Below are 91,990 nucleotides of genomic sequence, written 5' to 3' on the forward strand. Positions count from 1 at the left end.
AAATCGCCAAGGTGTAACGCTGCCACTGTTCTTTAAAGAACCAGGACAGCTTTTTAAAAATCGCAAACATGAATTCCCCTCCCTTTTGGTCAAACCTTTCACTCGCTAACCGCTTTCTGGATCTCCCGGCTGCAATAAGATTTCCAATGTTTTTTGTCTCATTTATAGTTCCTCCTATCCTTTATATGGAAAGGGTGCTAATGCACCTGGATCCAAAATGCCAAAAAGCCCCCGCCAATTAGCGGAAGCTTTTTTAGATGCGTAATAACACATATAAAAACGCAGGCCGCGAAAATTCCACAACCTGCGCTTTAAAATCATGAATGGAAACGAGGAATCCTATGTCTGGAAAGACAAGGTCTCAGGGCAGGCGGAAGTATGATATTCAATTGTGACATCACTGTGCTTAACTGATTTAGTCATGACGTTCGCCTCCTTTTCCATTGATTAATGGTAATTTTTAACTTGTTTTTAAAGATTACTACGATTGCATATTTTTGTCAATTGTGACTTTTCTAGATTATTGATGGATAATCCTTTATTCTAATAAGAATGACGCAACCTAAGGAGGTTCAGCATATGCAATGGAGAAAATATATACTCCTGGCGGTTCCCTTTTTATTATCAGCCATTTTCATCTTATTTGCCGTACCGGTCCAATATAGATTTTTATCCTTCATTCCTGTGTTTCTTTTCTGGATAGTTTATTATATTTTATTGTACCGGGAAAAGAAGAAAAAAAGATGACATCACCTTGGGGCCGTTGTAAATGCAACGCCCCTTTCTTGATGGCCCTGCATATAATGATCGAAAAACATTCGTGGTGAAATGTATGCTTTCCCAATATTTGCAAAAGCTGTTGGGTAAACACCCTGCCAAAACCAAACCGATCATCGATTCTGAAAGATATGACACGCTAAAATCCCGTTTACAAAAAGAGCTCTTTCAGCCTGTTGATGAGTCAAAAGCTTTTTTCCCCGAGGAAGCCGCTCTGATAAAAAGCATTCGAACCGAAACGGCTGCCTTGAACCGGAACAATATCACAAGAACACAAGCCTATCTTGCCTTTTACAATCGCAATCCAGAGGTTCACTGGGCCTTTTTAGCACATATGGTTTCGAGGAATGGAGGATACCATATGACTGACTTGAAAAGTTCAAACATGACCCATCTACTTGACAGAGCGGAACGGCAGAAATTTTTCCTTTTCCTTGAGCGTGCCAATTCAGCCATATTTGCAGATGCCTTCCCCCAGCTTCTTTTATATGAACATTCTAAACAAAAAGAACTACCGCTAAGAAGGTATTTACCAGTATTCCGCATTTCAAGATTCATGACCCCGATTTGGGAATCCTTCATCGAAGAGCCCCATTCACCCCTTTTGACAACGGCTCTTATCATTAATGAACAAAGAATGCTTCAGGAAAGGATATTAAAACGCACCCGTCATGGTGAAATCCTCCGAAGGCTTGATTTTCAGCTTCAGGAATACTTAGGCTTCATGAAAGTGATCTTTCCTTATGCAAACAAGCAAAAAGGACTTCATTCCTTGACAGGACTTACCGTCGAACGCTTTGCCGACCCGAAACAGCGTATTGCAACGGGGAAATTATTATATGGGCTTCTTTTTCAGCATCCGGTGGTTTTTCGCGGTGTTCGCCATTTTACAAAAGAGATTTCCCACACGGGTTCCAGGGAGGATTACTGGGCAAGCATATATACCTCTGATGGATCCACGTCAAAAGCTGATAAAATCTTCAGTCCCACTCTTCATGATGCATGGAAAGATCAACTATTCTTTCCTCCCCATTCCTTTGATTGGTTCACGAATGAAAGCTTCATGGAAGATTTACGAAGTTTACCGATCATTAAAAAGGAGGACCTGACCAACGAGGTGCTAGAAAATGTCAAGCAGCTCAAAACCCTTAACGAAATGAAAGCCATTTTCTAGCATGATGCCTCTTACTTTGAATATCCCATCCGCCATTTGGCAAGAATGGTTAGCAAAAAGAATGGGTGAATCAAATGAGAGGCATTGTACTATTGAATCCAAATTACAAAATTGGGGATTTACATACGGATGAAAGCTTGGCAATCCAAAAGATCGTGACGGACAAGTATATGGAAGAGAATAATATTTCCCCGGTCATACTCAATCCGTATCAAATCCACCCTTATTACACCATCCCGCATGAGCTTCTATCCAATTTACAAAGTAAAAAAACGGGGCAAATCGATTGCCTTGTGCTTCACTCCCTGGAAACCATTGAACGCTTCAACTATATTTACCCTGAAAAATGGTATGAGCTATGCGGATATTTCAAAGGGATTATCAGTGTCACGACTCAAACTCCCGTTAGGAAATATGAAGCAAAATAAAATCATGGTACTTAAGTCGCTGTAGTGAATTAGGGTTATAGTCATTAATCGTTCATATACAAGACTTCTTTCCAAGTACCTTGATTTATGCTCCCCTTTTTTATATGAGCACCCCAACCACGCATCCCTACTAATGATTGCCGCTGTACCGCTTCTTCCTCTATTTATCTATTATATCAATTTTCCCAATTATAAGATTACTAGGAATTATATAACTCCAAAACATTGTTTTGGAAATATAGATAAATTTACGGATAAAGCATAGAAAAATAAGTTAATTTTATATATCATTGGAGATAGGAATTTTCTTATTTTTTACTTTTACTAGAAAGGAATGTTAATGATGGCCAAAGAAAAAAAGAAAAAAACCCCAATTCCTTTCCGACTGAACTTCATGTTCTTTTTAATATTCATTTTATTTTCAAGCTTAATAATCCGGCTTGGCATCGTCCAAATCGTGTATGGGGATGATTACCTTCGCGAAGTCGACCGAACGGAAAACGATGTGGCCAATACCCCTGTTCCCCGGGGCAAGATGTATGACCGGAACTTGAATCCGGTCGTTGATAATGAGCCGCGTAATGCCATCACCTATACGAAATACCCGAATACGAAAACGGCCGATATGGTGAAGACGGCAGAGGTCCTTGCCACCTTGATAGAAAAAGATACCAAAAAGGTAACCCTTCCGGATAAAAAGGATTTTTGGATTTTAAAGCATCCGAAAGAAGCCGAAGCCTTGATCACCAAGGCCGAGAAGAAGAAGGTAATCGAAAAGAAACTGGAGCAAAAAGATTTATACAAACTTCAAATGGAACGGGTAACCGATGAGGATATCAAGGAATTCACCAAGGATGAATTGGAAGTGATCGCCATCTTCCGGGAATTCAATAGCGGCTATGCCCTCGCACCTTCGATCGTAAAGAATAAAGATGTCTCCACTAAGGAATTCGCCAGGGTCAGTGAACATTTGGCTGAAATGCCAGGCGTGGATGTAACGACGGATTGGGAAAGGACCTATAAGTATGATGAGACCCTCCGCTCGGTTCTTGGCAAGGTCTCTTCTTCCGAAGAAGGCATTCCCAATGAAAATATTGACTATTATCTGGCACGCGACTATACCAGGAATGACCGGGTCGGAAAAAGTTATATTGAAAAACAATATGAAGATGTCCTGCGCGGTCAAAAGACGCGGATTGAAAATGTGCTGAGCAAAGGGGAAGTCATCAAAACGAATACCCTCACTGAAGGGCAAAGCGGAAAAGACTTGGTCCTTACAATTGATATGGAGCTGCAGCAGCAGGTTGAAAAAATCATCGAGAACGAATTGCGCAAAACCAAGGCTAAGGGAAATACCTACTTATTGGATCGTGCCTTCGTCGTTTTAATGGACCCGAATACAGGCGAGGTGCTTACGATGGCCGGCAGGCAATACGGCCGTAACAGTAAAACAGGCTTGACCGAAATGAACGATTTTGCCCTTGGAAACATTACGACCTCCTATACGATGGGATCATCTGTTAAAGGAGCCACTGTCTACACAGGCTTTCAGACAGGAGCCATCGCACCAGGGTCAGCTTTTTTTGACAGGAAACTCCTTTTAGCAGGGGCTCCTAAGAAAGGATCTTATAGTGATTTGGGTTATGTAACCGATGTCTCCGCGTTAAAGAAATCATCGAATGTCTATATGTTCATGACGGCAATCAAAATTGCCGGCGGTCATTATATCCCTAACCGGCCGTTAGGAATCAACCGGGAAGCTTATTCCATCATGCGGAATCATTATGCCCAATTTGGCTTGGGTGTCCGTACCGGCATCGACCTGCCAAATGAATCCGTAGGGTTTAAAGGAGTCGATATGTCAACAGACGGATTGCTGCTGGATTTATCGATCGGGCAGTATGATACATATACCCCTATGCAATTGGCACAGTATGTTTCGACGATTGCAAATGGCGGAAAAAGGCTTGAGCCCCATATGGTCAGGGAAATCAGGAATCCATCCAACGAACACAATGAATTGGGCAGCGTCTTTAAAACAATGAGTCCCAAAGTGTTAAACGATTTAGGCGGGAAAGACGTTTGGATGCAGCGTGTCCAGGAAGGATTCAGGCAGGTTGCCCAGGAGCCAGGCGGGACGGCATATAAATATTTCGGCGGGAAGTCTTACCGTGCGGCAGCAAAAACGGGTACTGCCGAGGCCTTTTACGACGGACCGCGGAGAAATCAATATAGCGCTCCAGTCCCGACTATCAATTTGACGCTTGTAGGTTATGCACCTCACAATAATCCGGAAGTGGCATTCTCTGTCGTCGTGCCATGGGTGTATCAAGGCAAGCCCTCTGATGATATTAACAAAAGGATCGGGCGGGACGTAATGGACGCCTACTTTAAATTGAAGGAAAAAAGAGCAAAAGGTGAATTTGGTGCAGATAAAGCAGTAGAAAGCACTCAATGATGAATACAAAAAAGGCCTGCTCGATTACGAGCAGGCCTTTTTATGATGCCCATTTATTCCAGCTTTTGAACGAATTCCTTATAAAGGGCCCTAAGGGCATCTCCCCTGCTGATGATGCCGACGACTTTATCATTTTTGTCCACGACGGGGATTTTCTTGAAATGATGCTTGGAAAGGACCTTTATCAATTCATCTAGCGGATCTTCGGGAGATAGCTTTGTAATCCTTTTATTTTTAATGATTTGTGAGACTTTATCATTCATTTTGGATGTAACCTTTTCATCCAATTCTTCACCGGGAAGAACCGTAATGTAGGTGAAATACCCCATGATGGCTTCCTCTGCAGGTGTCAAGTAACGTAGGATATCCCCGTCCGTCACCATTCCCAATAGCTTATCATGTTCATCCACAACGGGGACCCCGCCCACTTTATTTTCGATCAATATCCGCAGAATTTCCTTTAATGTAAAATCAGGACGGGCTACAAAGACTTCCCTTATCATGAAATCCTTAACTAACATATTACCACCCCTTTTTTAAGTTTGTACGCTCTATATTCATCTCTCCCCTATTAATACCCTTACTTACTCTATTTAAAAACCCTTGCCGCCTGAACTGCCTTTTTCCAGCCATTATATAAATCCTTCCGTTCCTGTTCTTCCATCTCGGGTTCGAATTTCTTATCGACTGCCCATAGCTTTGAAATCTCTTCCTGACTTTCCCAATATCCGACAGCGAGCCCCGCCAAATACGCCGCTCCTAACGCTGTCGTTTCACTAATAATGGGTCTTTCGACAGGTACATTCAGGAGGCCGCTTTGGAATTCCATCAAGAAGTTGTTTTTGACAACCCCGCCATCGACCCTCAATGCCTTTAGGTTAATGCCTGAATCGACTTCCATGGCGCTAAGGACATCTTTTGTCTGGTAGGCCAATGCTTCCAATGTTGCCCGGACGAAATGCTCCTTCGATGTCCCCCTTGTCAGTCCGAATACAGCTCCCCTGACATCACTATCCCAATAAGGGGTACCTAATCCAACAAATGCGGGAACTACATAGACACCATCGGCTGAAGTGACCCGCAAAGCATACTTTTCACTGTCTTTCGGATCATGCAAGAGTTTCAGTCCATCCCTTAACCATTGTATGGCCGAACCTGCGACAAAAATACTTCCTTCCAAGGCATATTCGACTTTTCCATTCAGCCCCCATGCAATCGTGGTCAACAGGCCATGCTCTGATTTCACTGCCTTTTCTCCTGTGTTCATCAGCATGAAGCATCCGGTGCCATACGTATTCTTAGCCATTCCTTTTTCAAAGCATTCTTGGCCGAACAATGCGGCCTGTTGATCTCCCGCTGCTCCGGCAATCGGGATTTCGTGCCCAAAGAAATGGTGTGGTGCTGTTTTCCCGTATACCTCCGATGAAGAACGAACATCCGGAAGCATCGACCGCGGAACCTGCAGGATTTCCAGCAGCTCTTCGTCCCACTTCAGGTCATGAATGTTATACATCAGCGTCCTTGAGGCATTCGAATAATCGGTTACATGTGATTTACCACCCGAAAGTTTCCATATCAGCCACGTATCGATCGTACCAAACAATAAGTCTCCGTTTTCAGCCTTTTCCCGTGCCCCATCTACATGGTCGAGAATCCATTTCACCTTCGTTCCGGAAAAATATGCATCAATCAATAATCCGGTTTTCTGCAAAAATAAGTCATCGAGGCCTTCACCCTTCAATTGCGTACAAATTTCGCTAGTCTGCCGGGATTGCCAGACGATGGCATGATGAATCGGCTGACCTGTTTCCTTATCCCATACCACAGTCGTCTCCCGTTGATTCGTTATGCCAATTCCAGCGATCTGTTCAGGCCTTACATTCATTTCCGATAGACAGGAAGCGATTACCGATAGGATGGAACCCCAAATTTCATTGGCGTTATGCTCCACCCATCCTGGATTCGGAAAATATTGGGTGAATTCCTTTTGGGCAATATGCAAAACTTCCCCGCTTTTATTAAATAAAATGGCCCGGGAACTTGTCGTTCCCTGGTCCAATGATAGTATGTAAGTCTCCACGGCTGTCTCCTCCTGCACTTAAGAAAAGGTTCATTTCAGCTTAAGTGTCATGCTGTTTTTTCTTTCTTCATTTTACTAGATATACCCGTGAAAACAAAAAATATATAAACTACTGCAGAAAACTGAAAAATATTGGCAGGTTAAGAGTTTATCTTTTACAATGAAAATAAGATTGATAGGAGGAATGGAAAATGAATAACCATGAAATAGATTTTAAATTATATGGAGATGACATGCAGTTTGTTGAAGTGGAATTGGATCCTCAGGAAACGGTGATTGCCGAGGCTGGAAGCTTAATGATGATGGAAGATCAAATCAAGATGGAAACCATCTTTGGTGATGGGTCTTCAAATGGTGACAGCGGAATGATGGGTAAGCTATTCGGGGCCGGGAAACGGCTACTTACTGGTGAGAGTCTTTTCATGACGGCTTTTACGAATGAAGGACGAGATAAAAAACACGTTTCATTCGCATCGCCATATCCAGGTAAAATCATCCCGATGGATTTAAGCGAGCTGGGCGGGAAAATCATATGTCAAAAAGACGCGTTCCTAGCGGCAGCGAAAGGCGTTTCAGTCGGAATCGAGTTTCAAAGAAAGATAGGGGCAGGCTTCTTTGGCGGTGAAGGGTTCATCATGCAAAAACTTGAAGGAGATGGAATGACCTTCGTTCATGCCGGCGGCACGATCCATAAAAAAGAATTGGCTGCAGGAGAGATCTTACGCGTCGATACAGGATGTTTAGTAGCAATGACTAGCGGGGTAGATTATAATATTGAAACTGTAAAAGGCGTGAAAACCGCTTTGTTCGGCGGCGAAGGTTTATTCTTTGCAACATTAAAAGGACCCGGAACAGTCTGGGTGCAATCTTTGCCATTCAGCCGGCTTGCCAGCCGTGTATTTGCTGCAGCCCCGCAAAATGGAGGATCATCCGAAGAAGGCAGCGTAGCTAGAGGCTTATTCAATTTATTCAACGATAAATAAGAACCGGACCAATGGCTGCCATCCTGGCAGTCATTGATCTTTTTTAAAAAGGATGGGTAGCTACATGCAGCTTGTTAAGTGGTCCTACATGAGACGCTATAATATCAGGGCAATTTTTGATCAATTCCCGAATTCGCCTGTTATTTTCCGAAAAATAAGAGATTACTATTTTGTTTATACCGTTCACTGGACAGCTGCCGATGCCCCTATCGGCATAAAAGAGCTTGAAGAAATGGAACAGCTGCTCAACCGTGAGCTCGGGACTGAACTGCAATATCTCTGCCGAAAAAAATGAGTTACTCCTCGTATATCATTTTTCTTGTCATGCCTCCATCGACGATAAGATCCTCACCCGTAACGAAATTATTTTCCGTTGCCGTCAAATAAAGACAGGCCCTTGCAATATCGTCGGGTTTGCCAACCCGATTGGAAAAATGCTGCTGGTGATCTTCATCCCTCAGCGATTCATAATCTCCCGTTTCAATCCACCCCGGAGAAATCGAATTGACCGTAATTTTCTCTTTGCCCAAAGAAGCGGCAAGTGCATGTGTCAGTGCTTTGATCCCTCCTTTGGTTGCTGCATATGATTCCGAATCAGGTTCAGACATCATCGCTCTGGTTGATGCTATATTGATGATCGCACCTCCCCTTTCATTTTTCCGCATCGATTCTGCCGCGGCCCGGGAACAAAGGAAAACACTGCGCAAATTCGTATTCATCATATCGTCCCATTCCTCTATCGTCAGATCATAAAGCGATTTGAATAATGCCTTTCCTGCATTATTGATTAATATATCAATGGTCTTATATGTTTTTAGAGTTACATCCATCAATTGTTGAATGTCAGCTTCCTTGCGTACATCCGTTTTAACGAACATGGCTTCATGACCGTTACTTTTGAGCTCTTCCACACACAGAAGTCCTTCCCGCTCGTCCAAATCTGCGAGAACGACTGAAGCGCCGCTTTCTGCATATCCCTTTGCCACGCCTCTCCCTATCCCATTCGAAGCACCTGTTACAATCACCGTTTTATTTTTGAAATCCATTATTCCAACCTCACTTTCACAGCCACTTTTCCCTATCATAATATCCAATCCGCTCCACTTCAAACAATTTTGAGCTATTTAAAAATCCTTTTCCTTATCATCAATAATCGCAGGGACCCTTATATTTTTGTAGCCTCCCTAAAGTGATGTATGATAGAGGGTAACAACAAGAATGAACCAGAGTGAAAGGCATCCGCTATTATCTTTCTTACAGTGTAAAAATTTATATTGGAGGAATGTAAAAATGGACTTATTAAAAAATGTGTTTTCTTTAGGATTAGGTGCTGCCGCTGCTACAAAAGAGCAAATTGAAAAAACGGTGGACTCTCTTGTCAAAAAAGGCGATATCAGCAAAGAAGACTCCAAGGTCCTTATTAAGCAATGGGTCGAAAAAGGGGAGCAAGCCCAAAAGCAGCTGGATGATTCCGTCAAGGCCAAAGTCAATCAAGCCCTCAATGGCCTAAACTTGGCAACTAAAGAAGAAGTCGAGGAATTGGAGCGCCGTATCGTAATTTTGGAGAAACAGAACCAAAACTTACAACCGTGACAGGAGGTACTTGAATGTTTCGCAAGCGACTGAAACACGCACATCGTTACCAAGAAATCATTAATGCCTTCTTGAAAAATGGGTTTGGTTACTTCATCTATCGCCTGGGATTATCCGAGAGTAAAGCGGGATCGAAACTCCAACCCGATGAAAACCTGAACCTCCGCTCAATCGGAGAGCGGCTGCATACGATATTACAAAGCTTGGGACCTACATTCATTAAACTTGGTCAGATTGCAAGTACGAGGCGTGATTTCGTTCCTGACGAAATCGTCCGCGAGCTTGAAAAGCTACAGGACCAGGTCACCCCCTTTCCATTTGATAGGGTCCGTAAAATTGTCGAAGCCGAATTGGGTGATTCTTTGGAAAACATTTTCCTTGAATTTAATGAAACCCCACTGGCGACCGCTTCGATTGGACAGGTCCATACGGCTCGGCTTCCATCAATGGAAGTCGTCGCAATCAAAGTGCAGCGGCCAGATATTCTGCCGACTGTGGAAACGGATTTGGAAATTCTCGATGATTTGGCAAGACTTATGGAAGCACGCATATCTTGGGCAAGACGCTACCAAATCAGAAAAATGATTGATGAATTCGCTAAATCACTCCGCGCAGAACTTGATTATAACTCCGAGGGTCGAAACGGGGAAAGAATAGCCAAGCAATTCATCGATGATCAAGGGTTTAAGGTACCAAGGATCCATTGGGAGTTTTCCACAAAAAGGGTCCTGACAATGGATTTCATTCAGGGAATTAAGATCAATCATTATAAACAGCTTGATGAGGAAGGTTATGATCGCCGGCAAATCGCGGAAAGATTAGCGAACTCCATGCTTCATCAAATATTGATCGATGGCTTTTACCACGGTGATCCCCACCCTGGCAATATCATCATATTGCCAGGGAATGTCGTCGCACTCATGGATTTCGGAATGGTGGGACGTCTGGAGGAAGAAACGAAATATCAGTTCGCCTCACTTGTCATCAATCTGAAACGCGGAAGCACCAATGGATTGATCAAGACGCTTTCAGATATGGGTCTCTTGACGGATGAAATCGATATGGCCCCATTAAGGGGGGATATTGATGAACTGCGAAATAAATATTATGATATCCCATTGAGCCAAATCAGCTTAGGCGGAGCAGTCAATGACCTGTTCACGGTTGCCAATCGGCACCAAGTCCAAATCCCACCCGAATTCACGATGCTCGGCAAGGCTCTGCTTACCATGGAGGCCATCGTCGAAGGATTAGATCCTAATTTCAGCATCATGAAGGCAGCTGAACCTTTTGGGGAAAGACTTTTTAAAGAACGCTACAACCCAAAAAACATTGCGAAGAACGCCTGGAATCAATTCATCGAGTCTGCTGAAGCCATTGCCGAATTGCCCAAGGATATCAGGGAAGTGACAGGCATCATTAAAAAAGGGAAATTGCGGCTCGATATCAACATTCCCGAACTTCAAGTTTTTTTACATAAGCTTGATCAAATCTCGAACCGGCTGTCGTTCAGTATCATCCTGCTTGCATTCAGCATAATCATGGTCGGTCTCATTATCGGCTCTGCAATAGGCGGGGAAACCTTGATCCTTTGGAAGATACCGGTTATCGAAATTGGTTTTGTCGTTGCAACCCTGATGTTCTTACTCATGCTCTACACTATTTTCAGATCCGGAAAAATGTAAAACTTCTTAAAATGGAATTCAGATTGGTCTCATCCCGAACGTGGAGTAGGAGGCACTTTATCATGGAAACCATAGCCTAAAAACCAGCGGTAAGCCATATTTGTTTCAACTTCTTCAATTGTTTTACGCATTGAACGAATTCCGAAGCTATATTGAATGAAAGTCAGTTTAACTTATATAACTGGATCAATACTTGGGCCTTCTACCTCTGAATACATGCCTCCAAATCATAAATGAAAGAGAAGTCAATGGCAGGCTCCATTTTAAGAACTAAGTTGCGCTGGCACCAGTTGATCTAAAGTAATTATTTCAAGTCGATTCCGCTGAATAGAATCATGTTTAGAAAGCATCCTCATCACCTCAGGTTTTAATACTTCTATACAAATATGACTCTAGGCAAAAATGTTCTATCAAAAAGGTAAAACAAAGTTGATTGGAACGGAAGGTACGAGACTCCTGCGGGAAAAGCGCGTCCAGGGGAGACCCCGCAGGCGAAAGCGAGGAGGCTCACCGACCGCCCGCGGAAAGCGAGTGCCCTACGTTCCAATCAACGTCCAAATTGTACAAGCCATAAAAATAGACAAACTCGATTTTCATCGAGTTTGTCTACATTCAAGGGAACCCCTTTGGTAAGGGGGTTCCCTTTTCTTGATTTGATTCATTGGTTTTTTATCCGACGTTCATATGAAACGGCATACGCACCATGGCGAAAATGCAAGATCTGGTCTTCCGAGCATTCGATTCCTTCAGGAATATTGGTTGGATCAAACAATAAAGTATCTTTACACACTTCCAATTTTTTAGAGATCATTAAATGCCCTATCGTGATTACCTGTTTATCTTCCGACCAAGCTGTAGTCGGATCGTCAGTCGGGTCATTTTCCCCTCCTATTTGGATGTTCAATTTAAAGCCCACCGGTCCTTCTTTAAGCCTTTTTTCCATTTCTTCTTCCAGATACTCCGGCGAATGCTCGGCCACCTCCCTTTTTTCTAACATACTAAGGCCCGCATCTGGCACCCACTCGTACTTGATTGCCTGCCGCCTTCCTTCCTTGTTAATGAAATAGAATGCGTGAATGGAGTAATATTGGCACGTTGAAAAACTGGCTGGAGAACGCATTTCTTTAAGCATTTGCAAGCTTGCCTTGCTTTCAGGGTATTTCCACAGGATTTTTGCAAGCTCTTTCAGATTGGGGAAACCTTCCTTTGCAGATTGGAAAAAGCCAGCAATATCAACAAACGCTTGCGGTGTTTTCGCAAAGAATAACGGAATGGTCACAGTAATAAGATCTGACACCTTTCCATTCGGCAAATGAAACTTGACTGCCATGCCCTTTACAGGGGAAATGGCATCAGGATGGCTTGGAATCGGTGAGCTATTTGAAAACCGAATGATCACCGGCACGGCTTCATCCTGTAGATGCGAAGCCACCGTTAAGGGGGACGCTTTTCCGTTTGGGGTAAAAACCCCCTCATAAACATATCCCCTTGCATGCACACGCCGATAACCAGGATGTGTTCCTGCTACATTTTCAATCAAATTTACTGCTTCCCTGGCCAGTCCAGGTTTGTAGTCGTCGGTTCCTTCCATGATACCTCACCCCACCTTTTCAGATTATAATCCATTATTACATGTACCCCTTATCCCATTAGCTTATTCTTTCTTGAATCACCGAAAGCATTGATTGCAAAAAAAACACCTGGCGCTGCAAACATATGTCATATCTTTATGGACACGTGATTTTATCCATTAATTCTAGAACCGTTCAAAATGATCAGCATATACAGATCTCTTTTTCTTCCATAAAAATACTCATTCCTGTTCCGGCTCCACCTGTGAAAGGATCACATGGGTAACGGTTGCCGCAAAAGGAATGGTCCGATTGATGAATTCCTCCACTTCTTCAAGGCTCTGAGTGTGGATTTTCAGCATAAAGCAAGCCTGCCCGGCAATTCGATAACAAAAGTCAACATTCGGCACCTTGGAGATATACTTTTTGAATTTCTCATATTCCCCATTTTTTATCGTAGCTTCCACGATACACTCAATTGGAAAACCTATCATTTTATGATCAATCTCGGCAACATACCCTTTAATGATTCCGAACGACTCCATTTGCCGTACCCGTTCGGCAACGGTGGGGGCCGAGAGGTTTACTTTCTTTGCCAATTCCCTCATGGAGATTCGGCTATTCAACGTTAATTCGGCAAGGATGCTCTGGTCTTTCTCATCTATTTTCATTTTTAAATTATTCTCCTTCTTCTCTTTACATTCATTCATTATTAAACCGCATTACTTTACAAACGGAATTAAAATTTCTGGATTTTTATATTAGGATTATCTCAAAGGAGAGATGTTCATGACAAGAATAAAAAAATCATCAAAGGGCTCCAGTCCATTTCAAAGATTATTTCATTCTGAAGAGATTTCGCATAAATGGTCGGACCTCTCAGATTGCATATCTGCAAATGGGAAACTTTCGGAGAAATTGAAGGAAAACGTCAGAAGAGTGCTGGCATACGGTAATGGCTGCTCATACTGTCAGGCAAAAGGGACTCCGCTAAAGCCGGAAGATATGAAAGAAAGCTATGCAATTGCCTTTGCGGAAGTATTTCTCTTGCAACGTGAAAAAACGGAGGAAAAGTTTTTCCAAGTATTGAAGGAAGTGTTCAGTGATGAAGAGATTTCTGAACTATTGGCATTCATTTGTTTTACAACCGCCCAGCAATATTTCGGGGCTTTGATGGATTTACAATAACACCAAAAAAGGAACAGGCCCTCCGCCTCGTTCCTTTCTGTAAAAAACCTAAATCCTACCCTTCATCAGTTTGAACGATATCCGAATCCTTAATCAGCATCAGTTGAATGACCGCCTAGGATTTCGCACCATGATCCTCCATTTCATTGATCCTTGGAAGAATGGAGCGGGAAGGTACCGGGGATGTCAAAACCACAGATGTATTCAGATGTCCATAGGGTATTAATCGATCTATCAGTAATCTCATGCTGTCCATATCAGCTAAAGCCGCTTTCAAAAAATATCCAACTGTTCCTGTTACACGGTGGCACTCGATAATGTCTAAATCATTTTTCACTAATTGCTCAAAATCGGTAACAGGAACCTTAAGTTCACTCACCTGAATGAACACAAGTACACCCCTTCCTATTGCCAAAGGGGAAACCCTTGCGCTGAACCCCTCAATGATCCCCTTTTCTTGCAGGCGGTACATTCGTTCAGAGATGCTAGGTCGACTGAGAGCCAATTTCTTCGATAGTTCACTAATCGTAATGCGTCCATCTTTTTGTAAAAGTTCCAGTAAACTGACATCTATTTCATCCATGAAGCAACCGCCTTTCATAATGAAGGAATATAAGCATATATTTCTTTAAAATGTTGTATGGATAGTGAAAAATACATTCTTTTTTGTATGTAATTTTAACAGTTAATATTCTATCATTAAAATAATCAAATAGAAAAAGAAAATTCAGAATTTACCAAAGGGAGGAACCTGCATTGACCTTTACTAAAATCCCGGTTCGACAAAACATCGAAAGCATTCGCCCATATGTTTCCGGCAAGCCAATTGAAGAAGTGCAACGTGAACTTGGTCTTGAAACGATCGTTAAATTGGCATCCAATGAGAACCCATTCGGTTACTCACCTCTAGCAAAAGAAGCCATGCTTGCCGAAATGGAGCAAACCTCCTTTTATCCTGAAGGTATGGCGCCTGCATTAGCTGAAAAGCTGGCAAGAAAATTGAAGATCGATAAAGATCATATCATTTTAGGCAATGGATCTGATGAAGTGATACGTTTGTTGACACGAACCTATATCCAACAAAATGATGAAGTCATCATGGCTGATGTGACCTTTCCACGCTATGAAACGAATGTATTGATTGACGGCGGCACACCTGTAAAGATTCCTCTTATCAATGGTGTACATGACCTCCAGGGTATGTATGAAGCCATAACAGAAAAAACGAGAATGATATTCGTCTGTAATCCCAATAATCCGACAGGAACGATCGTTCAAAAAGAAAAGTTACGCTCTTTTATCGAGAAGGTGCCGAAACATATTTTACTGATCGTTGATGAAGCATACTATGAATATGTCGATGATGCAGAATATTTAGAAACCTTGCCGCTTCTCAAAATGCATTCAAATCTGGTTATCTTACGCACTTTTTCAAAGATTTATGGACTGGCTGCTTTAAGGATTGGATACGGTTTAATGGATGCCTCCATCATACAAGAGCTAGTTAAAGTGAAGGAACCCTTCAATACCAATCGTTTAGCACAGGCTGCGGCATTCGCTTCCCTCGACGACGATCCATTTGTTGAGAATTGTGTTCGTAAGAATGAGGAAGGAAGAAGATATTTAGAAAATGAACTAAGCAAGATGGGTTTAACATTCTTCCCTTCACATGCCAACTTCTTGATGGTCGAATTGAACCAGCCTGGCAGGGACATTTTTGAGAAGTTATTAATCCAGGGTGTCATCATCCGTTCAGGTCATTTGCTAGGCTATGAAAATACTATCCGCGTGACCATCGGCACTCCGCTTGAAAACGAGAGATTCATAGCATCCTTACAACATATAATCAATAAAACATCTGGAGCATGACCAATCGAAATGAAGTTGCAGAATATCAGTGATCAGTAATGAAAGATACGCCATGGACGCCTTTGCCCATGTCGTATCTTTTTTACGTGGATTTTATTTAGCGATATTCTTTTCTATTATAGGTGTTTCCTGTTTGTCCACATTTTTAAATTTAAAAATCGAAATCGAGATTAAGGCAGCCAACACAATCAGGCAAGCAATGATACTGATCCGATTCTGTTCACTGAACACGAACGTGACACAAATGATGCTTAAGGTGATTATGGTAAACAAGGTTACATATGGAAATCCCCATAATTTAAAACTCGGAGCTTTGGGATATGAATTGCGAAGTTTAAGCTGCGCTAAACAGATGCTGATCCATACAAGTGATACTACAAAACCCGGAAACGCCATTAATAGAGTAAATGCCTTGTCCTGAGCAACGAAAGTAATCATGGAGCCGACGACCAATACACCTGCACTTAATATCAAACTGTACATGGGAACGCCATTTTTTGATACATAAGAGAACGACTTGGGAGCTTCCCCTTCTGCAGCTAAAGAATGAAGCATTCGGGTACACCCATATATTCCAGAGTTAGCAGCTGATAAGACGGCCGTAATCAAAATGAAATTCATGATATGTGCAGATCCCTGAAAACCTGACATGGACAAAACTTGTACAAACGGACTTGCCTGGTCGCCAATTTCATTCCACGGAATCAAACCGCAGATTACAAGTATCGGTAAGGTGAAGAATAATACGACTCTCCAAATATAGTTTTTAATGACCTTAGGTAAAATGCGCTCTGCATCCTTTGCTTCCGTTACCGTCACCCCTATTAACTCGGAACCGCCATAGGAGAACATGACGATCAGTAATGCCGAAAAGATGGACATCCACCCATTTGGGAAAAATCCTCCATGCCCTGTGAAGTTTTGCAGATAATTAGATCCGCCGCTTGGGATGACTCCAAATAAAATACAGGCTCCCAATATGATGAATAAGATGATCATTGTAATTTTAATGCCGGCAAACCAAAATTCGAATTCACCATAATTTTTGACATTCATCATGTTAATTCCAATGATGAAAGCTGTACACCCTAAACTTAATATCCATAACGGGATTGCCGGGAGCCAATACTGCAAGAAGCTTCCTGCCACCACTACCTCAATGACACAAACGGACAGCCACATAAAACAATACATCCAGCCTACGATGAAGGAAAAGCGCTTACCGAATGCTTTCTGAACGAAGCCTTTCATATTCGTATTTGGATAGACAATTGCCATTTCCGCTATAGCACCCATGACTACAAGCAGTAATAATCCTGCAAAGATATAAGTGAATATGACTCCTGGCCCTGCTAACGATATGGTTTCGGCACTTCCTTTAAAAATCCCAGTACCTATTGCCCCTCCCATTGCCATCATGCTAATATGCCTTGGCAATAATTTCTTTTGCAATGACCCACCATTTGACTCCATTACATTTGCCTCCTTCATTCCATAATTTTCTCGTATAAATTAAACCCATTTCAATCGTTGAATGGCGAATAGATATGTTATCTCATCAACCGTTATGGTTTAGGAGTGGAAGGATCCAAAGCCTTATTGAAAACTCTATACTTCCCCAAAGTAAAAATGATATCAATATGCCGATGGTTTTACAAGAGGGAATCATTGCAGGCCAATACGGCCCCTGTTTCGTCAAACGCCGGGACGGATTTTCGAAATGGAGTGAATTTACTGATAGCCTTGCCTTTCGGGGACAATTACCAGGTTTTTGACTCCATTAAGATAAAACATTCTAATCGGGGACTACATTGGTAATCCCCATTACTTTACCTTTTCCTATTTATTTACGATGTGAATTGCATGTCCCAAAACTGCCTCAGCCGCTTCCAGCCACCCCTCGGTCAAGGTCGGATGAGGATGCATGCTGAGGGCTATATCTTCGACCCGAGCCGCCAGCTCAAGGGCAAGGACCCCTTCACCTATAAGGTTGGAAGCATCAGCACCTACCATATGCATTCCGAGCAATATATGGCTATCGGCATCCACGATCACTTCGGCAAATCCCTCCGTTTCATTCGTTGCTAACGCCCTTCCGTTGGCACTGAACGGAAATTTGCCAACCTTGACGCTGTATCCCTGTTGTTCAGCTTCTTCACGGCTTAAACCAACACCAGCTATTTGTGGTTCCGAAAAGATTACATAGGGAACATAAGGCGAGTCAACGGCACTTGGCAGCCCCGCTATCACTTCAGCTGCCACGATTCCCTGTTTGGACGCTCGATGGGCAAGAGCCGGACCAGGCGTAGTATCACCGATGGCAAAGATGTGCGGTACATTTGTACGGCATTCCATATCCACTGCTATATGGCCTTTCTCGCCAACCGTCACTCCAGCCCGATTCAGGCCAATTTCTTCAGTGTTGGGGATCCTGCCAATTGTAACCAGTGACTTTTCGCTCACGACGGCTTCCGTCCCCTGTTCTTCCGAGGAAACAAGAAGATGCACTTGACCATCCACTACACTCGCTTTCTCTACCCTAGAGGATGTTTTGATATTGATCCCAAGCTTCTTGGCATTCCGGGTGACTTCCTTTACCAGGTTTTCAGCAACGTGGGGGAGTATGCGATTGTCCATCTCAATGATGGTCACTTTAGTACCCAGCTTTGCAAATGCCATACCCAGCTCGATTCCGATATATCCTCCGCCAATGATCGACAAGCTTGCTGGAACTTCCTTCAGCTGCAAAGATGATGTTGAATCCAATATATATTCTCCATCGACTTTAATGAAGGATGGAATGAAAGGCCTGGACCCCGTCGCAATAATTGCCTGTTCAAACTTGTAGGTTTCAAAATCGCCATCGGTTTCAACCCCAATGCGGTCATCAGATAAAAAAGTTGCTTGGCCTTTAACCACCGTCACTCCGTTTTCCTTACACAAATGGGCAATACCTTGCCCCAACTGGGATGTGATGCCCGCTTTCCAATCCTGCCAAACTCCCAAGTCCATAGTGGTTCCTTCCTGAGGTAGCCGGATCCCCATTTTCCCTAAATCGTTAAGCCCATGATATCGATCAGCTGCGTGAATCAATGCTTTTGAAGGTATACAGCCCCGATTAAGGCAAACCCCGCCCAGCTTATCCTTTTCAATCAGCACGACCGATTTTCCTAACTGGCCGAGACGGATAGCCGCAGCATATCCTCCCGGACCTCCTCCCATGATGACAACATCCGTCTCAACAGCAACTTCCCCTACTACCATTTATCTCATCTCCACAACTAAACGAATTGGATTTTCCAGCAATTCCTTGATTTTATTGGTGAATTGCACCGCTGTTACCCCATCAATCAAACGATGATCGAAAGAAAGAGACATATTCATCATTAACCGGATAACACCTTCCAAATCGCGAACGACCATTCGATGTTCCATTTTATGCAAAGCTAATATGGCCGCTTCCGGATAGTTAATGATCGGGGTAGCGTGCATCCCTCCGATAGGTCCTACATTGCTAATGGTAAATGTACTGCCTGTGATTTGATCAATACTCAACTTTCCTTCACGGGCTTGAGCTGCCAATTGCCTGATTTCATCAGCCAGTTGGAAAATGGTTTTTTGATCGGCATGTTTGATCACTGGAACAATGAGACCCTCGTTTGTATTCGTCGCAATTCCAATATGATAATAATTTTTCAGGATGATTTCATTGGTCCTTTCATCAATTGAAGCGTTTAGTGTTTTGAACTCCTTTAAGGCGATGACAATGGCCTTAACGAAAAAAGGCAAAAAAGTCAATTTTATATCCTTATCATCTGAATACTCCTTTAATTGATTTTTAAATTCCTTCAATCGGTCCATTTCCAATTCATCTACATGGGTTACATGAGGAATGGTCGAAACTGACTTCACCATATGTTCAGCGATTTTTTTACGAATGCCTTTAAGCGGAATCCGCTCTTCCCGCTCATTTCCCATTATCGGGGCCATCTCTTGACCCGTCTTGTTATCATGCTGTTTGGCCTTTTCCCGTGTAAATGAATCATTCTCTTTAAACTGCTTCAAGTCACTTTCGGTAATTCGCCCAGCCGGACCGGAGCCTTTAACCTTCTCGATATCAATCTTCATTTCCCTGGCCATTTGACGCACGAATGGTGTTGCCAGCGCACGCACTGCCTGATGATGATGTTTAGTCGTAATATGCTGCGCATTGACATTTACATCACCGGATTGCCCGACTTGGTTTTCTTCTTCACTAATGCCAGTATCCGGAACTGACACATCGTTCTCTTCCTGAATTGTGAATATAGTGGTTCCCACTTCCACGATATCCCCTACGGAAAAAAATATTTTCTTAACCACTCCCGCTGCCGGAGCTGTCAATTCCGCATTGACTTTATCCGTTTGCACCTCAACAATGGGTTGGTCCTGTTTTACCGCATCCCCTTCCTTGATGAGCCATTGGATAATTTCCCCTTCATGCATCCCTTCCCCTACATCAGGAAGTTTAAATTCCATCATGCGTCATCCTCCTTCTCCCTTAATCATTAAAATGATATCGTTTCGACAATTCCTTTTTTTACACGTTCAACAGTCGGTAAATAATGATCTTCTATTGTAAACGGCGGAACCGGTACATCAAATCCTGTTACACGCTTAATCGGCGCTTTCAGGTAAATAAGAGCTTCATCATTAATGATGGAGATAATCTCCGCACCTAGACCGGCAGTCTTGTGGGCTTCATGGACGATTAATGCACGACCTGTCTTTTTAATGGATTGCACGATCGAATCCCTATCTAAAGGGTATAAAGTTCTAAGATCGACCACTTCACACTTCCAGCCTTTTTCTGCTTCAATCTTTTTCGCGGCATTCAATGCCTCCCTTAACATGGCCCCCCATGCAAAAATGGTCAGGTCGCTTCCCTCCTGGACCACTTTTGCTTGACCGATTGGTATTCGGTACCTTTCGTCTGGAACTTCTTCCTTAAAAGCCCGATACAATTTAGTCGGTTCCAAAAAAATCACTGGATCTGGATCTTCGAGCGCTGAAATGAGCAGCCCTTTTGCGTCATATGGATTACTGGGTGCAACCACCTTTAAACCCGGAGTATGGGCAAAGAAGGTTTCGACACTTTCGGAATGAAGTTCAGGACCCCTGATTCCGGCACCATATGGCGTACGGATTACGATGGGCACCCCAAATTGCCCACGAGTACGATACCTCATACGGGCAGCATGGGAAACGAGCTGCTCGAACCCCGGATAAATAAAGGCGAGAAACTGGATCTCCACTATGGGCAGCATTCCGTTAAGAGCCAAACCAATGGCAGAGCCGATGATTCCGGATTCAGCTAATGGCGTATCCACAACTCGATCTTTTCCATACTTCTCATAAAGTCCTTCCGTCGCTCGAAAAACCCCGCCATTCACGCCAATATCCTCACCCAAGATCATCACGCGATCATCATGACCCAGCATTTGGTCCAGCGCTTCCGTAATAGCCTGGAGCATCGTTAAATTTTTGCCCATCATTTCTTCCCGCCTTTCCTTAAGATTTGGTTCAATTCCTGCTTCTGTTCCTTAAGATGCCATGTCTCCTCTGCATATACATGGTTAAACATTTCGAGCGGGTCGGATTTCGGATACGCTTCGGCCTTTTTAAGGTGGGCATCGATCAGTTCGTTGAATTGCTTTAACACCAATTCTTCCTGCTCTTCATTCCAATGACCCTCTTTATTCAAATACTTTCTAAGGCGTGTAATGGGATCGCGGTTTTCCCTCCAGAACGTTGAAATTTCGTCCTGATCGCGATATATGTTCGGATTGTCTGCAGTAGTATGGGCGCCATAGCGAAAGGTAATGGCTTCGATTAATGTAGGCCCTTCCCCTTTAAGCGCTCTTTCGACAGCCTCCTTTACAGTCATCCATACGGCAAAAATATCATTCCCATCCACCCGCACCCCATGGATGTCATAAGCAGCAGCACGCTGGGATATTGTTTTTGATGCCGATTGCTTTTCAAAAGGGACACTGATTGCGTAGCCATTATTTTGGCAGAAAAAGATTGTCGGGGTTTTATAAACGCCGGCAAAATTCAGTGCTTCATGAAAGTCCCCTTCAGAAGTCGCTCCATCGCCAAAATAGGCGATGCTAACATTCTTTTCGCCTTTAAGCTTACTTGCCCAAGCCGTTCCAACTGCATGAACCATTTGAGTGGCAATTGGAACACTTGGAGGCAATATCCTTTTTCCTTCTGGACAAATCGAACCATCAAAATGCGCCATCCAGTATAGGAAAACACGGTATAATTCCTGTCCATGAATGATTGCCGCTCCATGATCACGGTATGTGGGAAACATCCAGTCCCCTGCCGACAATGCCAAAGCGCTTCCTGCTTGGGACGCTTCCTGCCCTTCGAAAGGTGCATAAGTCCCGATCCTGCCTTGGCGCTGGAGATTAATTGATTTTCGGTCAAATGTTCTGAGCAGGAGCATGCTCTCATACATCTTTAACATAAGTGATTTATCGATTTTTCCATCAATCGCTTCAATGATTTCCCCATCAGAAGTCAATACACGAAACATTTCCGGCTCAACTCCGCTTGAATGCGCTTTCATTATTGGGTTTCCCGTCTTTTCCATTTCATTTCTCCCCTTAAGATAGATTTGTTTCGCAAACTTACCTAGGTTTTGAACAGTCATGAAATAACAGCCCAAAATGTTTTTATTAATCTTTCTGTCTGTGATTAAATGCTGTTTCATAAACTACATTTCCTTATATAAAAGGATAATACATCCATGTTTTTAATAATATGTTAAATAGAATGAATTTTTTACATATTACCTTTATTTAGAAGATGTTTTCTGATACTTCACCTTCATTTTGAAAATGAGAGCCTTTAATGGGAAATTTCATAATGATTACCTTCAAAATGTGATATGCTCCCGACAGATTTAGAACCTTCATCCCAAAAGTATCCAGCACAAAAAAGACCCATTATATAATATATGGGTCTTAGGCTGTATAAAAACTCCAAGAAATCAGTTGCCTACGTTTTTTTCAACAGACAGTTAATTTCAGAAATCCGCATCCCTTTCCGCCGACTGCCTGCCAAGCCACATCAAAGCAAGCGCCTGCGGGGCCTCGGCTAGCCAGTTTTTCGGCAGGAGTGTCGCATATTTCTTCCATCCAATGAGGATTACAGGTGAAAAACTTAAAGGATAAACTAGTCTAAAACTTGGTTCGGAATAGACCAGCCTGCAGTTTTTTCTAGAAAACATTGCTTATGATTTCAGAAACCCGCTCCCTTTCCGCCGACTGGCTGCCAAGCCTCCTCGACGCAAGCGTCTGTGGGGTCTCGGCTAGCCAGTTTTTCGGCAGGAGTGTCGCAAATTTCTTCCATCCATTAAGGAGTACAAGAAAAAACATGAAGGATAAACTAGTCAATTAAACATGGTTCGGAATAAGACGAGCCAGCATTTTTTTTAAATAACACAAAGGTGATTGGAACGGAAGGCGCGAGACTCCTGCGGGAAAAGCGTGGCATAGGAGACCCCGCAGGCGCGCCGAGGAGGCTCCCGCCCGCCCGCGGAAAGCGAGTGCATGAAGTTGAAATCAACGTTCCCATTTTACAAACCCACGAAAAAGCTGTCGGCAAACAATTATTATCTAGTTTTGTAAACAAAAGGGCTCTATCTAATTAAAACAAAGGTGATTGCAACGGAAGGTACGAGACTCCTGCGGGAAAAGCGCGTCAAGGGAGAGCCCGCAGGCGCGCCGAGGAGGCTCCCGCCCGCCCGCGGAAGTCGAGTGTATGAAGTTGAAAAAAATCATTACACATACCCTCTTTCAGGGATCCGAAATTAGATCAATGTTACCCTTTTTGCATTTCAGGATGGGGTAGGACCCGCAACGGGAATTGCACCCAAAGGTAGAAAAGGTCTATTTTTCAAATGTTCCTTTAACGACAGCATGGCCATCTTTGACCATCATCTGCCCCATCGCGATAACACTATTTATTTCTAAAGTTCGTTGATTCATCATGATGATATCCGCGTCCTTACCTACCGAAAGCTTTCCCTTTGCAGAAAGCTTTAAAATGTTTGCCGGGTTTTCCGTCACAACTCGTAGGGCATCGGCAATTGTCACTCCATCCTCGAGCACCGCATCGACAACACATTCATATAAGGACATGCATGTACCAATGTTCAAACCACGCAGGTTGCCGCTTCCATCGAAGTCAGGCAGGCTGGCTTGCCCATCTGAAGTTATGGTGATCTGTCCGATTTCAACGCCTTCTTCTAGAGCCATTTTAATTGCTGTACTTGCTTTGACCTCTCCTTCTTCGAGGAATTTCTGGATTGTACTTGTCGTAAAATCTATATACCCCCCCTTTTTTGCATATTCCACCCCTGCATTGAATAAATGCGGATTTCGGTTTATATGTGTAGGGTAGAACTGAGTGATCGGAATTTCCGTTGTTTCGACAACTTCTTCAATTACATGCAAATGATCTAGACTGTCGCCGACATGTATGTTTACTATACCGCTTTTCCCTGATAACAGACCTCCATTACGTGCCTGCGAGGCCAGCTTAGCGAGTTCGGCTGCAGTCGGCTGCGAAGAACGGTGATCGGCAATGGCTATTTCGCCAACACCAATAATTTTATCCACAAGAATCAAATCATCCTCGATCTTACCGGTTAACGTCTTGACTGGAACTTGATACGAACCAGTCTGAACGAAGCAGCTAATTCCTTCTTCTTCAAGCGCTTTCGCTTTAGCGAGAAGTGCAGGCATCGTCCTTGTCGTTCCATCTGTGCCGATGACCCCTACCAATGTCGTTATACCCGCTAAAGTGGCATCTGTTAATTGGATTTCAGGTGTCCTCGTTTTAAAGCCCCCTTCCCCGCCTCCGCCGATAATATGTACGTGAGCATCTATAAAACCCGGAGCCACAATTTGACCACTCGCATCAATCACTATCATTTCAACGAAATTGGCAGGTACATCAATCTTGTCCTCAATGAAGCCAATTTGCTTTCCAACCAAGAGGATATCTTTTTGGCCCATATATTCCGGACCATAAAGCTCCCCATTTTTAATAAGTGTGAGCATTGTTCGTTCCCCCTTAAAAAATTGAAATTTTCAAATAGGTTTCAAAATCTTTCACTCGGGTAAATATACAACATGACCCGCTAACAATTACATAAAAAAGTCCAAAACATACTTGTTCATTTTTAAACGTTGTAGCTGAATTGACATCTTGATTATGCTTTTCCAAAAGTATAAAAACAAAAGGAGTAAACGACATGAATAAAGTGATTTCTTCTGACATTCAAACAAATAAAAGATTATCCATGCGACAAATCATGAACCTATATCAAGTTACAAAAGAATTTAAAGGAAATATATATTTTATCTGCAACCATAAATTGGTCGATGCCAAGAAACTTTCGACTTTCGTATCCTTTGTGCTCATTCTTCAAGAGTGTGCAACCATGAAAGTCATACTTGAAGGCGAGAATGTACACGCCATGCTTGAAAAAGTACAGGCTATTTGTAAAGAAAATGATGAAAGTGCATTTCGTTTCCAATCGAACCAAACCGTAAATATTTAAATGATTCCAACTACTTTTTGAAGAGGGTGTATTTATATGAGAACCATTTTAATGGTGATAGGCGCAATCGTCGTAATCGGCATAATAGCAAATCTCATTTTTTAAGAATGATGAAAGACTGTCAATGATTGACAGTCTTTTTTTGTTGATTTGATTCAGAAAGGCTTGATCATGCTCCCGTACCTGGGAATCACCACGGAACCTCCCAGTCCCTCCATTTATTCAAGCCTTCCCGTATTTCATTTCCTTTGTCAATCCAATATTGTCTCCTCTTCTCCTCTTCTTCCTTCTCCTGTTGCTCAGCTATAAGTGCCTGTTGTTCTGCTATAAGCGGACCGATATCTTGAGCTTTAAAAGATTGAGCAGCTTGATTCTGTAAGGCTTTCGACATTATTTTTTGAAAGATGAGTGCACTTCCCTGACTGCTGTGTGTCGTTAGATAATGTTTTGCGTCCGTCTTATCATATCCCGCCCAAACAGCACCGACCAGCGAAGGTGAATAACCGATGAACCATTGATCTTTAACCCCTGATACTCCTTCGATGGGAACTTGTGTAGATCCTGTTTTACCTGCTATTTCATAACCGGAAACAGCCGCGTTTTTCGCTGTGCCATATTCCACTGTTCCAAGCAGCATGGCATTCATTTTGTCGACGGCGCCTACAGAGGTCACTTTGGTGCTTTTCTCTTTCCAGGCGGCAACCTCTTTTCCATCGGCATTTTCTATCCTTACAATGGCGTGGGTTTCCATCCGTTCCCCTTCGTTGGCGAAAGCGGAAAAGGCTCCTGCCATCTGCAGCGGGGACACACCTTTTTTCATCCCTCCTAAAGCGATAGACAGGTTTCGATCATCCTTGTCATATGGAATCCCAAACCGCTTAAGTGAATCAAGCCCCCTATCGATGCCAATCTCATTCAATAGCCAAACCGTCGGTACATTCAAGGAATTCATCACCGCTTCATACATGGGGACTTCTCCTTTATATTGACCACTCAGGTTTGTTGGCTCATATTCACCGAAGCTCATTTTTTCATCCTTTAAAGGGTCAGTGATATCATATCCCTCTTCAACAGCCGGCGTGTAAACGACAAGCGGTTTAATGGATGAACCAGGAGACCTTGTCAGTTGGGTTGCCCGGTTATATCCCATGAATTGGTGTTCACCTCTCCCGCCGACAAGTGCTTTTATGCCGCCCGTTTCAGGATCAAGAAGGACAGACCCGCTTTGAACCAGTTCCTCTGTACTCGTTCCAACCGGAAAATTGGCTGGATTCTCATACACGGTTTCTGTAGCCTGCTGCATGGACTGGTCCAGGGTCGTGTAAATTTTATACCCCTTTGAAAGCAGCTCCTCAAGCTTAATTCCATATTTACTCGATGCTTCCGATAAAACATGATCGACATAATAAGGATACTTACCTCTTAATGGATCGGTTTCCTTCTCCCCCATAAGAAGTGTCACCGAATCTTTTTTTGCGGCCGCTTCTTCATCTTTCGTCAAATAACCATGTTCCGCCATTCGCGAAAGAACCAAATCACGCCGCTTCACTGCACCGTCCAAATTCTTGTATGGATCAAGTTTGGATGGCAAGTTAATGACTCCCGCAAGCAAAGCTCCCTCGGCAACGGTCAATTCAGAGACCTCTTTGGAAAAATAAATATTTGCAGCCTTTTTGATTCCCCATGCCCCATGGCCAAAATAAACTTGATTCAAATACATTTCCAGGATTTCATCTTTTGTATATTGATTTTCAACTTCCTGGGCTAGAAAAAACTCTTCTATCTTTCTCTTCAGTGTTCGATCTGATTCCAGCATCGTGATTTTCACAAGCTGCTGGGTGAGCGTGCTCCCGCCTTCAACAACACTTCCAGCCTTCGCATTTTTAACCAAAGCCCGCATGATCCCTTGATAATCTATGCCGTGATGTTCATAAAAACGGTGATCCTCAATGGAAACCACCGCTTGTTTCATATGTTCCGGTATTTCATCTATCGCAACGCCCTCGGATTTATTTGCCGTGATCGTACTGGCTAGATTCCCATCCAGATCATAGATCCCTGTCGGTTGCTGAAGACTATTTTCAAGATGACTTATATCAGCACCCTGCTTGAAATACAATAGTGAACCGGCGCCTAAAACCGCAATCGCCAATATTATAATTAGACCTAATTTCACTAACCCTCTCATTTGTACCCCCATTTTTCCATCTGCGACATGTTTCATTAAAAATATTTTACCCTTTTTGTTAAAGAAAACTCGTCGATTGAATAAAAGGCGCTCTTTTCTTGTAGCACTTTACACGTGAATCGGCATCCTTACAGATGATAACCCTTCATCGTCTGAGCATGCCAATTAACTGAAGGACCATTTTCATCCTACCATTTTAACTATGCTCGTATCTATCCTTTACCCGTAAAAGGCAATCTATATACCGATTAAAGGCGTGAAGCCATTTAAAAGCGGGTATAACGCTATTAAGTTCTTATAAAGGGGAGAGATGATAGTAATGAAAGACTTAAAACATATTGTCGTCGCTTTTGATGGAAATGAAGAAAGTAAACGGGCCGTCGAATATGGAGCAACATTGAAAAAGGCCTTTCCAAAAGCTGAGTTGACCGTAGTTCATGTCCTAAATGATAAGGTTGAACAGCGTATCATCGGTAACGCCTCCGCGCCGGGGTTCGTGCCCTCTGCCGGATTTTATGTGGATCCAGTCCAGACACATCCTGTTGTTGAAGTTGACCAGCCAAGAAATCAAAAGGTAAATGACACCCCTTCACCCCTCGAGAATAGTATTCAGAACGCAGAAAGTAATACGTTGAGATTATTAAGTGAATGTCAAGTGACGGGAAAATTCGAACTATTGGAAGGATATGCGCCAGATAGCGTATGTGACTTTGCAGCGAGAACTTCAGCTGATCTTATCGTTGTCGGCAATAGCGATAAAAGCGGTTTGGAAAAATTCTTCCTTGGCAGTACAAGTAGTTCCATTGCGAAAAACGCACCATGTTCGGTATTCATTGCAAAATGAAGAATGAGCGGGTTTTTCCCTATTGGTTCGAGTCATACATTCTCCGAAAAAGGCCGGATTCATATAGAATCCGGCCTTTTTGTTAATAGGATTTTTTCAGTATTACATTCGGAGCAGCCGAAAGACACCGGGTTGCTAATTGTTGCCCAAACCACATCCTGCATCAGTGCTGACTATCAGGTTCAAAATGCCTGAATCAGAACCGTTCACTCTCAGTCTTTAGGCTCCCCTTGTGGAAGTATTTAATTTTCGATCAACGGTTAGAATATACTATTAGTTTCTTTAAATGAGAATTAAAGAAACTGTACATGTCATCGAATTCACATTTTACCATCATGTAAATATCATTTCGTTTATCCAACATCTTTACAGACTTTCAATACACCTGCTGAAAACCAAGTTAGATGGCTAAATATGACAATTTTTCTGTAGACTCACTAAGGTTTGATTTGGTATCTTTATTAAGCCTAATTTACATTGGGGAGGGAATGGACATGGATAAACATTCGATATCAGCTGAAAAAGGCGCCTACATAAGCATAGCCGCTTATATATTCTTGTCTGCTCTTAAATTGTCATTTGGTTATTTCGGTGATTCTAAAGGGCTTTGGGCTGATGGTTTAAATAATACGACCGACATCATCGCTTCCATAGCCGTTTTGATTGGTTTGAAAATTTCAAAGAGACCTCCTGATGATAATCATTCATATGGTCATTTACGGGCGGAAACCGTAGCGTCATTGGTAGCTGCCTTCATCATGATCACAGTGGGCCTTCAGGTTGTATTCAGTGCCATTGAATCCTTCTTTCACCAAGATTCAACAACCGTTCCCAGTATGCTGACCGGTTATGTCGCTCTATTCTCTGCAATCTTCATGTACGGAATCTACCGTTATAACCTTACATTAAGTAAAAAAATCAACAGCTCTTCCATCTATGCCGTTGCTCAGGATAATCGTTCCGATGCCCTTGTCAGTGTTGGTGCTTTCATTGGAATCATCGGTACTAAGGTGGGAATCCCTTGGCTGGATGCGATAGCTGCAGCAGTCGTTGGGGTCATCATATGCAAAACGGCCTGGGATATCTTTCGTGATGCTTCCATCTCTTTAACCGATGGTTTCGACGAGCAGCTCCTGCAAAAGATCGGACAAACCATTATATTGACAGAGGGTGTTAAAGACATGAGTGAAATTAAAGCCCGGATGCACGGAAGTGAAATCCTGCTCGAAACTACCGTTCATGTCAACCCTCTTTTGACCGTCATTCAAGGTCATGATATTACAGTTAGAATCGAAGAAAATCTTTTGAAGGAATATAATATCCAGCATGTGATCGTACACATCGAACCATATGCATTTCATAAAAAAGGTAACCGTCATTAACTTTACGGATACCTTTTTTTGTTATTTATTCCTGTAATTACTGTAATAAAACTGTGTCAAAAAAAGGTATTTATTGATTGATTGCCGAATATTTATCCAATTGACACATGTTAAAAGAACAGTAATCTGTTATCATGAAAACAAGTTGTAATTATTTTGATATTTTGTAATTTTATTCAAATAAAGCACTTTCTGGGTCAAAAGTAAATTCATTTTCCTACAGTATGGAGGGCAAAATGGTATCTAATCGAGAAATGACCATTCACTTTTTATCTTCTCAAAAAAACAGTATCATTTCCAAATGGAAAGATGAGTTGCTGCATTTACCGGACGGATATCTGGGGTATTTTAAAGGAGAAGTGGAAAATATTTTTAATTTGCTAATGGATCAGGTTGGAAAATCGGATACTGACATAGACGATGTACTGAAGGTCGTAGGGGAAAAAATTGCGGCTGATCGCGTTACTAAGCAATTGGATATGGAAAATTTCTTTTCCACTGCAACCATCGGGAGATCCGTCATCATAGAGCACATTTTGAATTCCGGAGCACACAAAGAAGAAATATCGGCTCTAATAAAACGGGTAAACGTTTACTTCGATAAACTCATTCATTTTGCATTATCCCATTATACCGAATTGAAAACGATGGAACTTGAAGAACGCTATCAATTCATAAGCCCAAACCATAAAGACCGTTTGACGCTCCTTGGCCAAATGACCTCGAGCTTTGTCCATGAATTCAGAAATCCACTGACTTCCATCATGGGATTCATACAATTATTACAGGCAGAACAACCTGAGATAAAGTACCTTGATATCATTTCAAAGGAATTGGATCAGCTCAATTACCGGATCACGCAATTTCTTAATATTTCCAAAAAGGAGACTTCAACAACACAACCTGATCTATTTTCCATTGCTCAGCTTGTGAATGAGGTGATCGAATTTTTATATCCCAGCATTTTGGAAGTTAATGCTTCCATTACATGCAATATTGCCGAGGATGCCGTAATTTCGGGTTCTAAAGAAGAATTCCGTCAGGTTTTACTAAATATTATATTAAATGCTCTTGATGTGGTTGCAGGGATGCCTTCCCCATCCATTTACATTTCAGGCTCTGAATCGCCACCCGGCATTCTTACTTTAAATATATCGAATAATGGGCCGAAGATACCTGACGACGTCCTGCCGAATATTTTTGAGCCATTCATCACCACAAAAAAAAGAGGAACGGGATTGGGATTATTCGTCTGTAAAGAAATCGTTTTAAAGCATCAAGGAACATTATCCTGTCACTCTACCGATTTCCTAACGACCTTTTCCATACAATTAAAAACTAAATAATGGATAAATATCCTTTTTTCCTTAGGCTTTTAGTGTGAAATTTTTGACTGATTGACGTCCAGTTACTTATACTAATAGGAAGGTTCCACTACTGATCGAGGTGAATGATCCTATAGATTGAAAATAAAAACCAGATTTCATACAAGATAGCGAATTATTTTTCCATCTAACATTTTATATACTAATATCATTTCATTCATTATTGGTTTTGGGAGGTGACTGGGATAATTAAATCGTTCGGCACATCTGACGATTCAATAAAGTCCCACACTAATTGGACATATTAAGTTTTTTATTTGTCATTATTTTAATTGCTTTAACAGCCTTTTTTGTAGCTTCGGAATTTTCGATCATAAGGGTTCGCAGCTCCAGGATCGATCAACTGATTGAAGAAGGAAACAAAAAAGCCATTGCGGCAAAGAAGGTTACATCCGATCTTGATGAATACCTATCCGCGACACAGCTAGGAATTACCGTTACTGCCCTTGGACTGGGGTGGCTAGGACAACCGACCGTCCTTAAATTGGTTGGGCCCTTATTCAATGCCTTGAATATCCCACAAGAAGTTACAAGCATTCTGACATTTGTCATTTCATTTTCCCTGATTACGTTCCTGAATGTGGTTGTAGGTGAATTGGCTCCAAAGACGGTTGCCATCCAAAAGGCTGAGCAAGTGACCTTGGCAATTGCCGGCCCGCTGATTTTTTTCCATAAGATAGCCTTTCCCTTCATCTGGGCCTTGAATCATTCTTCCCGATTCGTTGTCGGATTATTTGGCTTTAAGCCAGCATCCGAAAGCGAAATAGCCCATACGGAAGAAGAATTGCGTTTCATCCTGTCAGATAGCTATAAAAGCGGGGAGATTAATCAGTCGGAATTTAAATATGTAAATAACATCTTTGAATTCGATGATCGAGTTGCCAAGGAAATCATGGTTCCACGGACAGAAATCATGACCATATCCAAGGATGAAACGGTACAGGAATTCGTCGATGTGGCCAAATTGGAAAAATACACCCGATATCCTGTTGTCGAAGGTGATAAAGACCATGTCATCGGCCTAGTGAACTTAAAGGAAGTTTTTTCGGATCTTATCAAGAACCGGGAAATCCATATCAAAGCGATTGAAAATTACGCTCGTCCGATCATTCGGGTAATGGAAAATATACCAATTCACGATTTGCTGTTAAAAATGCAAAAAGAACGCATTCATATGGCTATTTTGATGGATGAATACGGCGGAACTTCCGGACTTGTCACAGTCGAGGATATCCTCGAGGAAATCGTTGGGGAAATCCGTGATGAATTCGATATCGATGAAGTTGCCTCAATCAGGAAAATTAAAGAAGGACATTATATTTTAGACTCTAAACTTCTTGTAAAGGAAGTGAATGATCTACTTGGCATTCACTTGGAAGAAGATGATGTCGATACGATAGGAGGATGGGTCCTTACGGAAAACTATGATGTGAAGGTAGGGGACATCATGGAAAAAGACGGATTCTGCTTTAAAGTGATTGAAATGGAAGATCACGCCATCCGCTCCATCGAAGTCACAAAAAAGGTCGTACATCTTCCTCTTGAAGAGGATCTTACCCAAGGTTAATGATCAAAAACAGCCACGTAAAAGGTTATTTTACGTGGCTGTTTTTTACGATTTGTTCATTTATCGGGAAACCGTCCCATTTTTTTGACCGTTACGATTGGAGGTGTGCTCTTTTTTTTCCATAAGATATACAGCATGATGAGGGTAAAGGAAAAACCAGCAGCCGGTGTAAGATAAGGTTCTGTTATTTCCCGGATTTGCTGCCAATTCTCGCCGAGAATCCTTCCTAAGGTCAGGAACAATATGGTCCAAGGTATGACAGCCGCAACCGTATAAAATATAAACTTCCATACGGACATCCTCGCAATTCCGGCAGGGATGGAAATGGCATGGCGAACAACCGGAATGAATCGAGCCGTAAAAACCACGCCCACACCATACCGCTTAAACCACTCTTCAGCATGTACAATATGATTTTCTTTAATTAGAATATATTTTCCATATTTCAAGAGAAAGGGCCTTCCTCCGTAATACCCCGCCCAATAGAGAAATAATTGTGCCATCGTCCCGCCTGCCACACCGGCAAGAACAGCTCCCCAAAAATTCATTTTCCCCAGGCCGACCACATAACCACCGTATCCAAGAACAAGCTCACTCGGGATGATTTCAACCATCAGCCCCAATAAAATCCCCATATAGCCCATTTCCGCAAACCAATTCAATATCGTCATAATAAGCTGTGATATCATGCTATCGGACTCCCCTTACCGCTAATTTCAAATTGTTTGTCCTTCTATCCTATTCAGCTCATAACGTTCTATTCGATTTTTCATATCCAGTTTCACAATGCACCACATTCAGGATTGCACAAAAAAAGACCAGCTGTTATGTACTCCGGTCTGTTTACATCAATATTCTTTTAGCTCCCCTTTTTGGGAAATTTGAGAAAAAACAGCGGTAGTGAGTAAGGATGAATCATTTTGTGAAACATTAGTGAAAATCTCCTGCCGTGATTTCGTTTTTTCAATATGAATCCCGAGATCTTTATACTTGTTGATTATTTGATTATTCATGCTTACCCTCCTTTTCTGCTGTACCGTTATCCTTTAACTTCCCATTTAACGAAGTAATAAAACCTGTTTAAACGATTCGATCCAAAAAACAATCAATTGACATGAATGGTTTGCAGTTGGTGTTCATGTACTTCGTCTTTTTCAACATGGACCTGGACCTTATAGGTTCCCGCTTCTTCGAAAGATACCTTATTTAGATATGTTCCATTCCCATCTTCTTCAGCTTTGGTGAAATGACTCTCTTCGCTGCCTTCCTTCCACACCTCGAAATTCACATCTGCATTTGTCAGTGGCTTCCCATTCAATTCAACCGTCGCTTCAAAGTTCGAACTGTTTCCTGCCTTTACAGGGTTACTTTGAAACCCGATAGATACATCCGTACTAGGATGAACCGATGCACCTTCACTTTCATGTCCTGGAACGACAACTTCTTTTTCAGGCATTACATGAAGGCCTTTAGCCGTTACATGGGACACTACAATATATTTGCCTTGTTCCTCAAAAGTATGCATCACTTGATACATGCCACTTCCAGTATTCTTAGCTTCAAGCATTTCCCGTTTATCCTGTCCGGACTTTCTCACTTCAAACAGCACCTCATCAGCTTCATTCACCAATTGGCTTCCCTGTTTCACTGTCGTTTCAAGAATGACTTCTTTTCCAGGCTCCACTTTCCCTTTAATGACAATTGATGCATCCATCGATTCTGGAACAGCACTGTTAACTTCCTTATCCTCTGGCATTTCAGACTCTTGACACCCTGCCAACATAACTAACAACGCAGTACACATATAAAGTTTTTTCATATGAACTTCCCTTTACTATTTATTAGACTAAAACTCTGTCCTCTTCATATTGCCCATCCTTTCCTTTTTCCAGATTTTTATACATAATTTTAAATCAAATAGTTCGCATTACGGTGACTGAAGTCAGCATGGCTACCGCGATGATCGTTAAAAATGAATATAAAAAGATTGAAGTCCCCACAACGCTCAATCCGCAAAGCAGTACACACCCATCAATGAAAAAAATCAGCAGACCTACATTGAGTCCACTTTTCCTGGAAAGGATCTGTGCCAACATATCGGTTCCGCCTGTAGAGGTCCCATACCGAAGCATTAAACCGATGCCAAGTCCAATCAACCCTCCCCCGATTATCGCACTTACATAAATGGGAAGGTTCCATCCTGTGACAGCGTCGGAAAAAATATCGATGCATAAAGAGGAAAAAAGCAAGCCATGCAAGCTGTTCAGGAATAATTTTTTTTCAAAGTACCAAGCATATATATATAATGGAATGCTGCTCAAAATCACACCCAGTCCTGTCGGAAGTCCTATATAGTAATGAAAAATCAGCCCAATCCCTATCATGCCGCCATCCAATAAATGATAAGGTATCAGAAAAAAATTGATTCCCACACCTACAAGCATGCTGCCGGCAATGATCGCTGCCATCCGTTCCATGATTTTCATGGCTGCCACCCCCTTTAATTCTTGCATTTAAAACTTGTCTTGGTTTCTATAGAATATGTTTGTACCATCAAAAAAATAATGAAACGGACCAATTTTTTTATGAAACGGCCATCAGTTTTCTGAATATTCTATAATATGTTACAATAAAGTAGAGAAAACAGTCAAAAACAGCTAATTATTAGCTCAAACTGATCCTTTACAAGCAATTTTCCGGATTTAAGGTGCCGTAAGCTGTTTGACTGAATGATTAACTCTTTCTATAATGAAAGTATTTAAATTAATTAGATTGAGGTGATTTGATGGGGCATTAAAGAATGTTCGTTTTGACGGACGGGCGCTGCTTTGCGTAACGGATATGTGCATCCTTTTGGAAAATGGCTGCACTCCTTCAGACAGAAATTCTTCTATTTCCCGTCTACGCATCGCTAATCGGCATATACTATTATTCTCTTCATCACTAAAAGAAATGGGAGTTCAAACGGCTGCACAACTATGGCCACGCCTTTTTGAAGCAATCCCGAAAATATTCAGCACGGCAAAAAAAATATACTTGTATATTTTAAAAATGTAGGAGGTGTACTCCTTATTCGTCTCGAAGGCGAGTTAAGGGAGACTATTTGGACATAATAAACTTGGTTCTTATTGCCATTTTAATTGCTTTAACAGCATTTTTTGTAGCTACGGAGTTTGCGATTGTTAAAGTGAGAAGCACGAGGGTCGATCAATTAATTGAAGAAGGAACGAGGAATGCCATTTCAGCAAAGAAGGTCATCTCCAACCTGGATGAATACCTCTCAACTTGTCAGCTCGGAATTACCGTTACAGCTCTAGGGCTAGGATTCCTTGGAGAACCGACAGTTGAAAACATTTTGCACCCACTCTTGAATCAATTGAATCTTCCAAATTCAGCTTCACATGCACTCTCGGTTGCAATTGCCTTTTCTTTCATTACGTTCATACATGTCGTTGTTGGAGAATTGGCACCGAAAACATTGGCGATTCAAAAAGCGGAGCAAGTAACATTATTGGTTTCGAAACCTTTAATTGCCTTTAACAAAGTCATGTATCCATTCATCTGGGTACTGAATGGCTCTGCAAGGACGCTTACAAGAATGCTAGGATTAAAAGCGGTTTCCGAACATGATTTGGCTCATACAGAAGAAGAGCTTCGAATCATTGTTTCCGAAAGCTACAAAAGTGGCGAAATTAACCAATCAGAGTTTAAATATGTGAATAAGATTTTTGAATTCGATGATCGGATCGCAAAAGAAATCATGGTTCCACGTACAGAAATTGCAACGGTATCCAAAGATGATACAATCCAGCAGTTTTTCACCGTAATGGCGGAAGAGAATTTTACGCGATATCCTGTCATTGACGGTGATAAGGATCATGTTATCGGAATGGTCAATATCAAAGAGCTATTCACTGAAATGATAGACAGAAACAATCAGGCAGCGTCAACGATCGACCGATATGTTCGTCCGATCATCCGTGTCATTGACAGTATCCCGATTCACGATTTACTTTTAAAAATGCAAAAGGAACGGATCCACATGGCCATCCTCATGGATGAATACGGCGGTACGTCAGGTTTGGTTACCGTTGAAGATATCCTTGAAGAAATCGTTGGCGATATCCGCGATGAGTTCGATCTGGATGAAGTTCCCGATGTCCGCAAATTAAAAGAAGATCACTACATCATCGATGCCAAGGTATTAGTCAGTGAAGTGAATGATTTACTTGGATTGGATATCAATGATGAAGATATTGATACGATGGGCGGATGGATCCTTACCGAGGATTATGAGGCCAAACAAGGTGATATCCTGACTTATGGTCCCTATAACTTCAGGATAAAGGAAATGGAAGATCACCATATTCGTTATATTGAAATATATAAACAAGCAAAAGTCGTAAGCGAAGTGAAAGAATTCCCGATCATATCACAAACCGAAATCGTTTCATGATAATAACCCCCGTTCCTAAAACAATAGGAGCGGGGGTTATTTTTTTCAACTGGTACATGAAATAAAATAAATACATATTATATAAAACCTGCTTCATTTAACATTGGATGATTACATGAAGTATAGTTCTACCTTTATTGTTTCATACTGTTAAAAAAGCGATACTTTTTGAAGGAGTGAAGAATCATGAAACTCATAACCATTTGCCAGCACTGCAAAGGGAAAGGGAAAACCCGTTATCTTCAATTCTTTTCCCGGGACTGTAATCATTGCAACGGTCAAGGTAAAGCGGTAAAAGATATGTCAAATTTAAGAAATCAGGCCAAAAACATCTAATAATCTTTCATATTTTGAAGTTGGTTTTAATGACACCTGCCCTCTTTAACGTATCATAAACAATCAGTATCGAAGGTCCAAGGAAAAGCCCAAGGAAACCAAGCATCTTAAACCCTAAATAAAGACTGACCAACGATGCCAAGGGGCTTAATCCCATATTTGCTGAATAGATTTTTGGTTCGATGGTCCTTCTTATGATGGTAATGACCAGGAATAGGATGATAAGGCCAATACCAAGATGATGATTTCCTTGAGCCCAAACGATCGCTGCCCATGGAACCAGCACAGATCCCGTCCCCAAGATAGGAAGAATGTCCACAACCACTATTAACAGTGCCAATGGAATCATATACTTCACATTTAACAACCAAAGTCCTCCATAAGCCATGATGAACGTTATTAAACTCAACAGGATTTGTGCCTTTATGAAGCCTACGGCTGCCATACTTAAATCTTGATAAACTAGCGAAATCTTTTGATAGGTGGATGTCTTTAAATAAAGGACTGCCTTTTTTCTTAATTTAGGCAATTCAAGACTGATTAAGAATAAAGCGATTAAGTAAATTAAAAAGTCAATGAAAAATCCCGGAATGAGTGTAACGAACTGAACCATATCCTGAACAAAGCCCTCTGCGAACCCCTCCAGAGCCATGACTCCCTTTTCCATCGTCTGTTCCACCGATTGGATGAGATTTGGCGGCAAAGTTTGGGAATACCGTTCCCATTGCCTAATGACTGGCAATATAGCCGTCAAATACACTTCACGTATGAAACCGGGAAATTCTTCCGAATAGACAATGACCTTCTTGATTAATACCGAAAAAGAAAAATAAGTGATGCTCATAAGCCCGCCTACATATAAAACAAATGAAATCAATACGGCCCAAAAACGATGCAACTTTGCCGTATCACCAATCATGCGGACCAATCCATCCAAAAGAATGGCGGTGAGCAACGCTAAAATCAACGCCCATGAATAGGGAATGACGATTAATATGACTAAAAGGAGAATCCCCCTCCAAAACCAGCGAAAAAAGACGGCGACATTCACTGAACAAACCCTCCTTGCACTTTCCTGTTCTCCTTATATTTATGAAACGGGGTCACATATATTTCGCTTATACGTTTTATTTTCTCAATAAGGGGAAAAAGAGATACAAAGAGATGGAGGGATTGACATTGGATAATAAAGATAAAGAAAAGTATATTGTGGAGCGTAATGATAAATCCAAGGCCTTCAAGAAAAATCAGGAAAAACAGCTGGAACGTGATCAAGTGGTCATGCCCATTGATGATTTACCAATTGATGAAATTAAATATGAACAGCAAGAAGAACGAAATAAAAAAGAAACAAAGCACCGCTCCACCAGCGAGAAGTTTTAAACAAAAACCAGCCACTTTTTAGAGGCTGGTTTTTGTTTGCAGGATATACTGCATTCAGCGCGTTTTTTACTTTTACCAATTTCGTCGGCACTTATGGACCATTTCAAAGAAAAATATATTCTTCCCATCATATATTACAAGCAGTAGACTAAAAGGGGTCCGGAAAACATATCTATCTTTAATTGATGTACCGGCAGCACCTTCAACTCCTCAGGTATGGTTTCTAACTAAATGTTATAACAAAATTGATTCGGGTGCTCGAGACTCCTGCGGGGAAAGCACGTCCAAGGGAGACCCCGTACGTGCAAGCCGAGGAGGCTCACCGGACCGCCCGCGGAAAGCGATTGCCTGGAACGGAAATAAACGCCCAAATGGACAAACCACAAAAAAACTGCAGGCAAACATGAATTCTCGAATTTGTCTCTAGGCTGAAATATATTCCATCATGATTAAGGTTCTTCTTGTGATTGTGCAGATGCTTCCCCTTTGTTGTTTGAGATTTGGGAAGACTGAGCTTTCCCTCAATTCATTCATTGCCAGAATTTTACCTTCCCCCGCTTTGCTTCCAAAAATAAACATTGACTGAAATAAATGATTCTTTACAATAGACTTTTAAGAATTAAAGAATATAATGGACTGGTCGACCATTATAAAGGAGAATCATATGACGAACCCTACTCAATTATTTCATCAATATTTACAAGTATCGAGATCATTAGTCAGCAAAATGAATGAACAAATTACAGCCCTTGAAATTTACCATAATCAGTGGACAATCCTGAATTACTTAAAGAACTGTGGCTATTCCACAATCCCCGATATTTGCAGTTACCTGGATGTAGACAGTGTGATCATCACACGTTCGGTCAACAGCATGGAACAGAATAATATGATTAAACAAGTTCCTGGTAAAGATGAACAGGAAAAACGAATCGAACTGACCCCCCGGGGCAAAGAGGTACATACAAAATGTCTTAAGATTGCAGAAAAAATCGAAGGAAAGGCCTTGGAAGGCATTACTGAAGAAGAACAGGAAGTATTTTTCCAGACGGTCCTTAAAATCCTCAATAATATAAGAAACTAAAATGGGTAGCTTGTATCATTGTAGAATAAGTGTGAAGCAAGGAATTTCCTTACTTTCACACCAAGCTATAGCCATGCCTTTTTTAAAAGCCGGATTCCAGCTTCGATTTCCCTTTCGGTTAAACCACCGTACCCAATCAAAATAGTCGGATCTTTCACTTTCTTTGAATGATAAACCGATGTTGGGTGGACTTTAACCCCCACACTGGCAGCCCTTTGGATGAGCTCTGCCTCACTGCTGCCGTTTTTTACGTTTAAAAGAACGTGCAACCCTGACTTTTCACCGATTATGGCTACACGATCATGGAAGCTCTCTTCCATTGCGTTCAGCAGCACCTTATTCTTTTTACGATAAATCGTTCTCATTTTATTCAGATGGCGTTCCCAATGTCCATTTTTCATAAAAAGACAGAGCGTTTCCTGAATCAGTCTGGAAACGGTCTGTTTATATCCGATTAACTTCTGCTGAAATCGGCAAGACAACTCCATGGGTAACACCATAAATCCCACCCTGATCGATGGGATGAACGACTTTGAAAACGTGCCTAGGTAGACGACCCTTCCATTTGTGTCCAATCCCTGCAACGACGGAATCGGTTTGCCTGCATGTCGGAATTCCCCGTCATAATCATCCTCAATGATATACCCTTTTTTTTCCACCGCCCAATTCAATAATTCCACCCGCCTAGTTATCGGCATGATCATACCGGAAGGAAATTGATGGGAAGGTGTGACATAGGCTACATCCGCTGTACTCTCTTTCAAGTAGTCCACACTCATTCCACTTTCATCCAAAGGTATGAATTCCGTAACCGCCCCCTCCAGCCTCAGTACCTCCCTTACCCGATGAAAGCCAGGGTCTTCTAACCCAAATACCCGCTCATTTCCAAGTAGTAACCGCAGAAGATGGATGAAATACTGGGTACCTGCCCCAATGATGATTTGATCAGCCCCGCAGCGAACTCCTCTTGATTGGAATAGATAGGATGAAATCTCAGCCCTAAGCCCCCATTCACCTTGCGGATCACCGCTCAAGAACATTTCCCTTTCCTGTAGATACAACGTATTGTTCAAGCATTTTTTCCATACGGCATGCGGGAAAGAATCCACGTCCACCCGGCCATGATTGTAATCTATCTCATTTCTTTCATTCAGAGGGTCCATCATCCCTTCTGTTACAGGCAACGGCTCATTCAAAGCTGAAATCGGTTCTAAATCGGCTACGTAATAACCTTTCCTTAATTGACTTTCCACATATCCTTCTGCCATCAACTGCTGATAAGCCGTATCAACTGTATTCAGGCCTATCCCTAAATGCAAGGCCAGTTTTCGTTTAGAAGGCAGTTTCATTCCGGCCTTTATTTGTCCATTCTGGATTTCCTTTATAAAGTATTTATACAATTGCACATATAAAGCCTCTTTGTTCGTTTTATCTAGGGTTAGAGTGATTTCAAACATTTGGTCCTCCTTCAAACTGGTTCCATAAATTATATCAGCATTGGTCCTTATTGCAGAACCAGAATATTTTTATAATGAAGATATCAATCAAGAGGAGGAAACTATGGAGCATTTCGAATTATACGGTAAACACGTGATACTCACCCCGATGATGGAACATCATATCGAACCGCTTTACGCCGCTTCCCTGCCATCTGAAATATGGGAATGGAGTGCAACAAAGATTTTGTCATATGAAGAGGCGATCTCCTATGTAAAGGAAGGCATTCGAGCAAGGGAACAGGAACTTCATCATCCATTTGTCGTTATCGATCGGACAGATGATTCGGTAGTTGGCAGCACGAGCTTAAGGAATATTCACTTTCATAATCAATCGCTGGAAATCGGCGCGACTTGGTATCATCCCGACAAATGGCGAACAGCCATTAACACTGAATGTAAGTACTTGTTATTGCAGCATGCTTTTGAAAAGTGGCAAATGAAACGGGTTGAATTCAGGACGGACGAATGCAACAAAAGATCACGTTCCGCAATAACCAGGCTCGGCGCCCTTGAAGAAGGGATTTTGAGGATGGAGAAAAAGCTGCAAGATGGGAGGATCAGGAATACGGTGGTCTATAGTATTCTCGAGCATGAATGGCCTAGTGTGAAAAGGAATTTGGAAGCTTTTTTAGAAAGGTGAAAATGTGAAAAAAGAGTGCCGTTGTTTTGCACTCTTTTCTCTTAGTGCTATTTTTCATGTGAGTCTTTACGAATTTTCGATAAAGAATCCTTTTGCCTTTTCGTTGATCGAATGAATATGAAAACGCCAATCGCAAATAAAAACGGCATTAGTAAAGCAAAAAGAAGATAAATCATATCACCAAAGAACAAGTTCATTACCCCCTAAGCAATGATTTTGTCTGTAAGCTTTTCCATCAGACTTGGAAGATCCCTGCTTAGTCCAAGCTTTGTGACAAGCGAATCATATCCTGGCACTGAATCCCATTTTCATAAATGGCCTCGAAATAGTTTCTATTAAAAAAATCCCTATCGACCCCGGTTATTCTAAAACCGCATTTTTGGTAAAGGGCAAGCTGCCCTATCCCCGAATTCCCCGTTCCGATTTCAATCATTTTATATCCCTGTTCCCTTGCATGGCCTATCGCATGTTCAATTAATTGCCTGCCGATTCCTCTTCCATGGTACTGTTCATCGACCGCGATGTTCATTATCTCTATCAGTTCCGGGCCTTTTTGCAGTAAAACACAAACGCCGATCATCCGGTTATCACCCACGGCAACAAAGCACGTTCCGCTTCCAAAATATTCCTCGACCAATTTCCTTGAAGGATCTGCCAAAAGCAATAAATGCATCGGGGGTGGCTCATCCAAGAATAATTCCCTTATCTCCATCAGCATCCAAACCCTCCTCAGTTTAATTCATCCACAAGCAGTTCAACCAATTCCGATGCAGGAAGTTCCCTGCTCAACTTATAACCCTGTCCTGCCCACAAAGCCATCAATTCAGGATTGTTCTTTTGTCCGGCTGCTTTTCGCATTTGTTTGGTCATGTGATGGACATAAGGATAGGCGACCGGTGCAACACTATCATATTCCGTTAAAAAGTGATTCACCAACCCGCGTGCCCTCCGGCCGCTGAAGGCTCGGGTAACAGCAGTCTTAGTAAATCGGGGATTCCCCAGCGCCGCCTTATGGACCGGACTTGCCCCGCTTTCGGGACAGCGAAGGAAAGCGGTACCCAATTGTGCCGCTGTTGCTCCCGCTTCAAGCACGGCCGCGATATCCTTTCCATGCATCAGTCCGCCCGCGGCAATGATCGGTAAGTCCAGCTCAGCCTTTATCATCCGAATCAATACTAAAAGGCCGTAATCATCTTCTGTGCGGTTATCAAAGCTGGCCCGGTGCCCCCCTGCTTCAAACCCCTGCACACATAGAACGTCCGCGCCTGCTCCCGCCGCCTTCTTCGCTTCCTGAAGGTTGGTTACTGTCACGGCTATAAGGGAACCGACATCTTGGAGCTCCCTTATTACATCTTCCGTTGGACATCCAAACGTAAAACTGACGACCGCGACCCCAGTATCCTTCAATACATGTAGTTTATTTCCCCAATCATCGTCATCACTATCGGCTTTTCCAATCTCAGCCCCGACGCTCTCGGCCTCTTTTTCGATCTTTTCACGATAGCCAGATAATATATTTTCATCCGCCGCCTCGTTGCCTGGCACAAATACATTCACGCCAAAAGAGCGTTCAGTCAACTGACGGGTCTGCCCTATCTCGTCCTTCATCTCTTCCGCATTCTTATAGCCAGCTGCGAGAAAGCCCAATCCTCCTGCATTGGATACTGAAGCCGCAAGCTTCGGAGTGGAAGCTCCTCCTGCCATCGGTGCCTGAATGATTGGGTATCTCATTAACTCTTTCAACATTCGATACAACTCCTCTTGATTTTTCTTCATGGCCTTATCATTTTTACGTTTTCTTGGTATAATGATTATCTGTAAGAGAAAAGTGTCTAAATGATCACCCTTTATATCTTGCAAATATAAAACATAGGTGGTAAATAAAAAATGGAAACAAAACCATATAGAGTATTACTTTATTATTTGTATGTACCTATCGAGAATCACGAAGAATTCGCAGCCGAGCATCTTGCGGCATGTAAAGCCCTTGAATTGAAAGGCCGTATCTTGGTGGCTTCAGAAGGTATCAACGGAACGGTTTCAGGTACGATTGAACAAACCGACAAATATATGGACATGATGAAAAGCGATCCCCGCTTTGCCGATATCGTGTTTAAAATAGATGAAGCTGAAGGCCATGCATTCAAAAAAATGCATGTTCGTCCACGCAATGAACTTGTAACGCTTCGCTTGGAAGACGACATCAACCCGAACCAGACGACAGGCAAATATTTGAGCCCGAAGGAGTTCTTCGAGCAAATGCAAGATGAAAACACCATCGTCCTTGATGCCAGAAATGACTATGAATTTGATTTAGGACATTTCAGGGGTGCAATCAAGCCAGAAATCACGAATTTCCGTGAACTTCCGGAATGGGTTCGGGAAAATAAAGAAATGTTCGAAGGCAAAAAAATCCTAACGTATTGCACTGGCGGTATACGCTGTGAGAAATTCTCCGGCTGGCTTGTCGAAGAAGGCTTTGAAGATGTAAGCCAGCTGCATGGCGGCATCGCAACATACGGGAAGGATCCCGAAGTCCAAGGTGAGCTATGGGATGGCCAAATGTATGTTTTCGATGAAAGGATTGCCGTACCTATCAATCAAAAGGAACATGTAATTGTCGGACGCGATATTTATTCCGGCGAACCTTGTGAACGCTATGTCAATTGCGCAAATCCTGAATGCAACAAGAAAATCCTTTGCAGCGAAGAGAACGAACACAAACATATGCGCAGCTGTACCCATGAATGCCGAGTGCATCCGCGTAATCGCTATGTAGTCGAGCATAACCTTTCTGAAGAAGAAGTGGCTGAGAGATTACAGCTAATCGAAGATTCCATTACGGCAAAATGATTTTAGCAAACCCGAATCAGTGGACATGATCCCTGTTCGGGTTTTTTTATGGATTCAATCAAATCTTATTTTTCTATATTAAACCTATGCTTTGGACTTCATTCCGCTGTAAGAATTAACTTTGATCTTTTAATGCCATCTGCTTTTACTGCAATATTACTTCCATTCTTACTTCTATATCACAATAGAAAAAACCTTCTTAATTCGTAAAAAGAATGGTTTCAGCTTTTAGATTTTAGCTGTCTGCAGTCCTACCTTCAATGAAAAGAGCGATTCCTCTTTAGAGGAATCGCTCTTCATTCATGTTATTTTGCCTCTGCACTTACAACAATCCCGCAAGCTTGTCTATCGCCTGCATCACCAGTTTTCAAAGTATCTGCATCCGGTCCTTTTTCTCCATTGGCTTCATAGCGATCAGGAATATTGGCAAAGTTGTCTGGGTTAGCATGAACGATTACAGCCAGCTCTTCTTTCTTCAGTTGGTCTATTGTCATGTTATCCAATGTTGCCGTATATTTTGCTGTCCCATCTTCTTTTACATATAAAGGGGGCATATCACCTGCGTGTTTAGAATGCGTTTCATCTGTTGGGTTGAAGTGTCCTCCCGCTGTAGTGAAAGGGCCATCCTTGGCATCCGCCTCACATGCTGCGTTCTCGTGAACATGGAATCCATGGTAGCCTGGCTCAAGACCTTCCAAAGCGGTCTCGATCACTACAGAATTCTCTTCAGCGGTAAAGTTCACCGTCCCAAGTGTTTTACCTTCTACATCTTTAACTTCCGCTTTCACCTGCGGATCAACCTCTGTATCTGTTCCTTGTCCCACTGTAGTCATGTCCTCAGCATTATTATCGGCCTCTTTTGAATCATCCGCTGAATTGCATCCATACAGTAAAAAGGCAGCACATATAGGCAGTATAAGCTTTTGTTTATAGTTCATGATAACTTCCCTCCACTCTCTTATATGTATCTTCCTCTTATTACTTTCCACTATTATGGAAGAATAAACAGATAACGGCATAAATAGGAAAATAGATTACACCACCGAGAGTGAACACCTTACTAAATTCACAGACAAGGATATTACACTATAGCTTAATGGGCTCACATTTTTACAAAGTGATGACCCCGAAAGTAATGGCTGCGATCGTCATGATGATGGTTGTCCCAAACGCCCATTTAAACAGGAATTTTTGATGATCCCCAAAATCCACGCCTACAAGGCCAATCAATATGAATGTTGCAGGCACCAATGGTGATAAGGGGAACCCTGCGGTCGAATGACCTAATAATGCCGCCCTTCCGATTTCTACAGGGGCAATGCCGAAGTTCGATGCCGTTTCACTTATGATTGGCAGAATGCCAAAATAATAGGCATCAGGTGAAAAAATGAACCCCATCGGTATGCTCGTCAGCGCTACCACCAGTGGCAAATGTGCCCCGAGCCACTCCGGAATGACAGTTACGATTGAAGCAGCCATCGAATCCATCATCTTTGTTTCCGTGAATACACCCGTAAAAATCCCTGCTGCGAAAATGAGTGTACAAATCATCACGAAACTATTGGCATGACTTAAAATCCTTTCCTGCTGTTCTTTTGGGTTCGGAAAATTAACGAATAGTGCAATCGCAAAAGCAGCGGCAAATAAGATTTGGATCGGCAGCACTTCCATCACCAGCAAAACCATCAGTAAAATCGTCAAGAACCAATTAAACCAAAAAAGCCTGGATGTTCCTTGAGGTGCGGTTTCAACAGCTGCCGCCTGTTCGCCCATACCTGGTTGCATGTTCGTCTCCAGGGAACCGACTCCCAATCTCTCCCTTTCCTTTTTGCCAAGTACATATGCCGAAAAAAGCGTCCATAAAAGACCGCAAATCATGACTGGAATAAGAGGTATGAATAACTCCGATACTTCCACCTGAAGGCTAGCGGCCGCCCTGACCAAAGGACCTCCCCAAGGAATCATATTCATGACGCCAGCGGCCAAACCAACGACACAGGCCAATACGAGCCTGTTCATCCCTAATTTGATATAAAGCGGCAGCATGGCCGAAACAGTGATCATGAATGTAGAAGAACCGTCTCCGTCCAAACCTACCAATATGGTTATAATGGCGGTTGCCATGACAACCTTTAGTGGATCTCCTTTTACAAAACTCAGTATTTTAGCGATCATGGGCTCAAATAAACCAACGTCAATCATTAAACCAAAATACAGAATAGCAAAAACGATCATGACTGCTGTCGGTGTCACCTTTAAAATACCCGCAACCATCATATCTCCCATTTCCGAGGCAAACCCACCAATCAGACCAAAAGCTATCGCCGTGAAGATAAAAGCGACAACCACTGATAACCGCTTCGTGATGACCAAGACCAGAAACGTTAAAATCATACAAAACCCTAAAATCGTCAACATGTTTAAAACTCCTTTAATTGGAAAAATGAAAACCTTTTGTTTATTTAACTTTTCTGAAAAATCAGTATTTTCACATTATACCATTTGCCCATTCATTAAAAAACCTGTTAAACAAATTCGTTTAATAAATTAGTTAATTTCTGTATACTATTATTTAGGAACCCGAAGTTTTTTTCGGAGGAAAGAAGTGTTGTATGTAAAATGAACGCTCATAAAATAGCTAAACGGAACCTTTTCATCATGTGGTTCGCCAATTTCTTCATAGGCGGGAGCATGACGATGGTTCTCCCATTCATATCCTTATACATTGGTACATTCGGAGATTATTCGACTCAATATATCCAGCATTGGTCCGGATGGACTTTTGGAATCACTTTCGTGACAGCCTTTTTATTTTCCCCCATTTGGGGACGGATTGGTGACCGGTATGGCAGAAAGAAAATCTTGATTGCCTGCGCCTTTGGGATGGGCCTGTCCATCTTCCTGATGGGATTCGTCGAAAATGTTTGGCAGCTATTCGTCCTAAGGATGTTCACAGGAATATTCACTGGCTTCATTTCCATGTCCCAGGCCTTCATATCAACGCAGACACCAAAAGAAATTGCCGGACGTGTACTGGGAACCTTACAAACGGGAAATATAACCGGTTCCCCTTTTCGGACCATTGCTTGGCGGCGTGCTTGCAGACACACTCGGCTATTCAACCGCCTTTAAATTCACCTCCATCACCATTTTCATCTCTGGTCTTCTTGTTTTTGCAACCAAGGAGTACCGAATGGAGCGGCAGAAGGGAACGAAGTCGAGCTATACTAGCAGGGAGGTTCTCTCACATATCTTAAGGAATCCCATCTTGGTGAATGTCATGCTCATCTCCACGCTTGTCCAAGTTGCCCACTTCAGCATCCAGCCCATTCTTTCTTTATACGTTGGTGAGCTGCATGGAACTTCCAATCTTGGTTTTTATTCAGGAATCGCCTTTTCTGCAGCAGGCCTGGGGAATTTATTGATGGCGCGTCACTGGGGCAAGATAGGTGATCGGCATGGACATGTGAAGATTCTTGTGCTGCTTCTTTTTCTGACAGCTCTTGTCTATTTTCCCGGTGCCTTCATCAATCATTTTTGGCAGCTTGTCTTTGTACGTTTCATACTAGGCATGGCAATAGGCGGCATCATCCCTGTAAGGATTGCCTACATTCGCCAAGAAGCGCCTGTCGCAATGCAGGGGGAAGTGCTTGGGTACAATACGAGCCTGCGCTTTTTAGGCAATATCATCGGACCCGCAATGGGCGGAATGGTTGCTGGTTTCTACGGATTCTCTGCCGTCTTCATCACGACCAGCACGTTACTCCTCATAGCCGGACTTGTCCTCTATTTCGCGATGCACCGTAATCCGGAGTTGGCCAGATCACATTAATCACATTTTTGGCAAGAAAGCCTGCTTCCATCTGGAAGCGTGCTTTCTCATGTTTAATGCTCATACAGCTGTAGTGCTCGATACTTCTGGAGCTTTTTTATATGGGGAATGATCGAAGAGAAATCAAGGAAAAGAGATTTGAAGGGTCACGTTCATGCCTATCCGAAAAGTTCACCAACTCTTATGACACACCCATAAACTGATAAGTATTTTTCCTGCACTTCATAAACACATCAAATTATATGTTAAGATTATTTTAGGCAAATTTTATGAAAGTAAAAGACGCAAAGCCACGGGCCTAAACCAACAACTTAGTTGTCATGGCAGCCGGGTTGCCAAGATTTTTCTTGAATGGATCACTTTATAATTAATTTTCTTGCCCCTTTTTAATTTGCCTAAAATTAAAGCAAGGAGGGTTATATATGTTCTTTCCAACCATTTACTCAGCTACTACGGATGAGAGACACATAGTTAAAGATAAAAATACTTGTGCATGTGGCACAAGATATAATGCATTCGCAATGTTATCCAGAAGCGACCTTCGAAAGATCAGGTTCAAGCATTATAAAGAAGTAACATGTCCTTTATGTAAATCCAGTATCATTGATGAGGAATAGCCCCTTAACACCATGACGGTTCCTACTCCCAAACTTTGATAGAGCTGGCTTTTCACCCTCACCACTTACATATATGGTAAAAGGGAAAATACCATTCCGATAAAAAACTCTCTTACCTCCCGCCCACATATTGACACAGTTAGAGCACGATCTTTTTTTCATTATATGAATGGTAAATGTATGGTCAACCTATAATGGGCTCGATAAGATATAAATCATGAAGTAATCATTAGATTGTATCGCGTAGAATGTCATGAATCGGTTCCAATCGGTGGCGTAAAGCTAGTAGGAAAGGGAAATCCATGTTTTTGATTTTTAATTATGAATTAGATCTCTACCGTTTTACTCCACTCCCCCTAGCGGGAATTTTACAAAAGCCCATAGGAGCCCCTTACGTCAAAAATGGCCAAGCCATTAACGGAAATCCCATTCGACTGACTTTATTCAAGCATGACATGTATGCATTCGCCCACCTCCATATAATTGACTTCCCTCACATGATAGCTCAATCAACTTTTGCACCAATTCTTCTCTCCTAAAGCATTTTTCCTTCGTACGATAAGAAATGAATAGCCCTCGATTTGTCGTTTATATTATCCATATAGATAGAATAAAGGACTCATGCTATAATTTAGTGCGTTAAAAAAGAAATGAACCCATATATATAAGAAAGAAGGAGTGTTTCTTTGAATACATCTGCATACAAAAAGGAATGGTTCGGCAACGTTAGAGGAGATGTTCTTTCGGGAATTGTCGTTGCCTTGGCATTGATTCCTGAGGCGATTGCCTTTTCGATCATTGCTGGCGTTGACCCAATGGTTGGTCTATATGCCTCATTCTGCATTGCCATCGTCATCTCCTTTGTCGGCGGAAGGCCGGGAATGATATCGGCTGCCACTGGCGCAATGGCACTCGTCATGGTCGACCTTGTTAAAGATCATGGCTTGAACTATTTACTTGCTGCAACCATATTGACTGGTTTGCTGCAAATTTTACTAGGGGTTTTAAAAATCGGGAAATTAATGAAGTTCATTCCGAAGCCGGTCATGACTGGTTTTGTGAATTCTTTAGCTATCTTGATTTTCACGGCACAGCTCACCCATTTCGTGGGCGAAACATGGATCATGTATGTCATGACAGCCGTTTCATTAGCTATCATTTATCTTTTTCCGCTGATCACGAAAGTCATACCTTCACCCCTTGTCGCCATCATATTCATGACGATCGTTGCGGTTACCATGGGGGCTACGGTGCGGACGGTTGGGGATATGGGGCAATTGACCGAAGCGCTTCCGATGTTCATGCTTCCAGGCATCCCTTTGACCTTCGAAACTTTGGCGATCATTTTCCCTTATTCCATTGCCCTTGCGTTTGTTGGACTGCTTGAATCGTTATTGACGGCTCAAATTGTCGATGAGATGACTGACACGGACAGTAATAAAAATAAGGAAGCAAAAGGCCAGGGGATTTCGAATATCATCGCCGGATGTTTTGGCGGCATGGCAGGATGTGCGATGATCGGCCAATCCGGTATCAACATTAAATCTGGTGGAAGGGGCCGGCTCTCGACATTTGTAGCGGGCGCATTCCTTATGGTATTAATCGTGGTATTGAATGATGTCCTTATCAAAATACCGATGGCTGCACTTGTCGCAGTCATGATCATGGTTTCAATCGGGACATTTGACTGGTCTTCCCTAAAGAGGCTCACTAGAGCTCCTAAGTCGGATGCAGCCGTGATGATCGTGACGGTCCTCATTGTCCTTTATACACATGACTTATCAAAAGGGGTATTTGCCGGAGTGCTATTGAGCATGATTTTCTTCTCGGCTAAAATTTCTAAAGTGGCAGTAGAGAAAACGGCAGACATCCAGGCTAAGAAAATCACTTATCGTATCAGCGGACAAATATTTTTCGCTTCTGTCCAGGACTTTATTTCAAAGTTCGACTTCAAGGAAAAAGCCGATGCAATCGTCATCGACTTCTCCCATTCCAAAATCTGGGATGATTCCGCAGTCGGTGCTGTCGATACGGTTATTCTTAAATATCAGCTCTTGGGAATACCTGTCCAAGTCCAAGGACTCGATGAAGAAAGTTCGACATTGCTTGAAAAACTCGCCACCTCAGAAAGTAAAATATCTTAAAGAAGTAAAATTCTGCTGAATAGAAACTTTTCAAACCGACAAAATAGATAACATGAATCATTTCCTTTTGAAAGGAGCGAAAAGCATGACACCAGAACAGGATTATACGGCAGCAAATCTGTCACCGGATTTATTGAATGAACTGAAAATCTTTGAAAGCAAACTTGGCGAGGAAGCCAATAAAGAATTGATTGTCATCGCCTATGAAAAAGAAAAGGAATCTTTAAATTAAGAAAAAAGACTCAAACACCCTTAATGGGATGGTTGAGTCTTTTTTTGAATGTACAGAAAAAGGGTGCCCATGTTTTTAATGAGCAACCCTTTTCCTGTATTATTTGCTGAATACGTCGGTTAAGACCGGCACGATTTGTTTTTTACGCGATACAACGCCTTCCAACACGGCGATGTTATTGTTTAATGAAACGTCATATGCCTTTTCAACTGCATATGACGCTTTACCAAGGGCCAAGGCAACGGAATCATTAGTCAGGATATCCGTTACGACGAATAGGAACAAGTCCAATTCCTTCACTGCGATGACCGCTTCAATCGCTGCTTCCAATTCAGCTTGCTTAGCAAGGACTTCGTTCGGATCAACAGCATTGACCTGTGCTATTTCCACTTTAGCCATTCCCATGGAGAATTCCTTTGCATCAAGAGTGATGAGCTGGGCAATCGTTTTGTCGCTTAAGTCAGCACCCGCTTTCAACATTTCCAAGCCATATTTTTCAGCGTCGACTCCTGCAATGGCAGCCAGTTCCATTGCTGCCGCAACGTCTTGCCCCGTGCAAGTCGGGGATTTGAACAATAAAGAATCGGAAATGATGGCAGATAGCATAAGACCTGCGATTGCTTTAGGGACTTCAATGCCGTTTTCTTTATAAATTTTATTTAAGATGGTTGCCGTACAGCCAACTGGTTCCGCACGGTAATATAATGGATCGCTTGTTTCAAAGTTAGCGATACGGTGATGGTCGATAACTTCCAACACACGGACTTGGTCAATATCTTCAGCACTTTGCTGGCGTTCGTTATGATCGACCAGGATTACGCCATCAGCTTCCCCTGCAACTTTTTCCACAAGACGGGGAGCATCGAATTTGAATTGGTCCAATGCATATTGAGTTTCACCATTCACTACACCCAGACGAACTGGTTCAGCGTTGATACCTAACTGCTTTTTCAGATCTGCATAAGCGATTGCTGAACAGATTGTGTCTGTATCCGGGTTTTTATGTCCAAAAACTAATACTTTTTCCAAGATTTTATCCCCTTTTTCATAAAAATTTTTCCGCGAATCCCCTCATTGCAATAAGGGAGAGCCACCTTTACTAGACACTTTATTTTAACACAAAATCCCGTAAAATCAGCGCTTGATTTATCCATTCCCCCATAAAATCTTTCATTCCCCTACCCTCTTCCATCACTTTGTCAATAGATAAGGGTTGGTTTTTTTCAAATATATTAGTTGAATTATCATCGTATATGGCTTACGATAATATAAGCAGAAATACTAGATATTGATTACATAAACAATTCCAATAACTATATATAGAATTTTTATAATCCAAGGTGCCAGTGATGGCTGAAAAGGGAATCCGGTGTAAACCCGGAACTGTCCCCGCAACTGTAAATGTGACGAAATGAGAAAACCACTGTATAGCTCTCTATACGGGAAGGACTCAAAGTAGGATGATCATGAGTCAGGAGACCTGCCTTGAATTTTTCACGTTTCTTATTCTTCGGGGATTGAGATGATGAAACGATAGTATAACGGCTATTTTTTCATGGCTCTTTTATTCTATCGTTTGATCCGCTCAATTCTTTGGGCGGTTTTTTTATTTTAGCGGAAGTTAACAAGGAGGATTATTAATGACTCAAACATATAACTCTACCATAAGTGAAAATGACACAGAAGCGAAATCCATCCAGCTTGAGACGTTATCGAAGGAATTCGAAGGCCGTCTCGATATGGAAAAGTTCAAAAGGCGTTTTACAAAATGGCTTGATCGCAAAAGTGACTCAACCGAAGAACAGGCATCAAAAAAACTGATTCAGCTCGCTCTTGAAGGCGTGGATATCGATGCACCGGATTGGACTTTCGTTGCTGCAGCAGAACTGTTGAATACAATGTATAGGGATGCACAAGCCAATCGAGGATATGAAGGCAAGAGTTATGGCCCATTCTATGAGCTGATCACAGAACTCTCCCAGCTATCGGAAGGTCAGCGTTATCCCATTTATAAACCAGAACTGCTATCTTCATATACAAAAGCGGAAATTGAGGAATTGGGATCGGTGATCGACCCGGAAAAAGATAAATTATTCTCTTACATAGGCATCTACTTATTGAATGACCGCTATCTGGCCCGCCCAAAAAAGGACAAGGTCTTCGAACTGCCGCAAGAACGTTTCATGATCATCGCGATGGAAATCATGCGAATGGAAAAAAAGGAGCACCGCCTGCAACTGATAAAAGAAGCATACTGGGCCATGTCCAACCTTTATATGACCGTTGCGACTCCTACACTCTCCAATGCAGGTAAAACACATGGACAGTTAAGCTCCTGCTTTATCGACGCAATTGAAGATTCCATTGACGGAATCTACCTATCAAACTACGATGCCGCAAAAGTATCTAAATTCGGCGGCGGTGTCGGTCTTTACGTCGGTAAGGTTCGCTCGCTTGGTTCCGATATCCGCGGTTTCTCTGGAAACAGTTCAGGCACGACGCCCTGGATTCGACTATTCAACCAGACAGCTGTTAGTGTCGATCAATTGGGTCAACGTAAAGGTGCCATCGCGATTTACTTGGATGCCTGGCATAAAGATATCATGAGCTTCCTCGATTTGAAGACTCAAAACGGGGATGACAGATTAAAAGCACATGATATTTTTACAGGTGTATGCATACCGGATTTATTCATGGAGGCTGTACGCGACAGAAAAGAATGGTATCTTTTCGATCCGCATACCGTTAAGCAAACCCTTGGATTTTCACTTGAAGATCTTTATGACGAAAAGAAAGGCGAAGGAAGCTTCAGGAATCATTATGCACTTGCTGTCGAGGCCGCAGAAAATGGCACGCTTCCAAACTATAGCTTTGAGAAAATCAATGCGATGGACATCATGAAAAGCATCATGATTTCTCAATTAGAAGAAGGCGTACCGTATATGTTCTACCGCGATGAAGTGAATCGGAAGAATCCGAATAAACATAAAGGTATGATTTATTGTTCTAACCTTTGCACGGAGATTGCCCAAAACCTAAGCCCTTCGACGATCACGGATGAATATGAAACAGAAGATGGAGATGTTGTTGTGGTTCGTAAAAGCGGCGATTTCGTTGTCTGCAACCTTTCATCCATTAACTTGCCCCGAGCGGTGGGCAGCGATGTTCTGGAAAGATTGATTCCCATTCAGATCCGTATGCTGGACAATGTCATTGATGTGAATAATCTTCCTGTCAAACAAGCATCCATCTCGAACAAACGGTACCGTGCGATTGGTTTAGGAACGTTTGGATGGCATCATTTACTTGCCACACAGAATATTTATTGGGAATCCGATGAGGCTGTTCGCTATGCAGATGCTTTATACGAAAAGATCGCTTACTTAACTATCAAGGCATCCAACGAATTGGCCAAGGAAAAAGGATCTTACCCATATTTTGAAGGTTCTGATTGGCATACAGGGGACTATTTCGAACTGCGTGACTATACAGATCAAAAATGGCTGGATTTAAAAGCAGACGTGCAGGAGCACGGAACCCGTAATGGCTATTTAATGGCGATTGCCCCCAATTCATCGACAGCCAAAATCGGTAATTCCACGGATGGAATCGATCCTTTGTATGAAATTGAATTTTACGAAGAAAAGAAAAACTTCAAATTCAAGGTGACCGCACCAGGCTTGACGCCAAATACGTATGAATATTATAAAAAGACGCGCTTCAATTTGGATCAACTGGAAAGCATCAGGCAAAATGCAGCCCGCCAACGCCATATTGACCAAGCAATCAGCTTTAATCTGTATGTACACAATACAATCAAAGCGAAGGTCCTTTTGGATATCCATTTAACGGCATGGGAAAGCGGGTTGAAATCAACGTATTATGTTCGTTCGACGTCTTCCGAATATGACAATGCCTGCGAAAGCTGTTCAAGTTAACGTCAATCATGACCCAGTAATCTATTCTTAAAGGAGTTTTCACGAATGACCAATCATATAAAAAAAATTCGGATGCTCGAACCGACGCATCCAACAAAGGCAACCGGTGTTTTCAAAGGAGAAGCTTCAGGCTTCCTCCTTTGGAACGATATACAGTATGAAAAATTCTATGATACCTATACACAGCTCATCAATAACTTTTGGAAGCCTTCGAGCGTGAACATGATTCAGGATAAAAAGCAGTGGGGCGAATTGGATGAAGATATCCAGGACGCTTTTCTCGATATCCTTACGATGATTGCTGGAATGGACAGTCTTCAAACACCCACTTTAGTAGAGATCCTTCGGTACATCAAAGATCCGGCGGCAAAAGCTATCCTGGCCAACATGGCCCAGCAGGAATCGATCCATAATGAGTCTTATTCCTATATCCTTGCTTCCTTGATTCCGGTAGGCAAGCAAAAACAGCTTTTCGACCGCATTAAAGAACATCCTGAAGTGATTAAGCGTAACCAACCGATCGTTGATGCTTATCAAACGTTCGTGGACGATCCCAGCCCTCAGCATTTATTCGAGGCACTGATCCATTCAACGAACCTTGAAGGGATTTATTTCTATCTGGCTTTCGCTTTTTATTATAATTTAGGACGCCAAAATCTAATGACCGGTTCCGCTACGATGATATCCTATATTCATCGCGATGAAATGGTCCATTTCGATTTCATTGGCATGCTCGTTCAAATCTTGATGTATGAATATCCTGAGTTAAATAATGAAGAAAACACGAAGTTCATCTATACAACGATTGAAAAAGCAGTCGAACTCGAAAAGGAATGGTCTGAATATATGCTCGAAGATATCCAAACGAAAGCCGATCTCGATTTGGAAGAATTCAATGAGTACATCGAATATATCGCCAACAAACGGTTACGTATGCTAGGCCTTGAAAATTTGTATAAAGAGTATGGCGAGAACCCGATGCCATGGATCAAAACGTTCGATGATGAATCCATCGGCCTTACCAAAACCGATTTCTTCGAACAGAAGTCAAGGACTTACAGTCAAGTAAATGCCAGCAATGGGTTCGATGAGCTGTAAGATTGCCATTGTCTATCATTCTGCCGGCGGCAATACAAAAGCGCTTGCTGAAGCCCTCGCTGCCCTTTTACCTGAGGCTTTCCTATATCGAATGAATGAATTCGATTTACGTACATTGCCGGATTACGATGCATTGATCGTCGGCACCTATACATGGGGCAATGGGGAGCTTCCCGCTAAATCAGCTGCCTTTTATAAAGAACTGGAACAGTTGCCTATTGCTCGCCTGAAAACGGGAGTCTTCGGCACTGGCGAAACCAACTATAATCATTTTTGTGGGGCGGTCGATGATTTCCGGGACATGTTATTTGCCAAGAGCCAGTTATTGGTGACATTGAAGATAGAACAGATGTATCAAGAATCAGACCTGCACAGACTTCAAAAGTTCGCCTCGCTATTCCAGAACTGACTGAAAGGGGATATGCGTTTTCGCATATCCCCTTTCAGTGTTTTTTTTAAAACTCGGCTCCCTCAATCATAGCAACGGTAAGCATGAAGTATAATGGAAGAAAAAAGGAGATGATATCCAATGATTGAGATTGCAACCCAGTTCCTGCCTATTCTTTTTATGCTAGTGCTTGTCGCTTTCGTTATATTCATCGTCTTTTTCCTGTCAGGGCATTTTAATCGTACTAAACGGATCGAAGAAAAATTGGACAAAGCATTAAGGGAAATCGCCGAAAAAAAAGAAAAATAAAAAGACTCCAATATCGGAGTCTTTTTTTTATATGCGTTCAATTATTTTTGAACGTTAGCAGCTTGTGGTCCACGAGCGCCTTGCTCGATTTCGAAAGAAACTTCTTGGCCTTCTTCAAGCGTTTTGAAGCCTTCACCTTGGATAGCTGAGAAATGTACGAATACATCGTCTTGGCCTTCAACTTCGATGAAACCGAAACCTTTTTCTGCGTTAAACCATTTTACTTTACCTTGTACCATGATAGTTCCTCCTGTGTTTGGAAAAATCCATTTTATTACTATTTTTGGTTCTGGATAATGTTTCAAGAGGAATCCTATTACAGTAAATCCTTCTATCAAACTTTTCCGAACAAAAATAATTACTCATATTATATCATGGAAAATCCTAAAAAAACAAGATTATCGCCGTAAATCAACCGACAAATTATCCTAAAATTCTACATTTTCCTCTTCTTGCTTTGTCGGAAGCCTTCGTCCAATAAGTAGCGTTCCGCCTCAACCGGACTTTCGAAACATTCCTCAAGATTCGACCCTGAATAAACATTCCAAAGCAGGTCTTCCTTTTGAAGTGTAAGCTCTTGCTTTTCAGGGCCAATCCATGCCCCTTCCAACCTAGCGAACTCGTTTTCCTCTTCTTCGATTTCAGCCGGAGGTTCAGATAGGTAATCCACGCTTCTTTGGATCAATTCTTTTAATTCCGCTTCATTATAGTCACGTATATTGATAAACCCTTTACGGTCAGTGTCTTTTTTTCTCATATGCCCTGCGTAAACGAACCCATTTCCATTGGGATGCAAGTGCTGAACGACGATCTTTTTCTCCTGGACGCTATCTGGATAATGGAAGTTCACACGTCCCAATGAAACGTCTTTTCGCTGTAATTCCGGAAAAGTTTCAATGATGCTCAATTTTTCTTCAAATGTTAACAAATTTCTTCCTCATTTCATTAGTTCATATTGTTTGTCGATTATAACACAGACTGATTAGAAACAATAATCCCCCTCTTCCATTATAATGTAATGAAAAGGAGTGATAGGATTTGATCATGAGAATTCGGGACCTGGAATCAGACTATGGCCAGCAGCTATTTAAACTGCAGAAAGAATCCTATAAAGTGGAAGCGGAAATGATCGGTTTTGCCGATATACCTCCTCTATTGGAAACATATGAACAATTCATACATTGCCATGAAACGTTTTTATGCTATTTAAAGGGTGATGCCTTAGCTGGTGCCATATCTTATACAAAAGAGAATGGCCAAATGCTGATTTGCAGAATGGTCGTCCACCCTGATTATTTTCGGCAGGGTATTGCGGACGCATTGTTGCATGCTCTCCAATTACACGTCGACTGGGAAAAGATATCCGTTTCGACCGGTAAAATGAACCTTCCCGCACGAAACCTTTACGAAAAAAACGGATTCACCCATAAAGAGGACGTAGAAGCCGCACCTCGCTTATCCATAAGCATATACGAAAAACAGCATTCATTTTATGTATGTCACGATAAAAAGCATAATGAATGAAATGACAATGATTACGGCAACCCATAGCCAGGCCAATGTCATATTCCCGGAGTCCATGGCGATATAAATCGCGGTCGGTATGGTTTGTGTCTGTCCGGGAATGTTTCCGGCAAACATGAGTGTGGCCCCGAATTCCCCCAACGCACGCGCAGAACTTAAGATGGCACCTGTGATGATCGATTTGACCGCCAATGGGAGTGTTACAAACAGGAATAACCTCCACTCGCCGGCCCCGTCAACCCTTGCTGCATTTTCAATTTCTTCATCTATACCTTCAAAGCCCGTTTTAGCGGATTGGTACATTAGCGGAAAAGCTACCACTGTAGATGCAATGACCGCAGCCCACCACGTGAACATCAGGGGCTGGTCAAAAACCCTTTCAATGAATTGTCCAGGCATTCCATTCTTGCCAAAAATCACGATCAACAAAAAACCAACGACGGACGGCGGCAAAACAAGCGGCAATAAAAACGCTGTTTCCAACAGGACTCTTCCCCTGAATTGCTTTTTAGCCATCATTCGTGCCAGGAAAATTCCTAAAATGAAAACAAGGATACCCGCCAGTCCCGCTACTTGTATCGATAGCCTGACTGGTGACCAAAAATCCCCTGTCATGATACTTCTCTCACACCACTATTAAATATCGGCATATGCAGGTCCTTATTCGGTTTCATTACCCAAACCATTTCTTTTTCATTAAAGGCAGATTTCATTTCATTTTCTCCCTTTCCTTTTAAAATAACATTTAAGTTTATTTTTCTTGACATCTTGCTGACACAAAGAAACGTTAAAGTAAGAGTATCACAAATATAAAAATAATTTCATTCCAATAAACTTGAAAACTTTGAAGGAGTCGATTTTAATGGTAACAATTTATACTACTCCAAGCAGTTTAGCGTGTCGTAAAGCAAAAGCTTGGCTTAAGAAGAACGAAATTTCCTTTAATGAACGTAACCTATATTCCCAACCTCTTTCTATAGAAGAAATAAAAGAGATTTTACGTAAAACGGAAGGCGGGACAGATGAAATCATCTCAACCCGTTCCAAAAAATTCAAAAGCCTGAATATCGATATAAATAATACACCGCTTAATGATCTTTGCAAGCTTATTCAAGATAACCCGGATTTACTTCGCCGGCCGATCATTTTCGACCATAAGAACTTGCATGCAGGATATAATGAAGAGGAAATGGGACGCTTCCTTCCAAGGAAGGTCCGTCATGTACAATTATGGCGGGCAATCAGCCAATTAGCTTAATTAGTTAGCATTCTGCATAATAAGAGGGTTGTCCATTACAAGGACAACCCTTTTTTATATTTGATCCGCTTTTTCTATGACAATCGTGAAGATGGTGCCTTGTTCATTGCTATCCTTAAGCATAAGATCTCCCTTTTGCGCTTTTGCGAGCATCTTACTGAATGGCAGTCCCAAACCTAAACCGCGTACCTTCAACTTTTTGTTTTCGCCTCGATAAAATGGTTCGAACACATATTGCTGTTCATGCTTGGGTATCCCCCGCCCGCTGTCCAGAACATCAATGCAGATTCGTTCTTCATCCTTTTCATAAAGATGAATTACTATTTTCCCTTTGCCGTCAAGTGCATGTCTGGCATTATTCAAAAGGTTAATGACGATTTGCTGCATCCGCAAAGAATCAATTTGTCCAAAGACCGGTTCATCAGGAACTTTTATCTCAAAAGCGAACGCTTGATCATCATCTTGGGTCACCTGCCAGCGATAGGCGATTTCCTTGATGAATATATTGATATTCTCTTTTTGCACCCGGATTTTAAAAGCGCCTGCCGATATGGCATTATAATTGAGTAAATCCTCTATCATACCTTGTAAACGCTGAGTTTCCTTTAAGGAAATATCGAGGAATTCCTTACTTTGCTCTCCCTTGACGACATCATCTTTCACCGCTTGTATCAGTCCGCTAATGGAAGTGACTGGCGTTTTCAAATCATGGGTTACGCCCGCGAGCAATTCCGCACGCAACTTCTCCATGACCTTCAATCGATTGGTCATTTCCTTAAATGATTCTATCAGTTCATAGATTTCTTCTTCCTTGATTTCCTCTTCCTCTTTGAAATGGATATCATAGTTGCCTTCACGAACCTGGACCGCGGCGTTAGCTACGTCTTGGATGGGGCGCGAAATCTGCCTGGAAAGAAAATAAATGACGCCCGTTCCGAGAATCAGAAGTCCTCCAATCATGATCGCCAACAAGCCATGATCTTGGTTGATTTCCTTCAATGCCCCTTCTTCCTGGGCAATGACCACCCAGCCTCTCGTCTCATCATTGAACGTAATGGGGGATTTGACGACATATACTTTGTTGTCGGAAATCTTGACCTTCTGCACCAACTCCGTATTTTTCATGATGACGTCCGGGAGTTTATTTTCATCCGGATCGATATACAACTGTGGCATCGTATATATGATGGTGGCATCGGGATCGACGATATAGATGATTGGCTGTTGATTCAGATGGAGGATTTTCTCCCGTTCCTCAACAATTTCCGAAAGGACCGGGCCAACGACAATCTGGCCATTTTCCTTAATCGCCCGATCGGATGTTTCATCCGCTAAGTACTTTAGAAGGCTGAGCCTATATTCCAAAGCCGTTTTTTCCATCCACCATAAGGAAAAAACAGATAATAATATCAAACCGGAAATCAAGGTCAATACGTATCTCTTTGTCCAATAGCGTTGTAAAGTGGTTCTTTTTTTAGTTTTCATAGACACTCAATTGATACCCCAATCCACGCAAGGTTTTTATTTCTCCCTCAGTTACCGGCCATCCATCTATCGCCTTCCTGATTCGTTTGATCGCCAGGTCCACTGCACGGTCACTGCCGTCATAATCCATGCCCCACACCTGGTCGAGCAGCTGCTCCCTCGTGAAAATTTGATTAGGGTGCTTAGCGAAAAAAACGAGCAGAGACAAATCACGCGGCGTCAAGTTTATCTCTTCCCCATTCAAATGCACCATATATGACAAATCATCGATGGTTAAACTCCCAAATTCGTGCACATGACCATCTTCCGTAGCAACCGATGATGATGACCTTCTTAAAACGGCATGCACCCGGGCCACGACTTCTTCAGCAACGAAGGGTTTGGAGATGTAATCATCCGCACCTGACTTAAATCCCGATAATCTGTAATCGACATCTGTCAGTGCAGTCAACATGATAACCGGACAGGTATCGTCCTCACGAATTTCCTTCAATATATCCCAGCCTTCCTTACCCGGCAGCATGACATCTAGCAGGACAAGGTCTGGCTTCGTTTCTTCAAACATTGGAATGGCCTTTAGCCCATCGTAAACTTGGACTACATCAAATCCTTCCCGCTCCAAATATGCTTTCAATACCATCGATATGGCAATTTCATCTTCTACTACAAGAATTTTCTTCATATATGGATTCCTCCTTCCTGAATTATAGTGAAATTATTTTGTATATGCTAACTATTAAAAAACACCAAGCCTTTTCCCTCAATTTTACCCTTTTTATGTGTCAGGATTATGTTCGCAGTAAAATTAACCGGTGTTTTCACTTCGTAACTTTATGTAAGTGATCTCGATTCATTTTAACAGGAATGCCGCAACATGATCGTAAAAATCATACAGAAAAACTATGAGCTCCTCATTACACTCTAAAGAGGCTGGCTCTAAACTGAGCCAGCCCTTTTCAATTACATGTCTCGTGTGGATTGGGACAGCCCGCTTCCTGCCTTTCCACTTGGATCGTGCTATGTTCAATTCCAAACTGATCATGAAGTAGTTTTTGCGCTTCTGCTAAAACTGAATCGTGATTACCGTTCTCATCTATGACAACATGGCAGCTCATTGTAAAAAAACCAGAGGTGATCGTCCAGATATGGAGATCATGGACATCGGATACACCATCCAATTCCACCAAGGATGCTTTCACTTCATGCATATCGACTTGGCCTGGTGTGCCCTCCATCAAGATATGGAATGAATCCCTCACTACCCTAAAACCGCTGATAATAATTAAAATCGCGACGATGACGCTCGCAATCGGATCTGCAATTCCCCAATCGAAAAAATAAATCAAGAGTGCGGCCGCAATGGCACCCACAGATCCAAGCATATCACCAATGACATGTAAAAAAGCACTTCGCACATTCAGATTGTCTTCTTTATCTCCGTTCATTAAAATCCAGGCGGCAATGACATTAACAAGTAAGCCGATGATTGAAATCATTAGCATTCCCATGCTTTGAACCTCAGGAGGATCCAGGAACCTCTTAATTGCCTCTACGAAAATGAATACGGATATGACGATCAATGTCAATCCATTCAAACAAGCAGCAATGATCTCAAACCGTTTATACCCAAACGATTTGGACGATGTCGCTTTCCTTTCCCCCAACCTTATCGCTGTATAACTAAGCCCTAATGCTGCCGCATCGCTAAGCATGTGACCTGCATCCGACAGTAAAGCCAGACTATTTGTCAAGAATCCCCCAATGACCTCGACTATCATAAATGTGGAGATTAATAAGAAAGATGCCAACAATGCTTTTTTATTGTTAGAATGGTGGTGTCCGTGCCCATGATCATGGGAGTGACCATGATGATGTCCCATGCCATCCCTCCTCTCGATTTGAAACTTATATATAGTATGGGATAAATCCAGAATGGTTTCAAATGATTCACTTCCGGTATTCACTGGCTGTAAAAAGAGCGATCAAACGGGCAGGAAGTGAGTTTTTATGAAAAATAAAAATCGGCCTTCAACCAATTCAAAGTAAAAATAAACGCTACAGACATTCCCTGCAGCGTTTTCCCCGTTTATTTATCCTCTTGCATCGTATCATCGACAATGGCAAACAGATCCTTATTAAACAATTCATCATTACAGACAAGACTATGCCGTTCCATCTCTTCCTGCTCTTGAATTACCTGTTCATTTTCCTTCATGACCTACCTCCAGCTTAATGATGTTTGCCTATTATCGTATCCGCAGGCATGTACCTTTATGCTCAACATTTCCCCAACCTTCATCTTATATAAACGTCTTAGGCCTGCTGCCCGCCATGGAAGGCACGTATAATGAATTCATGCTCTGGAACTTGTAAGCTTTGGTACGATGACAGGAACGATGTATTATCATAGGCCACTTTTTCAAGCTTTACCTGAATACCCGCATTTTCAATTGAAACAATGGCATAAGGAGCAACTGATTCACCATTACAGCCAAGAGAACCAGGGTTCAGGAATATCGTTCGGTCATTTTTATAAAGGTGGATAGGATGATGGTGTCCGAATGCTATTAAATCGTGATGCTGATCTTTGAAAAGCATTTCCAAGTTATTTAAACTCGGTTCAACGATTTTACTATATGGATTTTGGCTTATGTGCTCATCCAATTTCTTCGATTCCATGTGATAATGGGTGAAGTAAACGGAGTGATCATTAATGATATGATGTATGGTTCGAGGCAATTTTTCCAATTCATTTATGAATTTCCGCTGCATCCTTTCAGCTATCCATTCATGATGCTCCTTAACATGAATATGTCCGTCCGGATGCGGCTCCCCGTTAATGATGGCCAGGACAGCTTCATCATGATTTCCAGTTATCATCGACAAATCATTTCTTGAAAATAAAAGTTCAAGGACTTCATTTGTATCCGGGCCAATCCCAACCATATCTCCCAAACAATAGAGACGATCTATTTCTTCCCTTTTGTCAATATCCCTAAGGACGGCTTTTAACGCTGAAGCATTACCATGCACATCCGTTATAATGGCAACTTTCATGACTTAGTTCAGCTCCCTTCCTCCACAATCCACATGGTATATTATAACATTTAAAACGAAATCAAAAAAATATTCGGGCTTAATCCCTTGATTTGCCCACGCCCATTTTTTATGAATAAGCAAACACTTCGGCCTAGAATACATAGTATGAAGTATTCCCGGTAAAGATGTTTTGCTAGGTATGTAATTCATAATATATATGAGGAGGAAATCAAATGGGTGGAAATGGTAACGAATGTTGTGGCGGCGGTTTCGATAACGGATTCGCATTGCTGATCGTATTATTCATCTTGCTGATCATCATTGGATGCAGTTGGGGATTCGGCGGCGGATTCGGCGGATGCTGCTAATAATGACATAAATCAAAAAGGCGCCTGATCATGGCGCCTTTTTTTGTTATGGATTGACTTTTTAGTTTTTGTTTTTACTATTCCAAATAGGCTTTTCCCTCTTCAAACTTTTATTACATAATACGAGAAAGATCCATAAATTTCAGATGTTAACCTAGGGAAAACCTTCTTCTAGACATGGACGGATGGCAAATTAGGTACCTTCCGCACTCAAATCATAAAAGGGGCAGAGAGCCTGCTAAATCCATCCTCCATATGTTTTTTCGCATCTTTCATCATGTCATCAAGTAATTCCTTTACCGTGGGTATATCGTCAATCAATCCGGCAACCTGGCCGCTGTTCATAAAACCATTGGTAACATCCCCGTTCATCGCTCCATTAATATGATGGACTTCAGAGGTCATTTCACGATAATTCACGGGAGACAGTCCCTGTTTCTCCATATCCAGCACTTTCTCGGTATAAGGGTCCTTCAATACCCTCCTGACCTGTCCAAATGATCTGCCCAAAATTACCGTATCATTGCCCATCGCTTCGATTAGTTTCTGCTTATATGATGGGTGGAACGGTGCTTCTTGTGTAGCAATCAGCCTGGTTCCCAATTGGACGCCTGAAGCCCCCAGCATCAATGCAGCTGCCAACCCCTGCCCATTGCCTATTCCGCCAGCGGCCAAAACGGGAAGCGTCACATGCTTGCTGATTTGCGGAATGAGTGTAAACGTCGTCATTTCCAGGTTCGAGTTGATGCCGGCAGCTTCAAACCCTTCTGCGACCAGCACATCTGCCCCTGCATCTTGCGCTTTTTGTGCGTGCTTGACCGACGCAACGATGGCAATCACTTTTATATTCTTTTTTTGCAATAGTGGAATGAAAGGGGCAGGATTCCCTGCAGATAAGGAAACTACAGGTATATCATGCTTCAGGACAAGATTCACTAACTCATCTGTATATGGACTAACGTTTATTGGAATGTTCAACGCAAAATTGTTATTGGTTTTATCTTTGGTTTCGAGAATGATGGCTTCTACCTGTTCAGGAGTCATGGTACCGCACCCTATTGTTCCCAGGCCCCCTGCATTGGATACTGCAGCCGCTAGACTTGCATTGCTTATATTCCCCATGCCGCCTTGAATAATTGGATATTTTATCGCAAAAAGTTCACAAATATATTTCACTTTCATCCCTCCCAGTCATTTTAATGTTATACTATATTCATTAGAAAAACAATTCTGACTTTTTAAAAAAAGGAGCGAGACTATGATTATTCCGTACAATAATAAAAAACCATCCATTGATGAAACCGTTTTCGTGGCACCGGGTGCTCATTTAATCGGTGATATTTCGATTGGGAAAGAATCGACCATTTGGTTCAATGCGGTACTGCGCGGTGATGAAGATTCAATTACAATAGGAGAAAAATGCAGTATTCAAGATAACTCCACCATTCATTTATTTGAAGGATGCCCGGTTGTCATTGAAGATGAAGTGACGGTCGGTCACAATGTCATCCTGCATGGTTGTAAAATAGGCAAACGCTCCATTATTGGTATGGGTTCCACGATATTGGATAATGTAGAGATCGGCGAAGAATGCATCGTCGGAGCGAACACATTGATTTCCTCTGGCAAAATCATACCTCCACGTTCATTGGTCATTGGTTCCCCGGGGAAAGTGGTTCGCCGATTGAATGATAAAGATCTTGAATTGATCCAACTTTCCATCGATACATATGTTCAAAAAGGGAAAGACTTCAAGGTGATACTTGATTAATTATTGCAAGGAATTTGAAAAGAGCTTCGGTAAGTCGTTCTTAACGGCTGGCCGAAGCTCTTTTTCACTTAATGATAAGTGGATGGTCCTTGGCATCATAGGTTTCATCTTTCCGGCATAAATCATTGTTTTCCTGAAATACGCTTTCAAAGAAACGGCTTGCTGGTTCAGCCAAGACTTGATAATATTGGCTAAATAAAAGAGCAGCATGATTCCCATTCCACTTAGAAGGCAGAAGTTCCTTTGGCAGGCCCGGATCGATGAATAAAAATTTACGGTATTCATGCACCAAGTTCGTTCGTTCCACAAAACAATCTGCATCGGACATTTCGCCCCTGCTAATGATGCTTTGATGAACGATGAATTGTTTACTGTATTTCTCGATGAATTCTTCATATTTATTTTCAATCTCTTCTAATTGCCAGCTCTTCTCTACAAGCGATTGGTTTTCTTTTGGACCTTTGTACTCCGAGATGAAAAAATCAACATATTCATCTATGTCATATTTCTCGATCAAGCGATTGATTTGCTTCTCCAAATCATTGGGGGAAATCCAGCAACCACTTGAAAAACTGCCAAACCCGCTCCATAATAATTCTTTGCGGAGATCATCCCGTAATTGCCGCTTATCTTCTGGGATCGTGTACATTAAGATGCGCCATTTACCGTCCCATTCATTCGGTTTCATCTTATATATGCGATTGGCCGCTTCATCCATTCTCTGCACACCGCGATCAGTCAAAAAATAATAGCTTTTGTTTCCCTGCTTCTCTGACTGAATCCACCCTTGCTTGACCATTCGTGAAACGGCTACACGAACGCCCTGCTCATTATGGCCGAATTCCTTTAACAAACGAATTAAACTGCCTATCCAGATTTTACTTCCATAGTTACGGATATAATCGCCGTATATCGTAAAAATCATGGATTGTGTATTAGTACCTATCTTTCTCACCTCGTCCTAACATTGTTACTATTTTCACACGGAAGACATAATAATTATTATATCTTTTTAAAATGAAAGCGCAATATTATTCACCAGTAAATCGCGCTTTTCTCCGTTCACTAAATGCCAGGAGCGCTTCCGATCTATCTTGAGTCGGAATGGTCAATTCATAGGCTTTTCCTTCTATAGCCATTCCCGTTTGCAAGTCCGTATTCATTCCTTGGTCAATCGCATATTTGGCTTGTTTGACTGCAATCGGTCCATTCTTCATGATATTGGCTGCCAATTCCTCACAGGCTGACATAAGACGATCCCTTGGCACGACCTGCAAAAGGATCCCTAATTGACATGCTTCTTCCGCAGTCAATTTTTTAGCGGTGAAGATCAATTCCTTCGCCTTCATTTCCCCAATCAATCTCGGCAGCCGCTGTGTCCCGCCTGCTCCCGGAATAATGGCCCAGCTAGTTTCAGTGAGCCCCAAAGAAACACCTTCCGCAGCAATTGCAAAGTCACATGAAAGCAGCCATTCAAATCCTCCCCCCAATGCATATCCATTGACGGCAGCCATTGTCGGCTGCGGAAGCCCTGCGATACTATTAAAAACATCGCGTATCGCTTTAACGTTCCTTCTTACTTCTGTATCGTTCAAAGACTTCCTTTCTTTCAAATCCGCTCCCGCGCTGAACGCTTTTTCCCCTGCACCGGTGAAAATGACGACACGGATATCGCCGTCATAATAAACGGCATCGATGACTTCCTGCAGTTCACAAAGTGTCTCATAGTCGAAGCAGTTCAATACGTCGGGCCGATTCACTGTTATATAGCCGATTTGATTTATCACTTTATAAATAACCTTGGACATGAGTCTCCTCCCCTTTTGAAAAAATGACCCTTATGCAGATAAAATTAATAAGGGCCCTACGCTTAATCATTCTTTATCAATATTTTCTATAATGGCGGATATGCCTTGGCCGACACCTACACACATCGTCGCAAGGCCATAGCGTACTTTCCGCTTTTTCATTTCGTGGACGAGTGTTGTTAAAATACGCGCCCCGCTTGCACCGAGCGGATGGCCAAACGCTATTGCACCTCCGTTGACATTCACTTTCTCCTGATCCAATTTCAATTGGCGGATGCACTCCAAGGATTGGGAAGCAAATGCTTCATTCAATTCGACCAGCCCGATGTCTTCAATCTTCAAACTTGCCCTCTCCAATGCTTTTTTAGTGGCATGAATCGGGCCAAGGCCCATAATGGACGGTTCCAAGCCCGCTACCGCCCCTACAACATATTTGGCCAGAGGCTTCAATCCAAGCTCCCGTGCTTTTTCTGCACTCATCAAAAGCAGTGCCGAGGCTCCATCATTTACACCTGAAGCATTACCGGCGGTTACAGTGCCGCCTTTAAAGATCGGTTTGAGTTTTTCCAGCTTTTCGATGGTCGTGTCAGGACGAGGGTGTTCATCTTTATCGAAAATGACCTCATTCCCTTTTCGATCCGTATATCGAACAGGTACGATTTCATTAATGAAACGCTCATTTTCCACTGCGTTTTTCGCCCTTTGCTGGCTTTGATAAGCGAATTGATCTTGGTCCTCCCTTGAAACAGAAAAACGCAGGGCGACGTTTTCAGCCGTTTGAGGCATGGAATCCGCACCATACATTTCTTTAAGTTTCTCATTCGTGAAACGCCATCCGATCGTTGTATCCTGAAGCTCCATTGAACCCCGCGGAAATTCACTCTCAGGTTTGGCCATGACGTACGGCGCCCTTGTCATGCTTTCAGTACCCCCTGCGATATAAATATCGCCTTCACCGACTGCAATCGAGCGTGCTGCATACATGACGGCATCCAATCCGGATCCACATAAACGATTTATTGTCGTTCCAGCTACATTTACCGGAAGACCAGCTAAGAGGGCGGACATCCGGGCCACGTCGCGATTATCCTCTCCCGCTTGATTTGCATTCCCGAAGATGACATCCTCAATTTGATCAGGCGGCAGCTCTGGATTGCGATCCACCAGCGCCTTGATTACAATTGCGCCGAGATCATCCGGGCGAACGCTTTTCAATGCGCCTTTATATCTTCCGATTGGTGTTCTCACAGCATCAATGATCACAACATCCTTCATTTCCTCACCAGCTCGCCATCTTTTGTATAATCGTACACACCTTTACCAGACTTACGGCCGAGCCTGCCAGCTTTAACATACTGTTCAAGGAGGGGAGCCGGGCGGTATTTCTCACCCAGTTTACTATGTAAATATTTTAAATTATTCAAACGGGCATCCAATCCCACCAAATCACCTAGCTCAAATGGTCCCATTGGGTAATTCAGCCCTAACTTTATTGCCTTATCGATTTCTTCTGGTGTTCCTAAGCCTTCTTGAAGCATAAAGAACGCTTCATTACCTACCAAACAGCTGATCCTGCTTGTAACAAACCCAGGGAATTCATTTATGACCACGGTCTCTTTCCCCATTTTTTCGGCTACCTCTTTTATTATGGCTGCCGTTTCATCGCTTGTTTCAAGACCACGTACAATCTCAACGAGCGGCATCCTTTGTACAGGATTGAAAAAATGCATGGCAATCGTTTTTTCGGGACGCTTTCCATAAGAACCGATTTCTGTCGGACTCATCGTGGAAGTATTGGTTGCAAAGTAACAATCTTCTTTTGCATGGACTTCAATCGTTTCGAAGACTGCCCTCTTGATTTCCGCCTTTTCCGGAACTGCCTCTATGATCAAGTCGGCATATGCTGCTGATTCTTTCAGATTGGCAGAATAGGTAAATCTGCTTTTTGCAGCTGCCGCTTCTTCCTCCGTAATTTTTTGGTAGCGCAAACCCTTTTCAAAAATGGAATCGATTTCGTTTCTTGCACTTTCCAAAGCATCCTGATTCACATCCACCAATACTACATTAAAGCCCCCTATTGCTCCTACATAAGCTATTCCCCTGCCCATGACACCAGATCCGACAACCACTAGATTACTAATCATTCGTTCATTCCTCCTTCAAAAATAAATAGGGCTGGCTGCGGATGAATCAGATAAGCATTCAACCATACCTGAATTACTTTTCCGACATACCGTTCAGCCAGCCGTCTATTTTTTTGTTTTATTGAATTCCAAATGGATTTAAGGGACGGCTTCCATGATAGGAAATGATGCTTTTCGTTTCTGTATAAAGATCAAGTGTCTCAATGCAAAGTTCCCTGCCGAATCCTGACTGTTTATACCCTCCGAAAGGTGTTCCAGGAAATGCGGAGAATGGGCAATTCACCATGACGATTCCCGCTTCTATTTGATTGGCCACTCTAGTCGCACGCCCTCCATCTTTTGTCCAAAGGGCTGAACCCAAACCGAATTCCGTATCATTCGCGAGCCTCACAGCTTCTTTTTCATCTTTGAATTTCATTATGACAACGACCGGCCCGAATATTTCCTCTTTCACTACATCCATTTCATGATTGACATTCGCTATGACCGTCGGCTCATACCAATAACCGTTTTCGAAACCTTCAATGACCGCTGGCTTTCCTCCCGTCAGGATCTTCGCTCCATCAGTAATGGCAGATTGGACATAATTGTCGATGACATCCAATTGCCCTTGATCTATGACTGCACCGATGTGTGTTTCTTTGTCGAGCGGATTGCCCAATTTCAATTTTTTCGTCTTTTCTACGAATCTGGCAACGAACTCATCGTATATGTCTTCGTGAACGTATAAACGGGATCTAGCTTCGCAAGACTGCCCAGTATTATAAAAAATTCCATATAATGATCCATCGATGGCTGCTTCAAGGTCTGCATCTTCAAAAACAATATTAGGGGACTTGCCGCCAAGCTCCAATGTGACCCTTTTTAATGTCTGTGAAGCCTTGCCCATAAGATCCCTGCCGATTGGCGTAGAACCCGTGAAGGCCACCTTATTCACTTTCGGATGCTGAACAAGGTAATTCCCTACGTCCGATCCAGGACCTGGAATGATATTGACCACGCCAGAAGGAACACCTGCTTCTAAACAGATTTCCCCTAAAACAATGGCCGTCATCGGCGTTAACGAGGCTGGCTTAACGATTACTGAACAGCCGACTGCGATTGCAGGTGCAATTTTCCACGCTGCCATCATCATAGGGTAATTCCATGGGATGATTTGGGCACAAACGCCTACTGGCTCTTTTTCCGTATAGTTATGGAATTGACCAGGCACATTATTCACAGATCCGCGGTGTGCAACTAACGCTCCTGCATAAAACTCGAAATCTTCAATTGCCTGCATGACTTGGCCTTGTGCTGCAGAAATGGATTTGCCGCTGTTCAGGACCTCCAATTCAACCAATTCATTAAAGCGTGAACGCATGATCGCTGCAATTTTGTTCAAAACACGTGAACGTTTATTAATCGGAGTCCTCTTCCATTTCCCATTATCAAATGCTTCGCGTGCAGCTTGAACAGCTTTTTCTGCATCTTCCTTGGTCGCCTTTGCAACCTTGGCAATGATTTCACCAGTCGCAGGATTGTACGCATCAATCGTGGAACCATCCGAGCTTTCCACTCTTTCCCCATTAATGATCAGATGATAATAATCACGCTTCATTTCCGCTTTTTCAAATGCCGCCTCTTGTACTCTAACCATGTAATCCCACTCCCTTTTCTATATTACTTGCCTATGAAATGAGCTTTCCTTTTTTCAGTGAATGCTGCCACACCTTCTGCATAATCCTTCGTTAAGCCAGCAATGCGCTGACCCTCCGCTTCTTCTTTTAAGTATTCTTCCAATGAAAGATGATAGGACGCCTCTAAGTATCTTTTGATTAATCCGATTGCCTTCGTTGGCTTGTTTGCGATATTCTCTGCAAAGGCTTTCAAATGCTCGTTCCACTCATCCACACCGATCACTTTTGTAGCGAGCCCGATATTTTTCGCCTCGCCAGCCGTAACCTTTTCGCCCAATAAAGATAATTCCAGGGCTTTCGCATGACCAACGATTCGCGAAAGGTAATACAGATTCCCCGAATCAGGAATCAATCCAATATTGACAAAGGCATTTAAAAAACTGGCTTTTTCAGAAACAAGCCGAAAATCGCATGCCAGCGCCAGGCTGAAGCCAGCACCTGCAGCCACTCCATTGACTCCTGCAATGATCGGTTTTTCACAGTTTGCTATTTGCTCCATCATCGGACCGTAATCCTCACGCAGCTTCTGGCCTAAATTCATGCCCTCATCAACATCCGATAAATCCTGCCCCGAACAAAATGCCCTGCCTTCCCCAGTAATGATAATGGCCCGGACTTCATCTGCCCCCGCGGATATTTTGATCGCTTTCTGTATTTCCTTATTCATTTGGGACGTAAAGGCATTTAGTTTATCAGGACGGTTCAAAGTAAGCCAAGCAACTCCATTTTCAACACTATATTTGATTGTTTCGTACATAGAGCACCCCTTATCCGCCTGTGAATTTTGGCTCCCTTTTTTCAACAAATGCTTTCATTCCTTCTTTTTGGTCCTCTGATGCGAAAAGGATATAGAAATTCTTACGTTCAAATTGCATGCCCTCATTTAAGGGATAATCAACGGCCTTATTGATGGATTCTTTGATCAGCCTTACAGCTAACGGGGGTTGCTTTGCTATCTTTCTAGCAAAATCAACCGATTCTTCCATTAACAATTCAGGTGCCACGATCTTATTAATGAAACCATATTGCAGGGCTGTCTTTGCCTTTATCCTTTCAGCCGTCAATATCCATTCAAGTGCCTTCGTCTTGCCTACCAATTTCGTCAACCTTTGGGTTCCTCCTGCACCAGGCATGACCCCTAGTGTCACTTCAGGAAAGGAAAACTGGGTATCGCTGGCGGCAATCAGGAAATCACAGGATAAAGCAAGTTCAAAACCACCGCCGAATACAAAACTTTTCACCGCACCAATCACAGGCTTCTTGACTAGGCTTATTCGGTCCCAATCGGCAAATTGGTTCGTTAACTCCATACTGATTGGATCATCGTTCACCATCTCATCAATATCAGCTCCAGCGGAAAATGCTTTTCCATTGCCCGATAGCAAAATCACCTTCACTTGTGGGTCCCGGTCGAATTCTTCCATGGTCGAAACTATTTCCCTAACCATTATCCTGTTAAGGGCATTAAGTTGCTTAGGCCGATTTAAAGAGATATAACCAATTCCATCCGCGATTGACGTTTCGATGAATTGAAGCGCATTCATTTTATTTCTTCACCGATCATCATCGTTACAAGTTTCCCGGCAAAGCCCATTAGGTCTTTCCCTGATGCTTTTCCTTCCGGGGAACGCATTCCTTGTTGCAATGCATCATGGTCTTCATAATACATTTCACAAAGAATGTAATACTCAGAGTCTTTGCCCATTGGGGTCCCTACAATTTTAGTGACCTCCATTTTTTGAAGACCAGGAATTTTTTCCGTTATCGGACCATGTACATTGAAGTAGTGCTCATCGAATTCTTCCTTGTTTTCAGGTTGTTTATAAAGGGCGATTAGTTTTACCATTTTAGAAAACCTCCATTTTATTAGATAAGTTTTATCATCGGTTTCATCGCTTCGAACGGATTTTTGCATGCTTTACAATATAAAATGCTGCGGCAGGCCGTAGGACCGAAGATATTTTCCATCGTGACATATGTCGATTCACAATATGGGCAATCCACATGCCATGATCCATCACTTTTCATTTGTCGAGGAGGAGGGGAGATTCCGAAAACCTTCAATCCAGCTTTCCCCTTTTCCGTAATTCGATCGGATGTCCAGGAAGGGGAACGTAAAAATTCCACACTTACATTTTTTACGGCAGGCAGCTGTTTAAGGGCTGTTTCCACATTTTTTTGAATGATCGACAATGCCGGGCACCCTAGAAAAGTTGGCAGCATTTTTACCGAGACGTCCTGACCCGAAACCGTCACGTCTTCAACCATCCCTAAATCCAATATACTTACTGTATCGATTTCGGGATCTTTAACGTCTTCCAGGAGCTTATATATTTCTTCTGTGTTTAACTGTACGGTCGACATGGTACCCCTCCCCTTTCTATTGAATTACCATGAAGCTGCTTTATCAGTTGCGTATACTTCACTTAACGTTTTTAGCGCCTTTTCCAAATCTTCCGTATGCTGGCCATTACGGCCATCACCTCTTGCCATCCCTATTTGAATCGTTGCTGCCAAGCCGACACTTTCAAAAATCGGGGTAATGGCCTCGATCCACTTTTTCTGTAAAATAGCTTCCCCCTCTATCAAGCCGAGCTCAACCATTTCCTCCCCATATTGTCCAAGTGAAAATACGCCAGCAAAATCGGACATTGTTTTCCCGATCGCCGCTTTCATTCTCGAAACCGCTTCCAAGTGACCAGATCCCAGCAATTGGACGAACCAGGTTTTCCAGTGCATCAAATGATAGTAAAGTTCCATCTGTACCTTTTGTGCCACTTCAGCAAGCGGTTCATATGAACATGAATGAAGGGATTGAACCTTAATTGCTTTGGCTTGGGTATAAAAATAATTCCGCACTACCGCAAACGCCCAATCATAATCCGGGTCTTTCATATAGTGACCAGGACCATTGACCAATTCGAGAATGATCGCATTGCGCCGTTCCTTGGCGGGACGGTCATGAGCCAGCTTATCCGCATCCCCTTCACCGAGTTCATCAAGTAACTTATAATAAATGGCTGCATGCCCCATCGTGTCTTGGGATATCGAGGCGGATGCAACATCTTCTTCGATATGCGGTGCGAGTCCCAACCATTCTGCACCACGGTATGAATGGATGAAGTCATCGTCCGCCAGTTGAAGCAGCAATTCCTTGATTGCGATGTCCTTCAATGATTCATTCCTCATTTTTCACACCTCCAGCCCAAGACATTATCTCTTTTTCATCGAGCATTCCCTGCTCATACTTCCGCCATTTTTTCTTTAAATACCCGTACCCTTTTGTGGTCCTATAGTCTTTATTATCGATACGTTGAAGCGTTTTCTTTTCCTCGGCCGTCATTTTCCGTATATTCCGTCTTTTCACGACCCAGATATCATCAACCGCTTCACGTCTCATGAAGTTTTCTTGTGCCATCATGATGGCGATATCCTCATTCGGCGCCAGCAGGCTGAAGTGGTATTGAACGGGTGATGATTGCGTTTTACGGCTGAATACTTCAAATTCTTCAAAGTAATTTCCTTGTCTAGTTTCCATATCGTCCTCCCCCTCCCTTAAATGACCTTTGGCGCCAATGCCTCGCGTACCCATTTATTTTTTTCATAAGAATTTCTTCGAAGACTTAAGCGATCCTGCGATCGGGGACCTTCATTCCTTGCGAACACCTTCAATTTCCCCCAATCGGGTTGTTGGTAAATCCAGGTTTCAGACTCTTTGTCAAACCTAAGTGTTTCATCTGGAATGCTGAAGCCAAGTGAAAGGATCCGCTTCACATATTTGGAAAAAAAAGCTTGTCGAAGTTCTTCATTCGTACTGGTTCTGATTTTGTACTTGATCGTTATATCCTGTTTGGATGTGCCCACTTCATTCTTACTGGGAGGTCCAAAGAAAAGTAATAAAGATTCCCACCAATAATTGATGGAGTCTTGAACCAATTTCCTTTGTTCTTCCGTCCCTTCAGCCAAAGCCATGATTATCGCTTCACCATGCTGCGCGTGAAAAACTTCTTCCGCGCAAATCCTCTGTAATGCCCGGGCATAAGGTCCATATGAGGCGCCAAGCATGTTCGTCTGGGAAATGATGGCTGCACCATCAACCAGCCAGCCAATCAATCCAGCATCGCCCCAGGATTTTGCTTCCATATGGAAAACATTATGAAACTTTAAATCTCCTTTAAACAAATCTTGCATGAGGTCATCCCGTTTTTTACTGTAAGGCTTTAGCAAATCCTCGGCGACGCGAAGCAATAATTGCCCATGCCCCATTTCATCCTGCACCTTTGCCATGATTCCAAGTTTCCTATTTAAGGTCGGGGCTTTAGGTACCCATTCCTTTTCTGGAAGCGCCCCCATGATTTCACTGATTCCATGCATCGATATTAATTTGATTAAAGTGCCCCGGTATTCTTCCGGCATCCAATCATCCGCCTCTATCTTTTCTCCCGCTTCGATTCTGGCAATGAATTGATTTAGCTTTTCTTCTCCTGCCATATCATTTAAAAGAACGTTCATCCAAATCACCTCTTTTTTTCTAGTATAACGTTTATATAACGTTATTATATTTTACTGTTATATTTAATGCAAGACTATTCTGTCTTTTTTTAAAATAAAAGGAAGTTTTCTGGGTTTATTTGAATCTTTTAATCCACTAAAACTTTAAAGGGCGAAGTTTCCACTTTGATAGAATCTGTCGGACAACCCTCCACTGCATCATCCAGATCATCAAATAAACCTTCCGCGACCTCTGCAGTTCCTTCATTTTCATCCAGGATGACAAATGCCACTCCCTCATCATTGTAATCAAAGATTTCAGGTGCAGCGGCACCGCATGCACCGCATGCAATGCAAGTTTCTTGATCCACAACTGTATATTTTGACAAGAGGCCCTCCTCCTTCTCCATTTCATGATTGGCTCCATCTTCTCTTCCATTAAGAGATAAACCGATATTTAAACACGATTGCATCCGCTTTATGTATGGCGTTTACTTGTTCAATTTCTTCAGATCCACTTATTCCAATCGATACTTCAGCTGGAAAGAACTGAACGACAGAATCGTCCGGTTTCAACATGCATGTTCATGGTATGGCATTTATAAACGAATGACTTCATCCTTCCGCTTATCAACGACACGAATCGCTTTTCCTTCTGATCGGGGAATGCTTTTTGGGATGTTGACAACAATATCCATCGTGACAAGACATGCTGATTTCAAATGATGCTGAATCGTTTTCCTTAATATCTCTACATTCCCATGCGTTAAGTCTTCTTCAATCTCCCTGTAGAAACCGCTTTCAATTTCAATGTGCAGTTCAACACCGTCCATATTCCCCTTCTTAACCAGATGAATCTGATAGTGCGGCACAATTCCCTCCATTTGGAATAACACACGCTCTATTTCAGATGGAAATACATTCACTCCCCTGACTATGATCATATCATCCGTTCTGCCCTTAACACGGGACATTCTAGTTGTCGTACGCCCGCATTTACACGGTTCATGTGTAATTGAGGCGATGTCACCTGTACGGTAACGAATGATCGGAAGCGCTTCCTTTGTAAGACTGGTAAAGACAAGTTCCCCATCTACGCCGTCCTCAACCCGTTCAAGCGTGTCCGGATTAATGACCTCGACAAGAAAATGGTCTTCTGCGATATGGAGTCCATCCTGTGCTTCATGACATTCAATCGCCACTCCCGGCCCCATGATTTCACTTAATCCGTAAATATCGATGGCTTTCAATTTCAGTTTCCTTTCAAGAGTTGCCCTCATTGCCTCCGACCATGGCTCAGCTCCGAAAATCCCATACTCAAGCCCATTATCAGCAGGATCGATTCCCATCTCTTCCATCTTTTCAGCGATATTCAAAATATAAGTAGGCGTTCCGCAAATGCCTCGCGGTTTAAAGTCATTGATGATCGTAATCTGCCTATCGGTATTCCCCCCTGAAATGGGTACTGTCGCAACTCCTAGCTTTTCTGCCCCGCAATGCAAGCCCAGCCCCCCTGTAAACAGACCATATCCATATGCGTTATGGAAAATATCTGACTTGCGGCCTCCTGCAGCTACAATTCCACGTGCGACGATTGTTGCCCAGTTTTCCAAATCATTTTTTGTATATCCGACAATTGTAGGCTTTCCGCTCGTTCCGGATGAACCATGAATGCGTGTTACATCCTCCATCGGAACGGCAAATAAACCGAATGGATACTGATCACGAAGCGTCTGTTTTTTTGTAAAGGGAAGCTTTATCACATCGTTTAGAGTTTGAATATCTTCTGGTTCCAGGCCCATCTCTCTAAACCTTTCTCTGTAATAAGGTACATTTTCATAAACATGGCTAATCGTTTTTTTAAGGCGTGCCATTTGTAGACTTTCCATTTCAGCACGCGATGCCGTTTCAACTTCCGGATTGTACATTTTTTCAGTCCCCCTCAATTTACTATTGTCCAACCGACATTCATAACAGTAATAAAACGGAGATTAAATTATTGTTATGATTTAGTTCAAGATTAATACGTCATTTCTACGTTGTCAATCATGTTTTTATAATTCAGATAAAATGGCTGAATAGACAAAATACTAATTTACTAAATTTTCAGACTATGTTAATTTTAACAATGATATATCATTTTATCAAATACTCGTTTTAAAAGCGTACTACACTAAAAGGGGGCTTACCATGGAATCACAGGCTAAAACTGGGCATTCGCCATCAGGACATGACAGAGGAAATAAGTATCGTCAATTAATTGAAACGGAAGAATTCAAGGAACTAATCCAAAGGAAAAGAGCTTTCATCGTACCTGTCACTCTCTTTTTTCTTGCTTTTTATTTTGTTCTGCCAATTTTAGCTGCTTATAGCGAAGTGTTGAAAGGCGAAGCCTTCTTCCATATTACTTGGGCTTGGGTATACGCACTCCTCCAATTTGCCGTCGTATGGATAGGGGGAATCGTCTATATAAAAAAAGCAGCGAAGTACGACAAGATGGCTAAAAATATCTTAAATAAATATGAGAAGGAGCTTGGCGAATGAGCATTTTATCCCTCACGCTTTTTTTGGGCATCATCTTGTTAACGCTTACTATAACCTATTACTCTTCTAAGAAGACAAAAAATGCCAGTGATTTTTATACGGCCGGCGGCGGATTGACAGCATGGCAGAATGGATTGGCCGTGGCAGGTGACTTTATGTCAGCCGCATCTTTCCTCGGAATTACGGGTGCAATCGCACTGATTGGTTTTGATGGCTTTTACATGAGCATCGGGAACCTTGTTGCCTTTCTTGTCTTATTGTATCTTGTGTCGGAACCACTACGCAATCTAGGTAAGTTTACGCTGGCAGATATGATTTCAGCACGCTTCAAATCAAAAAAAGTGCGAGGGATAGCTGCGGCTAACACACTTGTCATTTCAATCTTTTACATGATTGCCCAACTTGTCGGTGCAGGAGGATTAATTAAACTCTTGCTCGGCATCGATTATTGGCTATCCGTTCTGCTTGTCGGTGTACTGATGACGATTTATGTGATTTTCGGAGGGATGACAGCGACAAGCTGGGTGCAGATCACCAAAGCGGTGCTCTTGCTAGGCGGTTCTGCCGTGTTGACGTTCATCGTATTTTCGCGTTTTAATTTCAACATTTCAGAAATGTTTCATCATGTCCAAACTGCAACACCGCTCGGAAAGGATTTTTTGGATCCAGGAAATAAATACACCGATGGACTCGACATGATTTCATTCAATATGTCGCTTGTCCTTGGAGCAGCCGGCCTTCCGCATTTACTCGTCCGCTTCTTTACAGTAAAGGACGCAGCTACTGCTAGGAAATCCGTCGTATATTCCACATGGTTTATAGGGGTATTTTTCATCATGACGATTTTCCTTGGTTTCGGGGCTGCATCTTTCGTCGGGTTTGAGCGGATCGTCGATGCAAACCCAGCTGGAAACATGGCCGCTCCACTACTTGCATTAACCATAGGCGGTGAATTTTTATTCGCATTCGTTTCTGCTGTAGCATTTGCCACGATTTTAGCGGTTGTATCAGGCCTTGTTTTAACGTCGGCATCCGCTTTTGCACATGATATATATGGTGAAATCATCAAGGATGGAAATATTACGGGAAAACAGCAAGTACTCGTTGCCCGATTGGCTTCTGTCGGCGTAGCGGTCATTTCGATTCTACTTGCTTTATTCGCACAATCAATGAATGTCGCTTTTCTTTCAGTCCTCGCGCTTGGGATTGCTGCCAGTGCCAATTTACCGATCATCCTTTGCACAATATATTGGAAACGTTTCAACTCAACCGGAGCGATCACAGGAATGTCATGCGGGTTACTCAGCTCCATCATACTGGTCATGCTTAGCCCCAATGTATGGAATCCGGAACCTGGAATGGGGATTTTCACAGGCGATCCCCTCTTCGCGATGAGCAACCCGACCATCTTCACCGTGCCGCTCGGCTTTATTGGAGCTTATTTAGGCACAATCTTGTCAAAGGCAAAAGATGAGGAAAACAGTTTTGCTGAAGTACTGTTCAAATCAAACACCGGATATGGGATAAGTTCAGCAAAAGACCATTAATAAGGGGGATTTCCATGACCACACATTTAGATAAGGATATTCACGAATTGCATTACGATCAAATCAAACAAGTACTGGTCGACGAACCATATGCTTCTTTTCTAGGGATGAGATTGACGAAACTCGGTCCCGGCACAGCGGAAGCAGAATTGATTCCAAGTGACCACATGCTAAATAGCCACGGAACGGTTCATGGTGCCATTATCTTTTCACTTGCTGATTACGTGTTCGCAGCAGCCAGCAATTCATATGGCAAAATAGCGGTTGGCGTTTCAAACAACATCAATTTCTTATCAGCTGGCAAACGGGGGGAGACTTTAATTGCCAGAGCGGAAGAGATCAAGAAAAACCATAAACTGGCCTGGTATAAAATAGACGTGTTAAATGAAAGGGAATTGATTGCAACCATGGAAGCGATGGTATTCAGGAAAAATCAATATTTCGTCGACCAAGTTGAATAAGTAACGTTTGAAACCGGACAAGCAATCCATTTGTCCGGTTTCCTTTCCCTTGATTTACCAAGGATACGTACGCATAGAAAAAAAAGGGGATTCCCGATTGGAATCCCCCCCCTCTATTTTATAACCCTTCTTCTAGTTATTGACCGCAATACTGGAACCTATCACTATTAACGACTCCCCGCACTCCCGTTCACTTATCCCATCCGTCTGATAAGCGATTTTCCCTCTATGCCTTCCCGATGATCATGGCCAGGTTTGCTGAAATCCACATGGACATCCATTATTCAAAGAGACCGTTGTGATGCTACCATTTTCTCCTTCTTTCCTACATATACATCCAGTGCAGCCTGCAAAGCCTCTCCCCGATTAACTTGGAACCCCTTGCGCAAAAGGACAGCTTCCAAGGAGGCCAATACAAACAGGATGTTTTCTTTCCTGCAACTGAATCCCATGGTCCCGATTCTCCAGATTTTCCCGTGAAGCGGACCAAATGAGGAAGCGATTTCGATGCCAAATTCATTCAACAGCATGTCTCTTACAGCTTCACCATCGATTCCTTTTGGAATTTCAATGCAAGTTACACACGGAAGTTTGTTTTTCCCATCCCCGAATAACATTAGTCCCATTGCCTTGATCCCTTCAACGAGAGCTGCTTCGTGGAGTTCATGACGGGCAAAGCGCGTTTCCAGACCTTCTTCGAGCACAAGGCGCAATCCTTCACGTAACGCATAAATCATGGAAGTTGCTTCTGTATGATGATTCAAACGACGCGGTCCCCAATAATCCTGCAGCATGCTTAAATCGAAATAATTACTGGCGATCGGACGGCTGAGCGAAACCTGTTGGTTGTCTTCATCCGTGGCAATACCACGTTCCACCTTTTTGCGGGACTGGATGATTTCTTCTATTCGCTCATTATACGTAATCGGTGCCATACCGGAAGGAACGGACAAGCATTTTTGCGTCCCTCCTATCAACCCATCAATACACCATTCATCCACCTTAACATCGGTGCCCCCGATGGAGGCAACCGCATCCACAACAAGCAGGACACCCAATTCACGGCAGGCCCGCCCGATTTCCTTCAAAGGCTGCATACAACCAGTGGAGGTTTCCCCATGTACGATTGCTGTTATTTTTGGGGAGACTTTCTTGATTTCCGCAATGACTGCTTGCGGTTCGAACACTTCTCCCCAAGGACATTCCATCGTATGGACTTCAGCTCCATATCGCTCACAGATTTCCACCAATAAATGACCGAACCTTCCGAATATAGGAACCAGGACCTTATCCCCCGGCTCAATGATGCTGCAAAGAATCGCTTCATTACCGGATCTTGAGGTGCCATCAATCGGGAACGCCCATTTATTTTTCGTTTGAAAAACCAAACGCAGCATTTCCATCACTTCATTCATGATAGTGGTGAATGCAGGATCGAATTGCCCTAATATCGGTGTGCTCATCGCCCTTAAAACACGCGGGTCAACTTCGACCGGTCCTGGTGTCATGATCGTTCTCATCGGTGCATTCAATTCTGAATATGCCATTTTTATCAACTCCTTCAATAGGCTATTTTATAAAGTATTTCATTCAAAAATCCGATTCCCTTATCCATATCTATCGCAACAGGTTTGACATCCCTCCATTGTGAACCCCCAGCTTCATTTCCGCTTTCTTTGCCAGGGAATCGAGAGTCGAAAAGTGTCCTTACAAAACCTTTCAAAAACCTATTCCTCACCGATGCCGTTCGGAACATTGAATTCCGAAGCCAGACGACAGCATCCTTCCTGTATGAATGGGAGTGGTGCCCGCATGATCACTCTTAATGATTTTCACCGTATAAAGGCGCTGCCGACAATATGGCTGACGCCCCCATATGCGCCGTCATATTCCACCCCATCCTTGTCCGTTTCCATATGGGAACTGGTCAGAATGATTCCACCGGAGGCCCCCCTAAAGCATACACTATCAAAATATATAATAAGTTTTTTCCCACCCTCAGCTTCATTGCCTGCTGAGCGCTCATCCTTTCCTTGGAATATAATATCCGGGTCACTCCATTACTCTCTGTTGCCCCGAAAAATGCTAACCAGTCTATCATCGAACACAACATCATCCTTTTCATCTATTAATTTTTCGTTTTGATTGCCCATCATATCGCTTCCCTTCGCAATAGCCTTTGATGTCATGAACATTCACAAAATTTATGTCATCTATTATTTTACTTGCTTTCGCATTTAACTTCATTGACAATTTTGTTAGTATTTCGGTGTTTTTTTGTGCAAAATAACCAACTGAAAGACAACCAATAATGTGTATATATACAGATTTCTATGATCAAAAGAACTTTTGTTATAGTCAGCTCCTTATCATATTGACTGGTATTTTTGATAAATTAAGAAACTAGTTTTACTTATGCCAGCCAAATTAACTTTTGATGGACTGCAAACCTAAAAAGATGATGTCTTATCTTTGTTACATCTAATTCACAAATGTTTTATTTGCTTTTTCTTTTTATAAAGAATTAGACCAAAATGGGGAACGAGTGATCGTGATCACTTGTTCCCCATTTTATCGAATAATCACTTATTTTAATCCGAAGCCCCGTATGAATTACTGGTAGAAGTTAAGATATGACACTAAGCTAAGCCTCATGAATTTAATAACATTGCATCCTGGTTGGTCTGAATGCCCCAGAAATCACTTAATGTTTACACTTATTTTTCTTCGCTTCAATGCGTCGTCGATGCAGGATAGGCTCAGTATACCCACTTGGTTGGTTATAGCCTTGAAACACTAGGTCGCATGCCGCTTGAAACGCCACTGAGCTGTCGTAATTATCCGCGATACATTGATAGGCTGAATCTCCACTGTTTTGTACATCCACTACTTTAGCCATTCGTTGTAAAGTCTCCAAAACCTGTCCTTTTGTACAAATTCCATGGTGAAGCCAGTTAGCGATATGCTGACTCGAAATTCTTAGCGTGGCACGGTCTTCCATCAATCCTACATTGTTGATATCTGGTACTTTGGAACAACCAATTCCTTGTTCTACCCAACGTACAACATAACCGAGGATACCTTGAGCATTGTTATCCAGCTCTTGCTGAATTTCTTCCGGACTCCATTCGGGGTTTTGAACCACTGGGATTTCTAAAATATCATCACGTAAATTTACTGGATTCTTTTTCAACTCATCTTGCACCTTTTTTACATCCACTTGATGATAATGAAGAGCATGCAATGTCGCTGCAGTCCGTGAAGGCACCCATGCTGTATTCGCCCCCGCTTTCAGATGGCCAATTTTTTGCGTTAACATTTCCGCCATCATATCAGGTATTGCCCACATTCCCTTACCAATTTGAGCTCGACCTTGAAAACCGGTTGCTAGACCTACATTGACATTCGATTTTTCATAACCTTGTAGCCATTTTGATCCTTTCATGTTATTTTTGAGGATCATAGGTCCGGCTTCCATAGAAGTATGAATTTCGTCTCCCGTTCGATCTAAGAACCCTGTATTAATAAATGCCACCCTTTCTTTAACTTGGCGGATACAGGCTTTCAAGTTTAATGAAGTTCGACGTTCTTCGTCCATAACACCAATCTTCAGTGTATTTCGCTGTAGACCAAGCATGTCTTCCACACGATCAAAGAGTTCATTGGCAAAAGCCACCTCTTCGGATCCATGCATTTTTGGCTTAACTATATAAACTGATCCTTTAGATGAATTTTGATATTTACCATTCCCCAACAGGGAATGTTTGGCAAGTAAACTAGTTATGACTGTATCCATAATCCCTTCATGAATCTCTTCACCATTTGCATCCAGGACTGCGTTCGTGGTCATTAAGTGTCCCACGTTACGGACAAACATAAGTGAACGACCAGGTAAAGAGAATTCTTCTCCATTTGGTGCTCTGTATAAACGATCTGGGTTCATTGTACGTGTCTTCATTTTATTATCCTTTTTGAAAGTTACAGCCAGATCCCCCCTCATAAGACCTAACCAATTTCGATAGACCAGGACTTTATCATCAGCATCCACTGCCGCAACAGAATCCTCACAATCCATTATGGTCGTAAGAGTAGATTCCATTAGAATGTCCTTAACGCCTGCTTTATCTTTTTTACCGATCGGATGACTTCTATCAATCTGAATTTCAAAATGCAACCCATTATTTTTTAATAATATCGCCGATGGCTTTCCGTATTCACCTTGATTGCCTACTAGCTTAGATTCCTCTACTAAACTCGTAATTTCTCCATTTCTGAGTGTAACAGCTAATTTCCCATCTACTACTGCATATTTCACAGCGTCTTTATGTGAATGATCCTTTAAAGGAGTTACTTGATCAAGAAAATCCTTTGCAAATGAAATGACTTCTCCACCTCGTACTTCATTGTAGCTCCCTTCTCGGTAGGCTCCTTCTTTTTCGCTAATAACATCTGTACCATATAGGGCATTATAAAGGCTTCCCCACCTTGCATTTGAAGCGTTAATAGCATAACGAGCATTATCAACCGGGACAACTAGCTGCGGACCGGCTTGGAAGGCAATTTCATCATCTACCCCTTCTGTGGTAATATGAAAGTCTTCTCCTTCAGGTTCGAGATAGCCAATTTCTTGTAAAAATGTTTTATATTCAGCAAAGTCCATCTCTTTATTTTCTCTATGCCATGTATTGATTTTGGTTTGAATTTCATCACGACGAGCTAATAATTTTTTGTTTTTTGGAGACATGTCATGTACCAATTTTTCAAAATCAACCCAAAATTGTTCCTGATTCAGTTCGCTTCCAGGCAGCCCATCTTTATTGATAAATTCAAAAAGTACCGAGGCCACTTGAAGATTACCTACTTTCACATATTCTCCCATGATGTATTCCTCCTCTAAAAATTTGTTTGACTCCCGGCATACGCCAAGATAATTTTCTTAAACCAGGTGATCTCTCCTCCCTTTGAACGGGTTCAATACTTAATTTGTTTTCGATTTCAAGTTCTCAAATTTATTGTTTTGTTTTCTTATTATCAATTTCAAGTTTATCGTTAGAGATTTCCAATCGTCACCTTTTTTCTTCAATCGTAAAATGAAATCCCATTTTTTTTAGAATAATCACCTTATGTTTCCATTTCCAGATAGATATATCGGTTACTGCCCGACTTCCAACTTATTTGTTAATTTGTTCCAATTAATAAATTTTTCCAAAAAAATCGATATAATGACACCCATAATGAGACCATTTGTAATGAAAGGCTGCAAGAGGACAGGTATACTGCCGAATAATGCTGGCGGGATATTCATAATGCTAACTCCAACTAGGACTGGCCCCGCTAAACGGAGTATCGTTTCAGAGTTGAATAACGTTCCTTTCAGGCTGTTTAATGCGGTCCCGAACAATTGAAGGTATGCGACAAATAAAACAGCGTTACCTATTGTTAATGGTATTGTTCCTAAGAATCTACCTAATGGCGGAATAACTCCAAGGAGAGTAAACAAAAATCCGCTTATAATGAATGGCTTTCGTTTGAATAACTTGGTACTTTGTAAAAAACCTATCGTAGATGTAAATGGTGTAAAAGGGACCAAGCCAAAAATCGAAGTGATAAACGCAAAAATACCTGTTACAAAAATAGATCTCCTGTATTGACTATTTTCCACCTTTTCCTTGTAAACATCTGCAACAGCTTGTATAGAAGCGAAAGAATTCGTTAAATTCAGAAGGACCGCAAAAAAGGAAACAAAAATAATACCAATATTCAAGTTTGGAGTTCCAAGTGGAAAGAAAGTGAATGCCATACCTGAAGAGCTAGCCGTCGGAAGATCTGAAGGGAAAATAATTCGATATAATGACCATCCTACGATAATTCCGATCAGGATTGAGAAATTGCCTAGTATTTTCCCTCCTTTAATCCTTAATAAGCCGACGAAGATAACTATCAAGATTGAAAACAAACTGACAGGGAGATCAATTGTTCCACTTTCGGTTATTTTAAACATACCTTTGAAGAAAATAAAGATGAGCTGAAAGGTCAGTAAAAATATATAAACACTTATCACCATCGGCTTAATTACTTTTTGTATGATATAAATCAGGTTAAATGCCGCAAGCAGTACGGTTACAGCTCCAGCCAGCAAAATACCTGTTGCAATTCCTCCTCCTACGGTTGCAAAATCCAATCCGAGTGCAGATGCAGAGATGCCCATATTTATCATCAGACCCCACATTAGCCCCGAATGGCTGTCCAATAATGGATAACGATGCCCAATCCAGGCCTGCAGAATACAGGATATTCCTGTAAAGATAAAGGAGCATCTTATCGTCATTTCAATTGTTTCTGTAGGAAGCTGGAATGCTGCTCCTACAGAAATTGGTACGACAACCGTATTGGCAAAAATAAAAAAAAGCCACTGTAAAGAGGAGAATAATGTTACAGTAACTCCTTGCTGAGTCATCTTAATCATCACCATTTCCGATTTCTGGATTTTTATAAAATCTGTTTGCTAGTTTTTAAGGATGCTAATCGTAGAAATTACAACTCATCACTTTTTATAAATAAAAATATAAGCGAAGCGCTGTCTTCATTACAATCGCTTCGCCTTAATCACTTTTTTTGTTTTTTAAAGAAGAAACTTAAATTATTTTGTAATGTTTAATAATCTTAGCCTTTTTCTAATATCTTGTTATATCCATAGGCAATGCCCCTGCAGCAAAGCCTACAAACATGAATCGACTGTTTCCTGTATTACGCATTCCATGAATTTGATTAGGCTTGGCCAATACTACCATTCCTTTTCTGATCGTGATCTCATTCTCTAGATCAGGAAAGTATGTTCCTTCCCCCTCAATGCAGACCCAAATATCATCAACATTCGAATGGGAATGTAAAAATACTTCCTGCTCAGGTTCAAGACACCAAACTGCCCCAACTGTTTTATCCGTTTCATAAAAATAATTTTTTTGTGGTGCATTAGAATCGAATTTTGCTATTTTATCGATTTCAAAAACTCTTTCCTCAATTATCGACTTTTTGTTCAAAATTACATTCTGGTCCATACCTCGGCACCTCTTTTATATTTAATGGTTTTGAATTACACTTACCGGATCTCCCTAAAATACAATTCTGGCCGCATTAAATCTCTTGAAGTTGTCATCTACGCATTTCTTCTAAATGATGTGACCTTTTACAAAGATGCATCACGATTACAATCTTTAGAATAAACATATGTTAAATTTTCTCTGCCTACCGCATAGGCTGCTTGATGTACATATGGACCCATAAAAATGTAATCTCCTTTCTTTACAGGAACCCACTGATTATCTAGGTTATACATCCCTTCTCCCGAGAGTAAGTAGGCTCCATGTTCTTGCACATGTGTTTCGATGAATGGATGAGATGCAGCAGGATCAAAGGAAAGAATATGAAAATTCATATCAAAATCTATATCAGCAGGCAATAGATCCTTAAGATGGACATTATGCATATCATCATAAATCCTGAATTCAATGTTGTTCGCATGGTTTGAATAAACCCATGGCTTCCGTCCTTCAAGTGGACGATACTTTTGCTTATATAGGAATAGTTTAGAATCTCCATCCGATTGGTTTTCTAAATACATCTTTGTTCCTGGCGGACAGTATAAATAACCGCTTTCATCGAGGACAAACTCTTGTTCACCTGCAGCAGCTTTTATTTTCCCTTCAATAACATAGACAAATGTCTCAACATCTTCTTGTCCACCAAACCCTTCGCTGTTCTTTCCTTCCTTTTGCATTGTCACAATGTAATCGACAAAGCTTGCTCCAAGCTTTGGAGAACCCAAAATGGAAATGATACAATTCTCAAATCCCGGAACAACATTATTAACCAATCCTTCAGGTGCAATTAAAGCATATTTACCGTGCTCAATTATTGATCTGCTTGCTAATAAATCTTTAGGATAACCCATCTTTTAAACTCTCCTTTTAATCGTATTTTATTTGAAATATGTGACTCATGGTGTGCCCTGTTCCCGCTATAAATCAACTTATAATTGAAGCTTCTTTTCATATATTATTAACTTGTGTTAGAAACAATTAAGTCCCTTATATAAATATTAACCGCTTTCATTCAATTAGTCTTTATGCCTTATCGATAAAAACGTTTTATATTTTTGTTCATTATAGATAAACATATTACCTTCAGGTAAGGTCATGGTTCCTTACATGCTTCTTTTGCTTTGGCTGTTTTAACATACTTTGTTGCTATTTACCAAGTAGTGAGGTGTGGTTGGATTTCCCCTCCAGATGCTCGCTTTCCGCGGGGCGGGCGGTGAGCCTCCTCGGCGTAAACGCCTGTGGGGTCTCACCTGTCCCGCTGCTCCCGCAGGAGTCTCGCACTTCCGCTCCAATCAACCTTAAATAGTTTCGTTTTAAAAACAACAAAATAGCCCCATTGACGATCGTTGTTGTTACTTGCCCTTTGAATGTCCTGCCAACATAAGGCGACTGTTGATGGCGGTAGAACAAATCTTCCTTTTTCAGCTCGAAGCTTTTGTTCAGATTAACTATCGCCAGATCAGCGTCGCTATCAACGGCTATTATCCCTTTATGGGGATAAAGGCCAAATAACTTAGCTGGATTCGTTGATGTTAATTCAACAATTTTCCCCAGAGGAAGATTACGGTTGAAATGCCCCTCTGTCAACATAATATTGAGTGTAGATTGGGCACCGGAAATCCCACCCCAGGCACTGAAAAAGTCATCATTTATTACTTCTTTCATAGAGGCAGGTGCTGGTGAATGGTCGGATGCTATTACGTCAATTTCACCGTTTGCTACAGCTTCCCATAATTGTTCTACTTCTTCATCATCACGCAGTGGAGGGCAGCATTTTGCCAAACCGCCTTTTTCCTCTAAGTCTTTTAATGTCAAAGATAAATAATGAGGGCATGTTTCTACCGTAATATCCAGGCCTCTTTGCTTTGCCTGATTGATGACTTCCACTACTTTGCGGCTGCTCGCATGAACAATATGCAGCTTACACCCTGTAGCTTCTGCATATGAAATTATTCTTCTTACCGCTTCAATTTCGGAAATTATCGGTCTTGATTCGACGAAGTCTTTTGCAGTCGTCTTATTTTGTCTTTGTTTTTCTTGTGCAAGCTGATCACAAATGACTGTACTTTCAGCATGAACGGCTAAAAGTGAACCTACTGAGGCAATTTCTCTCATCCCTTTAAAAATCGTAATATCATCGACATGATTGAAATCGACAATTCCGCTCGGTGACATAAAAGCTTTAAATCCAATTACTCCATTTTCATCAAGTTCCTTAATATTCTCAATATTTTCTGGTATAAGTCCACCCCAAAAGCGGCAATTGACCACCGACTTTTCTTCGGAGCAAGCTCTCTTTAATGCCAAATATTCTTTATTGATTGTTGGCGGTGTACTGTTCAATGGCATATCAAAATAGGTTGTCACCCCACCCGCCGCTAAACTTCTGCTGCCAGTTTGAACACCTTCCCACTCAGTTCTGCCTGGCTCGTTGAAATGAACATGAGAATCAATTAATCCTGGGAGGATGTGCTGCCCCTCAGCATTAATTTCTCTTGTTGCTATAGCATCAATATTTTTTCCGATAGTCACTTCTTTAATTTTCCCTTCCTTAATTGCAATATCTCCTTGAACAATCGAATCAAACATTACAAGATTTCCATTTCTAATGAGTAAATCATATGTAGCCATAGGTTCATTCCTTTCTAAGGGAAATCAAATTTTATAAAAACTACAAGGCCAATCCTCTTTTACAGTTGCATAATGAAGAAACGAACATCTTGCTTTGGGCTGTTGGAACGTAAATATTCGGAATGAAATACAACTATTACATTCTGAGCATCGTTTTGAGATTTAGTAGATTCCACTTTCTATCAAGCAATTTTGGAAAGAATCGCATCCACCTTTAGGAAGACAGGAAGCGAGATGCGCAGCCTTGGTTGTTATCTTGTTTTGTACGGCATTTCCTCGCCAAGGTAAAAACGATTTTTAAATATTCAGACTATTTTACTGACCATTTCACTTTTCCATCAATTAAGCCCCTTTAACCACATCCTCTCGTTTCTGTTGCGCTTTTTAAACAAGGCTCTTTTCGTAAAGATTGTTGTTTTTAAAACGAAACTATTTAAGGTTGATTGGAGCGGAAGTGCGAGACTCCTGCGGGAGCAGCGGGACAGGTGAGACCCCACAGGCGTTTACGCCGAGGAGGCTCACCGCCCGCCCCGCGGA

General features: G+C 42.1%; 90 protein-coding genes, 2 pseudogenes and 2 riboswitches (1 of these 94 only partly in view). Of the genes and pseudogenes, 34 read left to right on the top strand and 58 right to left on the bottom strand.

The window, feature by feature from the left end:
• Positions 1 to 70, bottom strand: the start of a protein-coding gene (locus AC1DIV_RS13520; protein WP_323597900.1) for an ABC transporter ATP-binding protein. It extends 1,682 nt beyond the left edge of the window; 70 of the gene's 1,752 nt are visible here — the first part of the coding sequence; it begins with the start codon at positions 68 to 70; the stop codon falls past the left edge of the window.
• A 509-nt stretch (positions 71 to 579) separates the two neighbouring features.
• Between AC1DIV_RS13520 and AC1DIV_RS13525 the strand changes: the two genes are divergently transcribed.
• The 4 genes from AC1DIV_RS13525 to AC1DIV_RS13540 all read left to right on the top strand — a co-directional run bounded on the left by AC1DIV_RS13525 (position 580) and on the right by AC1DIV_RS13540 (position 4,837).
• Positions 580 to 747 (top strand): hypothetical protein, encoded by a 168-nt coding sequence (locus tag AC1DIV_RS13525; protein ID WP_153246154.1) that lies wholly within the window; start codon positions 580 to 582, stop codon positions 745 to 747.
• 22 nt (positions 748 to 769) lie between these two features.
• Positions 770 to 1,951: a DUF2515 family protein gene (locus AC1DIV_RS13530; protein WP_340875119.1), complete on the top strand. Its 1,182-nt coding sequence runs from the start codon at positions 770 to 772 to the stop codon at positions 1,949 to 1,951.
• 74 nt (positions 1,952 to 2,025) lie between these two features.
• Positions 2,026 to 2,379, top strand: coding sequence for a hypothetical protein (locus AC1DIV_RS13535; RefSeq protein WP_340875117.1), 354 nt, complete (start codon positions 2,026 to 2,028; stop codon positions 2,377 to 2,379).
• A 343-nt stretch (positions 2,380 to 2,722) separates the two neighbouring features.
• Positions 2,723 to 4,837, top strand: a complete 2,115-nt coding sequence (locus tag AC1DIV_RS13540) for a peptidoglycan D,D-transpeptidase FtsI family protein (RefSeq protein ID WP_340875116.1) — start codon at positions 2,723 to 2,725, stop codon at positions 4,835 to 4,837.
• A gap of 53 nt (positions 4,838 to 4,890) precedes the next feature.
• On the opposite strand, the gene AC1DIV_RS13545 is transcribed toward AC1DIV_RS13540, so the two are convergent.
• Entirely contained in the window at positions 4,891 to 5,358 is a 468-nt protein-coding gene (locus AC1DIV_RS13545; protein ID WP_214769613.1) for a CBS domain-containing protein, read from the bottom strand.
• 68 nt (positions 5,359 to 5,426) lie between these two features.
• Positions 5,427 to 6,917 carry a glycerol kinase GlpK gene (gene glpK, locus AC1DIV_RS13550; protein WP_340875112.1) on the bottom strand — a complete coding sequence of 497 codons (1,491 nt, stop codon included), beginning with the start codon at positions 6,915 to 6,917 and terminating at the stop codon, positions 5,427 to 5,429.
• Between the two features lie 191 nt (positions 6,918 to 7,108).
• Here glpK and AC1DIV_RS13555 point away from each other — a divergent pair, with 191 nt between their 5' ends.
• Positions 7,109 to 7,900, top strand: coding sequence for a TIGR00266 family protein (locus AC1DIV_RS13555; RefSeq protein ID WP_048687434.1), 792 nt, complete (start codon positions 7,109 to 7,111; stop codon positions 7,898 to 7,900).
• Between the two features lie 88 nt (positions 7,901 to 7,988).
• A complete protein-coding gene (locus AC1DIV_RS13560; protein WP_237752157.1) occupies positions 7,989 to 8,195 on the top strand; it encodes a hypothetical protein in 207 nt (68 codons plus the stop codon).
• A 1-nt stretch (position 8,196) separates the two neighbouring features.
• On the opposite strand, the gene AC1DIV_RS13565 is transcribed toward AC1DIV_RS13560, so the two are convergent.
• The gene (locus AC1DIV_RS13565) at positions 8,197 to 8,946 is read right to left on the bottom strand and encodes a glucose 1-dehydrogenase (RefSeq protein ID WP_323597973.1); all 750 of its coding nucleotides are present in this window, start codon (positions 8,944 to 8,946) and stop codon (positions 8,197 to 8,199) included.
• 244 nt (positions 8,947 to 9,190) lie between these two features.
• On the opposite strand from AC1DIV_RS13565, the gene AC1DIV_RS13570 reads away from it, so the two are divergent.
• Positions 9,191 to 9,493 carry a phasin family protein gene (locus AC1DIV_RS13570; protein WP_251538531.1) on the top strand — a complete coding sequence of 101 codons (303 nt, stop codon included), beginning with the start codon at positions 9,191 to 9,193 and terminating at the stop codon, positions 9,491 to 9,493.
• Positions 9,494 to 9,507: 14 nt separating this feature from the next.
• Positions 9,508 to 11,178, top strand: a complete 1,671-nt coding sequence (locus tag AC1DIV_RS13575; protein WP_289349236.1) for an ABC1 kinase family protein — start codon at positions 9,508 to 9,510, stop codon at positions 11,176 to 11,178.
• A gap of 33 nt (positions 11,179 to 11,211) precedes the next feature.
• Here AC1DIV_RS13575 and AC1DIV_RS13580 read toward each other — a convergent pair.
• The 3 genes and pseudogenes from AC1DIV_RS13580 to AC1DIV_RS13590 form a co-directional block, all read right to left on the bottom strand.
• A pseudogene (locus AC1DIV_RS13580) lies at positions 11,212 to 11,528 on the bottom strand (transposase); the annotation flags it as partial.
• Between the two features lie 308 nt (positions 11,529 to 11,836).
• Positions 11,837 to 12,769, bottom strand: a complete 933-nt coding sequence (locus AC1DIV_RS13585) for a catalase family peroxidase (RefSeq protein ID WP_340875105.1) — start codon at positions 12,767 to 12,769, stop codon at positions 11,837 to 11,839.
• A gap of 222 nt (positions 12,770 to 12,991) precedes the next feature.
• Positions 12,992 to 13,420, bottom strand: a complete 429-nt coding sequence (locus tag AC1DIV_RS13590) for an Lrp/AsnC family transcriptional regulator (RefSeq protein WP_340875103.1) — start codon at positions 13,418 to 13,420, stop codon at positions 12,992 to 12,994.
• 118 nt (positions 13,421 to 13,538) lie between these two features.
• Between AC1DIV_RS13590 and AC1DIV_RS13595 the strand changes: the two genes are divergently transcribed.
• On the top strand, positions 13,539 to 13,937 hold the full coding sequence (locus AC1DIV_RS13595) for a carboxymuconolactone decarboxylase family protein (protein ID WP_340875100.1): 399 nt from the start codon (positions 13,539 to 13,541) through the stop codon (positions 13,935 to 13,937).
• A gap of 115 nt (positions 13,938 to 14,052) precedes the next feature.
• Here AC1DIV_RS13595 and AC1DIV_RS13600 read toward each other — a convergent pair whose 3' ends face one another.
• Entirely contained in the window at positions 14,053 to 14,520 is a 468-nt protein-coding gene (locus tag AC1DIV_RS13600; RefSeq protein WP_048687446.1) for an Lrp/AsnC family transcriptional regulator, read from the bottom strand.
• A 173-nt stretch (positions 14,521 to 14,693) separates the two neighbouring features.
• Between AC1DIV_RS13600 and hisC the strand changes: the two genes are divergently transcribed.
• On the top strand, positions 14,694 to 15,806 hold the full coding sequence (hisC, locus tag AC1DIV_RS13605; RefSeq protein ID WP_251538512.1) for a histidinol-phosphate transaminase: 1,113 nt from the start codon (positions 14,694 to 14,696) through the stop codon (positions 15,804 to 15,806).
• 93 nt (positions 15,807 to 15,899) lie between these two features.
• Here the strand turns inward: hisC and AC1DIV_RS13610 are convergent, their stop codons facing one another.
• The 6 genes from AC1DIV_RS13610 to iadA all read right to left on the bottom strand — a co-directional run bounded on the left by AC1DIV_RS13610 (position 15,900) and on the right by iadA (position 24,925).
• The gene (locus AC1DIV_RS13610) at positions 15,900 to 17,279 is read right to left on the bottom strand and encodes an amino acid permease (protein ID WP_340875095.1); all 1,380 of its coding nucleotides are present in this window, start codon (positions 17,277 to 17,279) and stop codon (positions 15,900 to 15,902) included.
• A gap of 366 nt (positions 17,280 to 17,645) precedes the next feature.
• The gene (lpdA, locus tag AC1DIV_RS13615; protein ID WP_072272527.1) at positions 17,646 to 19,070 is read right to left on the bottom strand and encodes a dihydrolipoyl dehydrogenase; all 1,425 of its coding nucleotides are present in this window, start codon (positions 19,068 to 19,070) and stop codon (positions 17,646 to 17,648) included.
• The gene (locus tag AC1DIV_RS13620) at positions 19,071 to 20,327 is read right to left on the bottom strand and encodes a dihydrolipoamide acetyltransferase family protein (RefSeq protein WP_340875092.1); all 1,257 of its coding nucleotides are present in this window, start codon (positions 20,325 to 20,327) and stop codon (positions 19,071 to 19,073) included.
• Positions 20,328 to 20,353: 26 nt separating this feature from the next.
• Entirely contained in the window at positions 20,354 to 21,337 is a 984-nt protein-coding gene (locus tag AC1DIV_RS13625) for an alpha-ketoacid dehydrogenase subunit beta (protein WP_340878463.1), read from the bottom strand.
• Positions 21,337 to 22,449, bottom strand: coding sequence for a pyruvate dehydrogenase (acetyl-transferring) E1 component subunit alpha (gene pdhA, locus AC1DIV_RS13630; RefSeq protein WP_340875090.1), 1,113 nt, complete (start codon positions 22,447 to 22,449; stop codon positions 21,337 to 21,339). Before pdhA ends, AC1DIV_RS13625 begins: the two co-directional genes overlap by 1 nt.
• A gap of 1,300 nt (positions 22,450 to 23,749) precedes the next feature.
• Positions 23,750 to 24,925: a beta-aspartyl-peptidase gene (gene iadA / locus AC1DIV_RS13635; protein ID WP_340875087.1), complete on the bottom strand. Its 1,176-nt coding sequence runs from the start codon at positions 24,923 to 24,925 to the stop codon at positions 23,750 to 23,752.
• A gap of 194 nt (positions 24,926 to 25,119) precedes the next feature.
• On the opposite strand from iadA, the gene AC1DIV_RS13640 reads away from it, so the two are divergent.
• A complete protein-coding gene (locus tag AC1DIV_RS13640; protein ID WP_034314818.1) occupies positions 25,120 to 25,428 on the top strand; it encodes a hypothetical protein in 309 nt (102 codons plus the stop codon).
• A gap of 190 nt (positions 25,429 to 25,618) precedes the next feature.
• Here AC1DIV_RS13640 and AC1DIV_RS13645 read toward each other — a convergent pair whose 3' ends face one another.
• A complete protein-coding gene (locus AC1DIV_RS13645; RefSeq protein WP_340875085.1) occupies positions 25,619 to 27,616 on the bottom strand; it encodes a transglycosylase domain-containing protein in 1,998 nt (665 codons plus the stop codon).
• A gap of 319 nt (positions 27,617 to 27,935) precedes the next feature.
• On the opposite strand from AC1DIV_RS13645, the gene AC1DIV_RS13650 reads away from it, so the two are divergent.
• From AC1DIV_RS13650 to AC1DIV_RS13665, 4 genes are all read left to right on the top strand, one after another.
• Entirely contained in the window at positions 27,936 to 28,460 is a 525-nt protein-coding gene (locus tag AC1DIV_RS13650) for a universal stress protein (protein ID WP_340875082.1), read from the top strand.
• Positions 28,461 to 28,954: 494 nt separating this feature from the next.
• Positions 28,955 to 29,842, top strand: a complete 888-nt coding sequence (locus AC1DIV_RS13655) for a cation diffusion facilitator family transporter (RefSeq protein ID WP_340875080.1) — start codon at positions 28,955 to 28,957, stop codon at positions 29,840 to 29,842.
• A gap of 236 nt (positions 29,843 to 30,078) precedes the next feature.
• Positions 30,079 to 31,188, top strand: coding sequence for a sensor histidine kinase (locus AC1DIV_RS13660; protein ID WP_034314825.1), 1,110 nt, complete (start codon positions 30,079 to 30,081; stop codon positions 31,186 to 31,188).
• 274 nt (positions 31,189 to 31,462) lie between these two features.
• A complete protein-coding gene (locus tag AC1DIV_RS13665) occupies positions 31,463 to 32,794 on the top strand; it encodes a hemolysin family protein (protein ID WP_096339913.1) in 1,332 nt (443 codons plus the stop codon).
• Between the two features lie 56 nt (positions 32,795 to 32,850).
• Here AC1DIV_RS13665 and uptA read toward each other — a convergent pair whose 3' ends face one another.
• The 4 genes from uptA to AC1DIV_RS13685 all read right to left on the bottom strand — a co-directional run bounded on the left by uptA (position 32,851) and on the right by AC1DIV_RS13685 (position 35,280).
• Positions 32,851 to 33,480: an undecaprenyl phosphate transporter UptA gene (uptA, locus tag AC1DIV_RS13670; RefSeq protein WP_340878461.1), complete on the bottom strand. Its 630-nt coding sequence runs from the start codon at positions 33,478 to 33,480 to the stop codon at positions 32,851 to 32,853.
• A gap of 162 nt (positions 33,481 to 33,642) precedes the next feature.
• Complete coding sequence (locus tag AC1DIV_RS13675) at positions 33,643 to 33,807, bottom strand: hypothetical protein (protein ID WP_156319568.1); 165 nt, start codon at positions 33,805 to 33,807, stop codon at positions 33,643 to 33,645.
• 92 nt (positions 33,808 to 33,899) lie between these two features.
• Positions 33,900 to 34,613, bottom strand: a complete 714-nt coding sequence (locus AC1DIV_RS13680; RefSeq protein ID WP_053534025.1) for a FixH family protein — start codon at positions 34,611 to 34,613, stop codon at positions 33,900 to 33,902.
• Positions 34,614 to 34,707: 94 nt separating this feature from the next.
• Positions 34,708 to 35,280 (bottom strand): YitT family protein, encoded by a 573-nt coding sequence (locus tag AC1DIV_RS13685; protein ID WP_048678063.1) that lies wholly within the window; start codon positions 35,278 to 35,280, stop codon positions 34,708 to 34,710.
• Between the two features lie 617 nt (positions 35,281 to 35,897).
• On the opposite strand from AC1DIV_RS13685, the gene AC1DIV_RS13690 reads away from it, so the two are divergent.
• A complete protein-coding gene (locus tag AC1DIV_RS13690) occupies positions 35,898 to 37,250 on the top strand; it encodes a hemolysin family protein (protein WP_048678061.1) in 1,353 nt (450 codons plus the stop codon).
• Between the two features lie 343 nt (positions 37,251 to 37,593).
• Here AC1DIV_RS13690 and ytvI read toward each other — a convergent pair whose 3' ends face one another.
• Positions 37,594 to 38,637 (bottom strand): sporulation integral membrane protein YtvI, encoded by a 1,044-nt coding sequence (gene ytvI / locus AC1DIV_RS13695; RefSeq protein WP_340875070.1) that lies wholly within the window; start codon positions 38,635 to 38,637, stop codon positions 37,594 to 37,596.
• A gap of 128 nt (positions 38,638 to 38,765) precedes the next feature.
• Between ytvI and AC1DIV_RS13700 the strand changes: the two genes are divergently transcribed.
• Complete coding sequence (locus AC1DIV_RS13700; protein ID WP_340875066.1) at positions 38,766 to 38,969, top strand: hypothetical protein; 204 nt, start codon at positions 38,766 to 38,768, stop codon at positions 38,967 to 38,969.
• 664 nt (positions 38,970 to 39,633) lie between these two features.
• A complete protein-coding gene (locus tag AC1DIV_RS13705) occupies positions 39,634 to 40,053 on the top strand; it encodes a MarR family winged helix-turn-helix transcriptional regulator (RefSeq protein ID WP_034314851.1) in 420 nt (139 codons plus the stop codon).
• Positions 40,054 to 40,118: 65 nt separating this feature from the next.
• Here AC1DIV_RS13705 and pdxR read toward each other — a convergent pair whose 3' ends face one another.
• Entirely contained in the window at positions 40,119 to 41,510 is a 1,392-nt protein-coding gene (gene pdxR / locus AC1DIV_RS13710) for a MocR-like pyridoxine biosynthesis transcription factor PdxR (RefSeq protein ID WP_340875064.1), read from the bottom strand.
• Positions 41,511 to 41,613: 103 nt separating this feature from the next.
• Between pdxR and AC1DIV_RS13715 the strand changes: the two genes are divergently transcribed.
• Entirely contained in the window at positions 41,614 to 42,192 is a 579-nt protein-coding gene (locus AC1DIV_RS13715) for a GNAT family N-acetyltransferase (RefSeq protein WP_340875063.1), read from the top strand.
• A gap of 47 nt (positions 42,193 to 42,239) precedes the next feature.
• Here AC1DIV_RS13715 and AC1DIV_RS13720 read toward each other — a convergent pair whose 3' ends face one another.
• The 3 genes from AC1DIV_RS13720 to AC1DIV_RS13730 form a co-directional block, all read right to left on the bottom strand.
• Positions 42,240 to 42,383 (bottom strand): hypothetical protein, encoded by a 144-nt coding sequence (locus AC1DIV_RS13720; protein WP_161922753.1) that lies wholly within the window; start codon positions 42,381 to 42,383, stop codon positions 42,240 to 42,242.
• Positions 42,384 to 42,448: 65 nt separating this feature from the next.
• Positions 42,449 to 42,904: a GNAT family N-acetyltransferase gene (locus tag AC1DIV_RS13725; protein ID WP_340878460.1), complete on the bottom strand. Its 456-nt coding sequence runs from the start codon at positions 42,902 to 42,904 to the stop codon at positions 42,449 to 42,451.
• A 17-nt stretch (positions 42,905 to 42,921) separates the two neighbouring features.
• Positions 42,922 to 43,968 (bottom strand): nitronate monooxygenase, encoded by a 1,047-nt coding sequence (locus AC1DIV_RS13730; RefSeq protein ID WP_340875060.1) that lies wholly within the window; start codon positions 43,966 to 43,968, stop codon positions 42,922 to 42,924.
• Between the two features lie 111 nt (positions 43,969 to 44,079).
• Here AC1DIV_RS13730 and trhO point away from each other — a divergent pair, with 111 nt between their 5' ends.
• Positions 44,080 to 45,045: an oxygen-dependent tRNA uridine(34) hydroxylase TrhO gene (gene trhO / locus AC1DIV_RS13735; protein ID WP_048678052.1), complete on the top strand. Its 966-nt coding sequence runs from the start codon at positions 44,080 to 44,082 to the stop codon at positions 45,043 to 45,045.
• A 305-nt stretch (positions 45,046 to 45,350) separates the two neighbouring features.
• On the opposite strand, the gene AC1DIV_RS13740 is transcribed toward trhO, so the two are convergent.
• A complete protein-coding gene (locus AC1DIV_RS13740) occupies positions 45,351 to 45,983 on the bottom strand; it encodes a superoxide dismutase family protein (RefSeq protein WP_323597882.1) in 633 nt (210 codons plus the stop codon).
• A 172-nt stretch (positions 45,984 to 46,155) separates the two neighbouring features.
• A complete protein-coding gene (locus AC1DIV_RS13745) occupies positions 46,156 to 47,463 on the bottom strand; it encodes a CitMHS family transporter (protein WP_406594846.1) in 1,308 nt (435 codons plus the stop codon).
• A gap of 201 nt (positions 47,464 to 47,664) precedes the next feature.
• Here AC1DIV_RS13745 and AC1DIV_RS13750 point away from each other — a divergent pair.
• From AC1DIV_RS13750 to AC1DIV_RS13760, 3 genes and pseudogenes are all read left to right on the top strand, one after another.
• Positions 47,665 to 48,877, top strand: a pseudogene (locus AC1DIV_RS13750) (MFS transporter).
• Positions 48,878 to 49,126: 249 nt separating this feature from the next.
• A riboswitch (cyclic di-GMP riboswitch) is annotated at positions 49,127 to 49,217 on the top strand.
• A gap of 963 nt (positions 49,218 to 50,180) precedes the next feature.
• On the top strand, positions 50,181 to 51,638 hold the full coding sequence (locus tag AC1DIV_RS13755) for a SulP family inorganic anion transporter (protein ID WP_340875056.1): 1,458 nt from the start codon (positions 50,181 to 50,183) through the stop codon (positions 51,636 to 51,638).
• 85 nt (positions 51,639 to 51,723) lie between these two features.
• Complete coding sequence (locus AC1DIV_RS13760) at positions 51,724 to 51,870, top strand: hypothetical protein (RefSeq protein WP_340875054.1); 147 nt, start codon at positions 51,724 to 51,726, stop codon at positions 51,868 to 51,870.
• Positions 51,871 to 51,969: 99 nt separating this feature from the next.
• Here the strand turns inward: AC1DIV_RS13760 and AC1DIV_RS13765 are convergent, their stop codons facing one another.
• A complete protein-coding gene (locus AC1DIV_RS13765) occupies positions 51,970 to 52,899 on the bottom strand; it encodes a manganese-dependent inorganic pyrophosphatase (RefSeq protein WP_340875052.1) in 930 nt (309 codons plus the stop codon).
• 292 nt (positions 52,900 to 53,191) lie between these two features.
• Positions 53,192 to 53,372, top strand: a riboswitch (cobalamin riboswitch).
• A gap of 138 nt (positions 53,373 to 53,510) precedes the next feature.
• Here AC1DIV_RS13765 and AC1DIV_RS13770 point away from each other — a divergent pair.
• From AC1DIV_RS13770 to AC1DIV_RS13785, 4 genes are all read left to right on the top strand, one after another.
• Positions 53,511 to 55,808, top strand: coding sequence for a ribonucleoside-diphosphate reductase subunit alpha (locus AC1DIV_RS13770; protein WP_340875050.1), 2,298 nt, complete (start codon positions 53,511 to 53,513; stop codon positions 55,806 to 55,808).
• A gap of 45 nt (positions 55,809 to 55,853) precedes the next feature.
• Positions 55,854 to 56,906, top strand: a complete 1,053-nt coding sequence (locus tag AC1DIV_RS13775; protein ID WP_034314867.1) for a ribonucleotide-diphosphate reductase subunit beta — start codon at positions 55,854 to 55,856, stop codon at positions 56,904 to 56,906.
• Positions 56,878 to 57,315 carry a flavodoxin domain-containing protein gene (locus tag AC1DIV_RS13780; protein WP_477576562.1) on the top strand — a complete coding sequence of 146 codons (438 nt, stop codon included), beginning with the start codon at positions 56,878 to 56,880 and terminating at the stop codon, positions 57,313 to 57,315. Before AC1DIV_RS13775 ends, AC1DIV_RS13780 begins: the two co-directional genes overlap by 29 nt.
• 120 nt (positions 57,316 to 57,435) lie before the next feature.
• Positions 57,436 to 57,603 (top strand): hypothetical protein, encoded by a 168-nt coding sequence (locus AC1DIV_RS13785; protein WP_340875047.1) that lies wholly within the window; start codon positions 57,436 to 57,438, stop codon positions 57,601 to 57,603.
• A 41-nt stretch (positions 57,604 to 57,644) separates the two neighbouring features.
• Here AC1DIV_RS13785 and AC1DIV_RS13790 read toward each other — a convergent pair whose 3' ends face one another.
• Together AC1DIV_RS13790 and AC1DIV_RS13795 are read right to left on the bottom strand one after the other, a co-directional pair.
• Positions 57,645 to 57,842 (bottom strand): cold-shock protein, encoded by a 198-nt coding sequence (locus AC1DIV_RS13790; protein ID WP_028393295.1) that lies wholly within the window; start codon positions 57,840 to 57,842, stop codon positions 57,645 to 57,647.
• A gap of 197 nt (positions 57,843 to 58,039) precedes the next feature.
• Complete coding sequence (locus tag AC1DIV_RS13795) at positions 58,040 to 58,531, bottom strand: hypothetical protein (protein WP_048678038.1); 492 nt, start codon at positions 58,529 to 58,531, stop codon at positions 58,040 to 58,042.
• A 116-nt stretch (positions 58,532 to 58,647) separates the two neighbouring features.
• Between AC1DIV_RS13795 and AC1DIV_RS13800 the strand changes: the two genes are divergently transcribed.
• Complete coding sequence (locus AC1DIV_RS13800) at positions 58,648 to 59,127, top strand: GNAT family N-acetyltransferase (RefSeq protein WP_251543557.1); 480 nt, start codon at positions 58,648 to 58,650, stop codon at positions 59,125 to 59,127.
• On the opposite strand, the gene modB is transcribed toward AC1DIV_RS13800, so the two are convergent.
• On the bottom strand, positions 59,089 to 59,742 hold the full coding sequence (modB, locus tag AC1DIV_RS13805) for a molybdate ABC transporter permease subunit (RefSeq protein WP_323597877.1): 654 nt from the start codon (positions 59,740 to 59,742) through the stop codon (positions 59,089 to 59,091). The genes AC1DIV_RS13800 and modB overlap by 39 nt on opposite strands.
• Before the next feature lie 247 nt (positions 59,743 to 59,989).
• Between modB and spx the strand changes: the two genes are divergently transcribed.
• Positions 59,990 to 60,385 carry a transcriptional regulator Spx gene (spx, locus tag AC1DIV_RS13810; protein WP_034314875.1) on the top strand — a complete coding sequence of 132 codons (396 nt, stop codon included), beginning with the start codon at positions 59,990 to 59,992 and terminating at the stop codon, positions 60,383 to 60,385.
• A 54-nt stretch (positions 60,386 to 60,439) separates the two neighbouring features.
• Here spx and AC1DIV_RS13815 read toward each other — a convergent pair whose 3' ends face one another.
• The 5 genes from AC1DIV_RS13815 to AC1DIV_RS13835 all read right to left on the bottom strand — a co-directional run bounded on the left by AC1DIV_RS13815 (position 60,440) and on the right by AC1DIV_RS13835 (position 64,927).
• Positions 60,440 to 61,870, bottom strand: a complete 1,431-nt coding sequence (locus AC1DIV_RS13815; protein WP_340878459.1) for a HAMP domain-containing sensor histidine kinase — start codon at positions 61,868 to 61,870, stop codon at positions 60,440 to 60,442.
• A complete protein-coding gene (locus AC1DIV_RS13820; RefSeq protein ID WP_072272516.1) occupies positions 61,860 to 62,552 on the bottom strand; it encodes a response regulator transcription factor in 693 nt (230 codons plus the stop codon). The genes AC1DIV_RS13815 and AC1DIV_RS13820 overlap by 11 nt, the downstream gene beginning before the upstream one ends.
• Before the next feature lie 274 nt (positions 62,553 to 62,826).
• Positions 62,827 to 63,750 (bottom strand): cation diffusion facilitator family transporter, encoded by a 924-nt coding sequence (locus AC1DIV_RS13825; protein ID WP_340875043.1) that lies wholly within the window; start codon positions 63,748 to 63,750, stop codon positions 62,827 to 62,829.
• Positions 63,751 to 63,956: 206 nt separating this feature from the next.
• Positions 63,957 to 64,085, bottom strand: a complete 129-nt coding sequence (locus AC1DIV_RS13830) for a hypothetical protein (protein ID WP_318260538.1) — start codon at positions 64,083 to 64,085, stop codon at positions 63,957 to 63,959.
• Positions 64,086 to 64,183: 98 nt separating this feature from the next.
• Positions 64,184 to 64,927 (bottom strand): metallophosphoesterase family protein, encoded by a 744-nt coding sequence (locus AC1DIV_RS13835; protein ID WP_340875038.1) that lies wholly within the window; start codon positions 64,925 to 64,927, stop codon positions 64,184 to 64,186.
• Between the two features lie 215 nt (positions 64,928 to 65,142).
• Here AC1DIV_RS13835 and AC1DIV_RS13840 point away from each other — a divergent pair, with 215 nt between their 5' ends.
• Complete coding sequence (locus tag AC1DIV_RS13840; protein ID WP_063577172.1) at positions 65,143 to 65,277, top strand: YjcZ family sporulation protein; 135 nt, start codon at positions 65,143 to 65,145, stop codon at positions 65,275 to 65,277.
• Between the two features lie 210 nt (positions 65,278 to 65,487).
• Here AC1DIV_RS13840 and AC1DIV_RS13845 read toward each other — a convergent pair whose 3' ends face one another.
• Complete coding sequence (locus AC1DIV_RS13845; protein WP_340875035.1) at positions 65,488 to 66,453, bottom strand: NAD(P)H-dependent flavin oxidoreductase; 966 nt, start codon at positions 66,451 to 66,453, stop codon at positions 65,488 to 65,490.
• 82 nt (positions 66,454 to 66,535) lie between these two features.
• Between AC1DIV_RS13845 and AC1DIV_RS13850 the strand changes: the two genes are divergently transcribed.
• Positions 66,536 to 67,048 carry a gamma carbonic anhydrase family protein gene (locus AC1DIV_RS13850; protein ID WP_323597873.1) on the top strand — a complete coding sequence of 171 codons (513 nt, stop codon included), beginning with the start codon at positions 66,536 to 66,538 and terminating at the stop codon, positions 67,046 to 67,048.
• 64 nt (positions 67,049 to 67,112) lie between these two features.
• Here the strand turns inward: AC1DIV_RS13850 and paaX are convergent, their stop codons facing one another.
• The 15 genes from paaX to AC1DIV_RS13925 form a co-directional block, all read right to left on the bottom strand.
• Positions 67,113 to 67,994, bottom strand: a complete 882-nt coding sequence (gene paaX / locus AC1DIV_RS13855; protein WP_095391064.1) for a phenylacetic acid degradation operon negative regulatory protein PaaX — start codon at positions 67,992 to 67,994, stop codon at positions 67,113 to 67,115.
• A gap of 85 nt (positions 67,995 to 68,079) precedes the next feature.
• On the bottom strand, positions 68,080 to 68,856 hold the full coding sequence (locus AC1DIV_RS13860; protein WP_340875033.1) for an enoyl-CoA hydratase-related protein: 777 nt from the start codon (positions 68,854 to 68,856) through the stop codon (positions 68,080 to 68,082).
• Between the two features lie 66 nt (positions 68,857 to 68,922).
• Positions 68,923 to 70,131, bottom strand: a complete 1,209-nt coding sequence (locus tag AC1DIV_RS13865) for an acetyl-CoA C-acyltransferase (RefSeq protein ID WP_340875031.1) — start codon at positions 70,129 to 70,131, stop codon at positions 68,923 to 68,925.
• Positions 70,128 to 71,000 (bottom strand): 3-hydroxyacyl-CoA dehydrogenase, encoded by an 873-nt coding sequence (locus AC1DIV_RS13870; RefSeq protein WP_048678764.1) that lies wholly within the window; start codon positions 70,998 to 71,000, stop codon positions 70,128 to 70,130. Before AC1DIV_RS13870 ends, AC1DIV_RS13865 begins: the two co-directional genes overlap by 4 nt.
• A gap of 118 nt (positions 71,001 to 71,118) precedes the next feature.
• Positions 71,119 to 72,639, bottom strand: a complete 1,521-nt coding sequence (locus AC1DIV_RS13875) for an aldehyde dehydrogenase family protein (RefSeq protein ID WP_340875027.1) — start codon at positions 72,637 to 72,639, stop codon at positions 71,119 to 71,121.
• 23 nt (positions 72,640 to 72,662) lie between these two features.
• Positions 72,663 to 73,436 carry an enoyl-CoA hydratase-related protein gene (locus AC1DIV_RS13880; protein WP_340875024.1) on the bottom strand — a complete coding sequence of 258 codons (774 nt, stop codon included), beginning with the start codon at positions 73,434 to 73,436 and terminating at the stop codon, positions 72,663 to 72,665.
• Positions 73,437 to 73,446: 10 nt separating this feature from the next.
• The gene (locus AC1DIV_RS13885) at positions 73,447 to 74,223 is read right to left on the bottom strand and encodes an enoyl-CoA hydratase/isomerase family protein (RefSeq protein ID WP_048678754.1); all 777 of its coding nucleotides are present in this window, start codon (positions 74,221 to 74,223) and stop codon (positions 73,447 to 73,449) included.
• Positions 74,220 to 74,525: an EthD family reductase gene (locus tag AC1DIV_RS13890; protein WP_034314904.1), complete on the bottom strand. Its 306-nt coding sequence runs from the start codon at positions 74,523 to 74,525 to the stop codon at positions 74,220 to 74,222. The genes AC1DIV_RS13885 and AC1DIV_RS13890 overlap by 4 nt, the downstream gene beginning before the upstream one ends.
• 20 nt (positions 74,526 to 74,545) lie before the next feature.
• The gene (gene paaD / locus AC1DIV_RS13895) at positions 74,546 to 75,043 is read right to left on the bottom strand and encodes a 1,2-phenylacetyl-CoA epoxidase subunit PaaD (protein ID WP_054397354.1); all 498 of its coding nucleotides are present in this window, start codon (positions 75,041 to 75,043) and stop codon (positions 74,546 to 74,548) included.
• A 24-nt stretch (positions 75,044 to 75,067) separates the two neighbouring features.
• Positions 75,068 to 75,868 (bottom strand): 1,2-phenylacetyl-CoA epoxidase subunit PaaC, encoded by an 801-nt coding sequence (paaC, locus tag AC1DIV_RS13900; RefSeq protein ID WP_340875021.1) that lies wholly within the window; start codon positions 75,866 to 75,868, stop codon positions 75,068 to 75,070.
• Positions 75,858 to 76,217, bottom strand: coding sequence for a 1,2-phenylacetyl-CoA epoxidase subunit PaaB (gene paaB / locus AC1DIV_RS13905; protein WP_034314912.1), 360 nt, complete (start codon positions 76,215 to 76,217; stop codon positions 75,858 to 75,860). Before paaB ends, paaC begins: the two co-directional genes overlap by 11 nt.
• 17 nt (positions 76,218 to 76,234) lie before the next feature.
• Complete coding sequence (gene paaA, locus AC1DIV_RS13910; RefSeq protein ID WP_048678742.1) at positions 76,235 to 77,191, bottom strand: 1,2-phenylacetyl-CoA epoxidase subunit PaaA; 957 nt, start codon at positions 77,189 to 77,191, stop codon at positions 76,235 to 76,237.
• A 128-nt stretch (positions 77,192 to 77,319) separates the two neighbouring features.
• Complete coding sequence (locus AC1DIV_RS13915; RefSeq protein WP_048678740.1) at positions 77,320 to 77,559, bottom strand: ferredoxin; 240 nt, start codon at positions 77,557 to 77,559, stop codon at positions 77,320 to 77,322.
• Positions 77,560 to 77,608: 49 nt separating this feature from the next.
• Positions 77,609 to 77,749, bottom strand: a complete 141-nt coding sequence (locus AC1DIV_RS13920) for a hypothetical protein (RefSeq protein ID WP_477576564.1) — start codon at positions 77,747 to 77,749, stop codon at positions 77,609 to 77,611.
• A 20-nt stretch (positions 77,750 to 77,769) separates the two neighbouring features.
• Positions 77,770 to 79,098 carry a phenylacetate--CoA ligase family protein gene (locus AC1DIV_RS13925; RefSeq protein WP_048678737.1) on the bottom strand — a complete coding sequence of 443 codons (1,329 nt, stop codon included), beginning with the start codon at positions 79,096 to 79,098 and terminating at the stop codon, positions 77,770 to 77,772.
• Between the two features lie 262 nt (positions 79,099 to 79,360).
• Between AC1DIV_RS13925 and AC1DIV_RS13930 the strand changes: the two genes are divergently transcribed.
• The 3 genes from AC1DIV_RS13930 to AC1DIV_RS13940 are packed head-to-tail and all read left to right on the top strand — an operon-like array spanning position 79,361 to position 81,722.
• Entirely contained in the window at positions 79,361 to 79,714 is a 354-nt protein-coding gene (locus AC1DIV_RS13930; protein WP_340875016.1) for a DUF485 domain-containing protein, read from the top strand.
• A complete protein-coding gene (locus AC1DIV_RS13935; RefSeq protein WP_477576565.1) occupies positions 79,711 to 81,261 on the top strand; it encodes a solute symporter family protein in 1,551 nt (516 codons plus the stop codon). The genes AC1DIV_RS13930 and AC1DIV_RS13935 overlap by 4 nt, the downstream gene beginning before the upstream one ends.
• Before the next feature lie 14 nt (positions 81,262 to 81,275).
• Positions 81,276 to 81,722 carry a PaaI family thioesterase gene (locus AC1DIV_RS13940; protein ID WP_323597866.1) on the top strand — a complete coding sequence of 149 codons (447 nt, stop codon included), beginning with the start codon at positions 81,276 to 81,278 and terminating at the stop codon, positions 81,720 to 81,722.
• Between the two features lie 284 nt (positions 81,723 to 82,006).
• Here the strand turns inward: AC1DIV_RS13940 and AC1DIV_RS13945 are convergent, their stop codons facing one another.
• From AC1DIV_RS13945 to AC1DIV_RS13975, 7 genes are all read right to left on the bottom strand, one after another.
• The gene (locus AC1DIV_RS13945) at positions 82,007 to 83,269 is read right to left on the bottom strand and encodes a pyridoxal-phosphate-dependent aminotransferase family protein (protein WP_477576567.1); all 1,263 of its coding nucleotides are present in this window, start codon (positions 83,267 to 83,269) and stop codon (positions 82,007 to 82,009) included.
• Between the two features lie 14 nt (positions 83,270 to 83,283).
• Positions 83,284 to 83,445 (bottom strand): hypothetical protein, encoded by a 162-nt coding sequence (locus AC1DIV_RS13950; RefSeq protein WP_340875010.1) that lies wholly within the window; start codon positions 83,443 to 83,445, stop codon positions 83,284 to 83,286.
• Positions 83,446 to 84,426: 981 nt separating this feature from the next.
• Positions 84,427 to 86,601 (bottom strand): malate synthase G, encoded by a 2,175-nt coding sequence (locus tag AC1DIV_RS13955; RefSeq protein ID WP_477576568.1) that lies wholly within the window; start codon positions 86,599 to 86,601, stop codon positions 84,427 to 84,429.
• Positions 86,602 to 86,874: 273 nt separating this feature from the next.
• The gene (locus tag AC1DIV_RS13960) at positions 86,875 to 88,179 is read right to left on the bottom strand and encodes a uracil/xanthine transporter (protein WP_318291055.1); all 1,305 of its coding nucleotides are present in this window, start codon (positions 88,177 to 88,179) and stop codon (positions 86,875 to 86,877) included.
• A gap of 217 nt (positions 88,180 to 88,396) precedes the next feature.
• Positions 88,397 to 88,780, bottom strand: a complete 384-nt coding sequence (locus AC1DIV_RS13965; RefSeq protein ID WP_207117649.1) for a cupin domain-containing protein — start codon at positions 88,778 to 88,780, stop codon at positions 88,397 to 88,399.
• Positions 88,781 to 88,908: 128 nt separating this feature from the next.
• Entirely contained in the window at positions 88,909 to 89,673 is a 765-nt protein-coding gene (gene allE, locus AC1DIV_RS13970) for a (S)-ureidoglycine aminohydrolase (protein ID WP_048678712.1), read from the bottom strand.
• Positions 89,674 to 89,968: 295 nt separating this feature from the next.
• Entirely contained in the window at positions 89,969 to 91,453 is a 1,485-nt protein-coding gene (locus tag AC1DIV_RS13975) for an allantoinase (RefSeq protein ID WP_477576570.1), read from the bottom strand.
• Positions 91,454 to 91,990: the final 537 nt, after the last annotated feature.

The organism is Peribacillus sp. 05N428 (genome assembly GCF_056397085.1).

What these genes read in the sequence shown, in the direction of transcription:
- AC1DIV_RS13525 (WP_153246154.1), top strand. Translation starts at nt 580, where the DNA reads ATGCAATGGAGAAAATATATACTCCTGGCGGTTCCCTTTTTATTATCA.
- AC1DIV_RS13530 (WP_340875119.1), top strand. Translation starts at nt 770, where the DNA reads ATGCAACGCCCCTTTCTTGATGGCCCTGCATATAATGATCGAAAAACA.
- AC1DIV_RS13535 (WP_340875117.1), top strand. Translation starts at nt 2,026, where the DNA reads ATGAGAGGCATTGTACTATTGAATCCAAATTACAAAATTGGGGATTTA.
- AC1DIV_RS13540 (WP_340875116.1), top strand. Translation starts at nt 2,723, where the DNA reads ATGGCCAAAGAAAAAAAGAAAAAAACCCCAATTCCTTTCCGACTGAAC.
- AC1DIV_RS13545 (WP_214769613.1), bottom strand. Translation starts at nt 5,358, where the DNA reads ATGTTAGTTAAGGATTTCATGATAAGGGAAGTCTTTGTAGCCCGTCCT.
- AC1DIV_RS13555 (WP_048687434.1), top strand. Translation starts at nt 7,109, where the DNA reads ATGAATAACCATGAAATAGATTTTAAATTATATGGAGATGACATGCAG.
- AC1DIV_RS13560 (WP_237752157.1), top strand. Translation starts at nt 7,989, where the DNA reads ATGAGACGCTATAATATCAGGGCAATTTTTGATCAATTCCCGAATTCG.
- AC1DIV_RS13565 (WP_323597973.1), bottom strand. Translation starts at nt 8,946, where the DNA reads ATGGATTTCAAAAATAAAACGGTGATTGTAACAGGTGCTTCGAATGGG.
- AC1DIV_RS13570 (WP_251538531.1), top strand. Translation starts at nt 9,191, where the DNA reads ATGGACTTATTAAAAAATGTGTTTTCTTTAGGATTAGGTGCTGCCGCT.
- AC1DIV_RS13575 (WP_289349236.1), top strand. Translation starts at nt 9,508, where the DNA reads ATGTTTCGCAAGCGACTGAAACACGCACATCGTTACCAAGAAATCATT.
- AC1DIV_RS13585 (WP_340875105.1), bottom strand. Translation starts at nt 12,769, where the DNA reads ATGGAAGGAACCGACGACTACAAACCTGGACTGGCCAGGGAAGCAGTA.
- AC1DIV_RS13590 (WP_340875103.1), bottom strand. Translation starts at nt 13,420, where the DNA reads ATGAAAATAGATGAGAAAGACCAGAGCATCCTTGCCGAATTAACGTTG.
- AC1DIV_RS13595 (WP_340875100.1), top strand. Translation starts at nt 13,539, where the DNA reads ATGACAAGAATAAAAAAATCATCAAAGGGCTCCAGTCCATTTCAAAGA.
- AC1DIV_RS13600 (WP_048687446.1), bottom strand. Translation starts at nt 14,520, where the DNA reads ATGGATGAAATAGATGTCAGTTTACTGGAACTTTTACAAAAAGATGGA.
- AC1DIV_RS13610 (WP_340875095.1), bottom strand. Translation starts at nt 17,279, where the DNA reads ATGGAGTCAAATGGTGGGTCATTGCAAAAGAAATTATTGCCAAGGCAT.
- lpdA (WP_072272527.1), bottom strand. Translation starts at nt 19,070, where the DNA reads ATGGTAGTAGGGGAAGTTGCTGTTGAGACGGATGTTGTCATCATGGGA.
- AC1DIV_RS13620 (WP_340875092.1), bottom strand. Translation starts at nt 20,327, where the DNA reads ATGATGGAATTTAAACTTCCTGATGTAGGGGAAGGGATGCATGAAGGG.
- AC1DIV_RS13625 (WP_340878463.1), bottom strand. Translation starts at nt 21,337, where the DNA reads ATGGGCAAAAATTTAACGATGCTCCAGGCTATTACGGAAGCGCTGGAC.
- pdhA (WP_340875090.1), bottom strand. Translation starts at nt 22,449, where the DNA reads ATGGAAAAGACGGGAAACCCAATAATGAAAGCGCATTCAAGCGGAGTT.
- iadA (WP_340875087.1), bottom strand. Translation starts at nt 24,925, where the DNA reads ATGCTCACACTTATTAAAAATGGGGAGCTTTATGGTCCGGAATATATG.
- AC1DIV_RS13640 (WP_034314818.1), top strand. Translation starts at nt 25,120, where the DNA reads ATGAATAAAGTGATTTCTTCTGACATTCAAACAAATAAAAGATTATCC.
- AC1DIV_RS13645 (WP_340875085.1), bottom strand. Translation starts at nt 27,616, where the DNA reads ATGAGAGGGTTAGTGAAATTAGGTCTAATTATAATATTGGCGATTGCG.
- AC1DIV_RS13650 (WP_340875082.1), top strand. Translation starts at nt 27,936, where the DNA reads ATGAAAGACTTAAAACATATTGTCGTCGCTTTTGATGGAAATGAAGAA.
- AC1DIV_RS13655 (WP_340875080.1), top strand. Translation starts at nt 28,955, where the DNA reads ATGGATAAACATTCGATATCAGCTGAAAAAGGCGCCTACATAAGCATA.
- AC1DIV_RS13660 (WP_034314825.1), top strand. Translation starts at nt 30,079, where the DNA reads ATGGTATCTAATCGAGAAATGACCATTCACTTTTTATCTTCTCAAAAA.
- AC1DIV_RS13675 (WP_156319568.1), bottom strand. Translation starts at nt 33,807, where the DNA reads ATGAATAATCAAATAATCAACAAGTATAAAGATCTCGGGATTCATATT.
- AC1DIV_RS13680 (WP_053534025.1), bottom strand. Translation starts at nt 34,613, where the DNA reads ATGAAAAAACTTTATATGTGTACTGCGTTGTTAGTTATGTTGGCAGGG.
- AC1DIV_RS13685 (WP_048678063.1), bottom strand. Translation starts at nt 35,280, where the DNA reads ATGAAAATCATGGAACGGATGGCAGCGATCATTGCCGGCAGCATGCTT.
- AC1DIV_RS13705 (WP_034314851.1), top strand. Translation starts at nt 39,634, where the DNA reads ATGACGAACCCTACTCAATTATTTCATCAATATTTACAAGTATCGAGA.
- pdxR (WP_340875064.1), bottom strand. Translation starts at nt 41,510, where the DNA reads ATGTTTGAAATCACTCTAACCCTAGATAAAACGAACAAAGAGGCTTTA.
- AC1DIV_RS13715 (WP_340875063.1), top strand. Translation starts at nt 41,614, where the DNA reads ATGGAGCATTTCGAATTATACGGTAAACACGTGATACTCACCCCGATG.
- AC1DIV_RS13725 (WP_340878460.1), bottom strand. Translation starts at nt 42,904, where the DNA reads ATGGAGATAAGGGAATTATTCTTGGATGAGCCACCCCCGATGCATTTA.
- AC1DIV_RS13730 (WP_340875060.1), bottom strand. Translation starts at nt 43,968, where the DNA reads ATGAAGAAAAATCAAGAGGAGTTGTATCGAATGTTGAAAGAGTTAATG.
- trhO (WP_048678052.1), top strand. Translation starts at nt 44,080, where the DNA reads ATGGAAACAAAACCATATAGAGTATTACTTTATTATTTGTATGTACCT.
- AC1DIV_RS13740 (WP_323597882.1), bottom strand. Translation starts at nt 45,983, where the DNA reads ATGAACTATAAACAAAAGCTTATACTGCCTATATGTGCTGCCTTTTTA.
- AC1DIV_RS13745 (WP_406594846.1), bottom strand. Translation starts at nt 47,463, where the DNA reads ATGTTGACGATTTTAGGGTTTTGTATGATTTTAACGTTTCTGGTCTTG.
- AC1DIV_RS13760 (WP_340875054.1), top strand. Translation starts at nt 51,724, where the DNA reads ATGACACCAGAACAGGATTATACGGCAGCAAATCTGTCACCGGATTTA.
- AC1DIV_RS13770 (WP_340875050.1), top strand. Translation starts at nt 53,511, where the DNA reads ATGACTCAAACATATAACTCTACCATAAGTGAAAATGACACAGAAGCG.
- AC1DIV_RS13775 (WP_034314867.1), top strand. Translation starts at nt 55,854, where the DNA reads ATGACCAATCATATAAAAAAAATTCGGATGCTCGAACCGACGCATCCA.
- AC1DIV_RS13780 (WP_477576562.1), top strand. Translation starts at nt 56,878, where the DNA reads ATGCCAGCAATGGGTTCGATGAGCTGTAAGATTGCCATTGTCTATCAT.
- AC1DIV_RS13785 (WP_340875047.1), top strand. Translation starts at nt 57,436, where the DNA reads ATGATTGAGATTGCAACCCAGTTCCTGCCTATTCTTTTTATGCTAGTG.
- AC1DIV_RS13790 (WP_028393295.1), bottom strand. Translation starts at nt 57,842, where the DNA reads ATGGTACAAGGTAAAGTAAAATGGTTTAACGCAGAAAAAGGTTTCGGT.
- AC1DIV_RS13800 (WP_251543557.1), top strand. Translation starts at nt 58,648, where the DNA reads ATGAGAATTCGGGACCTGGAATCAGACTATGGCCAGCAGCTATTTAAA.
- modB (WP_323597877.1), bottom strand. Translation starts at nt 59,742, where the DNA reads ATGACAGGGGATTTTTGGTCACCAGTCAGGCTATCGATACAAGTAGCG.
- spx (WP_034314875.1), top strand. Translation starts at nt 59,990, where the DNA reads ATGGTAACAATTTATACTACTCCAAGCAGTTTAGCGTGTCGTAAAGCA.
- AC1DIV_RS13815 (WP_340878459.1), bottom strand. Translation starts at nt 61,870, where the DNA reads ATGAAAACTAAAAAAAGAACCACTTTACAACGCTATTGGACAAAGAGA.
- AC1DIV_RS13820 (WP_072272516.1), bottom strand. Translation starts at nt 62,552, where the DNA reads ATGAAGAAAATTCTTGTAGTAGAAGATGAAATTGCCATATCGATGGTA.
- AC1DIV_RS13825 (WP_340875043.1), bottom strand. Translation starts at nt 63,750, where the DNA reads ATGGGACATCATCATGGTCACTCCCATGATCATGGGCACGGACACCAC.
- AC1DIV_RS13830 (WP_318260538.1), bottom strand. Translation starts at nt 64,085, where the DNA reads ATGAAGGAAAATGAACAGGTAATTCAAGAGCAGGAAGAGATGGAACGG.
- AC1DIV_RS13835 (WP_340875038.1), bottom strand. Translation starts at nt 64,927, where the DNA reads ATGAAAGTTGCCATTATAACGGATGTGCATGGTAATGCTTCAGCGTTA.
- AC1DIV_RS13840 (WP_063577172.1), top strand. Translation starts at nt 65,143, where the DNA reads ATGGGTGGAAATGGTAACGAATGTTGTGGCGGCGGTTTCGATAACGGA.
- AC1DIV_RS13850 (WP_323597873.1), top strand. Translation starts at nt 66,536, where the DNA reads ATGATTATTCCGTACAATAATAAAAAACCATCCATTGATGAAACCGTT.
- AC1DIV_RS13860 (WP_340875033.1), bottom strand. Translation starts at nt 68,856, where the DNA reads ATGTCCAAGGTTATTTATAAAGTGATAAATCAAATCGGCTATATAACA.
- AC1DIV_RS13865 (WP_340875031.1), bottom strand. Translation starts at nt 70,131, where the DNA reads ATGAAGGATGTTGTGATCATTGATGCTGTGAGAACACCAATCGGAAGA.
- AC1DIV_RS13870 (WP_048678764.1), bottom strand. Translation starts at nt 71,000, where the DNA reads ATGATTAGTAATCTAGTGGTTGTCGGATCTGGTGTCATGGGCAGGGGA.
- AC1DIV_RS13875 (WP_340875027.1), bottom strand. Translation starts at nt 72,639, where the DNA reads ATGGTTAGAGTACAAGAGGCGGCATTTGAAAAAGCGGAAATGAAGCGT.
- AC1DIV_RS13880 (WP_340875024.1), bottom strand. Translation starts at nt 73,436, where the DNA reads ATGTACGAAACAATCAAATATAGTGTTGAAAATGGAGTTGCTTGGCTT.
- AC1DIV_RS13885 (WP_048678754.1), bottom strand. Translation starts at nt 74,223, where the DNA reads ATGAATGCGCTTCAATTCATCGAAACGTCAATCGCGGATGGAATTGGT.
- AC1DIV_RS13890 (WP_034314904.1), bottom strand. Translation starts at nt 74,525, where the DNA reads ATGGTAAAACTAATCGCCCTTTATAAACAACCTGAAAACAAGGAAGAA.
- paaD (WP_054397354.1), bottom strand. Translation starts at nt 75,043, where the DNA reads ATGTCGACCGTACAGTTAAACACAGAAGAAATATATAAGCTCCTGGAA.
- paaC (WP_340875021.1), bottom strand. Translation starts at nt 75,868, where the DNA reads ATGAGGAATGAATCATTGAAGGACATCGCAATCAAGGAATTGCTGCTT.
- paaB (WP_034314912.1), bottom strand. Translation starts at nt 76,217, where the DNA reads ATGGAAACTAGACAAGGAAATTACTTTGAAGAATTTGAAGTATTCAGC.
- paaA (WP_048678742.1), bottom strand. Translation starts at nt 77,191, where the DNA reads ATGAACGTTCTTTTAAATGATATGGCAGGAGAAGAAAAGCTAAATCAA.
- AC1DIV_RS13920 (WP_477576564.1), bottom strand. Translation starts at nt 77,749, where the DNA reads ATGTTGAAACCGGACGATTCTGTCGTTCAGTTCTTTCCAGCTGAAGTA.
- AC1DIV_RS13925 (WP_048678737.1), bottom strand. Translation starts at nt 79,098, where the DNA reads ATGTACAATCCGGAAGTTGAAACGGCATCGCGTGCTGAAATGGAAAGT.
- AC1DIV_RS13930 (WP_340875016.1), top strand. Translation starts at nt 79,361, where the DNA reads ATGGAATCACAGGCTAAAACTGGGCATTCGCCATCAGGACATGACAGA.
- AC1DIV_RS13935 (WP_477576565.1), top strand. Translation starts at nt 79,711, where the DNA reads ATGAGCATTTTATCCCTCACGCTTTTTTTGGGCATCATCTTGTTAACG.
- AC1DIV_RS13940 (WP_323597866.1), top strand. Translation starts at nt 81,276, where the DNA reads ATGACCACACATTTAGATAAGGATATTCACGAATTGCATTACGATCAA.
- AC1DIV_RS13945 (WP_477576567.1), bottom strand. Translation starts at nt 83,269, where the DNA reads ATGGCATATTCAGAATTGAATGCACCGATGAGAACGATCATGACACCA.
- AC1DIV_RS13955 (WP_477576568.1), bottom strand. Translation starts at nt 86,601, where the DNA reads ATGGGAGAATATGTGAAAGTAGGTAATCTTCAAGTGGCCTCGGTACTT.
- AC1DIV_RS13960 (WP_318291055.1), bottom strand. Translation starts at nt 88,179, where the DNA reads ATGACTCAGCAAGGAGTTACTGTAACATTATTCTCCTCTTTACAGTGG.
- AC1DIV_RS13965 (WP_207117649.1), bottom strand. Translation starts at nt 88,780, where the DNA reads ATGGACCAGAATGTAATTTTGAACAAAAAGTCGATAATTGAGGAAAGA.
- allE (WP_048678712.1), bottom strand. Translation starts at nt 89,673, where the DNA reads ATGGGTTATCCTAAAGATTTATTAGCAAGCAGATCAATAATTGAGCAC.
- AC1DIV_RS13975 (WP_477576570.1), bottom strand. Translation starts at nt 91,453, where the DNA reads ATGGCTACATATGATTTACTCATTAGAAATGGAAATCTTGTAATGTTT.